The sequence below is a fragment of the Komarekiella delphini-convector SJRDD-AB1 genome (assembly GCF_014831675.1).
Lineage (GTDB): Bacteria > Cyanobacteriota > Cyanobacteriia > Cyanobacteriales > Nostocaceae > Komarekiella.
In genome coordinates, this window is the sequence record NZ_VJXY01000023.1 from 1 (window position 1) to 115,343 (window position 115,343).

Sequence of the window (115,343 nt, forward strand, 5' to 3'; positions counted from 1 at the left end):
CTGGTTCACCGCCTTGGGTGTGAGCACAATGGCGTTCAACTTGAACGGTTTCAACTTCAACCAATCAATCATTGATTCTCAAGGTCGTGTGATTGGTACTTGGGCTGATGTCATCAACCGCGCTAACCTGGGTATGGAAGTGATGCACGAGCGCAATGCTCACAACTTCCCTCTGGATTTGGCTGCTCTTGATTCTGCTCCTGTTGCTCTCAGCGCTCCTGCTATCAACGGTTAATCATTGAACATGACGCGATGAATCGCGTCTCTACAACGAAAAGCGCTCTCCAGCAATGGGGGGCGCTTTTGCTTTTATACTTTCTACTTTTTTCAATACCACAACCAAAACCTTGCCACAGGCCAAGATAATTCACAAAGCGTCCCTTTAGGAGATAGAGGAACTCGACGAAATTTACCTTTGAATTGTCGGGCTAAATTCCTAAACTGTTGGGTTCCGCGACCTTCTCTAGATGAGCTAACTCCCAAGCCATCATCTACAATACTTAGAGTGTACCAACCTTCAGATGAAGAACAAGTAACTTCAAGACGGGTTACTCCTGTGGCGTGTTTGCCAACATTGCACAAAGCTTCTTCTAAGAATCGGCATAGACTTCGCTTTTGCTCAATGTTCAAACGTCGTTCATCTATTGGCTCAAAGGTTCGGATTTTAATCCTGATGGTTTTAAAGCAGGGAAACTCTCGTTCTAAAGTATAGCTATAAACTTGATAGAGAATTTCGTGAAGGGGGTCTTGTAAATTTAGTACTAGACTTTTCCCTAAATAAAGACTGGTATCTTGGGTTGGCGGTTCTCGTTGCAAAAATTCATAAATTCCCCGTAGCTCGTGATTCAATTTCTCAAGTTCTTTTTCTAGTTCTGGTAGTAATTCGTTGGTTGGCGAATCCTGATCTCGAACTAGCTTCAAAACTTTAGCCAGGTTTTGCAAAGGCCCATTGTGAATTGTTTCAAATGTACGTTCAATAATGGCTTGGCGAGCTTGAATTCTAGATCTCAAAGCTTGGTCGTATTGATATAAAGCTGTGAGTTCTATACCATTTAAAGCTAAAACCAGGAGTGCTGGTATTACCGGAACCCACCAACCCCAAATCAGGAGTAAATAACTAAAGACCACTAGGCTAAAGCTAGCAATTCCAACAACTACAAAATTTTCCAGAGGAGATTTAGTTAGCCTAGCACTAGCAATTCCGAAAAAACCCCAAGCAAAAATCCACAAATATTCCCATCTGTCATCCCAGGTGTTTAAAAGTGGTCGAGAGTCAAGTACTGCACTGATAATTTGGCTAACAGCATGAGCTTGAATTTCTACACCATAAACTCGCCCTGTTGCAGGTTTAATAGATTCAATGGCTGAAGTAGTGATGAAGTCTTTGCGGCTAGGGGCCGTCATCCCAATAATTACAATCCGATCGCGTATCCAGTCTGGATTAAATTTATTGCTTTGGAAATCATTTAAAGATAAAGTTCTAAATCTTTCTTTACCACTCCGAAAATTCAGTAGTACCTGAACTCCACCTGCATCAGTTCGTACATATCCACCAGAGTTGGGTAAAAACCGCGGTAGTTCGGTATTGCCAAACCTCATAGCAGCGCGATCGCGAATACCATTTTCTAAACTAATACCTTCATCAGCTAAATAAACTTCTGTTAGACGTATAGACAAAGATAACTTGTATCCTTGAGGTGTTGGTGTTCCCAATAGGCTGCGTCTTAATTTACCATCACTATCGGTAATTTGATCTGCAAAACCTACTTGTTGGGGTGACAATGCTTGTGGTGGAGCTACTTGATCAGGTAAGACTTTTTCAATAGCAATTAAATTTTTAATACTTTTAAAAGCTGCAACTAGTTCAGTATGACCTGGGTCAACTGGTAAATCTCTATAAATATCAAGACCAATTACTCTCGGCTTATAAATCTGCAATTTTAACAGTAATTGTGCCAAATCACGATCTGATATGGGAGAATCAATTGGATAATTTTTGCGAGTACGAATATCATCTTCATTAATCCCCACAATCACAATTCGTTCATCTATAGATTCTTCAGGACGCAGACGCAAAAAGCTATCAAAGGCTAGCCACTCTAAAGATTGCATTGCACCAGTGAGGCGAACAATAATTGCTAGTCCAATTACTGCAATACCGGGTAATGCACCTACACGCCAAATGGCCATTTCCTCTTTGATTTTTGCCCAAATTCCAGTTTGCATAAGCGTCTGCTTTAGTCTTTAGCCCGCAGCTGTTGATCACTTGTTATTAATTAATAAAAAAGCCAAGCTTCTATTAATCTTTAATAACTAATGATCTTTGACTCTTAATGCGTAACTAATCAATCAACCCTTCTTCTCTAGCTCGCATTTCAGTTTGAATACGGATATTCTTTCCATCTTCTGGGTAAACATCTAAAGCGTCTTGTAATTTACTCCAGTAATGACGCACCATGCGTTCAGATATGCACATTCGTTCAGCAATAGTTTTATCTTGCAATCCTTCCTCAAATGCTAGAGTCAATATCCTCAGCCATTCTGGTTTCACTTCTAATCCTGAATGGATGCCTTTGATGTCTTTTGTATGAGTTAATCCCTGCAATGCCCAATCAACTCTAGTCAACATTTCCTGAGTAGAAAGACTTTTATCTGCAACTGTAAAACCTCCTTTATGACTATCAATATCAGGTCTAATTCTCACTAGTGTTCTTACATTAGCACTTTGGACAACAAGATTTAGGTTGGGATAATTTTTCATCAGAGTCCTGAGCAGTTGAACACCTGTATCAGGTCGTGCGGTCATTCCGATAGTAAATGGAAGAGAAAGATCCATAACCACAATATCAGGCTGTGAGCTAGTAACTTGGTTGAGAGCGTTCTTCGCATCTACAGCACTGATAAATTCAGCACCAGGGTAGTGTTTTCGTAGTACATCTACTGTTCCAGCTAAAACTGATTCGTGGTCATCAATTACCAGAATTTTCAGCGATGCCTTCTCGGTTAAAGCTTGTTTCATAATTAACACCCCGCCAACTGTTCACGTAGACATGAATTTTTCTTTTTGCCTGCATAAATAAATTTCCTTATATAAAATTGTATTATTTAGTAATATACTTATTAGTGATATTCTCAGCCTTTTGACTCATAATAGTTCTTTATCGGTCTGTTTGAAGAAAGCAGAAGACAACTTAATGATTATGCTTACCAACATAAATAACATGCAATAGTAAGATTTTGACTACGATAAAAGCATTTCCCTGAGGTTAAAAATTGAAAGCTTTCGCAAAGATACTTTAACTCTGGTAAGCTAGAATAAGAAATAAATGTAGATGTATCAGGATATGTAATTTGTACTATTAACTCACCGATATTTTTACGTTCTTCTAAATTGATATAAATTGATATTGGCATCAAAACTTCTGGTAAAGTAATAATAAGCAACTCCTCTAAAGCCCTTAAAACGCTCAGACTGCGATCAGCTGATTCATGTCGCCAACAGGTTGGCATATTGATGTGAAAATATAGGTGAGGATTTGATACAAGCCACGGTTCTAATAAACACTCAATAGCCAAGGGTAAGCTATCTTGGAGATACGCCGGAAATAGGCGATCGCTCAATTGCACTAAAGAGTGATGAAAATTATCGACTTGTTTTAGACATTCTTGAGTTCTATTAATTGTCAAATTCACATTATCTCTAGCCAATAAATCTAAGCTGCGACGAATAGTGAAGGATTCTTGTAATAAGTCTTCTCGGATTTTCTCTGCTTCTAAGAATAGTCGCATAGACTGTCTAGAAGACCACCATTGCAATGCTTGTTGAATTCTATGGTAGGAAGTCAGAAACCTCACAATAGTTATAACGTAGACAATTAAAAGTATAATTTGCGTATACAATTTCAGACTCACAGGATATCGCTATGTTAATTATTTTACTACCATTAGAAAAAAATACTAAGTAGGTAATGTCATGTTGATGCCAAATAAATTGTTTAAAGTGTACAAGAAGATTGCTAAAATATGCCATTGCGACTTTCAAAAATTGCATGATGGATAAATGAGTTAACGTAATATTTTTCATGGTTAGTTTGCTTAAAAACATTGTTATTCTTTGGTTTGATGAGAAAAAAGAGATCTGTAGCACTGAATCGCTACACAATACATAAATTTAAGCTGCTTATAAATCAGTTATTAATCTTGCCTTTCTCAATATAAATTGCAATGCTGTCTCTTCTTTGGAAATAATGTCAGCTTGCGCCTCCATCCCTGATTGAATGAGACACTGGCGATGGCCATTTCCAAATGTCAGATTTTCGGGCTGAATAGTCGCTTCAAAGTAGCTAGCAACTGGAGATGTGGAACTTGAGGTTGTTGAACCTGTATTATTATTTTGAGGTGTAATTGCATCAGGAGAAATGGTTTTAACAACGCCTTTGAGAGTACCATAATCAGGATAGGGACAGGCATTAATTCGTAGTTGCACTTTTTGATCAGGTGCAACATTTTTAATTTCCTGAGTAGGAATCATTGCTTTAATGACTAAAGGAGTATTAGTAGGAGCAATTTCTGCAATAGCTTCGCTAGCACGCAACACTTGACCAGGGTTTCGCAAATTCAGCTTAAGAATGATACCATTACTACTTGCCCGTAAAATAGTATCTTGTATTTGATTTGCAAGCTGCTGAAGTTCTTTTTGAGATTGTCCGAGTTGGCTTTGCATTTCTACTCGCCGTTGAATTAAGGCTTGCTTTTCTTTTTTTAAAGTAGCGATAGTTGCTTCACCTTTAGCAGTTTCTTGAGCAATTCTTTCTTGGGCGATCGCCACTGTTGCTGTAGTAGGATTAACAGCAGATTTAGCTGATTCTACTTTAGATTTAGCGATTTCAACAGCTTTTTTTTCTCCTTCCAGTGCTGCTTTTGTCTGCTCAACCAAAAGTTTTTTTTGCTCAAATTCACGGCGACCAATTGCACCGATTTCTGTTAGCTGCTCATAGCGATCGCGATCCAACTTTGCAAAGTCTAAATCAGCTTGAGCTTTTTGTAAATCTGCCCCAGCTTTTTGCAAGCTTGCTTCTGCTGCTAGTAAATCATTACTAGTAGTAACTTGGCGTTCTTGATATTCCCGCTGATTGCGTCCCAAATCTGCTTTAGCAGAAGAAACCGTCCGCTCTGCTACTCTTTCTTCCGCTAAAATCTGGGCATCTAGAGTTTTAATTTGGGCATCAATTTGAACTATTTGTAACCTATTCTGTTGGATATTACCTTGCAGTTGGCTCTTTTTAATTTGCAGTTGTTCATCATCAAGGCGAGCGATCGCATCTCCCTGTTTTACAAGCTGGTTTTCTTTAACAAAGATACTTTTAACAGTTCCTTCTAGTTTCGGTTGCACTAGCCGAATTTCTCCCGTAGGACGCACAGAGGCAGGAGCTTTCACTGTGACATCATATTTAAACCATGAGGAAAGGCTAATCCCAGCACCAACACTCGCAATCAGAAAAATCCCCGCTAAAGATGTCCAACGACTAACAGGAGGAAGAAACTCTTCACTTTGAACTGATGGGAGAAGTTTTTTATTGTGGGTGTGCAACATAATTACCTGAATAAATATCAATAATTAAGGATTTAAAAAGTCCAAATGATCTCCTTTTTTGGAGTGTAAATCTTCCAAAGAACCTTGAATTTTTAACTTACCTTGATCTAGCAACACAACCCAATCAGCGCGATTAACTACCTTGGGACGGTGAGTAATCAAAATCGTAGTTTTACCGCGACGATGCTTAAACAATTGATCTAAAACTTGGGCTTCACTAACTGGATCTAATCCACCAGTAGATTCATCCAAAATTAGCACTGGTGGGTCTGTAACAATGGCTCGTGCTATTGCCAATCGCTGACGTTGTCCTCCAGAAATATTTGCTCCAAATTCTCCTAAAATAGTTTGATATTTCTCAGGAAGTTTACTGATGAAACTATCAGCATCCGCAATCTGGCAAGCTTTTACAATTTGTTCAAAGGTAATGTGAGGAGCTCCTAGACGAAAGTTTTCTACGATAGAACGACTCCAAAAGTGAGCGTCTTGAGGAACGAGAACTACTTGTTGACGTAGACAATCAAGAGATAAATCTTGTAAGTTGTAATGACCAATGCGAATATTACCAGATTGTAAGGAATATAAGCCAGCAATTAGTTTAGCTAGGGTACTTTTTCCACAACCAGATTTACCAATAATGGCGACAACCTTACTACCAGGAATTGTTAAAGAAAAGTTTTCTAGTAAGTCAAGCCGACCAGCATAATGAAAGTTGACATCTGTACAAGTAATGTCAGCATCTCCAGGAATCTTTGCAAAAGGCTTTTTACCATCACCTTCATTTTCTGCTGTGGCATCAATAACTTCTGTAAGGCGTTGTGTAGCTGTTTTTGCACGAGTAAATTCATCTACAAAAGTGATTACAGTACCAATTAAACCTACAAAATTACCATTCATTGAGTTAAACGCCAGTAATTGCCCAATGCTGAGGTTTTCAGCAGGATTAATAACTAGATTTCCGCCGAACCATAGTAAGGCAACGCTACCAATACCAGAAACTAAAGTTGAGAAACTGCTATTGATAATACTAATTTGTATTGTGCTCAATGACAGTTTAGCAACACGACTAAATCTGTTTTGAAATTCATCCCAAAATTGAGGTGAGGCTGTGGTGGTTTTGAGAGTGAGTGCGCCTTTAAAAGTTTCTACTAAAACTCCTTGTGCCTCCGACTCTGTGATTAAAACATCGCGAGTTCTTTGCTGTAAAGCAGGCTGAAAAACAACTGTAGATATAGACATAAATGCTGCTACAAATACAGCTAGTACAGTAAGTTTCCAGCTATAAAAAACCATGAAAAATAGAGAAATTGTAGCAATAAAAAATTTACTTGGTAGGTTAACAACAACCTGAGAAACTAACTGATTAATCTGCTCAATATCTCGCAGACGACTAACAATTTCACCACTGCGTCGGGCTTCGTAATAAGAAAGAGGTAATCGCAAAATTTGCCGTCCAAATTCTAGGACTAGTCCTAATTGTAGACGTTGTGCAAAATGAGCAATTAAGTTAGACTGCACAAGTGAAAGGCTACTAGAAATAAGATTCATTACTACCACAGCGATCGCCATAGTAGTGAGTAGTTTTGTATCGCCCCTAACTAACACATCATCAGTGAGGATTTGTAGCAGAAAAGGAGAAGCTAAAGATAGCAATCCCAAGAGCAGATTGAGAGGCAACGCTTGAGCTAAAATACTACGGAAAATCCAGACTCGCTTAAAGAAACGCCAAAAACCACCAATTTCATCGTTCTTTTGGTCAGTAAAGGTTGGATCTGGTTCCAGCAAAAGCATTAACCAATCTGTCCAACCCTCTACTAAATCTTTTTTAGACAGATAACGAATGCCTACAGCTGGATCTGCAACTACACATTTATTACCTTTCTTGCCATATAAAACTACCCAGTGATGTCCTTTCCAGTGAATAATTGCTGGTAGAGGCGCTTCGTTCATCCGATTTAAAAGTTCTGGCGAAGTTTTAACTGGACGAGCATTGAATCCAAGTGTTTCTGCTCCTCGCTTTAATCCCAATAATGTGGTTCCAAGCTGTCCAGTTCCTACCGCTTCACGGATGTGACTGAGCGTAAAAGTGCGCCCATAGTATTTAGAAATTGAAGCAAGACAAGCAGCGCCACAATCTTCTTCGCTGTGTTGCTCAACGTGAGGGTATTTCATAAGGTAAGAAGCCTGTCTTGATTACCTATTATTCAAGATGACAAAAACACCCTGATTTAATGTTTTGCTGGTTTACATAAACTATTTGGAACGACATTTTTTTCAAGAGGGGAGTTGAGGCCCAAATACAAATGATGACTCCCAGGCAAACTGAATTTCATCTGGAGTAAGTCCAGGGTTGCCAAATACAACACCAGCCCCCAAAATGAACAAGTAAGTATTAAGATCAAAACTAACTTGTAGGTTTCCTCCGCTGATGGCAGCAGATTCTTCTAAGTTGAGTTCTGTAAAAAGCGGGCTTATATCTTCCATTGCTTCCTTGTATTAAAATTAGGTATAACGGTGAGTAAATTGACAACCCAGGAGCAGAGACTAAACAATGAACTTCATAAGTAATTAGTAGTGAAAACTTTTAATTACTTATTCTTGGCTATTAACTGAATAAACGTTTCAAGCTGAAGTTGGTAAGCTTAATCCTAAAAGAGGATCGGGTGTGTTAACAGAAGGGTTATAAGAAGAAAGATCAGAGGGATCAAGAATCACAAACTTACTACCACCATCAACGTATTTGATAGTAACTGTACCGTCAGGATTCACAACAGCCACGGGAGCACCGCCACGCACCATATCAGATTCTTCCACTGTTAGTTCCGTGAACAGAGGTTTTATCCTTGTTATTGGCATTTTCGTTCTCCTTAAATTGATTTCGTAGTATGCTCTGGGTTAAACAGGTAGTGAATCTAAATACTGGAACATCGAAAGATGCCCCAGTATTTAGAAAATAGATAGTTATTACTCGTTTATCCCTAAAGCATTCCTGGGAATATCTAAAAAATTCGGAAATATAATTCCAAATATTTTTAGATAAGCGCCCGGCAAAAGTCTAACAGTTACCTAAACTTCAGGAAATTAACCTAAGGAGATGGCTTCTTCAAAACCGAATTGGATTTCATCAGGAGTCAATGTTGGGTTACCAAATACAACACCAACACCTAAGACAAACAGGTATTTGTTAAGGTCAAAGTTAACTTCAGTACCACCGCTAACGGTAGCAGATTCTTCAGCTGTGATGTCAGTGAAAAGAGCGTTGGTTTCGATAGCTTGCATGGTTTTTTAGTCCTTGGTTAAGATTGATTTACTCGCTACTAGTTGATTACCTTGTTTTGGCTGCTCAACTCCTCGCTTGATTCATACAATACGTGGAAGCATTTAGGTTAGTCATTTACACTTTATGCAAACTTAATTACCAGATTTAGAAAACTTGATTGCATAATTGCGACAGCGCCATTTCCGAAAAATACATACAGCAATTACATACCGTAGAAGTAAGTATGCATCTAATAACTTGATAATTACTATTTATAAATTATTGAAAAGAGATGGGGGAATGTAGTAATAAAATTTCTGCCTCTTTTGTTAATACCGCGAAAGTAGCGAGGTTTTGAAGCTTACTCCCCTTGTATTTTTGGCTATCTATCCAAATACCCAGATTTTTTTTAACATTTGCCAGAGCTATCTGATTGCTCCAGTGAGAACCAAAGGCTTAAACCTATGTTGTTCATTCTCAATAAACTTAAGTTTTTATCGATAAACATAAAGGCTGATTTGTCAAGGTAGCGTTAATAGATAGTCTTGTTAGAAAGAGGTAGGATTAGCTCTGTATTTTACTTAACTGCAAACCGCGTATTTGCTGTTCTTCAACGCCAGGTAAAAGTAACAAATTATTAACTCTTTGTATATAAATTTAATAACATTCGGGATTGCTCTATCCTGATAACGTCAAATACTGAGTTCATAAAGGATATAGCTGCTTGAACTAAATAAATTAGTGGCTATTTACTGGGACTAAAACCTTAAAAAAGTATTAAATGATACAGTTTTTTAGTTCTACTAAATAGACAATCAATCAAATTTATCCTTTTAGTCATAAATTCACCAAAGTGCTACAGAAACTAGTCTCATAACACCTGTACAAAAATGTTTGGGTTTTTTCCTTCAAGTTAGAGTTTTGGATGCTATAAAAAGCGAATTATAGAGAAAATAACTGACACAAAAAATGAGATAATTATTTTTCAACAGTGTTAGCGAAAACCTTAAAGAGTCTCCCTAATAAAGTTAATATTGGTAAATCCATTATCAATATTAATTACCAATTTTCCAGTAGGAATAAATGATTCATAAAGAAGCATTTTCGACCTTGGCATCACATACTGTCTCTAGCGAGTGTTTCAATAGTTTTGCAGAGAGCAGACCATCCAAGCGTTCAGTTTTTAGCAGAAAATAGAACAAAACTACAAATTTAAATTGATCCTGTCTGATTACTGTTCACCGAGTTTGTTACTATTATCCATGCAAATCGGCTTTGCCATGTTATGAGAAGGTTTAATCAAGCATCTAGGTGTAATTAGCGGCAGATTGGAAAACTTTATTTGGTTTTCGCTCTCACTCTACCCAACTGACAATTCTTCTTAACCCAATTGTAGGATGATATTGACCCAAGCGATCGCCCTATAAAAGTGTTCCTGCTAAAGATTAAAGATTAAGTGAAGGAGACTTGACTGATTAAGAGATTACATAATAACTTCTTAATAACAACTGCAATATTTACAGAAGTACCTATAATTTCCTAAACTCCTACTTAGGTTATTTGACTTTCTGGTTTGCAAATAAGTGGTTTAAATGAAAAATATCAAAAACCACCGGATTTAACTTCTAGCATTAGTTTTTTCTGCTTAAACTGTGTTTTTCGCGTTTTTAAGGATGGTTTGGAGGATGATGTTCAAATTTATGAACAAACAGAAATCGAAAACAAAAAGTAGGCGTCTGTTTGCAAGAAATTACGCTAAAACAACACAATCTAACTCAAAAGTCAAGATATTTAATCTAGCAATTAAGCGACTTTCTCCCAGTTGGCAAGCTTGCTTACCTCTAGCTTGTCTAATTGTATTGGGCTGGGGTTATGTAGCAGTTGCCCAAACTCCAGCTACAGGGCCAACAACAGCTGATTTAAAAGTTGCGCTTGACACATTATGGGTAGCGATCGCTGCCTTTTTAGTGTTCTTTATGAACGCTGGTTTCTGTATGTTAGAAACCGGGTTCTGTCGCCAAAAAAACGCTGTTAACGTTCTTGCCAAAAACTTGATTGTGTTTGCTCTTGCCACAGTTGCCTTTTGGGCGATCGGGTTTGGGTTAATGTTTGGCGACGGCAATGGCTTCATCGGATTGAATGGGTTTTTCCTAGGAGGAGCAGATAACAGTCCCGCCACAGGAGATGCTTATCAAGGTGTTTATAGCGCTCTTAATTGGGCTGGTGTACCTCTAGCCGCCAAGTTTTTATTCCAGCTAGTATTTGCTGGAACCGCAGCCACAATTGTTTCTGGCGCGGTTGCTGAACGGATTAAGTTTGTTGACTTCTTGATTTTTAGCCTCTTGCTCGTAGGTATCGCCTACGCCATTACCGGACACTGGATTTGGGGTGGTGGTTGGTTAGCAAAAACTGGGTTTTGGGATTTTGCTGGTTCTACAGTAGTTCACTCAGTCGGTGGTTGGGCAGCTTTAATGGGAGCAGCATTTCTTGGGCCACGTATTGGCAAATATCAAGATAAGCAAGTTGTTGCCCTGCCTGGTCACAACATGAGCATTGCAACTTTGGGTTGCTTAATTCTCTGGTTGGGTTGGTTTGGTTTCAACCCCGGTTCTGTAATGGCTGCTGATCCTGGTGCGATCACTCACATTGCCTTAACCACCAATATGGCTGCTGCTACGGGCGGTATTGCTGCCACTGCTACAGCTTGGTTGTACTTAGGTAAACCAGACTTGTCGATGATTATCAACGGCATTTTAGCTGGCTTAGTGGGAATTACGGCCGCTTGTGCTTATGTCAGCATTGGCAGTGCTTTCATCATTGGTTTGATTGCTGGAATCATCGTAGTTTTCTCTGTAACATTCTTTGATAAAATCAACATTGATGACCCAGTAGGAGCTACCTCAGTCCACCTAGTTTGTGGTATTTGGGGAACGCTAGCAGTTGGTTTGTGGTCTGTTGGCCCTGGTGTTTATTCCTGGTATGGTGATGGGCTTGGCCCAGCCAAAGGTTTATTGGCAGGTGGTGGCTTTGGACAGTTATTCACTCAGCTAATTGGTATTCTCTCGGTAGGCGGTATGACCGTTCTCCTCAGCAGTATCTTCTTGTTGGTTCTGAAAGCGACTTTAGGTATCAGAGTATCTAGAGAAGAAGAACTTGAAGGTTTGGATATTGGTGAACATGGTATGGAAGCCTACAGTGGATTCCTCAAAGAAGCGGATGCATCTGGATTCCCTGAAGGACGTAGCTCCCGTGGCATTTCACAAAGTGGGGATTTACCAAACACCCTGTAGATTTTCAGTCATTTGATTTAATTGCAGATAAATACCCGCCCCTTTGACTTTTATCTTTCATATAGGTGGCGGTTTTTTTTACAAAAATTTTAGAAGCAGTTTAGATCTGGCAAAGATTTAAGTGAATGCCCTCACTATTTAGTGAGGGTTTTATTTATGAGTGTGCTGATGAAGAGAAATTGGGCATCATAATGCCAAGTCGAAGAAATAGTTCTCCGGCAGCTCGTTTTTCTATATAAAACTGTAGTATTAGCCGATGACAGGTAATTTTAGAGATTATATCTCTGCCTCTCGACATAGTTTGTACACCAAGTTGATTTTGCGATGTATACAGATCCAATGTGTAGCGATCGCAATAGGTATTTGGATGTTATCAGGAGCTAAGTTACAAGCTGCCCAACCATATAAACACTGGAACTCACCCTTGGAATTGACTCAAGAAGAATCCACAAATCAGGAACCAGTTGCACTTCCCTATCAATTAAAGCCAACACCGATTTTGATTGCAGCACCAGAAAACTTCAATCCCGGTCTGCGATTACCACCGCCAACACCGCCAGCGCTACCCAAGCCACCACCAACCCCTACTGAACCAACTGAGGCGATGGTCGCAAAGCGAACCGTCGCAAAGCGAACCGCCTTCGGCATCACAGTTTTGGAAAGTATCCAAACAGACTTTCGCAATGATACAGACAACTTTGGACAGAACAATTTATTCATCGAACCAAAGGCTCAGTTTCGATTGAGTAATGGCAATAAAATACTGTTCAAGACAGGTTTTAACTTCTTTGAACAACGCGGTGTTGAATCAATTACCAATATTCCTTTTCAAATTGGATGGCAAGGAAAAATTGGGCAAGCGACACTGCAAACAGCAGCAGGGGTGGATTTATTCAACCGTCTACCCACAGCTATCAATCTGAATGTCAAACTAGAAGCTCCAATTTTGCCGCCAAAAGTTTCTTCATCAGGTCGATTAGTTTCGGGTTTGACGTTATCAGCCAACTTAGATCAAGCTCCTTATAAGTCCAACGCTCGAACTTTAGAAAATCAAATTACTGCTTGGCGATTTGGCCCTGATTTATACTGGCAAATTGACCGCGACACTAGTTTGTTCTCTTCATTACGTTTGGGTAATTATAACGATGGTAATTCCGAGATCCAGTCGTTTAGCAGATTAGAGCGCAAGTTTGGGCAGTTTTCCTTAGCAGCTAACTTGTTCACTTGGAGTTATGATCGCGATTTAGAACGTACAAGTGGCTACTTCTCCCCACCAGATTTCCTGGTTTACAACGCTGAAGTAGCTTGGGAAGGAAATATTTTTGATTTCTTACGCTGTCGTTTATCTGCCAACCTAGGACGACAACAACTTAAAGGAGAATTTGACAACGCCAATACCTATCAATCTCGCTGCACGGTAAAACTTTCACCCAATATAGAGGCAGATCTCGGCTACAGCTTTAGTAATGTTCGCAATCAAGATACAGGGGCAAGCGCCTACGATGGTAACTCGTTAACAGGGCAGTTGCGAATCAAATTTTAGACTTCTTGCCCAAGTAGGGGCGGCATTACCGTGCTTGGGCAAGAAGTCTACATGTATCTAGATTTTCGTGAATTGATATGACTCCTGTAAAGAAAGACGCGATTAATCGCGTCTTTACCCTTATCTCCCATTTCCTGTCTCATGTCTCCTATCTCCTTTCCTAAAGTGTTAGTTAGCTTTCAAAGTTGGGAAGAATGTATTTGATTAAATTTTGCAACCAACAGTGACTTATAAAATGAGGCTTTAGTCAGCATGAGTTCTGATTTTCAACCACCTCCTAAAAGCTTGTCCATATTATCTTCTGTAGGAGGGGTAGTTACCGCTGTAATTGCGATCGCAATTTTAAATTTTTGGTCTAAGCAACTCTCTCAGAGTGCTCCTGTAGAAAAGCCTAAAATCTCAACATCCCAAAAAGCTGAAACAGCTGCTATTGACGCCAAATCGGTAGTTTTACCAGGGACGCCTGTTAGTCTTGCTCAAGCAACCACAACTACCTATATTGCTCCTGGAGTTGGAAAACTCACTCCAGAAGAAACTGCAACTGCCCGTCAAGCTTGGTTATACTTCCAGCGCAACTGGAACAATGAAACCGGCTTAGTCAATTCCGTTGATGGCTTTACTTCTGTAACAATGTGGGATCAAGCAGCTGCGATCGCTGCCTTAGTCAGTGCTAGAGAACTCAATATTGTACCAGTTGAGGAATTTGAAGCCAAGATAAGCAAGATGTTGAAGACTTTAGCATCCATGCCTCTATACAAAGGGGAACTACCCAACAAAGTCTACAACGCAAAAACTCTCATACCTGTTAATTACGGTCAACTAGAAAAACGCGAAGAAATTGGTTGGTCAGCCATAGATTTAGGACGCATGGCAATCTGGCTAAAGATTGTCGGAGTAAAGTATTCAAAGTTGCAACCTCAGACGAATGCTGTCTGGAAGCATTGGCAGGTCAAACGTCTTACAAAAAATGGGCAAATGTACGGTACTGCTGTTGTCAAAGGTAAAGAACAGTACAACCAAGAAGGTCGCTTAGGCTACGAGAATTATGCCGCTTATGGCTTGAAGTTGTGGGGTTTGGATGTTAAGCAAGCTTTAGATCATCAATCTCACACCGCCTTTGTGAATCTTTACGGAGAGGGCGTTCCTTATGATCGTCGCGACTATAAAAACTCTGGAGCTAATAATTACGTTCTCAGTGAGCCTTATATTTTAGACGGTATTGAAACTGGGTTTCAAGCTTTGCCTAAAGCTTATGCCGACCGGATTTTAGCCGCTCAGGAGGCACGCTACCGAGCGACAAAACAATTAACTGCCCTCACCGAAGACAACCTAGATCGCCCTCCCTACTTCGTTTACAGCAGCTTATTTGTTAACGGAGAACCTTGGGCTACTATCACAGATACCCAACAGCAGCACAACAACTTGCGGTTTCTCAGTGCCAAAGCTGCGATCGGCTGGCATGTGCTTTATAACACTGCATACACGCGTCAGTTATTTGATTTTGTTCAAACTAACCTCAAATCTCAAAATGGCTGGTATAACGGCTTCTACGAGTCTCTACGTCAGCAGAATAAAGCCCTCACAGCCAATAATAATGGTGTGATTTTGGAGAGCTTACTATACAAGCAAGTTGGTAAACCACTTACCGTTTGGGCGGGGGTAGGGAGATAGGAGATAGGAGATAGGAGATAGGAGATAAAAGACAGAATGGACGGAAGACCAGCAAGAAGTTTTCAAGATTTGATTGTTTAGCAAAAAGCACATCAATTTGTTTTATCTACATACCTTTTTAGTGAAAATTTTTCGAAAACAGAGATATATGGACTAACGTCTCAATTTAGGCGAGCGGCTGTTTCAATTCCGGCAAATATTGCTGAAGGCTTCAAGAAAAAGACCAGACCAGATAAAGCTCGATTTATGAATATTGCACAAGGCTCTGTTGAGGAATGCCGATATTACTTAATTTTGGCGCAAGACCTCAGATATAGAGACAGTACAGAGTTGATTTCTCTACTAGATCAAGTCAGTAAATCAGAACTTACGCACTCAGATCCCCCAACACCCTTAAAAAGGGGGCTTTATAAATTCCCCCCTTTTGAAGGGGAGCCAGCGCGGTCTTCTCTACTTTGAGGCTGCGCCAAGGGGGTTTCCACACCACTCCCCACAACGGAGGTTCCCTCCGCAAGGGGGTGGCTCCCCATGAGCGACTGGCGTGGGCTAGGGGGGATCTAGGTTTCAGCCTTCAGTGCGTAAGTCCTATAAATTACCAGATGCTTATCATAATTCCCTACTAACTCCTGTCTCCTAACTCCTATATCTCCCATCTTCTACCTACCTCCTGTCTTCTACCTCCTGTCTCCTACCTCCTAAATTCTTATGACACACAAACCCCGTCAACAAAAGCTGTTGAGATGGATTGCATTGCTCCTGGTGGGGACATTTCTGCAATTTTGGTTGTACATCCCAACACCAGTCTTATCGCAAAATTCTAATAGCTGTAGCAATATTACAGTCCCGCTCACACCTGATGAACAGATTTACGCTCGTGCTGCTTGGCAGTATTTTGTCAAAAACTATCAGCCAGCAACCGGATTTACTAATTCCACCGGGGGTTATCCTTCCGGCACAATTTGGGATATGGGTAACTACCTGATGGCGTTAAATGCTGCACGCTGGTTGAATCTGACTGACCAAGCAGACTTTGATGCTCGTCTCAATAAGTTTTTGACGACTCTTAGTAACCTGAAACTATTTGAAGATACCTTACCGAATAAAGTCTATAATGCCGCCACTGCACAGATAGTTGATTACGGAAACAATCCGATTGAACGGGGTATTGGCTGGTCTGCTTTAGACCTTGGTCGGATGCTGGCTGCATTTGATGTCATTCGCAGCTGTCATCCTGAATACAATGATTGGCTAAAAGGTATTGTAGCGAAGTGGCAGGTAGGGCGATCGCTTAAAGATGGACAACTTTTTGGAGCTACAGTTCTACCAGATAACAAAACATTACTGGTGCAAGAAGGAAGACTTGGCTATGAGGAATACAGTGCTAGAGGCTATGAGCTTTGGGGTTTTCCAGCACCGAAAGCTATTTCTCTAGATCCATTTAAGTTGGTCGAAATCAATGGTGTTCAGATTCCAGTTGATACCCGTGATTTCAAAAGCACCAACGCTAATAATTATGTTGTCAGTGAGTCTTATATCCTTGATGGCATTGAATTTGGCTTGCAAGGTGAGTTAGCTGATTTTGCTGCTAGGGTCTTAGATGTCCAAAAACGGCGCTACGATGCCACCGGTCAGCTGACTGCGGTTACAGAAGATAACATCGATCAAGCACCGTATTTTCTTTACAACACCGTCTACGCAAATGGTGAAACTTGGGCAACAATCACCGATACCAACCAGCCTTACCCACAGCTACGCAGCATCAGTACAAAAGCTGCTTTTGGCTGGCGCTATCTGTTCCCAGATAATGCCTATGCCCAAAAAGTTTTTGATGCAGTCAAGGATCTCCGTAGTCCCGATGATGGTGGCTATTATGCTGGCATTTATGAGGAATCAAAGCAACTTAATAAAGCCCTGACTGGCAATACCAATGGGTTAATTTTGGAGATTTTATACTATAAAGCTAGGGGAAATCGTCCTTTAATTGGATCTGCTTCTGTTAGTGTTTCTACTGCTAAGCCCAGTGCTAATGCTCCTTCTGCAACACCCTCAAATCAAGCGAATTCCCCTGTTACGACTGCGATCGCAACTCCTGCGGATACTTCTAAGGTGATCGAGGTGAGCGTTGCACCCATTCCACCAGTTGGGAGTCAAGAGCCAAAATCTCAACTTAAGTTAGCTCGACCGCTGACGATTATTGAACGGCGCTATGCAGAAGCGGCATGGCGCTACTTTCAGGCAAATTATCACTCGAAGAGTGGGCTAATTGATGATCGCAGTGATTTCAAAGGTGCAACTCTCTGGGGTTTAGGTGATTATTTAGCAGCACTCCATGCAGCGCGATCGCTCGATATCATTACTGCCAAGGAATTTGACCAGCGTACCCGTCATCTTTTAGCAGCCTTGACAAAACTCCCGCTATTTGCTGGGGAGTTACCAAATCGAGGTTATGATACGCGATCGCTGCAACCTGTAGATTACGGCGGTAATCCAGTTCCAGAAGGTAACGGCTGGTCATCTCTTGATGTAGGTAGGATATTGGCAGCGCTTTACAACTTAAAAAGTTGCCATCCAGAATACACAGCAGCAGTTGATCAAATTGTGCTGGATTGGTCATACTTGCGAGTTGTGCGCGAGGGTATGCTCTCTAGCGCCACTGTCACCAAAGATGCTGGGCGATCGCTTACTCGTGTTAATCCTGAAACCCGCTTGGGCTATGAAGAATATGCAGCTCGGGCTTTTCAATTATGGGGATTTGATGTGACGCGTTCTGCTATTGGGGGTGACTATCAAACTGCTTTGGTGGAGGGTGTGAAAGTGCCAATTCAGCGCCGCAGAACCGACACTAACTCAAAAAACCAATACACAGTCAGCAATCCATTCTTGCTTTATGCTCTGGAATTTGGACTAGATCCGCAAATGCGATCGCTATTTCAGCCAATTTTCCAGGCACAAGCCGAGCGTTACCGTCGTACCGGAACCCTTACAGCCTCCGCTACCACCTTAATTGATCGCAAACCCTACACTGTCCACAGCACCATTACTGGACAAGGCGACCCTTGGGTGGCTTTAGGAGATGATGGTCAACCTGTACCAAAGGGGCGAGTAGTCAGTACAGCAGTGGCTTTTGCGTATCATGCCCTGCTTCCAGAAGACAAGTATGCTCAAGAGTTAGTGCGAGGGACGACAGATTTATATAACCCGTTAACTGGCTTTTATGAGGGCTTCTATGAAACCACAGGTAAAACAGCGATTGGTTTCACTAGCAGCACCAACAGCATGATTTTACAATCTTTGCTTTACACAGTAATGAATCGGCAACCCTTGATTCGTCCATCTACAGCCATGAACTCTCCTTGGTGGCAGACTGTTGCCAAGGGAAATTCTGGTCAAGGTTTACCCAGTACTGCCACACAAAAAGCTAAGTTGATTTCTGATAGCTCCGGGAATTACTGGGTTTCGGGGAAACGCGATGGGCTGCGCCCCGCCCTAGGCGATCGCACCTCAGTAAATCCAATAGAAGCTAGCAGATAGGCTGTAGCAGCACAAACAATACTACCCCAGGCATTACGCACACTCTACGAAGTCTTCTCTACGAAACGCTACGCAAAGGCATTCTTCTATTTGCTGGGTAAGGCCACTGCGTAGCTCACTTCCCCATAAGAGTAGGCGGTTTGATAAACTTATTACTAAGGATTATTATTGATTTCCGGTTCTAAACCATAGCGACGTAATATCAATTTTCCCTGAGAAATAGTATTACTAACCCGTGTATCTTGAGTTACTCGAAAATGGTCGATATTTCCCTTATTCACATAGCGGTCGTACTGTATCCCTCCATGTTGCCGAAGAATTACAGTGTCACCATTTGACTCATCCAATAAACGTGTCACTGTCGCTAAAGTTTCTTGTAATTTGACTCGTTTAAATTTTTCTTTAACTCTGTTATAGTCACCCCTAAAAGTATCTTGATACTCTAATCTAGAAAAGGGGATTAAATCACCTGCGAGTAAATCATCTTTACACTGATTCCAAATCAGTTGTCCCCAGGTTGAAAGTGTCATTTTTCCATCAACTTCCCCTAGCATCGTTTGCTTCTTTAATAGCAATAGGAAATATCAAAACGCTGCTTTCTGGTAAAGCCTCAACCCCAAAAAAATTCTCTACTTTTTTGACATCATTATCTAGCTTGGTACGAGTTTGACGGTAAAGTGCCATGTCATGAATAATACCGATTTCGCTATCATCAACCACGACTAAGTTATCTAGTTCAACCCCATCGGAAACCCAATCAGATAGCTGGGGATTGGGGGTGAGGTCGTCCAAAAAGCCTAAATTGAAGAAGAGAAATTTGCGATCGCGTTTGAGTTTCGCATTTCCAGGTTGGGGTAGCTGTGTAAGTTTTGTTTTCCCGTTTTCTGTAACTGTTGGTTTTCCTGTAATCTGCTGATAGCGCTTCAGCAACCGACGACAAGTTACCCAGATAATAGGTTGACCGGGACAAAATACGGGAAGCCATACCAGAGAAGCATATTCAAACTTTACTAATGCTTCTGTAGTTTTGTTTTCCTCTCCCGATATGGCTTCATGACCGTACCATTTTCTTTCTGTTTCGTTTTTGATTTTTTCTAACTCTTCTTGACTTTTTCCATTACCACTAATTTCTGTGTTATCAACCCTTATCTTTTCCCGCATATCTGCCCTAAATCTACCTCGAATTGAACTACCAGGAAGAATCCCTGTCTGAGTAAATTGGTCGCGGAAAATTAGGTTAAGATTACCTGTTTCTTCCCCTGCACTTGCTCCAACGTGCAGAGGTGCTAAGGTTTCAATAATACCGTAGGCTTTTTGATACATTTATATAACTCCCGATTAATTACCTGTACTCGCTAAAGGTAGTGCCAAACCGCATCCCCAACGCTTCAAAGATGGGCCTTCTTTGGGGAACCAATTGACATCCCAATCTTGCCAAGGTTGATTTATTGGTTTTTCCAACACGTAAACAGTACCCGCAGGAACAGCATAACGTCCTCTGGAAAGTAGCTTAATTTCACCCTTTCTTCCTAAGCGGTAACGGAAGGGTATGGGACGTTCTGTGAACAATGCTTTTAGTTTCCAAACATTTTTTTCTTGGCTTTCTGGTTCTGGTTGTTCGTAGAAAGCCTTATCGCGTTTTTCTAAGTAAACAGGTTCTCGCTGGGATAACCGATTAGAACCCCAAACCGCAGGTGTAATTAAGGCAAAAGTATTTTCTACGGGTGCTTTTAAAAAGTGATCAAGTGTGCTGCAACTGCTGCGATCGCCTACGTGCCTACCATAGGCGATCGCAAAGTCCAAAAACTCTCTCAAAGCCTCATTTAGCCTAGAACTCACGGCAAGCTTAATTTAGTTCTTTGTGCTTTACATAAGGCTTGTTAATTATGAACTGAACTTGGGAATACTTGTTATGAAGCAATGGCTTCATTACTTGCCTGACCGCAAGAGCAAAAGACATGAAAATTCACAACCCTGGTAATCATTTCAAATTTATGTGGAAGAGACGCGCAGCCTTTAGCAACCAAGCAGTTGTGAAGCCTAGCAATACATCTATATTGTAGGACTTACGCACTGAAGGCTGAAACCTAGATCCCCCCTAGCCCACGCCAGTCGCTCATGGGGAGCCACCCCAAGGCGGAGGTTGCCGACGCTCGTTCGCGCAGCGTGTCACAGACAAGACTCGCTCTAAGCGTTGGCGATCGCGCAGCGTGTCGCAGACAAGCCTCTCGAACAGAAGGCTTTACGCTGCGCTATCCGTTGTGGGGAGTGGCGTGGAAACCCCCTTGGCGCAGCCTCAAAGTAGAGAAGACCGCGCTGGCTCCCCTTCAAAAGGGGGAAATTTATAAAGCCCCCTTTTGAAGGGGGTTGGGGGATCTGAGTACGTAAGTTCTGTATTGTTGAGTCTGTATTTTTATTTTTGGTATCAATATGACTTCAGTTTCCGTTATTGACAATTCATCAACTTTTTCAGGCAATAGTCGCTCAATCTTAAAAAAAAGAACGCTGTTATTTCGCTACTTGGCAGAAATCAATTTAATTTTTGGTATTTGGTATTTGCAATGGCGCATCACCCATTCAATCAATTTTGAGGCGCTGTGGCTCTCTATTCCATTACTGCTAGCAGAAATTTATAGCTTTTTTGGTGGTGTAATGTTTGTGATTGGCTTGTGGCGTCCTTTAGTTCGACAGATTAAATCTATCGACCAGATGACCCCACCTCTACCCAGATCTGAATGGCCTACAGTAGATGTGTTTGTGACTTGCTACAACGAACCACCAGAAATTGTAGAACAAACTGCTCAAGCGGCTCTAGCAATGGATTATCCTCCAACAAAGTTGCGCGTTTATGTGTTGGATGATGGTAACTCAGCTGCTATGCGAACTATGACCGAAAAGCTCTGTATCGAAGATTTACAGTCCCCACTACTACAGCAAGAAGCTGCTCAGATTTACGCAGAACATGCTTATTTATTAAAGCGCTTTCAACAACTCGAAAAGTTGACACCTAATACTCAAGCCGCTGAACAATGGTTACAAGAATTATCACCAGAACAAGCTCAAAGTCTTGACCAAACTGCCGCTAGATTTGTGCAAAGTCTGCAACAATTAGTTCTATGGTTACATCCTGCTCATCAAAGTATTAGCAATTCTCCTGCAACAACATTAAGCGATCGCCTCACCGCTGAACGGCTCTTATTAGAAGAAGCTATTCGCCAAAAAGAACTTGAACTAGTTGAACTTGCTCGTTTTCGCTACATTGCTCGTCCGAAACCAGCTGGCATACCGCACCATGCTAAAGCTGGCAATCTCAATTATGCGATTTTTTCTGGAGAAACTTCAGGAGATTTTATTCTTACCTTGGATGCTGATCATATTCCCAAGCCACAATTTCTCAAGCGTGTCTTGCCATATTTCTACACTTACAATATTTTCACAGGAAAATATGAGCAGAACCGAATTGCTTTTGTGCAGACTCCCCAGGATTTTTACAACATTCCTCCAGGCGATCCTTTTGGACATCAAGCGCATTTATTTTATGGCCCACTCCAACAGGGTAAAGATGGCATGAATGCTGCCTTCTATACAGGAACAGATGCAATATTGAGGCGTGAAGCACTAATTAATGTCGGATTGCAATACTTTTCTGATGAGTTTGCTAAAGATGAAAAACGTTTAGAGGAATTTCAATTAGTTGGTGGTGTATCTAGCAACAGTATTACAGAAGATATGAATACAGCTATGCGTCTGCATGGTGCTGGTTGGAAATCTGTTTATCATCATGAACTTTTAGCAGAAGGTTTAGCACCTGATGATTTAAAATCTACTTTAAAACAAAGATTACGGTGGGCACAAGGTACTATTCAAGTGCTACTTCGAGAAAATCCACTCACCAAATCAGGACTAACATTTTGGCAACGGTTGCATTATTTTAAGACAATGTATAGTTACTTTTCTGGTTTTGCTACTGTTATTTTTATCTCTTGTCCAATTATTTATTTTTTCACTGATATAGTTCCAGTAAAAACCTACGGCCCTGATTTTGCTCTACACTTTTTCCCAGCTTTTCTGATCAATCGCCTGACTTTTATTGCAGCTACTTGGGGCATTCCCGCTAGAGAAGTTTGGCGAGCCGAGCAATACGCGATCGCCTTATTTCCCTTATTTATCCAAGCTGTATTGAGTGTGTTTATTGGAGGCAATCTAAAATTCCAAGTAACGCCTAAACAGCGCCAGTCTGGAATTTATCTCCAACTTGTTTGGCCGCAATTACTCGTTTTCCTCTTTACTATTTTAGGTATACTGTGGAGTCTTTACCGCTTTGCAATTGGTCATTTAAATTCTCCTTGGGTTCACCTATTAAATAGTGCTTGGGCTATTTATAATTTGTTACTTTTGTGGGCTATTATCCGCGCCTCTTTCTGGCAACCAGAAAAAGAGGTTTAATAATTTGCTGTACTTATTATTTATAATTTTTTAGTTTTGATTGTCATTAGTCATTTGTATGTGTAAAGGACAATCCTCATGAGGAATATACAATTCTAATCATGCCAGTTAATGCACTTTAACAAAAGAAACAGCTATGAACACTTATTTGGACTCCAACAAATTTGCTCAACAAACTGTCTTGACAATTTATGCTCATGCTGATGATGAAGTATTGCCTGCTGCTGGTACTCTCAGTTTAATGTCTAAAACGGGATGGAACGTTCGCTGCTTGATTTTAACTGATGGCAGTCTTTCTAGCTCGGATATAAAGGGTACACGTCATCAAGAAGCAGAGGCAGCTGGTAAAATTATTGGCGCAACTTATGAGTTTTACGCTCTTGAGGAATGTAATTTCTCAACACAAACAGTGATTAAAGTTGCCGAAGAAGCTATTAAACGTTGGCAACCAAATCTGATTATTACTCATGCACCACAATCTGAAAAATATGGGCATAGAGATCATGAAGTATGTGCGATCGCAATTTCCAATGTGGCTACTCGTAAAAATATTCCTCTGTGGTATTCAGCGCCACCTGTTTTTTTGCGCGGGTTTGAACCAAACTTTTTTGTAGATATAACCTCTGTGATTGAGGAAAAAATTGCAGCTATTGGTTGTTATGAATCAGAAATGTCTAAAGCATTTATGCAACTCGACGCCATACTCGTTTTATCTCGATTTTGGGCACGAGAATTAGGTCAAAAAGATGGTTATTTTGAAGCTTTTGAAATTGCTCGACAATGGGTTGATGCTAGCTTCTTTGCTGCAATGGCAAACAGTAATAAACAAGTATTAACCCAAGAATAATTGTATAATGCCTTGCCGTTTTAGTAGTCAAATGCCAAAATAGCAATGTACAAAATAATAGAAATTTAAAACTATGAATCCTAAAGTAACAGTACTGGAACCAACTGGTATTTTAGATGGTATTAGGGGCAATCAACTACGTCAGGAAGTTAGTGAGGTTATTAAGAACGGCTCTGATATTTTGTTGATTGACCTTAAAGATGTAAAGTTTGTTGATAGTTCTGGTTTAGGTGCTCTAGTATCAGCAATGCAAATGGTACGAAAAGCAGAGAGCAAACTCTTTCTCTGCTCTGTTAATGATCAAGTAAAGATGCTTTTTGAATTAACTAAACTGGATCGAATTTTTCAAACATTTACTGATCAAGATGAATTCAATCGCCAAGTACTTGCAACCCAATAAGTTACTCAGCAATTGAGAATTTAAAATAACATTCAATAATCATGGATACAAGTTTTATCCATATTAACCAAAGTCAACTTTTAGCAAAGACAAATCATCATCAAAATTGTTCTTGGTATTTAAAGCCATAATATGAGTTAATATCTGGTTTATATGACGAGTATTTTCTTGGCTACAGTTGATTAATAAATCAATAAAAGCTTCAATACCCCACATCTTGCTGTCTGGCTGATTAATTTCGTAAGCACCATCACTAAAGATGTATAAAGTGCTATTTTCTTCGATATCAAAGGCAGCATCATCAAAGTTGACATCAGACAAAAAACCAATTGGTAGATCTAAAGAGTCTAATTGTCTAACTTGGATTTTTGTCGCAGGTGTACCCGATAACAGTATACCCGGTGGATGTCCAGCGTTAGCATAAACGAGTTGACGTTTAGGACGGTTATAAACTCCATACCAAATTGTGAAGTATTTATCACCGTGATTTTTCATTTGAAAAGCATGATTGAGTGCTTTTAGAACTTCGCTAGGTTGACAGAAGTTAGTATTGGGCAGAGATTGCGATCGCAAAACATTAAGTACAGATACAGATAATAGGGCTGAACCTACCCCATGTCCTGAGACATCCAACAGATAAATAGCTAAATGATCATCATCGATCCAGTAATAGTCGAAGCTATCACCTCCCAATTGTGTTGAGGGAATAAACAGTGCTTCTGCTCTGACTGCTCCTATAAGCGTTGAGGGTAGAAGCGATCGCACATAATCAGCCGCCTCAGCCAATTCTGCTTCCAAAATTTGCTTTTGAGTTTGTAAATTCTGATTGAGTGTCTCTAAAACTTGTTTTTGACTTTGTAAATCCTGATTCAGTTGGTGTAACCTCAGCCCTGCTCTGACTCGTGCTTTTAATTCATTCATCTCAATTGGCTTCGAGATAAACTCGTCTGCTCCCGCATCCAATCCCCTAACTCGATCTTCCTCTTCTCCTGGAGCTGCTCCTTTTGCAGTCAACAGAATAAAAAAAGTAGTTGCTAACTCTGGATTTGCCTTAATTCGGCGACACACTTCCAACCCATCTAGCTGTGACATCACCCAGTCACAAATAATTAGCGCGGGACGTAGCAGTTGGGCTTGCGTGATTCCTTCCTCGCCATTGCTGACTACAGTTGTATCATAACCCTGTTTTTGGAGTGTTCTTTTAAGTGCCGCTCGCACGATAGGATCATCATCAATAACCAAGATTTTTAACATAAACTACATTGTAATAAGTAGAATAAAAACTAGATAATTGTTCTCATTCAAATTACATGTAATTTAATTAAGAATGTATAGTAAAATTACTCAAATTCAATAAATTAATTCTCGAATATGATAATGTCAAACTATATTTAATTGCTAAAAAGTGAATAATCACATTCATCTAAAAGTTAATACAGACCTGACCGCTTCGTCTCAGGTATTATCTTGGTTCGAGCAGATAAACCAACCACCCATTCCAGATAAAAAAATATGGTGGCAATGTCAAACGTTGCTGATAGAAGGTTTCGCTAATATTGTTGAACATGCCCACAAAAATTTACCGATTGAAACTCCTATTGAAATAGAAGTTTTACGGTTAGATAAACAGATAGAAATTCGCATCTGGTCGCAGGGTGAACCTTTTAATTTAGAGCAACAATTGCAAGAAATATCTGAATTAGAGGAGAATGATCAAGAGCGTGGGCGTGGTTTGAAAATCATGTCTGCAATTGCTGACGACTTAAGTTATGAACCGACAGCAGATAATCATTATTGTTTATTTATTAGTAAATATTATTAAATAGGGCGTTGCTGAATTGAATATGAAGTTTAAAAATCAACTCTTCTCAACTCTTACTCTCTGCGGTTCTGTCTTGGAAAGTTCTGTTCGCCGGAAGCCGGCGCACCCTGCGGGAAGCAAGCTACAGACTTTCCGCTGCGTGATCCAAATTCATATTTCTACTCAGTAACGCCTTAAATAGACTTCTTACAAAAATACTTGAGCCGTCATATTAGCCTATATTTTTACTTGCCCTTTGCTACACCCAAATATCAGAAGTACAATCACCGCCAGGATAGCGCATCTCATGAGCACGAGCTGGGCCTGCGGGTTCTTTACCAAAATCAATATAAAAATTTTCGTTGATTTTTAGTCCGCCATTTTCAGTGTCGCAATCAATCTGCAACAAATATGAGCCAGTCTTGGACATATCAGGGTAAAACTGATTATCCCAAGTGCTAAATAGGGAATTCGTTACATATAGCCGCTTACCATCAAGACTTAGCTGTAGCATTTGCGGCCCACCAGCTAATTTATGACCTTGAATTTCGCCGCTGTTACCCAGCAAACCACCGCACCAAACTTGACCAGTGAGTTTAGGATTAAAGGGATCGCTAATATCGTACTGGCGAATATCTCCATGCAACCAATTGGAAAAGTAAATATAGCGATCGCACATTGAAATTAAGATATCAGTAATCAATGATGGCACAGGGATCGGCCAGCCTTCCACTTCCACCGATGGCACATCAATCACTTTCTTTATTTCCCAATGAGCATTAGACTTGTGCCAATGCCATACATTACTACTAAGTGCTGCTGCGACAAATCCATGAGTGCTGTCAGGATTATGGTGAAAGCGCACTTCTAAGGGAAGTAATCCTTCTTCTCCTAAATCAAAACTTTGGATAATTTCGTGTTTTGACCAATCCCAGAAATGTATATGATGACCATAGTTGTCAGCTGCTATGTCGTTAAGGTCAAATCCAGGATAATAGGTTTTGGGTGCGCCCCACTCGCTACTCACCATAACGTTATGACGCGGCTGATACCAAAAGTCATAGTTAAATCTCATGGCGTCGGCTTTGTTTTCCCAGCGTCCAACAATATCAAAATTCTCATTTAGTAATAAAAAGCCACCAGGGCCATTACCCTCACTGTCACCCAGCATGGAAATCATCACATGACCATCTGCTAGGCAGTGTACTGTATGAGGGGCGGTTAAGTTAGTCTTTTCTTTGATTTCTTCTGGTTCAATGACTTTATGCAGTTTGGGTGCTTTTGTGTCTGCTGTATCAACAATATAGATGCGGCTAGAGCGTTGTCCAGGAATCACACTGAACCGCCGGGATTTACTGGTGTCGCCATGACAAGAACTGCAAGCATTCCAGCCAAAGTGATGTAACTCATCGCCAATATAAGGTACAGATAGGCGATGAATCACTTGGGAGTAGGTTGGGGAATTGGGATCAACGTCTACGGTAGCAAGATAATCTGGCTGTTCGATACCTGTATTCGTATAGAGAGCGATAGTATAAAGCACCTTTTCCTGTTCTGCATTGATAGCTGCTTCTGGAGAAGCGTAGCCAGGGCCGCAGCAAGCATGAGCCATAGTTTTGTACCTCTAATACACTATGAAAAATTGTAATTATTTTGAATTTTTGCAGATTGGGCGATCAACTTATAACCAAATTTGCAAGCCTAGTTGTTTTAAATACCTTAAGCCAAAAACAATCTGCTGCGGACTACCCCAAATTTCTAAATCAAACCAACCATCATCTTTAGTATCTATATTTAATGAAGCTCCAACTATATTTACAGTTAATCCAAATGAAACCAGTCCAGTAATTACCGGAGAATAACGGTAGTTTTGGGAAATGCAGACATGAAATTTCGCCCGATTTGTTTGTCTTTGGACTACGCTCCAATCAAATTCTGATTTATTGTCTTGGATTTGGGGACTTGACTGGAAGCTATTACAGCGATCGCTACTCACACCTAAGCACTTTAGCTTTTCTGTCTCTTGCTTCCCAAGGCTTTTGAAATTTAGCTGCTCAATCTCTATATCCAGCTTTTGGAGATAAGCAATACCTGCTTCTACCTGTTGAAAACAACCTTGTATTTCCAGATTAAACCAACCATCGTCTCTCGTATCAACTTTTAAAAGAGCTGCTGCAATATTTACTATTAAATCGTAGCGAGAAACTAATTGCGAGATAATCGGTTGGCGATGGTAGTGCTGAGGAATACGAATGCAGATGTCACTCACCGTGGAATTAACAGTTGTAGATATCATCATTTTGTTCCTCTTATCAAAAGTTCACTCTTAGCCGAGCCAAAAAACAAAGATTCTCTTGATAAGTCCAGCGTCACCTTTGCAACTCTTACGCAGATCGTAATATTTGCGTGTCTTGATAGCGCTGTTGTAACTGGTGCATGTGGTTAAATAAATGCCAACAATATTCTTCTGGTAGTCCGCAGGTGATAGCACCTCGTAAAACAACATTAAAGTACCAGTCGCTCGGCGCAGCTTCTTCTGTAAGCTTGTTAACCACTACATAGGTGCGAACATTTTTGTATATCCGATCTTGGCAGTGAATATCTATTGATTCGTGACGATAGACATTTTGGGAAACACCTTCACGTTTATCCAAGTATTCACTCAGCCGCCAGGGTAACTGATAAAGTACACCTTTGACGCTAGCTTTGGGGTCTTTCACTACATCTAGAACACCACATTTACGCAGATCAGAATAAAGATAAAACCCAAGCCGATAGCTTTTGAGGATTCCAGTCCCGATGACGTAAGGGTGAGTGTTTTCGCCAAGCGATCGCTTCAAATCCACCGGACACATACAAGAGCCATAAGCAAAATAGTAGAACATCGGTTCTTTTTGTTGCTTTTGTAGCAGTTTCAGCTCTAGCTTTGCAGGATTATGAGATTGTACCCAACGGTGGTGTGAGTATCCACTTTGATGGCTCATCTATCGCCGGAAGTATTTACTACAAGTATAATACTACCATCAACTACCAAAAAAATACAACTAAATTCCGATAGTTAAATCGGAGTTTAAATTTGTATGGCTTTCAAAAAGACTGAATGGCGCTTTTTTATGACTCTAAATAAATCCTTGTAAAAACCCAACAATTAACGTTTAATGCTGGGTTTCGCAAGCAGACACCCAGCTGAGTGGTCTGTCGCAAAAGTTTTGAGAGTTAGTAGTAAGGACTTTAGTAATCAAGGACTAAAGTCCTTACTACAAACATATATAACCATCAAAATTAATGAGATAGAGCGTATCGATCTCTAAATTATCATTGTGCGTTGCTTATAATCTGATTCCAGACTGCGATTACTGCTCGTAACCTCCTTGGTAGGTGCTCTTGAGAAATATCGTTGTACTGAACCGTACCCTCTTGGCTGGTAAGGGTATAAGTGATGAAATCAGCAGAACCGCTGGGTGCTGGATAACTGAGATTCTTGAACTCACTAAATTGTCTTCTCTTTAGTAGTCGCTCAAACCGTTTTACCTGTTGCACAGAAACGCGGCGAACACTACGCTCAGAATCATTAGCATCACCAATCCGCACACGAATCAAGCGCCCGTCATTGAGTAAAACAGTTTCGTATGTTCTACCAGCTATACCTCCACTAGAAATTTCCCGAAACACTACACCTTGGTCTAATGGTGGTGGTAACTCACTTGCGGGAATTGGTACAGGGGCCAGTTTAGTTTCACTAGCCTTTTCATTTAGCCTGATTACGGAACCTCTTTGAGAGGTGTGATAAACCAAACTTTGGTTAGCAGACCCAACAACCACATGCCAACCTGGTACTAAAGCTTGGGTACACAATTCATCAGCATTAGCCAATTCTAAACAGCCATTGTTCCAAGTTCGCTCTTGAGCTTCAGTAATAGTTAGTTGAGAAATTGGCAGTTGCAAACGTACAGAGGCGGCTCGTAAAACAGCGTTTTTGACAGATTGTGGAAAATTTGCTGGCAGGTTGCTAGTAGGATTCTTTGTAGAAGCTAAGCGCAAAGAATTCCCAGTTTCTAACGAGAGATTTGCAGAAGCAGCGGAGGCAGTTTTAATTAGAGTTAATCCGCTACCAACAGACAAAATAACAGTCAAAAACCAAGCAGTGACAATTCGTCCTTGATTGCTGGTATGATTGCCTTTCAAGAGATTTTTCATAGTAATATGATCCAGATTTAGGATTAGCTAGTAATCAGCATATATTTAGTCAAAAGCCAAAGTGCTAATAACTAGCAACTAACGGCAAAAAGCATTGCAGGATGGAAGTCAATACTACTTGGGGTTTTGCATTTTCAACCCGAAATTTGATTTGGGGAAAAGGTTAAAGGTTCTTTCCCCTTTTCCTGCAAAACCCGACAAGTATTGGAATGGAGTATAAAATCTGGTTTTTCCGATTTAAATCTTTGTTAACTTATCGGAAGTGACTTCGGGATTTATGCAGTTATGCAGCAAATCTACATTTATTGGTATTATTTATCTGATTTAGTAATACCTAAAAAAGTACATGCTACCAAAACCGAACTAGCTGGGACTAAATTGGCATCTGTTTTTAAAGGCTGATGTGCTGATGTATAGTATAGACGCGGATTTACTGATTATTTGTTCCTTAATATTTACAGAAAATTAAAAAATTACGTAAATACTCTGTATTAAATAATATTAAATTTATCTTGCGATTTGGATAAAGTCGGGCTTAGGCGCTAATTGCTTGCTGTTCAGATTCAATTAATTGATTACTTGGTACATCAAATCTAATAGTGCTAGCCGCCCAGTCTTTGAAATCAGGTGCTAGCCAGACTAACTTACGAAGAATTTCATCATTGACCCACAACACTAAGGGGAACCGAAACTTTTTCCGAAACTCATTTCGGATGAGATTGGTACTGATGATTAGTTGATTAATTGCTACTACAGACTCTAAACCTCTCACCATCAAAGCTTCGGGTTGAGTATCACCAATTGTAGTTACTAGAGTCGTGTATAGTGTCTCAAGCTCAGGTGTAAGCAGAATGTCTTGGATGTTAGCTGGTGAAAATTCTGTCAATGAATTCAGTATTTGCTGCTGGGTTGTGACACAGTTACAACATGCTAGTATCAGTGAAAACTCTCCAGATGATACTGTCATTGCTCTTGCTAGACGCTCAGTGGCCGCTGTGGTGCTAACGTTGCCATCTTCTGAATTACTTAGGCTGATCATTAAAAATCCTGCTTTTATTTTAAAAATAGCTGAGTAATATCCGCTAATTTATTAACTTTTGTTTACAAAGTGGATCTATGTAATTTGCATGAGATTTTCTCTGTAATACTTAGCATAATCCTACGCATCAGCTAATAAGCGAAGATATTGTGTATTATTCCACATCTAAAGTTAAGGGTTAATGTGGAGGTAATATCAACTGAGTATGGATCAGAGAATACAGGGAAAAATTAGCAGTAAAATTATTACCGTATCCTTGTTTAGATTGTCACATATAAAGGCGACACAGTAGCTATTATCTTAACAATGTCAAAATAAATACTATACAAAGGCTTAACAATAAACTTCAGGAAGTGAGAGAAAACTTATCTGGCTATTGGTTGATGTAGAGCGAGAACGCAACTTATATGTACACATGCCAGTCATTGTTCATAATTTGATGATCTCTGTAGCAAATGATGAAAAGGTTTGTAAAGTGGTGTGTTGAGCTTCATAGTTGGTGGAATATTCGCCAAAACATAAAGCCGAGCTTGTTTGCCGTCATAGTGACCTTGAGTATGGTGGCTACAGTGATGCTATCGTTTCCGATAAACGCTCAAACTGTTCCTCAGAGAGCATCATCTGAGTTAAGAGGTGTGTGGTTAACAAATATTGATAGCGATGTGCTGTTTTCAAGCGATCGCCTCAAGGGATCATTGCAACGCCTTGATGAACTCAATTTTAATACTATATATCCAGCGGTTTGGAATTGGGGCTATACACTGTATCCCAGTAAAGTTGCAGCCAAAGTTATTGGGCGATCGCTTGATCCCACACCCGGACTGCAAGGGCGAGATATACTTAAAGAAATTGTCGATGTCGGACATCAAAAAGGCTTAACAGTCATTCCCTGGTTTGAATTTGGCTTTATGGCACCAGCGGATTCTCTATTAGCGAAAAATCGTCCTCAATGGCTTACCAATCGCAGCAACGGTACGCGGATTATTAAAGAAGGGACACATAATCGCGTTTGGCTAAATCCCTTTCGTCCAGAAGTACAACAGTTCATCCAAGATCTAATTGTTGAAATCGTCAGAAACTACGATATCGATGGAATTCAATTTGATGATCATTTTGGCTTGCCATCAGAATTGGGATACGATGCCTATACAGTCGCACTCTACAAAAAAGAACATCGTGGTAGAGCGCCCTCCAAAAATTATAAAGATCCAGAATGGGTGCGCTGGAGAGCTAACAAAATTACCGACTTTACAAAGCGGGTATTTAAAGCTATCAAAGCCACTAAAAAAGATTGTCTCGTTTCTGTTGCGCCTAATCCTCAACGTTTCTCCTATGAATTCTTTTTAGCAGACTGGCAGAAGTGGGAACGTCTGGGAATCATTGAAGAACTGGTTTTGCAGATATATCGAGATGACTTGAATGTCTTTGTCAGCGAATTAGAGTACCCAGAAGTGAAAGCAGCAAAAAGCCATATTCCAGTGAGTATCGGCATTTTGGCTGGGTTGAAAAATAGATCTGTGCCAATGCAACAGATTCAGACACAAGTGCAAAAAGTACGCGATCGCAACTTTGCTGGGGTATCATTCTTTTTCTATGAAACTCTCTGGAACATGAGCAAAGAAAAGCCCCAAGAGCGTCAGGCTGGCTTCCAGAAAATCTTTCCCACACCAACGGCTTATCCAAATCTGCTGGCGGGTTGGAAACCATAGGGTAATAGGAGTAGGAGTAGGGGAGAGAGCACTTAATGACAAATGACTCCTATCTCCTGTCTCCTACCTCTTAACCCCCAATTCCTAAACGCCCAGCTAAGGCGGGAGTCAAGGGTAAGAGCGTGGTAATCATCAAGAATAAAGCCAAAAGCCCCAAAGCAGCTCTGGCATCATCAGGTTCAGTAACTTCATTTAAGCTGGGGCGTTCTGGATCTCGTTGCAAGAAGAAAATCACGATCGCCCAGTACATGGCTAGAACATTACCGAGAGATACTAATGCTAGTAAAATTAAAGTTGCGATCGTTGCCCGTCTTGCAGTTTTGCGTCCATAAATTGCTTGGACAATGCGACCACCATCTAGTTGTCCTGCGGGCATTAAGTTCAAAGCGGTGATTACTAACCCCAGCCAACCAATAATCACTAGGGGATGAACACTCACTAGAGACGACTGTAAACCAGAACCAAGTACAACCCGCGCTAAGCTTCCTACTAAAATCGAGCCTTGGAAAAACTGATTGGGCAATTGAAATAAACTGCCTGGGTGAGAAAGTAGCAAGCCAGTTATCAACATTAATAAAGAAACAATACCACCGACTGCTGGCCCTGCCAAAGCGATATCAAATAGAACCTTGCGATTAGGCAACAGAGATTCAAAACGGGTAATTGCACCAAAAGAGCCAATTTGCACAGCGGGTAGAAAGAAGGGCCAGCTGAGACGGATTTTGTGACGCTGAGCAAGTAACCAATGACCGATTTCGTGAGCTACCAAAATCGCAAATATACCAGCGCCTATAGGTAGAGCTTCTTGAAACCGTCCAGGATTGGCAAAGAAATCAAAATTCAGCACTAACCCGGCGGCTTCTAGACTAGTGGCAATAGTTGCTACCAACAGGATACCTGCAAAGACTTTTTGCGATAACAACATCGGACGGGGATCATTGCGGCTCGGCAGGACAATGATTACAGGTTTGCCGTCTGTGTTTTCTACTAAAAACAGGCGATATTGATCACCAAGGCGTTGCTGCAAACTTGTAGTTAAACGATTGTGAACCTCTTCTGGTTCTCCCCGCAAATTACCTTTAAAAATAGCTCCATCTTGGTAAGCGATCGTTTCTGTGGCAAAAAACGTATCAATACCAAAAATACCTTTAATTGCATTTAAGTCATCATCCGGTATTGGCGGTATTTCAGATTTTAATTCTGCAATTACTGCTGACTCTGTAGGATTTGTCTCAGACGAAGAATCAGCATTGAGCCTTTCTGTGGCTCGCTGCTTGAGCAGGGCATCTTGACCAGCTGTGCGTAGCTGTCTTCCCAAATATATGTATAGACCAGCAGAACCAACCACCAAAAACAATATACCAACTATATTGATGTAAATCCCGGCTGCAAACAATCCAAAAAATAGCAACCAGGGAGCCATTAACACCACCGACTGTAACCAGGCTAAGACTCCCAGCTTACCAAAAGGTCTGGCGCGATAAAAGCCCCAGCCCAAAATGCCGAAAGCTACCAGCAGTATTGCTGCAAGGATAGAAGTTTCTGATAAAGTAGACATCTCCAAACCTTTGCTATTGAGATCAAGCCAGAACAAGTCCGGTATTGCAGATACATTTATTAATTTATAACGCCGCCTGTAATCTGCCCAAATTGGAGACAGGCTATCGTACTTTTGGTAGAATACGAAACTATCTATTGACCTAAAAGCTTTTGACAAAATCAAACAATTGATGAGCCATTTGTAATTTAGAACAGGGTGCAATTTCTACCTGACGCCCTTGCTTGTCTAAAAAGATTGCCTGATTAAGATCGCTGCCAAAACCAGTTTCGGGTTGATCGATGGGATTGGCAACAATAGCATCCAATTTTTTACTCTGCAACTTTTCTAACGCAGGTTTGATAATATCTCCAGTTTGTGCTGCAAACCCAATTAACAGCTGATGCGGTTGTTTGAGTTGTGCTAATTGAGCGACGATATCTGGTACTGGTTCTAGAGGTAGGACTTGGGGAAGCGATCGCTTAGGCAATTTCTCTGTACTATAATCTCTGGGCTTCACATCTGCTACAGCTGCCGACATCACAATGACATCAGCGTTGGCTAAATACTCCTGCATTACTTGCTGCATTTGTTCGGCACTAACGACAGGAATTGCTTGCACTCCCAATGGTACATCCCAATTAGCTGGGCCATGCACGAGGGTGACACTTGCGCCTCGGTGGAGTGCAGCTTGCGCTAAAGCCAATCCCATTTTACCCGTAGCAGGATTGCCAATAAATCGTACTGGGTCAAGATACTCTCGCGTTCCCCCAGCACTAATTAACACTTTTTTACCTGCTAAATCTCGTTTACCTTGAGTATGCAACAACGATTGGATGTAAACCAAAATCTCTGGGGGTTCTGCCATCCTACCAGCACCGACGCGATCGCACGCCAATAACCCCGACGCTGTATCGACACCATGATATCGACTATCTGTTAATAACTGTTGCCAATTCCGCTGCACTGCTATTTGTTCCCACATATCCGTATTCATCGCTGGAGCCAACAGCACCGGACAAGTAGAAGCTAACACAGTATTTGTAAGTAAATTATCAGCCATACCATAGGCTAACTTTGCTAGTGTATTAGCTGTTAAGGGGGCAATTACCAATACATCCGCCCATTCACCTAACTCAATATGTAATGGACGGGAGTGAGTCGGTTGCCAGAAATCATCATCTGTGTAAGCGGGATGACGGGATAGGGTTGCTAAAGTTAGAGGCTTGATAAATTCTTGCGCCGAACGAGTGAGAATGACTCGAATTTCTACACCTGTTTTGAACAGCGTCGAAACTAGTTCACAAACTTTGTAGGCGGCGATACCGCCGCCTACGCCAATTACAACCCTTTTCAATTTTGGATTTTGCGAAAAGTTGTAAGGAGGGTTTCCCTCCGTGGCAAACTTTTCAAGACGGATTTTTGATTTTGGATTAAGTGGTAATGGCATTATAAGTTTCAGGCAACCAAGTAATACATTTAACCCTGATCATCTCTGATTCTAGCCAGTTGACCCAATCTAAAATCTAAAATCTAAAATCTAAAATTGTTATGCTTCATCGTAGGGTTCCAAGTCTAGGAGGTAGATGTAGGGTTCAACTAACTCTGGACGCTGAAATGCGATCGCTCGTAGTAGATGCCAATCATTCAAACCCTCAAAAGCATTACTGTAATTATCCAGTTCCAAACGTGTAGCCAACTGTTCTACTTCTGCCGAAGTCATGGCAGCAATTTCTTTCTTGGAAATGCTTAGAGTTGTCATAATGCTTGCCCCTCCCTTATGCAGCACTCGCCTTCAGCATGGGTGAAATTGCGCTATTACGCAGCCACCCAATATATATTACTCATTAGAAGGCGTGGATTTCGTGAAATTTTTCAGGATTTATACTAGAATTTATAAAAAATTTGTAACGTTTGACTAGTTAATTGCATTCCCGACAAAATTCCGTACTACCTCTAACATTTGTGGCTGGATTTCATGCCCCATGTCAAATTCGTGATATTCCACTGCCACTCCTTGGGATTCTACAGTCTCTCTGGCTTTTAAGGCAGCTTGCAGTGGTACAACTTCATCATATCTTCCATGCGTGATTAAAATCGGCGCAATACTACTTTGAGTTACTGTTCCTGCACCAGGATGTAAATATCCACTCATCACAACTAAACCAGCCAGGGGCAAATTTAATCCTACATCTAAAGTCATCGCTCCACCTTGTGAAAATCCACTCAAAATGGTGCGTGATAGAGGCACACCAGTGCTAGTCTCTAAAGATTGCAACCAATCTACTAACAGTTGCCGACTTTCTGCCAAGCCCTGATACATATTTTCCGTTCTCAGGTCATACCATGCCCTACCTACAGGCGAATGGGGATGAGGATAAGGAGCATTAGGAAACATAAACTGATAATCTGGTAGGTTGAAAAATGGCAATAAAGATGCCACATCCTGGGCATTTGCACCCCAACCATGCAAAGTGACGATTAAGCCTGCGGGTGGCTGAGAAGTTGCGGGAGGAACGGTAATAAATTGCAAAGACAGGGGTTTGCTCCTTAAATCTTACTCTTCTAGTAAATCCTATCTCTTCAACAAGCAGAAAATTTGATTACACAAGAATTATTTTCATCTGGATGCTGTCGCTTTTAGGCAAGATTTTGATTCAATAGAAATTATTGTCAAGTGTTTATAGAAAAGCCAAAACAAAAGGTTTTAATAGAAAATTAATGCTTACTTTAATTAGGTTAGCAAAAACCCATATTTAGTCAGATCCCCGACTTAAGAAACAACTGGCAAATAGGGGGTCTGACCCCCTAATAGTTAAACAAACTTATAAAAAGGCGTTGGGAAAACCCATTCCTTCTCGGTAGGTGATGAAAGACGCCTTTTTAGGCCGTTGACAGTTGACGGTTAATAGTCAACTGTCAACAGTCTTTCGTGTTATCCACTCATAAAAGGGGATGGGATGAGCTTAACAAATCACCATAAACCATGAGACTTCGGAGATTCACCAATTTTATTTACCCGTTACTATCTCCGCCAAGACAAACTTGTTCATAACTTCTACCAGCGATATCCCAAGTAAATTCCGTTTCTACCAGTTGTCTGCCGTTGTGAGATAATTCAAAGCGCAGATATGCATTATCAAACAGTTGACTAATAGTAGTGACGTAATCGGCTGGCTTGTTTGCTCGTAATGCCCGTAATAATTTACTCGCACCATCTACAGATAGTCCTTCTAAGCCGCGATCGCTTGCCACTACAGGCACACCTGCTGCCATTGCCTCTAAAGTTTTATTTTTAATGCCAAACCCAGTCCGCATTGGCACAACGCAGATAGTTGATTTGTGTAAATACTCTACCATCGAAGGCACACGCCCAGTCACATTTATTCCCGGTTTTTCTTGAAGTGCTAAAACTTCTGGTGTTGGATGAGAACCGACAATATCGAAGGTTGTTTCAGGATAATATTTTTGGATTTTTGGCAAGACTTCATTGCTGAAAAAGCAAACAGCGTCTATGTTTGCCAAATTATCCATTGCGCCAATAAAAATTAAGCAATGTCCTCCTGGATCAACGGTACGGTTAGGGAAAGAAACCAAATCCACGCCATTAGGAATGACTGTAATTTGACTATTTGGGTTGAATTCTTGTAGTTGAATTTTATCCTCTTCGGTTGTAACTACAATTTCCGAGAATTTAGAACAGTAGCTTTGTTCATAACGACGCAGAAGCGGTAGATTAATTTTGTCTCTGAGTGCATTTTCAGAAATACCGATTGCTAGTTGGTTACGACAACTACCGTAAACAGAACTATGAACATTGACTATGGTTTTTAACTGTTTGTGAAAATGCGATTGTACATAAATTTCGTTAACGCTATGTTCGCAGGTAATCACATCACATTTTCCTAGCTGCACAAAGTTATCAACCCAGGCTTGCATCTCGACTGAATAGCGGTTGAGTACACTTGGTGGCGTCCCTTGTTGTAGAAATATGCCAAAGCGCTGGATTTTCTTGAGTATTCCTGCGGTGGTTCCAGAATTTGGGGGGCGCTCAAAAACCACTAGATGATCAACACAATCGCGCAATCCCGCTATTTCGGCGTCTGTAACATTGTCATCGCGTTGAGTGACAAGGGTAATAGCATGGCGTTGACTCAGATACTTAAGTAAATTAAATGTCCTCACTTGAGTTCCGCCACGCGTTGGCGGATAGGGAAAGGTAGAAGATAACATTAAGATGTTCATACAAGTGATATCTAGTACGTGGTACATACACCATGACTTCATTCCAGGCTAGATGTCATCACAAATATCCCTTATATATTATTCGGAAAATTTTTATAAATTAAAGCAAACAAAAAGCTGGTTAGCTATTGAATCACAATAACGGTAAATTTACTGTATAGTTCCACCTAAAGTGTTGTTTTTACATAGAAGCCTAGGGCAAAATGTAACCATATTTAGACCAGACAGGAATATCAAGATGCTTGTTTTTATAGTTCCAGTCAAAAGCAAATATGTTTCTACATCATGGGAAACTGTATCTAAATTATTTGAAAGATGTGTAAAATCAATCTGTAACCAAACCGTCAACGACTTCAGAGTGATTGTTGTTTGCAATGAAAAGCCTGAGATAGAATTTAGCCATCCTCAGATCACATATATTGAGCATAACTTTGAACTACAAGGCAAAGACTGGAAAAGCAAACAGTTAGATAAACTATCAAAATTTACAACGGGATTAATCTATGCGCGGCAACTCAACCCATCTCATGTTATGTGTGTTGATGCTGATGACTGCGTAAGCAAATATTTAGCAGAGTTTGTTAATAGTAATCCTCAAGCCAATGGTTGGTTTATCAAAAAAGGCTACATTTATAATGAAGGTAGTAAACTCATACGTGTTATGAGGAAAGGTTTTGATCAATACTGCGGAACAAGCAACATAATTAGATATGATTTATATAATGTACCTGAAATTGTCAATGCTATATGTGATCATGAATATACACAATATATTTTTAATTCCTATCGTCATCGTGACATAACAAGTACTCTGGCAAAAAAAGGAACACCGCTTGAACCTCTACCTTTTCCTGGTGCTGTTTATATTAAAAATGGTGAAAATATTTATTTTGGAGTTGCAAACAAAAATAAAGCACTACCGCTAAAATCAAGGCTTTTAAGAATAAAAGCTTTATTAGATTATAGATGGATGGCACAATCAACTCATGAAGAGTTTAGTTTGTATAAAATTAATAATATCTCACAATTGGCGTAATCAATCTAAGATTCCCGACTACTTTAAAGCAGTTGGGAATCTTGGGAATTCCTTAGCCTTGACGAATAAGGTAAAGAGAAAGCTACTATTAAAATGTTTATTTAATTGAATATCTGGGAATCCTAGCAAATAGAGCAACCAAAAAAACTAGGACTTATGCACTGAAGGCTGAAACCTAGATCCCCCATAGCCCCCCTTTTGAAGGGGGGAATTTATAAAGCCCTTTTTTAAGGGGGTTGGGGGATCTGAGTGCGTAAGTTCTGAAAACATCAAATTTTTTGGTTGTAGACTCATTTGTGGAGTATATTTCATGATTCAAGCTAGTCTACCTACCACTTTAACAGGTATACATGCTTAATCATGTCATCCCCAAGTTGTTTATATAATTTCATTGCTAAAACAATTTATCACTTAGAAAAAAGGATTTTGTCAAATGGAATCTTTCGGTATTTACACCCTTGCGAATGATGTAGTCTATGATCAATTAGTAGCTTTGCTAAATAGCATTGAGATGAATGTTAATGCAGATATCCCAGTTTGTATTATTCCCTATGACGAACGACTAGACCGAGTTAAGCAAGAAATTAATTCTCGAAAGAACGTAATATTGTTTGACGATTGGGATGTGATTCAACGCTGGGAAGAATTTGCTCACCAAGTTTGGGCGGTTCATCCCAGAGAAAGAGAGACAAAAGCATCACGTCCTAGTTGGTACAAAAGTCATTTGCAAAGAAAGTTTGTCGCTTTTGAGGGTGTTTTTGAGCAATTTGTATTTTATGACGGTGATAGCTTAGCGATGAAGCCAGCCACCGATGTAATTGAAAAGCTAAACAAATACGATTTTGTTTTTGATGATTGGGAACATCTTAAGAATAGAACTGTAGCGGCTTTAGATATTTCGGTTATAGAGAAAACTGGGCTATATAAGGAAGCTGATATTCGTCCTAAGCTGCATTGTTCTAGTTTTTTTGGGTCTAAGCGAGGATTATTTACTGCTGACGAAATTCAAGTAATGAAGCAGCAATTAATTGACAAAAGAGAAATTGAATGGATTAATGGACATGGATGGTGGGATGATGCTTTTTTGTTTAATTACATGACTTTGCGGTGCGATCGCCCACTATTCAACTTCACACTTAGCCCTAATGGTCAAGATAGAACTGGCAACTGTGCCAATGCTGATCCTTTCGTAAATATCAATAATGTTCTTTACAATCAAGATGGATTAAAACCCATTCATCGTATTCACTACATGAGCTATTCCTCTAGTGATTTTGCTCGTTTATCTCAGGGAGAAGATGTCAACATTCTTTACAGAGATGAGTTTTTATACTATCGTTTTCTCAAACAGCCAGAACAAAGACCACAACAGCTAAAACCACCAAGTGTGGCGTCAAAAACCAATCGATTTATCAAAAAGACTATCAAGAAAATTCAAAGAACTATCGCTTGAATTTAGCAGTATGGTGGTAAATTACCGCCATACATCTAGTTTTTAATTGATACTATTACAGTAATTTCTATATAAAATATGTCTAAAATTAGTGTTTGTATTCCTACTTTTAATCGTGCCTATCTCCTACCTTATGCCATTGACAGTGTACTTAAGCAGTCTGAACAAGACTTTGAATTAATTGTCTGTGATGACGGTTCTGGCGATGGTACAGCTGAGTTAATGTCACAGTACACAGATAACCGTATTAAATATATTCGTCATCCGCAAAATATTGGCAAAAGCAATAATATGCGCTCTGGCTTTGATGCTGCAAGCGGCAAATATTTTATGAAGTTTGATGACGATGATAGACTAACAACTGACTTTTTAGCACGTACTACTGCAATCTTTGAACAAGACTCTAGTATTGATTTTGTTGGTACAGATCATTGGATAATCGATATTAATAATGTCCGCGATCAAGAGAAAACTCAGGAAAATTCTCGTCGCTGGGGTAGGACAAATTTACCAGCAGGTATCGTAGACAATTTGCTAGAAGTTGTATTTATTCAACAAAGCTTTCAAATTGGAGCAACATTATTTCGGCGTCAAACCTTGCAAGAATTAGGATTTATGTTACCCAATTTGCAAAATTGCGAGGATAATGATTTGTTCGTACGGTTAGCTTTAGCTGGGAAAAAAGGTTATTACTTACCAGAGTTATTAATGGAATATCGCTATCATGCAGAACAGCAAGGTATTAATCGAGCTATTCCTTATTTATTCGATAAAATGCAATATTTAGAAAGTTATCACTTTGATTCACATAAATTGGAGAAAATCCGAAAAAATCGTCTTGCTGAAACACAATTATTATTAGGTTTGCGTTTAGTCGAAAAAGGTGAAACGCCAAAAGGTAGAGAATTAATTTTGGCAGGACAGTCTTTTTCAACTACTAAAGCATGGACTGGTTTAGGTCTATCGTTATTACCAGTTGAGTTACGAAGTAAGGCGTTTAGCGTGCTGCGACAAGCAAGAGGTTAAAATTACCTGATAAAACAAAATATGAGCTTCTCAATTTAAAAGTAAATAACTGAATTATGCTAGCACCTAAGATTATACCTTCTAAGTTTTTTATCTGGAACCAAAAGTACAAAGCACCTGTGGGAGCTTCATGGTGGTATCAATACACCAATTCCAAAATTACTGGAAACAATTTTGCTTGGCGTAATCGCTATAACCTACCTGGTGAGTTAATTAAACAGATTGGGCCTTTTGGTTTTCAAATGAATAGCCTGACACGCATCTTTGAATATCCCTGGTGTTTTTTCGTCACACCTTTAGAACCAGGTATGCGTGTAGTCGAAGTTGGAACTGGAGCTTCTGGTTTTCAATTTGTATTAGCTCAATGCGGACTTGATGTTACCTCAGTTGACCCTCTTATTAATCCTAGCGAAAAAGTAGATTGGATATTTACTATTGAGCAGTTTCATAAATTGAATAATGTTTTTGGTGGTAAAGTTAAATTTATTCAGGATTTTTTACAAAATGCCAAGTTGAAGAGTAATTATTACGATCGCATCTTTTCTATCTCTGCAATTGAACATATTCCATCAGAAGAGTTACCATCATTGGCGAAAGAAATCGAACGCCTGATAAAACCTGGTGGCTGTTTTATAGCAACAATAGATTTGTTCTTAGATTGTTATCCATTTACCAGTAAGCCTTCCAATAAATATGGTTCTAATATTTCAATTAGTTCTTTAGTTGCACACTCAGGATTAAAGCTTAAAATAGGTAATCCTGGAGAATTGTACGGCTATTCTGAGTTTGAACCAGACAATATTCGTCAGCGTTTGGATGAATTTTTAGTTATTGACAACGTTCTTACACAGTGCATTGTGCTAGAAAAAACAGTCTATTAGATAACTTCTTCAAAACAGTTTGTGGATAGCCTTTTTCACTTTACAACTAACTGCCTCCCAAGAGTATTCTGCTTGTACTAATTCATAGGCAGAACGAGCTAGTTTCTCTCCCAAAAAAGGATCTGTCCAGATTTGACATACTCCTGCAACTAACTCCTCTACCTCTCTAATTAATAGGTGTTCCCCATCTTCAGCGTTGATTCCTTCAGCACCCTTAGCAGTACTAACAACAGGACAACCAGCAGCAAAGGCTTCTACAATTTTCAGGCGCGTACCTCCACCCTGAAGTAATGGTACAAGCATGACGCTAGCAGCAGCCAAATAGGGTCGGACATCTGGTACACTACCTGTAACGATAATTCCAGGCGATCGCTTGGCAGCATCCAGCATAAATTGAGTGGGACTGCGCCCTACTAGCAGTAAACGGCTATCTGGGTAAAGCTCCCGCAGCCGGGGATAGATTTGGTTAATCAGTAATTCAGCCGCCACTGTATTAGGTGAGTATGAAAGCTGACCAAGAAAAAGTACATTCCGCTTCGTATTCTCCAATCCCGTCTCTGGGCTGTATTCACTGGAACGTACACAGTCGTAGTGGGCTACATTGATGCCATTAGGTACAACGTGAGTGGGCGATACTTGTCCGTAAAACTTGTTTATCAAGCTCACATCGTCTTCGCTGCATACCCATACTTGGCTAACTTGTTTAGTAAAGTCGCTTTCAATGGACTTGAGATGGTCTAGCTGAATCTTGGCTTTTAACTTTGACTTTAAACCCTGAACTGCATGGTATCTCTGCTGCCATAGAGATGCTTCCACATTATGGTTATCGAAGATAATGTGACATTTATGTTTCTTGACCACGCTCAAGTAAGGATACAGCCATACCTCCTCAAGAATTACAACATCAGGCTGAAATTTTATCAGAGTTTCGTCTAATTCTTGAGCAGCAGTTTTTGTATAAGCCCAATCTGCATCTGGATGTCTGCGAGAGTTCAGCCACCACAACCGACTTTCTAAATTTTCCCAGTTTGACCGCTGTTTGGCAAAGTTGGAGTGTTTCCATAGTTCAACCCCAGGTAAAGACGTGCTTTTAGGAGTCCAGTTGGAGGCTGAAAAAACGGCAACTGGGCCGAATTTCATCATAATATTGATGTTTTGCCAGGTACGTAAACTTGCTCCACCCACAGGTGGATAAGGCACTTCTTTTGTAATGAATAAAGTGCGAATCGAGGAAGTCGTCACTTAAGTATGTCTCCAATGATTACAAGTTATGTGGGAATGCGTAGACTATATATGAGAATTCCTCACGCAAAGGCGCAAAGAAAGACTGCAAACAGTAAGCAATGCTCCACAATTATGTAATACAAATACTCAGTTAAGGGTTGGCGAATCTACCTATTTTGTGGAATAGTTGGGGTAGGTTGATAAGTTTGGCTGAATCTTAGTTGATTAATCACAAAGAATGTAGTAAGAGCTAAGGTAATGGATACGGCTGCGATCGCTAAACGATTAGCCTTCCAAGAGCCTAGTTTTCCTTGTGTATATGCAGTATTAACTATATTTACTTCTCGCTTAGCTTCTTCCAAAATTGATTGGAGAGCATTTATTTGTTCATCTTCTAGTTCTGAAAATCTATCTTGCCTAAAAGCATTTTCTAGGATTTTTACCTTTTGTTCTGAAGATACCTGAGCAAGTTCTCTCCTGACAACCTCAAATGGATTACTTTGCCTTACAGGTTGTGAAGATGGAGTTGGAGATTTTGGTTCAAAATATTTTTGAGAAAACCTCTCTAGTTTCTCATACTTGGCTGGTTGTGAGGATGGAATTGGAGAAATTGGCGGCTGAATCGGAGTATCTTGTTTAATCTCCTTTTTAGTAAAACTATACGAGGTATCTTGCTGTACAGGTATTGGTGATTTAGTTTGAGATTTTTGAGGTTGAGATTGGATACGCTGATTATTACCTATTTTATTTGTTTGAAATGACCATTTATATTCACTATCTTGGACAACCATATTCTTCAATGAAGAATACAGGTAGTGATTTACTTCCCGTCTCTCAACTCCTAGCATTTCAGCAATTTTTACTGCTCTTAGCGGAGTACCACGCTTTAATATTTCAAGTATTTGGAATTCTAGTTTATCCATATTGACCCAGAATTATTATTACAAATTAGCTAGAAGTAAAGTTTAAATAAATAAGATGCGTGACCAGCTATCAACAATGTCTACCATTTTATCGCCACTTATACCTTTAACCTGTTTTTTGCCACTTGCAACCTTTACTCTTGCTAGTACATCTTTCAGAGATTCAAATTTTTTCTTAGTACGTTCTTTTTCGACACTTTCAGCCACCTGAACGGCTTTTTTATCAGTAAATCCAGCAGTTCTTAATCTAAAAGTCAATTCTAGTAAACTTAAACTATTAAATGCATCTAATGGTGTAACTTGTTTTGGTATCTGACTTTCAATCAGCTTGAGAGTCTCGTATAACTTCTGTCTTTCTTGTCTTTCTTGTGCCAGTTCTAACCTTAAATCATTGATTTGCTTGGCAAACAAATGAGAATTATTATTTGTTGAAATCGATTTTGAATTAGTTGTTTCAATTGGAGTCTTAATTTCTAGTTTTTCGACCGAATCAAATTTTTTAAACGCAGTTACTTGTTTAGCTATTTTCTCCTCACTTTTGGATGAAATTACAAAAGCATTGACCATTTCGCATTGACGAGAATTTTTTTCTCTCGCTTTGACAGCAGCATAATATTCTAGGTATCCATCTACTACTGTATAAGTTTCTAAGCCCGTAGCTTTTAAAATTAATGGTCTGATAATTCCTCCGCTTTCTATAATCATATCAGCAAGGCTATTTACAGCATCATCTGTAAAGTTGGAACGAGAAACTTCACAAGTAATATTTTTAACATCTACAGTATAAAACTCCATTATTAATTGACCCCTATTTTTTGTAAAACTTCTTTAGCTAACATCTCAAATTCCATAGCGGATTGTTGAGCATTAGTTTTTAAATCTGCATATTTAATAATTGATCTTGGATCTGGATATTCTAAATCTCCAACTGTTATTGTATTATTCATACATTCTGAAAGAGCAGTTCTATCATAAATAACTGCTTCCATTAAAGGGAGATTATAGCGCTCAGATATAGTACTTCTTTGTCTTGGAAAAGTATACTGCAAAAATTTAGAATTAGTTGAAATTTTAGAAGCAAGAACTCCTATTATATTAATAGGTTCCTTGCTCATAAGCCCTCTGTATTCATTAATTTGCTTAATAAAGTTTTTAACGGTTGGTAAGCCTTGGTTGGCAAATGGTTTTAAATCCGAAGGAATTATCAAATAATCAGAAGCAATTAGGGCAACTTCAGCATAATAATCCCTTGATGGAGGTGTATCAATAATTACGATATCATAATGAGTTTCTATAATTTTGAGCTTAGAAATTAGCCTACTTCTGCTAACTGCTATTTTGTTTAGTTTATCTTGTTTATCGATCAAGTTAATATGTGAAGGAACAACATCTATTTCTGGATCATTAAAATAATTAGACTGACGTAAAATTTCTGGTATGAAATTAAAATCTGCTGATTCTAATAAATGAGAAATATTTTGCTCTCGCAAATCATCATCTTCTTCAAATTGAAATTTTATTAAGCCTGTAGCAAACGTAGTATTTGCCTGAGAATCTATATCAATCAAAAGTACACTTTTACCTTTTTTTCTCAATGCAGCTGCAAGATTTACTGCAACGGTAGTTTTACCAACACCACCTTTATTATGATAAATCGCAATTGTTTTCATTGAATATTGCCTCTCAGTTTGAAAATTTAAATTATTTTCCGATACTTGTATCTGTGAATTTTCTGTCAGATGTTCTTCTTTTAGGCTGTCTCTACCAATAAAGTTTTTAATTTTATCTATCTTTTTCTCGACTTCTTTTCCATAACACTGAAACACTAGCTGAACATCATTTTTAAATTTCTCATAAATTCTGATTTCTTTGCCATTAGTTAGCAGCCCATACCTTACATTCAAGCTTGTTAAATAATGCCTGAGTCGGAGGACGTGATTATTTAAGTTTTGTTTAGGATGCTTCGCCTCCATGACGACACTCAAGGGTGAGTTGGCATCTAAGACAAAGGGAATTACTTGCGCTGCAAATGCTAAGAAGTCTAAGCGGATGCTACCAAGGGCAACTTCTTGATGCCAGGTATCAGGAGTATACCCTAGCTGTGGTAGCAAATATTGCACTATGAGTTTGCTTTCAACTTCGCTTTCATTACGACACAGCTCAGGATTAAAAAGCAATATTTTTTACCTCTAAAAAAATAAAAATATTGGTAATAAAGGGATTTATGTTTGATTATGGCATGGCGTTAATTGTCTTGAGTAATAAAAAATACTTATAAAAATTTAATAAATTCATAATATAGGTAGTGTTTCCACTGAGAATTTAGCTATTTCTGAGAGCTAGCCATGTTCAAAAGTATTAGGCTAAGTAAAAGCTAAATGCCGTAAGGACACACATCATCTGTGTATCTCTACCAACGACATGTGAGCTTTAGTATAAGTTCCCGACTTAAGTTCACAGGTTAGATAAGTGTAGACGTATACTTCAGAGGAACAGGTTTTTTTCTTTGCCAGCGTTGCATAATTAAGGCCGGGTTGCTATATAATCTGACTGCCTCAATTGAGGAAACATGACTGAGAAGACTCTTTTAAGTCCGCGAAAATATTAAATTTAACGGAAGTTTCAATTGTTCAGCAGGGGTGTACGCTACCTAGATGGGAAGGCGTCATCAGAGGAATTAACCAATGGGATATGTAATTGCTACTGCAAATATGAAAGGTGGTGTGGGAAAAACTACCCTCACCGTCAACTTAGCGACTTGTTTAGCAAAAAATCATGGTAAGCGGGTGCTTGTCCTTGATTTAGATAGCCAAATTAGTGCCACACTCAGTCTGATGTCGCCTTTGGATTTTGCCAAGCGTCGCAAACAAAGACTGACATTTAGATATCTGATAGATGAAGTTGTCAATCCAGAACCAAATGCAAAACTGACGATTCAGGAAATCATTCAATCTCAAGTTTGTAATCTACCTGGACTAGATTTATTACCAGGAGATATAGACTTGTATGATGAATTTGTTGTTTCAGAAATGCTGCATCAACAAGCAGTTGCTTTGGGTGAACAGGATTTTGAAACGATTTGGAATCGCTTTGAAAGAGTTTTGATTAATAACATCTTAAAATCTGTTCGCCAAGATTATGATTTTATCCTCTTGGATTGTGCGCCTGGTTATAATCTATTGACTCGTAGCGCTTTAGCTGGTAGTGATTTCTATATACTTCCTGCTAAACCAGAACCTTTATCTGTGGTGGGTATTCAATTACTGGAAAGACGGATTGCTCAATTAAAAGACAGTCACGGGAATGAAACCAAGATAGATATAAAAATGCTGGGAATTGTATTTAGCATGTCCAACGCTAACCTGCTCACTGGCAGATATTATAAACAAGTTATGCACCGCGTTGTTGAAGATTTTGGCGTAGAAAAAATTTGTAAAACTCAAATACCAGTTGATGTCAATGTTGCTAAAGCTGTTGATAGTTTTATGCCAGTTGTTTTAAATGCTCCCCAATCAGCTGGTTCTAAAGCATTCTTTCAGTTAACTCAGGAGTTGTTGCAAAAGCTGTGAAGAGTGCTGAATAGAGACGCGATTAATCGCGTCTGTGCTGAAGCGCGGTAGCGGGGCGTTTAGCCCGTGCTGAGTGAGGAGTTATGAGTAAAACTCCTCACTTTTTACTTCTAGAACTCTCCGGCTAAGGCTGCAACGCAACGTTCGCAAATTAGGGGATGTTCTGCTGATTCTCCCACATGGGTGGAGTAGTTCCAACAGCGATCGCACTTTTCCCCATCTGCATTTACTACCCCAATTCCCCAGCTATCTGATTGCAAGTTGTATTTCAACCCTTGCAGTTTGTCAGGAGAATCTAACACTTCTACTTGGGAGGTAAGGAATAGATAGCGGAGTTCATCGATACCGTTACCGATGACTGGATTTAGGGCTTTTACTGAGGAGCGTAATTGCTCATCAGCTATATATAGCAAAGCTTTCGCTTCCAAGGAAGAACCAATCAGTTTTTCTATTCTGGCTTGTTCTAGCACCTTATTTACATCAGTGCGAATCTGCCGGACTTGTTGCCAAAATCCTGCTATTTCTGGATTACGCCATTTTTCTTCTATCTGCACCCAACCGGCTTCAAACACCGATTTGTAAGGTGTTTTGTAGGGGAGATATTGCCAGATATCTTCGGCGGTGTGGCATAGTACTGGGGCGATCGCTCGTGCTAAATTTTCTAAAGCTATCTTCAGCACTGTTTGACAACTGCGACGGCGAAAAGCATTCGGGGCGCTGATGTAGAGTCTATCTTTGGCAACATCTAAATAGAAGTTGGACAAATCCACGACGCAGAAATTCTGCACTGTTTGGAAAAAGCGGAAGAATTGGAAACTGTCAAAGGCTTCCGTGACTTCCTGAAACACCTCGGTGATGCGGTGCAACATATAACGGTCGAGTTCCGGCAAATCCTCTAAAGGGACTGCATCTTTTTCTGGGTCGAAGTCATGCAAGCTACCTAATAAGAACCGCGCTGTATTGCGAATCTTGCCTCTGACATCGTTTAGTTGCTTGATGATGTTTTTACCTATGCGGACATCAGAGGAATAATCTACCGATGATACCCACAACCTCAGTACATCCGCACCATAAGGCGGTTCTGCTTTTTGATTTTTTCCGCCTTCAATGATTATATTTGGGTCAAGCACATTTCCTTCTGACTTGCTCATCTTCCGCCCTTGTTCATCTAAAACAAAGCCGTGAGTTAAGACAGTTTTGTAAGGCGCAATGCCATTGACCGCTACACTGGTAAGCAAACTTGACTGGAACCAACCGCGATGTTGGTCGGAACCTTCCAAATACAAATCAGCGGGGTAGTGTAACTCTGGACGCTGCTTTAATACAGCCGCCCAAGATGAACCAGAATCAAACCATACATCCATTGTGTCTGTACCTCTGCGGTAAGACCGACCATTATTTCTGTAAGATTCTGGTAACAACTCAGCTATCGACAATTCCCACCAAGCATCGGAACCTTTTTCGGCGATAATTGCTTGGACGTGGTTGATAGTTTCTTCATTTAGCAGTACTTCTCCAGTTTGTTCATCGTAGAAAACGGGAATTGGGACACCCCAAGCACGCTGACGAGAGATACACCAATCAGAACGTTCTGCCACCATTGGCGTGATGCGATTTTCACCTTGAGCTGGAATCCATTTTACTGTAGCGATCGCCTTTAACGCTTCTTCCCTAAATCCCTCCACCGAAGCAAACCATTGTTCAGTAGCGCGGAAAATCGTCGGTTTTTTCGTCCGCCAGTCATAGGGGTACTTGTGTTGGTAAGGTTCCTCCTTCAACAAAGAACCAACCACCGTCAACGCATCAATTACCGCTTGATTCCCATCACCTAGCACATTCAACCCAGCAAACTCACCCGCCTCTTGGGTGAAATTGCCATTGTCATCAACAGGCGCAAGGATAGGCAAGCCGTAACGCTGACCTACAATGTAGTCTTCTTGACCATGACCAGGTGCAGTATGTACCAACCCAGTACCCGACTCAGTTGTGATGTAATCTCCACCCACAACCACCGGACTTTCGCGGTCAAACAAAGGATGACGGTAAGTAGTATGTTCTAAATCTTTTCCTTTAACTGTGGCTTTTACGGTTAACTCAACTTCCAATGTCGAAGATAAACTCTCCACCAAATCAGCTGCGACGATTAGATATTTGAAATTTATCTCGCGCAAAGGCGCAGAGGCGCTAAGATTACTTTGCGTCTGGGCGTCTGGGTGTGACACTTCCACTACCGCGTAATCCAAATCTGAATTCACCGCCACCGCCAAATTCCCCGGAATCGTCCAAGGCGTAGTCGTCCACACAGCTACACCCAACTCTGAGAGATATTCCCCCAAAACTGGTTTTACACCCTCAGTCAAACCTGTGATTCGGAAAGCTGCATAGATACTGCGAGAGGTGTGACCTTCTGGATATTCTAACTCAGCTTCAGCCAAAGCAGTTTTAGAACTAGGACTCCAGTGAACAGGTTTCAAACCACGATAGATGAACCCTTTCAAGAACATCTGACCAAACACACCAATTTGCGCCGCCTCATATTCCGGCTGCAAAGTCAGATAAGGATGCTCAAAATCGCCCCACATCCCAAAGCGTATACAACTTTTGCTTTGATCTGCTACTGCTTCGAGTGCAAATTGTTTAGCTTTTTGCCGCAATTGTAAAGGCGTTAAGTTTTGCCGTTCTGCTGACTTCATGTTCTGCAAAACTTTCAGTTCAATAGGCAAACCGTGACAATCCCAACCGGGGACATAGCAAATCTTATGCCCTTTTAGCAGTTGGTAGCGATTAATAATATCTTTAAGAATTTTACCCAATGCATGACCACTATGAAGTGAGCCATTAGCGTAGGGAGGCCCATCGTGCAGTATAAATAATTCGCCGGGGTTTTCTTGCGAGAGGCGATCATAAATTTTATTTTCTTCCCAAAACTTTTGGATTTCCGGCTCACGCTTGATAGCGTTTGCTCGCATATCAAAGTTAGTCTTGGGTAGGTTTACAGTATCTTTGTAACTTCCAGTTTCGGTCACAGTCTCATGCCTAAGATTATAGGTGCAGATTTTACTAATTATAGAAGATGGCATGATTTTAGATAAAACTGTTCACTGTAAATAACAGCAGATGCAAAGAAAAGAAAACGGTTCTCGAAGTCAAGTTCCCTTCAATATCCAGTTGGCCCTAATTGAACTGAAAGGAGTACAGTTTTTGGCTTTTCTGGAAAATCAAATAGTTTTAAATTTGAATTACCATCATGTTCTAATTGCTATTGAGCTTACTTAAAACAATTATTGATAGCATTTGAAAATCCTACGGTTTTTGCTACTGCACGATCATAGTCTCCATTGACAGCCTGATCAACAATATTGATAGTATCTAATAATACATCTCTGCATTGATTCTCGTCCCATAATGCTTGTTCTAGTGTTTCACAATATTTAATAAACTTATTAGATGTTATATCAGGCATAATTTTACCTGAAACTTGTATTCTTAGAATATTAAGAATGTAGTATTTAAATGGACTGTATTTAGGATCTATTAGTCTTTTTCTAAATAGAGCATCTAAACAAAATTTTGCATAGGCACTAACGTAATATCCTATTGGGTGATGAGAAGGTAAAAATATTTTTTCTTTGGTTTCCTCTTGCAACCTTGTATGGTATCTACCTGCATTTTGAGCTTGGTCTAAAAACATAGACGCAAAGCATCTCATTTGAGAGCGTATATCTACTATTATTATTTTTTCAATATCATCTATTCCATTAAATTGCCTTGGTCTTCTTTCGTAGTAAAGCCGTTTTTCCTCTGGTATAGAATTATAGTATTCCTCTAATTTTTTTTGAAAGTCAGTTAATGCTTCAAGCTCCTCTAATTTAACAGGTGTTTGTCTATTGTTAGCTTTAATAATGTTATTTTTTAGTTTACTATCTCGATCTAAAGCAATTACTTTAATTGGTATACATAAAGAATCATCTATTGATTCTCGGCTATTATATAAAATGTAACTGGTTTGGCATCCATTAACGATTTGATAATCTTTAATAGTAATTAAGTCTCCAATAACATCAACATATTCAGCAACAATAGTTATACCGTTGTTATATAATACAAAAAACTGACGCTCATCAGATTTTATCGTTGCTTCTATTTCTTGGTTTACATCATTTTCACCTTGAAAACCTCTTACGTTATCATAAAATAGGCCTCTAATTAGATTGTCATCATCATCAGTAATTAATTTCAAGTATTCGCTTGCTGGTAAAATTGCAATATATGCTTGGTTGATATCTTCTATTTTAGGAATAGTAGCGCGTCTTTCAAACTTAATTTGTCTTGATATTTTGTTATTTGCTAATCTATATAAATTCTGAATGCCATTAGCATCAATAGGATTAAATGTAACCCTTTCAAAAATCTCCATATCATCAAGTCTTTTTCTCAAACCCTCAATAGTTACCTTTAAATGTTTATCATCAAACCACTTGCCAGTTGTAACATAGTATAATTTACATATGGGCTTCCTATTTTTGAACAGACTACTTTTTTCATATATCAATCCCATTAGTTGAGACTTTTCTCTGATCTGAGCATTGGCTGGTAACTCAGATTCTTCATTAAAGAAATCTGTAGATCCTAATAAGAATTTAGCGATTTCACCTGCATCAAAACTACTACTAGTTTTGGATTGAATTAAGATAAATTCAACATCTAAATATTTATTTCTTTTCTGCAAATCCTCCAGTTCTTCTTTTGAGTTAATTAAACTACCATTAACAATGATTGCAATGCCATCTAAGGCTTTATCACCACTGCCTCCGACATGGATTTCTTCGAGTCCAAATTGATAATTATATTCTTTGGAAATAACGTAATAATTAACAAAATGCTCAAACAGGTCTGATTCTTTTAAATCTTCTGAGAAAGACTGTTGTTTTCTGAAAGTATTTAGTAAACCAACTGTAATTCTATCCATAAGTAATAAAACTCTATTTTATTTGTTAAAATTATACAACATTTTAGAGTTTATTACTTAACATAGACTTTTAAAAAAAAATACAATAGTTAGTTGTAATGGTGTGTCACAGCTAAGTGTTTTGTAGATGGATTGTCAAGGGTAAAATATATGGTATGACTCAAAAAAGACTTATGACTCTAACCCTAAACTTGCCACCAGAATTAGAACAGTATCTTGCACAAGAAGCTAAACAGCAAGGGCTTTCTATGGAAACATATACTTTGCAGATTTTGCAAGAATATATTCTGCCAAAAGAGAAACAATCTAAATTGGTTAATGTGCTTCAGTCTTGGATTAATGAGGGTGACGCTGATGAGCAGCAAGAAACAGGAGAGTACTTAATTCATACGTTAGATGAAGATAGATTATCTTATCGTAAATTGTTTAGTGCTGAGTTAAAAGGTATAACTTGGTGAGTCAGGTTATTCTGTTGGATGCAGGGCCAATCGGTCTAGTCACAAACCCAAAGTTGTCTGCTGAAAGCTTTGCTTGCTCTAAATGGCTGCAAATACTCGTTTCCTCTAGCAGTCGAGTTATAATTCCTGAAATCGCCGATTATGAAGTGCGGCGAGAATTATTACGAGCAAACAAAGTTAAAGGTATTGCTCGTTTAGATGAGTTAAGTCAACTTCTAGAATATTTAGCAATCACAACAGCTGCAATGCGTCAAGCTGCATTATTGTGGGCGCAGGCTCGTCAACAAGGACAACCAACAGCTGGTGATAAGACAATTGACGGTGACATAATTTTAGTAGCTCAAGCTATAACTATTATCGTTACAGATGTAGTGATCGCAACAACTAACGTTGGGCACTTATTTAGGTTTGTTTGAGCCGATTTGTGGCAGAACATTAAAACAAGTTGAGTGAAACCCAACATTACGTTTAGGTTAACGTTGGGTTTCACTAAAGTTAACTAGCCTGATTATCAGGTGGTACTACATCAGGCGGCGTTTCCGCTGGGGGAGCAAGTACCGCATCTGGAGCAATTTCCTCCACAGGAATTGGTTCTTTATCCTCAACTTCGGCATCTGGTTGCGCTGCTTCCACCAATTCGGGAGATGGGGGATTTGGTGGAATGGCTTCCGGTACATTCTCGATTTTTGCTTCGGTGTCAGTAGTAGCACCTGCGTTTTCTACTGATTGTTCTGGTATGGGAGTAGTTTTGTCGATAATCTCAACAGCAGGTTGTGCCAGTACAGAGGTAATGTCTTCAGGTTTGGGGGTTGTGGGTGTCTTTTTACTCCCAGTCTGTTGCACCCGGTTTTTCGCGCCACTGAAGGTGTTACCAATACCCTGTTGCAACTGAGCAAGTCGTTGCTGAAGGGACAACTTATTCACCTGTTCCTGAATGCTAGTTTTTACTGTCTCAGGACTCGGTACTTGAGTTTGTTGTAGCAGTGGGGTTAGTTGCCGACGTAATGAAAGAGTTTGCCAGCCAAACCAAACTAAAAGAGCCACACTAGCCACATGACCCAACAGCAAACCTCCAGTAATGCGTGGTGCAAACACCCATAAGACTAATGCATAGAACAGCCCTACACCACTCCAAATAAAATCATTCTTGCGATGGATTTCTGGGAAAAAGAAAGCTGATACGTAAATGGCTAAACTACCAAGACCCACCACTAAAGCTAGGACGTATGCCAGCATTATTTGGTTACTCCTTACTGTGTCCTTTGACTAAGATTGGGGATTGGGTACTGGGGGTCGGGTACTGGGTATTAGATATTAGGAAGAAAAACTAATCTAGTAAATTAAATTCCTTCCCAGTCGCTAGTCCCCTAGTCCCTAGTCCCCAATCCCTCAAATAACAATTTTGCAAATTTTGCAAGTCAATTGTTGATTTAGATACAAATTAAAATTAATTATCTGTGTTAGTTGTGGATTTTTGTCATTTATATCAACTCTTAAGGTCTTCTTTAGGAGAGAAGCAAAAATCTCAGACTACCCTTAAAGATAAAAGGATCTGCAAGAGTTAGCCAAAAATTTTCTATGACACTACAAAGCTTTGGTGTGATTGGTTTAGCCGTAATGGGCGAGAATATTGCTCTAAACGTCGAGCGTAATGGCTTCCCAATTGCAGTTTATAACCGCTCCAGAGAAAAAACGGATGCGTTTATGGCGCAGCGTGCGCCAGGACGGAACGTCAAAGCCGCCTTTACCCTAGAAGAATTTGTCGCAGCATTGGAACGTCCTCGCAAAATCCTTGTGATGGTGCAAGCTGGTAAGCCAGTGGATGCGGTAATTGCTCAACTTAAACCCTTGCTAGATGAAGGCGATATCATTATCGACGGTGGCAACTCTTGGTTTGAGGATACAGAACGACGCACTCAGGAATTAGAACCCGTTGGGCTTCGGTATCTTGGTATGGGTGTCAGTGGCGGTGAAGAAGGGGCGCTAAATGGCCCTTCTCTAATGCCCGGAGGTACAACAAGCTCCTACGAGTATCTATCACCAATTTTCAACAAAATTGCTGCCCAAGTCGATGATGGCCCTTGCGTCACGTATATTGGCCCTGGTGGTTCTGGTCACTACGTGAAGATGGTACATAACGGTATTGAGTACGGCGATATGCAGCTAATTGCTGAAGCCTACGACTTGCTGAAAAATGCCGCTGGACTTGACCATACTCAGCTACATGAGGTGTTCACCGAATGGAACACCACCGATGAACTCAATTCATTTTTGATTGAGATTACGTCCAATATTTTCCCCTACATTGATCCTGAAACCAATCTACCGTTGGTTGATTTGATTGTTGATGCCGCTGGTCAAAAGGGAACTGGACGCTGGACTGTACAAACTGCGTTGGAGTTGGGAGTTTCTATCCCCACAATTACAGCGGCAGTGAATGCCCGGATTATATCTTCCATCAAAGAAGAACGGGTAGCAGCATCCAAGATTCTCACAGGCCCATCTGGTAAGTATGATGGAAACATTAAAGATTTTGTCAATAAGGTGCGAGATGCCCTCTATTGCTCAAAAATCTGTTCTTACGCTCAAGGCATGGCGCTGTTATCTACAGCTTCCAAGACATATAACTGGAATTTGAATCTGAGCGAAATGGCGCGGATTTGGAAAGGTGGCTGTATTATTCGCGCTGGCTTCTTGAACAAAATTAAGAAGGCTTTTAACGAAAATCCAGCATTACCTAACTTGCTATTAGCTCCTGAATTTAAGCAGACAATTCTCGACAGACAAACAGCTTGGCGGGAAGTGATAGCCACAGCAGCGACACTAGGAATTCCAGTGCCCGCATTTAGTGCATCATTGGATTATTTTGACAGCTATCGCCGCGATCGCTTGCCCCAAAATCTGACTCAAGCACAACGCGACTACTTCGGTGCACACACTTACCTGCGTCTTGATAAACCTGGAAGCTTCCATACTGAATGGGTTCCTATTGCTGAATCCGAGAAGTAAACTTTCATATCTCAATATCCGCAGATTGTGAAAGTCTAGAAAGCTTCAAAATTTAATTTTACTAGTGGCTCTGAGTTTCAGAGTCACTTTTTTTTGGAGAGTGCTGACTAAAGAAGTGCTGTTAGCGTAGCTCATTACGAATTACGAATTACGAATTACGAATTGGTATTAGGAGTTATTATTACCAAGGTATTTAGCTTTTAATTCTTCCAATTCATCGTCTACTTTACTTTTAGTAGAAGGTTGAGATGTTGGGTTGGGCGGTTGGATTTTATTAGGTTGAGGTTTGCCACCACCCAAAAATTGAGTCTTCATTTCCTCTAATTCTTGGTCTATTTGACTAGGAGATTTTGTGACAAAGGGAGGTGTAGAAGGTGGGGATTGAGTAATAGGTTTTACTGGTATCGCTGGTGTAGTAGCTACTGGTGAATGTCGATTTAAGTCTTGGAGGACTTCATCTGCTGTTTGATAACGCCGAATTGGAATACTTTCCAGCATCTTGTCGAGAATGCGACTCAACTGATTGTTGACGGGAGTTTGCAAATATTGTTGCCAAACCCATTTGTCGTTGTTGATATCATACGAGTCGAATGGCGATCGCCCAGTTAATAGATTAATACAAGTCGCACCCAAACTGTAGATATCGCTAGCAAAAACAGCTCTACCTCTAATTTGCTCAGGGGCGACATATTCGGGACTACCTATACTAGTACCAGTTCTATTTAAAGCAGTGCTGGTGGCAGATTTGGAAGCACCAAAATCTACTACAACTAGTTTGCGATCGCTCTGGCGTAAAATAATATTTTCTGGCTTAATATCGCGGTGAATAACTTGTCTGGCATGACAAAATTGCAGTACTGGCAATAAATCATTCAATAGTTGCCGAATCTGCGTTTCATTGAAAACCCCTTTTTGTGCCAATTCCTGAGCTAAGTTTTGCCCATCTATAAATTCTTGTACAAGATACTGGCGGTCATCGTGAGTGAAATATGCCAGCAGTTCGGGAATTTGCGGATGTTTACCCAATTCATCCAACTGTACCGCTTCTTGGGTGAATAACTCTACGGCTTTTTGCACTGTGTTAGTGCCTTGGGCTTGGGGATAAAATTGCTTAATTACACAGCGGGGTTTTGAGGGTTTATCCTCATCCACAGCTAAAAAGGTTCTGCCAAAACCGCCTTGTCCTATCGGTTTGATGGCACGGTAGCGTTCTTTAAGCAGTAACTTAGCACCACAAGTCAAACAAAACTTGACATTATGAGGATTTTCTGGTTTGGGACAACGGGGATTAAGGCAGTAGCTCATACAGGCAATCGCTCTTATATGTCTTTATTTTCCCCTGTCCCAGACCAAAGGTAATTTATTAATGGATCTAGTTAACTTTTATATTCGCCAATTATCCAGCTTCAAGCTATAACCCAGTGCTTGAATCCGCTGATAGTGTGATAAATTGCCGCTTACTAAGGTTAAATTTTGTTGGATTGCGATCGCAGCAATTATAGCATCAGCAAGTCCTATTGGTTGCCCTGTTCGTTCTAAATCTGCATAAATGCGCCCTGCCAACTCAGCATCACTGAGTTGTAGTGTTAAAATTTGTGCCTCTATAATTTCAACAAAAAACTGCTGAATCTTATCTTCCCGTTGGCGCTTATGCCAGCCTTTGACAATCTCTAAAACTGTAATGGTGCAGATAGTATAGTAACCAAAGTTAGCATGATAGGCGGAAGCCCTAGCTGCAATGTGCCGATTAATGCCTTTGAGAATCTCTGAAAAAATATCGGTGTCAATTAGTACCTTATCCAAAGCGTTGATTTAGTGGGTGTGCTGCCCGATCTTTCATGACCTCTTCTAGCATCTCATCTACTGACTCAGGATCGTCAGCAAATAGTCCTAACAATCGGTCTTTTGGTGGTTCTGCCATTGGGAGTTGTTCAATTGCGTATGCAATCAGTTCCGACAAGTCACAATGGCGTGACTTTGCTAAAGCATGTGCTTTCTCAAGGGTTTTTTTGTCGAGTTGCAGTTCTATTTTTTCCACGCTGCCTCATTTGAAAGCATTTGTACTAGCGCGATTTTAGCATTTTCGATATGCCGCGAGTGCCGGAGCGATCGCATTGATTGAAATTTGGCGTCATGCGAATGATATTACGTCTTGACAGGTAAAAGGGAAATTGTCCATAAAATGAGCAGGAAAATTAAGTAAATCGCGCTAACTAGCCCAAACTCAATCAGAGGAATATAGGTTACTTCGTAAATTCTGCCCAAGCCGCGTTCAGTCAGTCCATAAACGGCCAGTACACTCACTAAAAAGGCTGTGTAGATAGTACGTTTCATCGAGATACCCAGAGGTAGACCGTGAAGCTGAGTCAGCACAAGAATGCCAAAAAAACCAAAAAGAAATGTTGGCCATTTGCTCTGTCCTAGCATCCACGATACAACCACACTATGTAAAAGCACTGAGATTTCCAAAGTGAATGTCCACCAACGATTTACATGGGTGCGGTTAAACATCAACGACGATTGGAGCAGAAGCAAGAACATATAGAGAAAACCAACTAAGTGCCCCAAAGTCGCTTCCATTGGATGATACCAGAAGGTGTAGATAGCGGCAAAGGAGAAAAAGTAGCCGTGGTACAGCTTAATAATTCGCAAAAACTGTTGATGAAATGGAACAGAATTGCCAAAAAATAGCCCGCGTCGAGGTGTTTCCAAAATCAGTACGAATACCAGTAGGAGCACAACTGCACCTTGGGAAGCCCAAATTGAAGTATCTTGAGCCAAAGCATCATACCAAATATAAGTTTGGAGAAAGTGTAAGGCAATGAATACACTATTAATTGCAAGCATCAGGTAATTAATCGGATGCAACGCTGTTTTGTATTTCAACTGCGATCGCTGCGCCCACCATATACACGCCCAGATGCTAAACTGATGCCCAAGGTACATGCTCCAAGCCGTCGCTCGACTCCAAAAGGTCGGATTAGGAAGCTTCCAATAGTACCAGTTTAATCCTTGGTCAGGAAGTTTGATAATGCTTGCAGGAATGCTCCCACCTAGCCAAATTGTATAAGTGAGGAGGATGCTTACAAAGATGCCTAAAAATAATACTCGGCGACCTGTCATATTAATTGGTAATTTATAATTCGTAATGGGCTACGTTCTAATGCAAAGACAGTAATTCGTAGTTGCAACAGACAAAATCCATAATGAGTTGGCAAAGCCTAACTCTGTGTATGCAATTACAGAACCTAATAAAGTAATAAAATCGGACGCAGAGAAGGTAGCGATCGCTAAAGCTGCCCTATAATGGTGTAAATAAGAACTGCATTAAAGAATAAATAGCTATAAGTAGAGTCGCTTCATGAGATTTTGCGCCGAATTGCTTAGCATACAAAGGCAGTATTGGCAGGATAATTCCGAAGCCGAGTAAGTCTATAAATACAGTCAAAAATAAGACGAATATTGCCCTGCCATTATTCTTACTATCCATAGGTGCAATTCCCTTTTATAAACAATATGTGTAACTTTGATTAGTTTTATGGACATCAGGGAACGCTGACTATAAAGCTCCATTGAATGCAACCAGTAATTAGTTCAACCAAAGTTCTTTAATTTGAACGTGGTTAAGCCAAATAGCGTGAAACAAACCCACTATAAAAATTAAGCCAATAATACTACTAATAAAAGCAACTATAATCTCGTGCTTCCTTATGGCTTTTTGGATCTTGGCGTCTATGATGTCTTCTAATTCTTTGTATGACATTGAGTTTAATTGGATTAAAGACAAGAGTTATGCGAAACTTACGTAATTACATAAGTTTGAGTATGTCCGAAATCTCTAACTTATTTGCTGAACTATAGTTAAGCTTTTTAAGCTTATACCAATTTGTGAAGATTTTGCACATAATATCAAACTCTAAAATCTTTGTTTGGCAATAGTTTTGAGTACAGCTATTATATGCACTTCAAAAATTAGTATTAGTAATAATTCTTGAAGAATAGTAATACACTTTGTCCAATCTAGATAGTAGTTTTGTTATTTTATTAATAATCATTAATCAATTTTCTGAGGGTGTAGATATGCCTTTTAAATTCAAGCTATTTCGACGCCGTAAGAGTATCAAGTGCGTTGACGTAGTTTCAAAATAGTACCTGAAACACCAAAAGCTAATAGCGCCAAAGTATAAGTTGGTTCGGGAACTGCAATAATGCTTACCTGATTAATGGCCAAACCATATTGTGGATAAGAACTGCTAAAAACGACTCGTGAAATATTTGGAGTGTCACTACGAATTCCTAAGAAAACTGCTGAATTATCTAATGCTAGCGACGAAGTACTTATAACTGAGAAACTACCTAACAGGTTATTGGCGTTATCAAAAGCGGTGATAAAAGTTTCAACTTCTAAATTACTAATGTCTACAGCTATCTGAGTACCAGCGCCAAAAACAGGACGAGCAAAACTAATGCTAAAAGGCCCTCCATTACCCTGAGTACGAGGATCAGGAGCACCAGGAGGAAGAGGTTGAAAACCTGTTGGATCTATACCTCCGAAGAGAATAAAATCTCCTTGAGCGAAGTTAGTCCGAATGCCAGGTGGTGGTAAAGTTTGAAAGACAAACGGTGGAGTAATCTGAGGATTATTAGTTGGAGCTATATTTATATCTAATTCTAAACCACCTTGCGACGTTGCCAAAAAAGAGTTCGATAAAAAAGCAGAAAAGTCAGGAGCAGAGGGATTGAATACTTTACCTAAACTTACCCAATCAACTTCATCATTGCCTTCTAAAACAGCGCGTTCAGTAACTAAAAATGTAGCTGCTTTAACTGGTAATGGTAAAACCGTGATTATAGCTGTAATGGCTAGTAAATATTTGGCAGACGACTTGAATAATTGATTTGTCGTGAATACCATAAGTTTTACTCTTTAATTTTGTAGAAGAATAAGTCAGCGGTGCTCAGATTCCCGACTTATTTGAGAAGTCGGGGATCTTGGCTGATTTAGGAATACTATAGTAGTTTTAGACCAATTTAATACTCAAATTAGATGAGAGATTTTCAACGAAGGCGAACTGATTTCCTAAGAAAGACAAGTTACCGCTAGAGGCATCGTAAGAAAAGTCGCTAATATTAGTAGTACCAAACCCTACTTTAGAAACTTGGATTACGTCTTTTTGAGCAAAATCGTAATCTTTGATAGTGTCAAGACCCTCTTTAACACTATTGAAAATAAACTTATCTGCACCAAAGCCACCCGTGAGAATATCATCACCTTGTCCACCAGTGATGGAATCATTACCGAAACCACCGGATATAGTATCATTGCCATCATTACCGACTAATCGGTTATTTTGCCTATCGCCAGTAATGCTGTCACTTTCATTTGTACCGATGATATTGTCAAAGTTAACTACATCAAATGTCAATGTCCCCAGTGTGGGAACGTTATTGGCAGAGATACTTTGGGCTTGTAGGTCAGCGGTGATAGATACGCCAGAAACCGATTGAGACGCATCTATAGTATTGTTGGCAACACTAGCATCAGCAATAACCGTTTCTACTTTAAAAACTAGGTCTGTTCCAAATCCACCAGCTTTGGTAATTGTTCCTACACCTGAGAGGGTGATGGTTTTACCTAGTTTGCTGTAATCTGCTGTATCAAAGCCATCTCCGCCATCGATACTGTCGTCACCTCGACTGCCCTTGAAGGTGTCATCGCCTGCACCACCTGCCAACTTGTCACTACCGCGTCCACCGTCAATCAGGTCATTGCCGCCTCTACCATCAATACTGTCATCGCCATCATTACCAAATAATTGGTTCTTTTGGTCATCGCCAGCAATGGTGTCACTTGCATTTGTACCTTTAACATTGACAAAGTTGACTACCGTAAATGGCAATTTCCCGAGTGTGGGAACGTTATTGGCAGCCAAAATTTGGTTTTGCAGGTCAACGGTGACAAATACGTCAGCAAGAGATTGGGAAGCATCTATAGTGTTGTTGGCAACACCAGCATTAGCAATAATCCTTTCTACTTTAAAGAGTTGGTCTTTTCCGAACCCACCAGCCTTGGTAATTGTCCCTACACCTGAAAGGGTAATGCTTTTACCCAAATTACTGTAGTCTGCGGTATCAATGCCATCTCCACCATCAATGCTGTCGTCACCTCGACTGCCCTTAAATGTGTCATCGCCACCATTACCAGCCAACTTGTCATTGCCCTGTCCACCGTCGATTAGGTCATTTCCAAGACCACCGGAGATATTGTCATTGCCTCCACGACCAAAAATCTGATCATCACTATTAGTGCCCGACAAAAAATCATCGTTAGCAGTACCAACAATAATGGACATAATTTATACTTTTTGCTTTTAAAGATCAATGCATTTGCTGTTTGTAATACTTGCATATTACAAAGAATGAAAATATAAATTTCTGGTTAAATATACTTAAGTATGTTTAAATGTACCTTCACAAATCGAAGTTTTCCGTTCTGCTCATACATTTGACTATATTTTAGCCATCGCCTAAACGCTTATACCAAGTCACCCCAAATCAACTTGACTCTTCATCAATCTTTGCACACTCACTAAAGCCCGATTCAATTCATAATTCCGCCTTTGGGGATTCTGCAAATACGCCTGCTGTTCTTCCTCAATCATCTGCACATCTTGAACCACCAAACCATCAAGTAACTTTTGTGCTGCACCAAATAAACTATTTTTCACAAATCGCCGAAACCACACGGGTAATTTATGCAATCGCCAAAAGGCATTTAACGAAGTGAAATGAATCAAATAAGCCTTGGTCTGTGTCTCATTGACTGGACATAATAAACAATAGATTTTAAAATCTTTCCCCAATGTAGAAACCCAGTGCGGATAAATATAACTCACATCCAAGGGTTCAAGATGCAACCGCCGCAAAGCTGGAATAAATAACTGAGATATAGACCATATTTTATCTATTTTATAATAACTTTGTGCTACATAATGAGCATCTACACGATTATTATCTTCGTCAATATCTTGTAGTGATGCTTCTGCCCAAGCTTGTAAATCTTGATGTAAATGTCCGTGATACATATCCATCAGATTTTCAATTAAATAAGAATAATGGGCGTTACAATTAATAACTGAAACTGTTGCAATATAATTTAGATGTTCCCACTCTGGTAATCCCAGAGGTTCTACAGATGGTTCTACATTTCCAGGAAATAGCCAGATAAAACCATCTTGTTCTTTGACTGGGTAACGGCGAATTTTGCAATTTGGGAGTTTTTGATTTTCTGCTAAGTGAGGAACCACTGCACATTCACCGCCTGAATTGAAGCGCCAACCGTGATACGCACATTCCAATTCATTGCCCATAACTTGTCCATGACTCAGTTTAACTTGGCGATGGGGACAGCGGTCTTCTAAAGCGTGGATTTTTCCTGTACTATCTCGATAAAGTGCGATCGCTTGCTGCCAAATTGTCACACCCATAGGCTTATTTGTAACCTCACTGCTTAATGCAACCACATACCAGTGATTCGGGTTAATACCCAACTGGCGGACATCACTATTTTGCACGGCTTGGGAGAGAGAGGACATATCACGCATCCTTTTCGGCGTTAAACTTTAAATATGCTGTTCTTTGTCTGTAGGTTAGTGCAGTCAAAGATATCTTAAAAATAATTTATCGCTTGAATTGTGGTAACATTTTTAACCATAATTTGCTCTGCCCTTGATCTGCATAACTGATGATCAGACTATCACTTAAGGAAGCTAAAACTAAGCGTCCCCACAAGCTATAAAGTATGTGTAGATAAAACAGCGAGTATTTTGAGCAAAAAATCTGTATGACAAGCTACCAAGAAAGCCTAAATAGCGAAGAGTTGACCAATAGGTTAATTGCTGAGACAACGAGCATGAACCATGTAGAAGTAATTGAAAATGTCATTGACTCTTTAGAACAAGATGACAGTGCGATGGTTAGTCACACCCCAGAGGGTGGTTATCTTTGGAAGTTTAAGTACGGTAGTGTAGAAGTATTTGTACAACTCACTGGAAAAAGCGATGAAGACACTATAACGGTTTGGTCGGTAGTGCTCCAGTTACCTGCTAAAGATGAACCCAGGTTAATGCGATATCTGTTGGAGTTGAACTGCTCTAGCACCCTTGAAGCGCGGTTCGGTATTATTGAAAATCGAATAGTTGTCATCTCGACACGCACATTGGCGGAGTTGTCTCCTGGCGAAGTCTCTCGGCTGATTACCATTGTGGCCACGATCGCAGATGACAACGATGAAGCTTTACAATCTGAGTTTGGTGCAGCTTAAGCAACGCGACTAGCTCAACTTTTCAAGACGGATTTCATAGATGGGAGTCTGCTGCATCCAATGCATAGCAAGCAGGTTTGGCGACTAATTCCTATGCTAAAAGCCACTGGCAATGTGCAGATGGGGATCGACCGTTGGTTACTAGAACAGCACCTTTCGGGAAAGTATCCCCCAATTCTGCGCTTTTATACTTGGTCGCCACCCGCCATTTCTCTCGGCTATCATCAACGTCAATATCCTGAATATTGGCAAAATCTGATTTGGCAAGGTGAAAAACTGGATTTAGTGCGGCGTCCTACGGGTGGACGCGCAGTGTTGCACCAAGGTGATTTAACTTACGCTGTCATTACATCTGGACTGATGGGTAGTCGCCTCCAGGTATACGAAAAAATTTGTGAGTTTTTGATTCAAGGGTGGCGATCGCTCGGCGTAGAATTGCATTATGGTACAGCTGGGCGAGGCTATATCCACAACCCTAATTGTTTTGGTACTGCTACTGGTGCAGATTTAGTTTTGCCAGATGGCGCTAAGCTCATTGGTAGCGCCCAACTGCGGCGTGGAGGGGCTATTTTGCAACATGGTTCCATCCGTTTGCAACCGGACGCTGAACTATTTGCTCAAGTATTTGGTACAGAATCTTTTACGACTGTACAACTACCTCAAAGCCTTAGTGTTGAAAAGATTATTACAGCTTTAGTTGCCGAAGCTAGTAATTGTTTTGATATACAGGTAGTTGTCCAACCTCTCTCTGACGATGAGTGGCGAGCAATTTTGGAAACTAGTTCTCAGGTCATTTGATAGAAAATAAATATCATAAAATAGAGTTTAAAAATGACCACAAATTTAGTTACCAAACAAATCTTTGCAATGGGAGGTGGGGGTTTCTCAATGGAACCTGGAAATCCTCTGCTCGATCAATACATTCTTGGATTGTGTAAGGAAAAAACACCGAAGGTTTGTTTTATCCCTACAGCAAGTGGTGATTCTGATAAATATATTGTTAAGTTCTACTCAGCTTTTATACAACTGCTTTGTAAACCATCTCATTTGTCCCTATTTAATCCACATACATCTGACTTTAGATCTTTCCTTCTTGAGCAAGACATTATTTATGTTGGAGGGGGAAATACTAAAAACCTAATTGCTCTTTGGAAAGAATGGGGACTTGACCATCTGTTGAGAGAAGTCTGGGACAATGGTGTTATTCTTTGTGGCTTGAGTGCAGGTTCTATTTGTTGGTTTGAACAGGGAGTGACAGACTCTATTCCTGGGAACATGACTGTATTACAGTGTCTTGGCTTTCTAAAAGGTAGTAACTGCCCTCACTACGACGGCGAAGCAGAAAGAAGACCTGTTTATCATCAACTTTTATCACAAGGGTTAATTGGCGAAGGGTATGCCACAGATGATGGAGTGGGTTTGCATTTTATCGGCAATCAACTAAAGACAATAGTAAGTTCTCGTCCTCAAGCAAAAGCCTATCGGCTCGAAAGAATAGATGAGACAGTTAAAGAAACGACCTTAGAACCTATATACTTGGGAAAGAGTTAAAAACTTTTGCCATGTCAGCCTTGAATCTTGAGGGCTGGGGTTTCCTTAAGATACCCTGCTGTCACACAATCATCAATTAATTGCAAAACAAACGGCCAGAGTTCTGGCGCACCTGTTTCTACGGGTGCTACCCGTTTCATCACCTGATCCCGCTTAATGCCATGAATGCGCCAAGTTCCACCCTCAGTTTGCTGGTTGTGCAACAATGGCTGTATGCGGTCTAGGGCTGCGGCAAATTTGGCGGTGGGTGTGTCTCCTGCTTCAAATTCATCCCAGAGTAAACGTAACTCGCTACCTTGGTCTGCTGGCAAAAGTCCAAATAAGCGTAATGCTGCTTGTGCTTCTCGTTCTGCTTTGCTGTGATTACTCTGCACATCGTAGCAAAAGGTGTCACCTGCATCAATTTCTACCAAATCGTGAATCAGCAGCATTTTGATGGCATGGAATATATCAACCCCTTCTGGTGCATATTCTATCAATGCGATCGCCATCATAGCCAAATGCCAAGAGTGTTCTGCACTATTTTCTCGGCGTGAACTATCAGTAAGCAAGGTTTGGCGCATCACCTGTTTGAGCTGGTCAATTTCGATGATGAACTGAATTTGTTGAGTCAGTCGGTTGATTTGCACCTGAATTTTCGATTTTGAACCGCAGCTAATTATCTAAAAAATTCTAGCGAATCTGCAAGGAAGTTTTCTACATACCAATCAAAAAGCGTCTGGGAGTGTTGCCGTGTTTCCACCCCAGACGCTTTTTGTTCTCAACTTGCTCCTCACACAAATAGAAAATAACACTTGTTCACTCAAAAATGAGTATATATAAGTGACACTTTCAAAAGTGTACATAATCTAATTTCTAGTAATAAATTAAAAAGCGCTTGGGAGTGTTGCCGTGTTTCCACCCCAGGCGCTTTTTATTCTTAACTTGCTCCTCACACACAACTGTAGAATATCACTGATTTAATTAAAGAGCAAGTATATTGAGTGACACTTTCAAAACTGTACAAATAATCTTATTTTTAGTAGTAAATTAAAAAGCGTCTGGGAGTGTTGCCGTGTTTCCACCCCAAACGCTTTTTATTTCTTAACTTGCTCCTCACACACAACTGCAGAATATCACTGATTTAATTAAAGAGCAAGTATATTGAGTGACACTTTGCCAACTGCACATCTTACAGCCAATAATTTAGTGTAAAAAGTGACGTATAGACGTGAACACCATTACTAAACCCAGGTCGTTAGCAGCTTTGATAGAATCTTTATCACGCAAACTTCCCCCTGGTTGAACAATGGCGGTAATTCCCGCTGCTGCTGCTGTTTTAACTGAATCATCAAAGGGGAAGAATCCATCGCTGGCTAGAGTTGCACCTTTGGCTTTGTCTCCAGCTTGTTCTAAGGCAATTTTCACTGAGCCGACGCGGTTCATTTGACCAGCACCCACACCGAGAGTAGTACGATCGCTCGTTACAACAATTGCATTCGATTTAACATGTTTGCATACTTTCCAAGCAAATAGCAATTCTGCTAATTCGCTAGGGGTGGGTTGACGTTCGGTGACAACTTGCCATTTACTAGTGTCAGCGATCGCATCATCAGCAGCTTGGACAAGGAAGCCACCGGCGATAGTTTTCACGGTATCCTTGGAGCCACTGCTTAAATCTGCTAAAGTCAAAACCCGTACTTTCGATTTAGCAGCCAGAATTTCTTGAGCATCCGTTTCACAACTCGGTGCAACCACACATTCTAAAAATGTTTTGGTTAACTCGCTGGCTGTATCAGCATCAATCGGACGGTTAAGGGCGACAATTCCACCGAAGGCAGAGACAGAATCAGCATTAAAAGCTTTTTGGTATGCTTCCACAATCGTGTTGCCTAGTGCCGTACCACACGGATTTGTGTGTTTGATAATTGTAGCTGCCGGGATATCGGTGAACTCAGCAATAATCTGACGTGCGGCTTCTAAATCAACTAAATTATTGTAACTGAGTTCTTTGCCTTGTAGTTTCGTCGCAGCTGCCCATCCTGTTGGGTTAGTACCAGTTTGATACCATCCAGCGCTTTGATGAGGATTTTCGCCATAACGCAGAGGTTGCAATTGTTGCCCAGATAGAGTGTATTGTTGTGGTAGGGATGCCTGAGATTGATTGCTGAGGTAAGAGGCGATCGCGCGATCATAGCTAGCAGTATGCAAAAAGCCTTTTAAAGCCGACTTTTGCCGAAACTCTAACGATGCTTCACCGTTATTTTGCCGCAATTCCTGCAAATACTCCTCATACTGTGCCGGCTCACATAATACTGTAAGATGGGCGAAATTTTTTGATGATGCTCGTAGCATCGCTGGGCCACCGATATCAATCTGCTCAACAGCTTCAGCTAACGTCACGTCTGGTTTAGCAATAGTTTCTTCAAAGGGATAGAGATTTACTACCACTAAATCAATCGGGCGAATTTGATTATTTTCTAAATCTGTAACATCTTGTGCAACATCTCGCCGGGCCAAAATTCCACCATGAATTCGGGGATGCAGTGTTTTGACTCGACCACCTAAAATTTCAGGAGAACCCGTATATTCAGCGACTTTCGTAACTGGTAATCCCGCATCTTGGAGAGCTTGGGCTGTTCCCCCACTGCTGATTAAATCAAATTCAAATTTTTCGACCAAGCTACGGGCTAGGTCAATTAAACCAGTTTTGTTAGATACACTCAGCAGGGCTAGACGCGCCATTGATCAATTCCTTAAAAGTAGGCTGGAAGCGAAGGATCTCAAGTTTTGCACAAGCCTTGGTTCACTTCAAGACCATTAGGAATCATAGTGTGGGTAGGAAAAGTTAAAAGTAACAGAGTGAATTAGCCATTTACAGTAATACCAATTTTTTGTGATATTGCTACAAATCAGAGTCCTCTAACCTCCTCAATAAAAGGATTCGGGAATTATTACTAGATTTATGCCACTTATAGTCTGTAGACTCATAGACTTCATCCCTCATAAAACTGATCCTAATGAATCGGCAAAAAGCCTTTGGAAAAAGGTTGAGGGAATTGAGAGAAAAACAAGGCTACTCCCAAGAGCGCCTAGCGGAAGTAGCTGGGCTTCATCGAACCTATGTAGGCGATGTAGAACGTGGAGAGCGCAACATTAGTCTCAACAATATTTGGCGTCTTGCAGATGCTTTAGGTATAAATCCTGCTGCTTTCTTTCAAGAAGCTAACACTTCCCAGTCCAATTCTGAAAGCTTTTTCGGTAATGAAGAAATCACTTAATACTGGGTGGCTCAGGGTTTGCTGGTAGTTGAGGCTAAACAATGCGTAGATTGGCAAAACAAAGTAGGGATGATGCGTATAATTCTCAAAGGGATTACCAAACGCTACATAAAGTGAAAATTCAAGCCTTGGAGTTCATTGGTAGTGAAAAAAGCTCGCTTGTTTTAACAAACACGATAAAAAATTCTGCTAATACTAACTGTGTTGTCTTTGGTGGTTTTCTATACCCATCAGAAGGTATTTCTATTGAAGTAAAGCTAGATACCGGAGATGCTAGCGAATCAAAAGTTATTAAACTTACTAACGCTTGGAATCGAATTGGAGTTATTGTTGATGCTCCCGAAACGGAAATTATAACAGTCACTCTAACGTGGTCTGCATCCGTTAGGCTCAACTTTTGGGGACTCAACGCAGATGCCTTAAACCTTCCTGATGAGATTCTTTCATTAAATCCTAACGTGTCTAATCTACAACAATCTCATTTAGTACCAGAGACATTTTACTTGCCTCATGAAGCAGCGTTAGCGATGGAGATAGATGAGGAACATTCTAACCAATTTCATCTATTGGAAGGCGAAGAGATCACCCTTAAAAAATGCTCATACTGCGGCAGATTACTTCCTGTAAATATGCAACGTTTGGGTTCTCTATCATTTCACAAGCACAATGCAAAACTGACTAACCACCAAAATGAATGTCGCTCATGTAAAAAGTGGCGTATCAATAACAATTTCAATCCATTGAGGACTACAGATCAACTACACGAGTCATCAGTCATCACTAGAGAACGTAAGATTTTTCTCAGAGAACCCGAAATCCTTCAAGGGATTAAAGAACGTACAGGTGCAGGATTGAAATCTCAAATTTGGGAACGATTTGAACGAAAATGCTTTTATTGTAGTAAAGTCCTCAAACTTGAGGACGTTCAGCTAGACCATACACGTCCACTGGCTTACTTGTGGCCTATCGACGAACACGCAACTTGTTTATGCGCCGAACATAACAATCAAAAAAAGCAGAAGTTCCCGGTCGAATTCTACAGTGATGAACAACTTCGGGAACTCTCAAAGATTTGTGGACTCTCGTATGAGCAAATACGCAAAAAAGAACTAAACAAAGTAGAACTGCAAAGGATTTTGTCAAACCTACCTAGTTTTGCACAACAATGGGAGCCAAGAACGTTTGCCGCCACAGCCAGGAAAATAAGTGAACTTCGCCCTGATATAAATCTGTACACTTTACTTGAAAAAGAAAATCCAGACGTTTACCAAGAGTTAATAGAACGTCTTCAAGAAAGACCATTATCAGTTGGAGAGGAAGAAGTTTAACTTATTTAAAATAAAATACTGTTTTTATTATTTAAACTATTGCGTTTTATAGAAGACGATTGAAAAAATAATAAATGATGTGTTGTTGTTAATCCTTTGTTACTGATTCCATGCTGCTCAATCGCTTGGACATTTTCACACACATCTGCAACTAATTCAAAATATTGCAGTGCTATTTTTTTTAGGTCACTAACCATATCTCCACGCTTTCCTGAACCTAAATGAAGGATTAATAAACCTGTAGGTTTTAGAAGTTCATTGCAAATTTTGAAAAAATCAAGATAACAATTCATCGACTTAGTTTGCTGCCTATCTAGAAATGAAAGGCTTGTTTTGTGAAAGTCAGATTCATGCCAACCGCAGAACCAAAGTCGAAGCCAGTTAGGACGGTCAAATCTCATACCTAGAAAAGGTGGGGATGTAATTATGGTATCAAAAGGCTCTTGGCACTTATAAGGCAACTCACGGAAATCTCCATAATAGCCGACACCAGGGCGGAAAATTTCGGGAAGTGGGGGCTGTAAGGCTCGTTCGATTCTTTCCCAAACCTTATCCACTATAGGTTTGTAGATTGCCTCACCTTTGGGATGAAGTGGAGTAATTGGATGTGATGTTCGAGATAAAGCATAAGGTCGATTACCATGAAGTACGTGGAGAAGGGATGCCCATATAAATGCCTCAGTTTGGTTTTTTAGCCCATCCTGAATGAACACACGTCGTGCTTTTAAAATTTCCTCTAAGGTTTTGGGGTGATAGTAATCAGCTACAGTTGCATTGAGTCCAAATTTAGCTGCCGCATAGTCTTGGGAATTGAGACGAATAGATGTAAGACGGGACTCAATTTCCTGTAATGCTGTTTTTGCTTCTATTAAAGAAGGAGGGTTGACCTTGGCTGTGGCAATAGTCGATGCTAAAGGACTCTTATCATTTGATACTGCAACTCGACCCATGAGTGCAGCTTCAAAAGCTACAGTTCCGACTCCTCCCAGAGGATCGAGAACACGGCCACCTTCTGGAACAAATTTACGAATTAACCAATGCGCAATTGCTGGTTTCAATTTACCTTGATAAGAGCATAAGGAATGTAAGTTGTGTCCCCAGTTACGGCTGCTATATGGAGCATCTTTGTACGGTAAATGTTGACCAAAATTATTAATCTTACTCTCAAGGTTATTAAGTTCATTTGTAACAGCTATTGAGACATAAACCTGTATAGGTTTATGAAAAACAAGTTCAACTTGAACAAGATTAGACTTGTCTCTGGAGTATCTTCTAGCTAAAACGTGTTGGTGTTCCACTACAAATCCAACCGATTGAGCAATTTGAGCTAAAAGATGATCTGTCGGGACATGAACTCCATAAAATTTAGAGTCGCCGATATCCAGAAAAAAACGTCCCCCAGGAACCAACCCTCGATAAACTGCTGACAAAACTTCTTGCATGTCAGAGAAATACTGTCGTACTAAAAGTGGGATTCTTTTGTCTTTAGCACAATCATCAAGCTGGGAAGCTACAGCCTCTACTGAGTCAAATATTTTATAATTAGACCGTGAACGTGATACGTTATTAATTCCAGCTGCAACAGCTTGCTTGCAAAAACTTGACAATTCTTTTTCCGAAGTTATGAACCCAAGTAAGCATAGTTCGATTTTTGTATTTCGGAAGTAATTAGTACCGTTTAAGTACGGTGGAGAAGTAATTGCCATATCGAAGGAATTGGCAAATTCTGAAGGAATTTGGCGACAATCCGCAGATATTTTAATACTGTCAGCCATTTGAACTGGGAGACACTCTATATCTTCAACCATGCGGCGCACAGCCTGACTTATAAACGCAGACACATCGACTCTTCTTGTTTTGTACTCATCAGGCCTTCGTCGTCGCAGGTCTGCACGTCGAGTCATATTAGATGAGTGAACTGCATTTGCCGCACACGCAAGAAGAAGCAAAGATTGTATCTGAATTGCTTCTTCTGCCAAAGTGTAAGCAAGGTTACGAGCTGCTAATAAGTGGCGAAGATGCCGTTCTTCAAAGAAATCTCGACCAGGAAAAGCAGCTTCAAAAGCATCCAAATCTACTTTTGCACCAAGTTCGTCAAGCCATTTAGGTGTCATATATTGAACGTATTTGGCTGTTATCCGATGCAGGATTTCTAGGTTATTTCTAGCCCAAGCTGCGGCTTTTACTTTCGTCTCAGCGACGAAGCACATAAAAGGATTGATTTCAGAATAAAAGGAAGAAATTCCTAAACACGAAGCAGCAAGTTGTGTTGTTCCAGCACCACCAAATGGATCGTAAACGCTACGCGGTGGTAAACCACTTCGCAATAATGTATCTCTTACATAAGTTGCAGAAAATCCTTCAACATAGGGATACCAACCGTGAAGCCCTTGATGATGACTTTCACGAAAGGTAACACCAACGTCGCAAGAATCCTCATAGTTCTGGGGTAACTCAAATTGTCTGTCTGTCTGTAAGGAATTTACATCTACCATTATGCAGTTATGATAATGCTGCAAAAGCCCTTGGAGACAAGTATCACTGAAGCTAATGTCCCTTGCGATTGCTTGCCTTTCTAAATCTTCAAGGAATGGATCTTGGATTGCCAACCGAAAGTCACGACTAGACAAGGATTGTATGTATGCCAAGAACTGTTTTGTGAAGTTGGGATTGCTAGATTCTATTGGAATACTAATTGTAACTCTAGCTGACTTACCTCTTCGGGTTCGCTCACGAGGAAAATAGATTGTCTTAAACACTTGATTTGGCATAAAGTGTAACTTACTTTATTTTGCGACCTTTCAAACAAAAATGCGGAATATAGGTCAATACAGTTCAGTCAAGATACAAGGCTGGGTAAAGCGACAGCTAAAACCACAAAGCCTCGATAATAATGTTGGGTTTCATTCCTCAACCCAATCTACGCAGGGTTATGTTTTATCTCCCAACTGAACCGTATTGGAATCTAGGTCTAATAGTCTATGCCAAAAACTACTGCGGAAAAACCTGTATAGCATTAACTGTTACAGATATCTGCACTCGTGTACCTACAGGTAACGCCACATCAGTCATCGTCCGCGCATGGAGTTCTTTCCCAGAGGGAGTTTGTAAGCAATATTGGTACTCGCGTCCTAAAAAGCGGCGGGTGCGGATGACTATAGGCGCATTAGTGGCTGGTTTTAAAATAAAGTCTTCTTGGCGAATCATGATTTCGCCTGTATCGTGAGTATGATTAGCTGTTAGCTCAAAACTACCAACTTCTGTTTCCCATAAATTACCTTGACGGTGAGCGGGAATAAAATTAGCTTGAGTGACAAATTCAGCCACGAATTTTGATGCTGGATGAGTATAAATTTCTTCTGGTGTGCCTATTTGTTCTAAATGTCCTTGCCGCATTACACCCACCATATCCGAAATAGCTAGCGCTTCTTCTTGATCGTGGGTAACAAAAATTGCTGAAGTCCCAGCTGCTTTGAGAATGTCTCTGACTTCTTCGCGTAACTGCAACCTCACTTGGATATCAAGATTGCTTAAAGGTTCATCCAACAGCATGAGTTGAGGTTGGGGTGCTAAAGCACGGGCGAGAGCAACCCGCTGCTGCTGTCCACCAGAAAGTTCGTAGGGGTAACGTTTTTCTAAGCCTTCAAGTCTCACTAGAGCAATGGCTTCGGCTATACGTTTTTGTATTTGCTGTTTACTGAAATGTTTCAACCCAAAGGCAACATTTTCTGACACATTTAGATGGGGAAACAGTGCATAATCTTGAAAAACAATACCGATATCGCGTTGCTCTGTAGGGATGTAAGTAGAGTAATCGCAAACTATCTGTCCACCAATTTCAATTTCTCCTGATTGCAGACGCTCAAAACCAGCAATCAATCGCAACAGTGTAGTTTTACCGCAACCTGATGGGCCAAGCAATCCCAATACATCTCCTTGTTGCAACGTCAAAGATACGTTATCTACAGCGGGAGAGGCATTTTCTAAAAACCGCTTGGTGACATTCTGTAACTGTAGAATTGCTTGTTGCATAAGTAGATAAAAGGGGGCGGCTTAAAACTTTGTTTGTGCTTGTACTTTACTTATTACTTTCTCTTTTTTGACGTTTTCTTGGGATAGCACCAATAAAGTTGAACCCATAGAAACCAATAACATAGCTAGTGAAGCAGCCGCAGCATCAGCAAAATCAACATTTTCTGTGGCTTGCCAAATTTGCACTGCTAAGGTATCAAAGCCGATGGGTGCTAACAGCATTGTGGCAGGTAGTTCTTTAATGGCTGTTAAAAATACCAGCACTGCACCACTCAACACACCAGGTTGTACTAGAGGTAAAGTAATTTCTCTTAAAGTTTGCCAAGCAGTCCTACCTAAGCTGCGTGCTGATTCTTCTAGTTGGGGATTTACCTGTAAAAGGCAACTACGTACTGTTCCTACTGATTGCGGTAAAAATAAAACCAAATATGCAAACACCAGCATTGGTAGAGTTTGGTACAGTGCTGGCAGATAGTTTGCCCCAAAAAATACTAGGGATAAGGCAACAACAATTCCTGGTACACCAAAACCGATGTAAGAGCAGCGTTCAATAATAGCGGTGATTTGACTTGGAAAACGTACTGATAAAATTGCCACTGGCAAAGCAAAAATGGTGATAGCTAAAGCCGCTAGTCCAGCCGCTCCAACTGTGTTGAGAATAGTGGGTAGCAAGTTAGGAAAGTTATAGCCACTGTTGAGTCCGCGAATCAGCCAAAATAAGGTAATGCCTACTGGTAGCACTACACCCAAGCTAGTAATGCTTAGACAAAAGCCAAGAGCCGGCCATTTCCAAATTCCCAGCTTGACAATTTTTGGCGGACGCAGGGAAGCTGAACCACGACTATAATAAGCAGCACGCGATCGCATTCGATACTCTAGCCATAAAATTAGCAGCACCAGTGTCACCAACATTAAAGACAAAGCTGCGGCTGAGTTACGGTTAAAACTAGCTTTGTATTGCAAAAAAATTGCCCTTGTAAAAGCATCAAACCGCATCAGTGAGGGTGTACCAAAGTCGCGCAAAGCGTACAAAGCTACCAATAAGCCACCTGCAATCATCGATGGTTTCAACTGTGGCAAAACTACCCGAAAAAAGGTTTCTCTACTGCCATAACCCAAACTACGAGCAGCTTCTTCTAAGGATGGATCTATACCTTGTAAGCCAGAGCGTACACTCAGTAGCATATAAGGATAGGTAAACAAAGTAATTGCCAAAACTGCCCCAGGAAAACCATAAATTGAAGGTAGTTCTTCTACTCCCAAGGGTTGAAGCAACAACTGCAAAAAGCTACCCCGTGGCGCTAAAGTCGCAATTAGAGCAAAACTGCCTACATAGCTGGGAACTGCTAAGGGTAATGTTGTCGCCACTAACCAAAAGCGTCTTCCGGGTAAGTCTGTCCGCACGGTTAAAAATGCTAATGGTACGGCAATTAGTGCGGAAAATAACGTTACTGTTGCTGCCATTGCCGCACTGTTGAAAAAAATCATGATATTGCGGGGACGAGAAATCAATTCCCAAAACTCTTCCCCACCAATACCCATTGTGCGGATGACTAAGTATAGTAATGGCAGAGCAATGGCAACTGCCACTACTGCTGCTGATAAGGTGAGAAATAATGGAGGGCGAACCGATTTCAACTGCTTTCTCAAAAAATTTATTTTTTCCCTGCCTTAGTAGATAACTCTTATCAAATAATTTGTGACTGCTGCAAAAGTTTGAGTGTTGCGTCTAAATCGCTAAGGTTACTCAAGTCAATTTTTTGACCTTGTTTTTGAATTTGTTGGAGAGATTTTAATTGACCTTGAGGGGCAACTTTTGAAGTTAGAGGATATTCATAAGTTTTACTAGCAAAGTAGGTTTGGGCATTTTCATTTAGCATGAATTCCACAAATTTTTGAGCAATATTAGGATGTTTAGCACTGGTTAAAATTGCTACGCCTGCTACATTGACCAGCGAACCAAGATCATCTGTAAAATGATGTGCCACTGGAACTTGCGGATTTTTTTGTTTGAATTGTTCTAGATAGTAGTGATTAACAAATCCTACAGCAATTTCACCACGGGAGAGAGCTTCTACTATTGATGTGTTATTAGAATAAACCTTGGCGTTGTTAGCTTTAATACCTTCTAACCACTGTTTAGCTTTGTCTTCTCCTTCTGCAACTCGTAAGGCTGTGACAAAGGATTGAAACGAACCGTTTGTAGGGGCCCAGCCAATTCTACCTTTCCATTTTGGATCAGTGAAGCCAAAGATAGATGATGGCAATTCCTCTGGCTTTACTAATTTAGTGTTGTAATCTACTGTACGCACTCTGCCAGTAATACCTACCCAGTTTCCATTTGGTGAACGGTAAGTAGTATCTACCTGATTGAGAAGAGATGTTGGTAACTGTACTGCTTTACCTGCTTTTTGAATAGCTCCGAGTGCGCCTGCGTCTTGGGCAAAGAAGACATCTGCGGGACTGTTTGCTCCCTCTTCCAAAATTGCTGATGCTAACTCAGCGGTATCGCCATAGCGGACTTGTATCTTAGCGCCAGTTTGTTGCTCGAACTGCTTGATTAGCTCCCCGACAAGTTTTTCGTTGCGTCCTGAGTAAACTACTAGCTCTTTTTCTATTTCACTACTAGCAGTCGTACCAGCGGGTGTAATCTGTGATGATGGCGATTCGGCAGTATTTGTAGGAGTTTGATTAGCATTACAAGCGATCGCTAATCCACCACTAACAGTTGCTAGTCCCACTAAATAGACAAACTTGCGACGCTTCATAACCTTCCTCCCCCAGAACCAACATTATTGCAGCTAATTATTATTAATGCATAGAACTTGCATCCAAAGATACCCAACTTCTTTGAGAATACAGCTGGCGAATAAAGAGTAAGACCAAAATGGCCCCAAGTAAAGTTCTAAGCTATGCAGGATAATGGTTACAGCTTTTAATATCCTTGAGCAGTAACGGGATGAGTCAGGCGATCGCGCTTCCATATCAGACACAGCAAAATCGATGGAAGATAGTGCAAAGGTTTTCCAAAAACTTTTTGTAAGTAAAAAAAGCTTACTCGTTCATGAAATACTTTCTTTGATCCGAGCAAGCCAATACCATTAACAAGTTGAGAATTTTACAAAAGTAGCTACCCAACATCATCATGGGCAAAGCGGTTAAAGAGGAAATCTAAGGCATAGTTACGCAGTTGATAATATTGTGGATCTTCCATAATGCGAGCGCGATCGCGTGGACGCGAAAAAGGAATTTCCATAACTTCACCAATCTTGGCGTGGGGGCCATTGGTCATCATCACCAATTTGTCTGCTAAAAATAGCGCTTCATCGATGTCGTGGGTAATCATCAACACTGTACAGCGATTATCGCCCCAAATTTTCAGCAACTCTTCCTGTAACTCTTCTTTGGTAATCGCATCCAGCGCCCCAAAAGGTTCGTCTAAAATTAAGACTTTGGGACGAATCGCCAAAGCACGCGCGATAGAAACCCGTTGTCTCATCCCACCAGACATTTGCATTGGTTTCTTTTCCATAGCGTCACCTAGTCCCACCATTGCCAAATGATCCCGGACGATCGCCCTTTTCTCAGCTTCCGGCTTTTTGGGATAAACGGCATTGACGGCGAGATAAATATTTTCAAAAGCAGTCCGCCAAGGTAGCAGAGCGTAGTTTTGGAAAACTACCATCCTGTCTGGCCCTGGTTTAGTAATGGGTTCTCCTTCTAGTAATACTTGTCCAGATGTGGGAAAGTTAAAGCCAGATACCATATTTAGCAGCGTCGATTTGCCACAACCAGAGTGACCGATGACACAGATAAACTCGCCCTTTTCTACATTGAGATTAACACCGTCAAGTACGGTGAAAGGGCCTTTCTTTGTCGGATAGACTTTGGTAACGTCCTTAATCTCTAGGAAAGGTTGGCGGCTGCTGGTTGCAGTGGCAAATCGTCTTCCCATTTCTTCTGTAGCGATGTTGCTTGTTCTCAAATTATTGTTCTGCATGGCGTTTTGGAAATTAAAAAGCTTAATGTTAAAGTTCAAAGACTCATAAATAGGAGTCAGAAGACAGAATTCAGGAGCCAGAATAATCTCATGTCTAAAGCCAGGATAGAACTCAATACGGTTCGGTTAACGTTTTAATATTTTGAAGATCCCCCTAACCCCCCTTAAAAAGGGGGGCTTATAATCCTCTTTTACCCCCTTAAAAAGGGTGTCGCCGCAGGCGGGGGGATCTTAACCGAACTGTATTGGGATAGGACTTAGGCAGAAGAAATCCCCCAACTCCCTTAAAAAGGAAGCTTTAAGTTTCCCTTTTCTAAAGCAACGGAGTTCAAAGGTTCATTAATCGAGTTCAGAGGTTCATTAATCGAGTTCAGAGGTTCATTAATCGAGTTCAGAGGTTCATTAATCGAGTTCAGAGGTTCATTAATCGAGTTCAGAGGTTCATTAATCGAGTTCAGAGGCTCGCGCGTGATATTTTGCTTCTCTAACTTCTTCTCTCTTTCCGCATTCTTTTATGACGCGACTTTTTTTCTTGGTGCATCAAGAATAACTTCTGCTATTGAAAAATCACGTTTAATCTGCAAACTGTTGAGATAGGAAATTGGGTCATCGGCGTTAAAGGGAGTACCATCAAACAGCTTGATGGGTTGGCGAATGTAGCTAATATCTAAACCTAATTCCCGTGCAGCAGTGCTGAAGACACGCACTCGACACACTCGTTCGACGATTTCTACCCAATTTCTGGGGAAAGGTGTGTCACCCCAACGGGCTAACTGACTCATGATCCAAATTTGTTCGGTGCGGCTGGGACGGTTAATGGCGGACTCAGAATAAAACTGGTGGTGGGCATAGTCACGCAACGGATGGTCTAAGCTACAGCTGGCATTATTGGGATCTTCGAGTTGGATATACTCTAAATCAGTGCTGACATACTCTCGACTTGCTAAGATTTGCCGAATCTCTTGAGCATTCTCGGAATTTGCACAATACTGGCAAGCTTCAAGCAATGCTTTGGTTAAGGCAATGTGGGTATTTGGATAAGCTTCTGCCCAATCTTCTCGCACACCGAGAACTTTACCGGGGTGTCCCAGCCAGACTTCTAAGTCGGTAGCAATGGTAAAGCCAACGCCTTCGACGGCGGCGCGGTAGTTCCAAGGTTCGCCAACGCAGTAACCATCAATGCTGCCGGCTTGCAAGTCGGCTACCATCTGGGCTGGGGGAATGGTCTTCATGTCAACGTCGCTATCGGGGTCAATCCCACCAGCTGCAAGCCAGTAACGCAGCAGCAAATTGTGCATGGATGCGGGATGCACTACTCCCATTGTGTGCCGTTGTTCGCGGGTGTGAAGTAGGTATCTTTTGAAGTCTGATAAGCTATGTACACCTTGATCGTAAAAGCGTTTTGCCAAGGTGATGGCGTTACCGTTGCGGGTCATGGTAAGGGCGGTGACAACGGGTAGAGGTTGGTTGTTATATCCTCCCAAACTTAACCACATCGGCATCCCCGAAGGCATTTGAGCAGCATCCAAATATCCGCCAGTCATGCCATCAACGATACCGCGCCAGCTACTTTCCCGCACAAGGTTAACTTCATCTAAACCATGCTTGGTGAAGAAACCTTTTTCTTTGGCAACTGCTAAGGGGGCGCAGGCGGTAAGGGGTAAAAAACCAATTTCCAAGTTAACTTTTTCTAAACCATGACGAGTGATGTCTGCGGTTTTTCTCGCCCGAATTTTCTTGATACGTTTCTGTTGATTGAGGAAGTAAATCATCTCACTCCGCAAGCTGTAGTAGCTGGGATGTTCTACTACTTCCATCCGCTTGCGGGGTCTGGGAATATCTACTTCGAGAATGTCGCCAATTTTAGATTCGGGGCCATTGGTCAGCATGACAATTCTGTCAGATAATAGCACCGCTTCATCGACATCATGAGTCACCATCACAGCGGTGACTTGATTTTCTTCGCAGATTTGCATGAGTTGTTCTTGCAAATTACCGCGTGTGAGTGCATCTAAAGCACCAAAGGGTTCATCTAGCAATAGTAATTTGGGGCGAATTGCTAGGGCGCGGGCGATCGCAACTCGCTGTTTTTGTCCCCCAGACAACATTCCCGGCTGTTTGTCAGCATGGGGCTGCAACCCTACCATATTTATATGTTTTTCAACAATGGCTTTGCGATCGCCTGCGGGTAAACCTTTCATTACTGAGTCCACAGCCAGAGCAATATTTTCTCTCACTGTCCGCCAAGGTAATAGCGAATAATTTTGGAAGACCACCATTCTATCTGGCCCTGGTTTGGTAATTTTTTGTCCTTCCAATGTGACAAGACCTTCACTTGGCAAATCCAAACCCGCAATCATATTTAATAGAGTGGATTTGCCACAACCAGAGTGACCAATTAGAGAAACGAATTCTCCTTTTTTGATTTGGAGGTCAATTCCTTTGAGGGCGATATATTTACCACCACCGGTTAATTCAAAAACTTTTTCAATCTGGTCAACAGCAACAAATATAGACATGGCAGCTTAGGGGATTGGGGATTAAGGATTAGGGATTAGAGATTAAGGATTAGGGATTAGGAATTGGGAACTAGGAATTGGAGATTGGGTGTAGAGTAATAGTTTTTCCCATTACCCAATACCCAGTACCCAGTCCCTACTTTTGTTCTGCTGGCAAAATCTTGTTTTGCAGCCAACCCATGAGTTTATCTAGCACTAGACCAACAACGCCGATGTAAATTAGAGCCAAAATCACTTCACTAACGTTGTTGTTTTGATAGGCATCCCAGATAAAAAAGCCAATTCCGACAATACCGGACATGACGATTTCTGCGGCGATAATTGCCAACCAAGCTAAACCGATCGCAATTCTCAATCCGGTAAAAATGTAGGGTAAAGCTGCTGGAATCAGAATATTCGTGAAGTATTCTTTGCGGCTAAGTTGCAGAACTTTAGCAACGTTGTTGTAATCTTGGGGGATTTGGGTAACGCCGACAGCAGTGTTAATTAAGATGGGCCAAATTGCTGTAATGAAAATCACGAACAAAGCAGCTGGTTCATTTTGTCGTAAAGCGGCTAAAGAAATCGGTACCCAAGCTAGAGGTGGTACAGTCCGTAGTAACTGAAAAATTGGGTCTAAAGCCTTGGACATTGTTTTATTGACACCGATTAAAATGCCCAAGCCAATACCAACGATCGCAGCTAGGGTATAACTGATCGCAACCCGTTTTAAACTAGCGAGAATCTGCCAAAATAGACCCTTATCTATGCCACCTCTGTCATAAAACGGCCAGAAAATGAGTACCCAAGTATCTTGAACAACCTGTATTGGGCCAGGCAATGTTGCTCCAGGAGTTAAAGCGAATAGCTGCCAGATAATTAGAAATATGATGATCGCGATCGCTGGCGGTATCAGGTCAGGAAATTGCTTTTGTAGACGGGATGTAAAGCCGTTATTAAACTTAGGGCTTGCAGGGCGTTTTTGGGCGAGTGTCATATTCTTGCGTTCTCCTCAAATTTTATTGTTATTAGTCATTTGTTTTTCCCACTGACCGCTAACTCTTGACTCTTGTACAGACGCGATTGATCGCGTCTATTGACTAAACACTGACTTTCTTGATTTTCAGACTCTTCAAATATTCTTCTGGCTTTTCTGGGTCAAACTTCGTGCCATCAAAAAACTCTTCTATACCACGGGATGTATTTGTAGGAATATCAGCAGCGGCAAATCCTGCTTCTTTGGCAGCTTCTTTCCAAATATCTTCGCGGTTGACTTTATTGATCAGTTCTTTAGCCTTAGTTGCATTATTGGCAAGATAATCTTTCGGTAAAAATCCCCAACGAACGTTTTCAACTATGAACCATAAATCATGGCTCTTGTAGGGATAAGAAACATTACCTTTTTCATCTTTCCAGTAAAAAGCTGCCATTGATTTATCATCAATTTTGCGACCATCACCCATGTCATATTTGCCTTGAAATGGATCTGCCAAAATTTCAGGTGAAGAAAGATTAAAATAATTTCGTCCAGCTAGAATTTGAGCTGCTTCTTTGCGGTTGTCAAAGTTATCTAACCACTGCTGCGCCTCCATAATGCCTTTGAGTAGCGCTTTCGTCGCTTTGGGATTTTTGTCAACCCAATCGGCTTTCATCGCAAAGTATTCTTCGGGGTGATTCTTCCAAATCTCTGCGGTTAATGCTGCGACGTAACCAATTTTTTCTTGAACCAGCCGATAAGGCCAGGGGTCGCCAGTGCTGAAAGCATCCATTGTTCCGGTTTTCATGTTGGCAACAGTTTGAGCCGCCGGTACTGTGAGCAGTTTGACATCTGCATCTGGATCTATGCCACCAGCAGCTAACCAGTAGCGAATCCAAAGATCCTGGTTGACTTGGGGGAAGGTGAAGGCGGCGGTAAAGGGTGTTGATGATTTGAGTTGTGTGAATAAGGACTTAGCACTAGCAAGTTGTAAACTAATACCCTTACCTTGGTGCTTGCTGGCGATCGCAATTCCATTTCCATGTGTAATTAATTGACATAAAACATACATGGGAATTTTTTGATTGCCTTTGGTAATTAAACCTTCTGTAATTAAATGTGGCATCGGCATCTGCCATTGACCGCCATCAATACCACCACCAGCAGAACCAATTTCTACATTGTCTCGTGCTGAACCCCAAGAAGCCTGTTTAGAAAGGTCAACTTTGGTCATGCCATACTTAGCAAAAAAGCCTTTTTCTTTGGCAATAATTAGAGGAGCCGCTTCCACAATGGGAATATATCCCAACTTGACTGTAGTAGTTTCTGGCGTTTGTTCAGGGCTAAGTTGAGCAACAGGCACAACTGCTGACTGTGCTTGTGTGCTACCACCAGTCAAGTTTTCAGGGGGATTTCCTAAACAACCTTTAAGAAATACAGCACCCATAGATGCTCCGGCTGTGAAGATAAATTTACGGCGAGATTGATTAAAAAATTCTGTCATAACGTCTCCTTAAAGGTGAAGTTTATTTTTTAAACATGAGAATTTAGACAAAAGAAAACTAATGTCTGCTGCATTATTAATGAGGATTTAAAGCTCTAGCTATTTCGCCGATTTCAGCTTTTTGTAATAGAAAAGCTGAGTATGACTAATCTGGTCAATTCTTGGATGAATTGATCTACTTAGTTTGGGTATGAGTTTAAGTTGTTGCTAAGCTTGTTTAAATTAGTGTACAGGCTTTTAAGATAAAATAGTCCACTCGAAAACCTTAATTGTTAAATAAATATTAGATGGCAGGTATAAGTAAAAGTTTATCTATTTCCATGAGTAGTTAGAAAAATATTAATGAATAGTAAAAAATCTATAGACATCATAGCTTTTTACTTATATTGATTCCTGGCTTTTCAATTTAAATCAAATGAATATTGGTATTTAATGTGTAGACTCAAAATAAATATTGAATAGTAAGTATGAGTACAAGGTTCTTTATTGAAACAAATATTTAAAATCCTCTTAATAAGCACAAACTCTATAAACAACATAGCTTTTTATCTATGCTTTCAAAAGGACTGAAATTTTAATTACTCCTTGTTATTACTCAATACGCTTGGATTAAAGATAATTGTTGGGTTTCGTTTGTTATTACCCAAGTCTTTTCAATCTTTCGCTTGGTTTGGTACTTATCTAATTAGACGTATTAAAAAGACTTTTGAGAGTGACTACACAAAATAGTCCCTCTGCGGTGGGCGAGAGGGAAATACTTTAACTTTAGTTCAACGTAGAGAGAGGTTTATCGAACTTACGTTTACTTATAGCATCTGTTGTAAATATTGCTCGTAGCCCAGTTGTTCTAGTTTTGTTTGCTTTGCAATTACTGATTCAGACAGGGCTTGGCGATACTGTTGCACTCTTTCTAGTAATTCTGGCTGCTGGGTAGCAAGAATTTGTACAGCTAAAAGACCAGCATTTTTGGCACTACCTATTGCCACTGTTGCCACTGGGATACCCGCAGGCATTTGTACAATTGAGTACAAAGAATCAACACCTTGCAGGTGACGGGTGGATATGGGAACACCAATTACAGGAAGTGGGGTTAAAGATGCTACCATTCCGGGGAGATGAGCAGCGCCACCCGCGCCAGCGATAATCACTTTAATACCGCGTTTGTGGGCTTGTTGGGCATATTGCACCATGCGTTCTGGGGTACGATGAGCAGAAACGATCGCTACTTCGTTCTGAATACCAAACTCTTCACAGATGGCGATCGCATCTTTCATAGTGGGCAAATCGGAATCGCTGCCCATGATAATACCGATAAGAGGAGTCATAGAATTTTAGATTTTGGATTAATCGCCGATTATTGCATCTAAAATCGGGTCAGATTTACTTATTCTCTAGCTAATGTGATGACCACAACACAAAATCTCGGCGTGACAAACATAGACATTATTAATGCTAGAGTACCTGGTTACAAAGATTTGCAGATGCTCTTAATTGGTCAAGAAGGCATAATTGAGCAAATTTTGCCAATGGGTACAGTTTTCAAACGTGTTCCAGCAAACGCTTTGCAAGTGGTGGACGTTGCTGGTGATTGGATTTCTTTAGGTGGCGTCGATTTACAGATTAATGGCGCACTAGGATTGGCATTTCCCGATTTGCATCCAGAAAATGCTTATATGCTCCAGAAAATTTCTCAATTTTTGTGGAATGTTGGGTTAGATGGATTTTTACCAACGTTAGTGACAACTTCGGTAGAAAATATTCAGCGATCGCTTGCTGTAATTGCTGATATTCTCCCCAATCAACAAGCAGGTGCAAAGATTTTGGGAGTACATCTAGAAGGCCCATTTTTGAATTTTCAAAAGCGCGGCGCACACCCAGCAGAATACCTGTTACCCCTAACAATTGATCAAGTCAAGCGGGTTTTAGGCGATTATGCTCATGTTGTAAAAGTTATCACCCTAGCGCCAGAGTTAGATCCAACTGATGAAGTCATTCCATATTTGCGTTCTTTAGGAATCACCGTTAGTTTAGGACATTCTCAGGCAACAGCCGCCGAAGCGCAACGTGCATTTGAACTAGGTGCGACGATGGTAACTCACGCTTTCAACGCTATGCCATCATTACATCACCGTGAACCAGGATTATTAGGGGCAGCAATTATCCATCCCAATGTGATGTGTGGTTTTATTGCTGATGGTGAGCACGTTTCACCGACAATGCTGCAAATTCTACTTCGTGCTAGCTATTCTCATTTTTCTCAGGGGCTTTTTCTTGTCAGTGATGCCCTTGCACCTCTGGGATTACCTGATGGGGTGTATCCTTGGGACAGTCGGCAAATTGAAGTAAAAAATGGTACGGCACGATTGCCAGATGGTACTTTATCGGGGACTACTTTACCTTTATTAATGGGAGTGCAGAATTTGGTGAAGTGGGGGATTTGTGATCTAGAAAATGCGTACGCCTTTGGCGTCGGCGAAGCCATCGCACTAGCTACCGATGCACCGAGAAAAGCGATCGCCATCGCTTTACCAGGAATTACCGCAAATCAACCCGCCAATTTATTGCGCTGGCATTGGGATGAAGCGACAAAAGAACTAACTTGGCAGCGATTATCTGGCTAGATTGCACTTAAGTTATTAGGATACTTGCAACTAGGGGTTTATGATTAATTACGAATTCCGCGCAGTATTACTAGCCTGTAACTTGGGATAAGCAATACGTTTATGATGGAATTGCTGCCAAACTTCCACGAAGATTTGGGCGATTTGTGACATTTCTTTACGTGTTATCCCAGAATCTACCATTTGATCATCTTGCCATCTGGCACGCAGGATATTGTTAAGCATTGTTAAGGCTTGTTCTGGCGAGGCGTCCTTGAGCGATCGCAGCGCCGCTTCACAAGAATCTGCTAACATCACAATTCCTGTTTCCCGTGACTGGGGAATTGGGCCATCGTAGCGAAAATCGGCTTCGTCTACTGTTAGGCTGGGGTCTTCCTGCGCCATTTGCTGGGCTTGATGATAGAAATAAGCAATCAGCATCGTTCCTTGATGCTCTGGTATAAAAGCTTGAATTGCTGTGGGTAAAAGGTGTTTACGCGCCATTACTAACCCTTCACTGACGTGCTTTTTAATAATTTCTGCACTTTTCCAAGGGTCATTAATCTCTGTATCGTGTTTATTTGGCCCCCCCATTTGATTTTCAATAAAAGCAAGAGGGTCGTGCATTTTGCCGATATCATGATATAATGTCCCAGCTCTTACCAGTTCGACATTGCATCCGAGTTTTTTAGCAGCGGCTTCGGCTAAGGTAGAGACAAACAGGGTATGCTGAAAAGTCCCAGGAGTTTCAGTAGCAAGTCGTTTTAGCAAGGGGCGGTTGGGGTTTGCCAGTTCTGCTAAACGGATGGGAGTGACTAAATCAAAAAGTTTTTCTAGATAAGGACTCAAGCCCAAAGCTACAACACTCCAAGCTAAGCCAGATAAAGCAAATAACGCGGCTTCTCGAAGTACAATATACCATGTAGAGCCAAATGCTTGACCGATTAAAAGCTTAATAATTAGGTAAATGCCACCTTGAGTTAAAGCAATCGCAATACCCAATAAAGCCAGTTCTTCACGCGATCGCAGTCGTTGCGCCAAGGAACTCCCCAATATTCCACCCGCAGCACCAGCTAACAGCGAAATCTTGCTGATATCTAAACTAATTCCTAGTAATAGTAACAGCAGTCCTACAACTGTCACCCCTAAAGTGGGGCCGTAGAAGCTACCTAACAATAAACCAATGGCGCTCCAAGAGGTGTATAGTATACCCATCGTTACTAGTCCTGGCGTACTCAGGGTAAGCAGCAATACCAACAGGCGATCGCGTTGTCGCAATTGGTTCTTAATATGGCGTTCTACACAGACGAAAATGCCAACTGCAACCGCAACAACACCTCCTAACTTCGTCAACTCCGGCCAGTTAACTTCTCGACGAATCAGGCGATAATGCTCCAGCACCTCAAAGTCCCACGGATTAATCTGCTCTCCCTTGCTGACAATTACCTCACCATACTGCACCTCCACCATCACAGGTGTTACCCCATCAACTGCCTTTTGAGCCTGTTGTCTGGTTTGTTGTTCATCGTTCTTTAGATTCGGCTGGAGTACGGCCAACAACAGTCTGCTTGCTAGGGATTCAGCCTCTTTCGGTACAAACGCCTGCACTTGCAGGTTTACTGCATCTTGTAAAATATTTTTTGGCAGTCCTGATGGAATGCCCTGAGTGAGAATCCGCTCGGCACTCTGATGGATTCCTGTTTGTGTTTTTAGCCACTCTTCATCTGACAAGTCTAAAAGAACAGTTTCCTCGTATACTGCTTGTGGGTTAAGTGTCTCCAACTGTAAAAGTTTAGCAGTGGCTTGGGTATATGTTTGACGTGCTTGGGATATGTGGGCAATCAGTGAAGACAAGTTTTTTTCAGAAGTTGTGACGCGATAAGCTGCTAGTTCGGCTACTGCTTGAGTAAAGTTGATGTTTTTAGAAAAATCAATGGGTTTTGCATCCTCTGGAGGCAATCCTGTGGGTGCGTTCCACCAAGCACCAGTTTGCTTAGCAGCAGAAGTTTTACCAGGTAGAGAGGTTTGTTGTCCTGCGGCTTTCTTTTGATTGTTTTTAGTATTTTCTAAAGCTACTTGCAGTGCTTGCCATTCTGGTTCAGGACAAGAGCGCAGGTAACGCTGGATAGAGATAGGCAAAACTGAAGTGTCAAAAAAAGGAAATGAGCCAGCAAGAGCACGAATTTCGTCACCATTATCCAAAAGTTGTTGTAGATATTGGTCGATTTGTTCATTCATTCGCACATCGACCATTAACACTGAAATGGAACTTCTACTGACGGCTTTGCGCTGAGCTTCTGTTTTTTTCTTATCTTCGATACTGGCTGTGTAGGGTGCTCTAATCGTCTGTGGTGCAGGAGTTCCTACTTTGAGTTGGGGCTGGTTGTAGAATTTATGCCCAATTATGCCTGTTAAAGTTATTATTGCGATCGCCAAAATCACAGAGGAACGCTGTTTATGCACCCAACTTAAAAAGATTGTATGAGTGCCTCTGTTAGTTTTGACCGATGCCATTGACCTTAAAGCTATTCCTCGTTTTCGGTGTCCGCCTTTGTCATTGGTTTTTGAGAAATATAGGCGTACATTCCTGAAGATCGTCTTGTGAAGTTCCTCTTTATCGCTTTGGCTGCCAGAACTTGTGTTTTTTCCAAACAACTTTACCTTGCGACGTAGTGCTTTGTATTGTCGTCGCCAGTAAATTAATTTCTGGGTCAAGAACTGCAAAAATTGCTGCGTTTTCATTACTTCTACCTGCAGTTGCTGACTTTGATAGCTCAAAATAAGACAATCCGAAGAAAAGTCCAATCTGCGGCTTCCGCTATCGCAACTTCGGTGGTAGGAGCTGGTTGAAGCCGATTTGCCACAATAGCTACCTGCACACTAAGGTTGAGGGTTTGCTAAGTAATTGTGGTATATAAAACTACCAAAATCTCTAATTACTGATTTCATTGGTGGTGTTTAGCATTTCACAACCGCACTGTTGTTTAGTGACAGTAGCATTAACGCGATCGGATAACGCGAGGAGCTGCGTAGACGGACGGAGTAACTTCCAAAAATGTGGCACATCCGTCCTCTTTTAACTCGCTGGGATTTAAAGTGAAATTATACATTCCTGACCACACAGCCAAAAGCGCATCAGCTAATTCTAGCATTTGAGAAAAGTTGGTCAGTCCCCATGCTGTGAAATTTGTTTGTGAGAGCAAGACTCGCCAATTTACAGGAATACCTGCTGTACTGTTATATGCTCCAGATAAAGCTCCAGTAATTGCACCTGTGGCCTGTAGTTTTAGACGTGTAGTATCTTGCATCTTGGAATCGCTATTGTGGGTAGCTCGCAAAACTGTAAGGCGAAAGTCTTCCAATGTACTAAGAAAGCAGTAAAATGCCATAGCAATCGTGTTACTCAGCTTTTCTTCCCTACTCAACTCGGCTTGTGCTCTTTCTAATCCAGCTTTTTGCTCTAACAAAGTATGAACTTTTAATAATTGTTGTGGTACTGATGTCGGCGTTTCTCCAAGAAAAGAAATTGTTTGTGGAATAAGAGTTTGTGGGTCAAGTTTTTCATTCAGGGATTGAGCGATCGCATATCCTACTGCTAATGTTCCATCTCGGAGCACTGGGTCATCCTTCCAGATTTGTAGCACACGCAGCAAATTTTGTCGTAGTTTAATTTTATTGTCGTGAAAAAAAAGTGCCACTGGTAGTGTGGCAAGAATTACTTTTATTGAGAGGATATCACTTGTGTCTAAATCAGGAGATTCTATTTGTTGACGCGCTATCCAGTCATTTACATCTAATCTGCCGAGCGTTATTAAACTTTCAGTACCCACAACTGCTATTTTGCCGAAATGCAAGCAACTTTCAGACTTTGTTTCACGATTAGAGACTAAGCTTTCCCCCAGGAATGCTCCCAATAAAGTGCCTCTAAATCGACTCATAACAGAGTAGCGCATAAAATTCCTGAAGGATGGCAGGTTAAAACGTTTAATACTTTATCCTACCCTACCCTCACTTCGTGTAATTTGCTCTGGGGCTACGTCCCACTGCCCTCTAAGTATATCTATGTCGTTGGCGTTGACGCAGCCTCTAGTAGATAAGCCTCTGGTAGAGAACAGAAGGCTTTACATAATTCATAATTGCGATATCGCAAGCGTTTGATTAATCGTGAACAGGTGATTTATTTCCGCCACACTACACTAAAGACTTAATCCCCAGGAAACCTCTAATCTTCAATAATGCCTTCTTTACACCTTATCCTTTCTTAAAATATGCACTAAAGCTTGTAAGCCTAACAAATAACTTTGAACGCCAAAACCACTTATTTGCCCAATGGCTACTGGAGCAATATACGAATGATGGCGAAATTCTTCTCGGCGGTAAATGTTACTTAGATGTATTTCTACTGTGGGCAAGTTAACAGCTGCGATCGCATCCCGCAAAGCTACACTTGTATGGGTGTAGGCTCCTGCATTAATTAAAATTCCCTGATATTGTCCTAATGCTTCATGAATAGTATCTACTAAAACCCCTTCATGATTTGATTGCACTGAAAAAACTTTCACCTGTGACTTAATTGCTTCTTCTTCTAACAGGCGATTAATTTCAGACAGAGTCAAAGAGCCATAAATACCTGGTTCTCTTTGTCCTAACAAATTCAGGTTTGGCCCATGCAGTACTAAAATACTTAAGGGTTGCAATGTCGAATTTAGCACGCTTATGCTCTTATCGACGGCGCGATCGCTCATTTACAGGAATCGGAATCAGTTCCGGTTCCGGCTCAGCCTCCGGCCCTAGTAAGGCCTCAATTAGCTTGCGTGCTAATTCCTTAAGCTTTTCCAGTACCTTTTCTATATAATCCATTGAACTGATCGCTCCTGAGATACTACCTCAATTTTTGATTAACAGGTACGCAGCAACTAGCATGTTTTCGCACCTCTGGCTTCCAATCGGGCTGACACACTCTCCCGCGTTTGGGACATTAGCCACTTCTAAAATTTGGTGTTGTCTTCTACCTTAATTCTTAGAGTATCACATTAGCAAGCTGCCGGACTACACCTACCAAGGACAGGTATTTTGAATTCGTAATAAATCGTCATAAGTCACTAGTCAATGGTAAAAAAACTTGCCTACCATAAATTTCTGTTTTCTAACTCTCGACTGGTGAATGCTTGTTGCTTTATTTGGGTAGCCAGTCGTAAGTGTTAGGGCTACTGACGCTCCTGCGTCGCTACCGCGGTCTTCTCTACGAGACGCTCCTTCGTGTTGGGAGAAGACCCTTCAGGCGACGTTCTTTCCTTACTATCGTTACTATACTATCGCCAGTTTCCTTGGTTGGCAGACCCTTTTACAGAACTGGACTCACCGCACTGGTTCCTCCTGACTCCTGACTTTAATTAACCTTCTGCATCATTTTTTTTCGCAACAGTTTTTTTCGCAGTGGTTGATGTCTTAGTAGTTGATTTAGATCGAGAACTTGTTGATTTACTCGTTTTACGAGTTGATTTTGCTGTTGATGCTTTATCTGCCAGCAATTTTAGCGCCTCAGACAGTAATATACCTTCCACTGATTGACCTTCTGGAATACTCACATTGGTTTTGCCATGCTTAATGTAAGGGCCGTAGGGGCCATCGTAGATATTGACTGGTTCGCCATCTTCTGGGTGTGTACCCAATTCACGTAACGCTGCCTTAGACTTGCTGTTGGTGGAGTTGCGTCCTTTTTTCGGTTCGGACAATAATTCTAATGCACGTTCTAGAGAAATTGTCAATACATTGTCAGCAGCTTTGAGGGAGCGGTAATCTTTTCCCTCCTTACCTTCATCATGAACGACATAAGGCCCAAAACGTCCCAAACTTGCTTGTATCTTGCCGCCAGTAGCAGGATGAACCCCCAATGTTCGCGGTAGTGCTAAAAGACCAACAGCCATGTCCAGAGTCACAGTTTCCGGGGTGACACCTTTGGGTAGGGAAGCTTGTTTAGGTTTGGGATTTTCATCAGACTTGTCACCTAACTGGACGTAAGGGCCGTAAGCACCAATTTTCACATAAATTGGTTCGCCGGTTTCTGGATGGCGACCGAGTTGGTCAGGCCCGGTAGTTTTTTGCCGCAGCAGTACTTCTACCTGTTTAGGATCGAGATCAGCTGGTGTTAAATCTTTGGGAATGGAGGCGGTGATCACAGTGTCACCATTGCCAACTTCGATGTACGGCCCATATTTACCAATGCGGACTTTGGCATCTAAATTTTCTAGTTCTACAGTCCTAGCTTTAGTGGCATCAATCTGGTTTTCCTGTTCTCTAACCAGGGTTTCCAAACCTTTGTCTCCTAGATAGAATTCCCGCAAGTAAGGTAGCCAAGCAACTTCACCTTCAGCAATATCGTCCAAGGTTTGCTCCATCTTAGAGGTAAAGCTGGGATCGACGATATCCGGGAAATGTTTTTCTAGCAAGTCGGTGACAGCAAAGGCAGTAAAGGTGGGAATAAGCGCGTTACTCACCAGTTGCGTATAACCCTTGTCGATGATAGTGCCAATGATACTGGCATACGTACTGGGACGACCGATGCCTTCGCTTTCTAAGGTTTTCACCAAGGTAGCTTCAGTGTACCTAGCTGGCGGTTGAGTTTCGTGCCCAACTGCTTCTAATTCTGTACAATTTGGATGATCTCCTACCTTGAGTTTAGGTAAGATAATCTCTTGGTCTTCCAATGCTGCTTCGGGATCGTCTGAACCTTCGACGTAGGCGCGTAAGTATCCTGGAAAGTCGATGCGCTTGCCAGAAGAACGGAATCCGGCATCTTCAACTTGCAACTGCACAGAAATTTGAGTTTGGCGAGAATCAGCCATTTGGCAAGCGACAGTACGCTTCCAAATCAAATCGTAGACAGCGAGTTCCCGACCGCCCAAACCAGTTTCTTGGGGGGTACGGAAGGTACTACCTGCTGGACGAATTGCTTCGTGTGCTTCTTGTGCGCCTTTAGATTTCGTGGTGTATTGCCGAGGTTGGGGACTGAGATACTGTTGTCCGTAAAGCTTTTCTACACAGCTACGAGCAGCAGTGATCGCCTGATCGGACAAATGCACTGAATCTGTCCGCATGTAGGTAATGTACCCTTGCTCGTACAAGTTCTGAGCAATCCGCATCGTGTCCCGTGCTGATAAACGCAGTTTCCGGTTAGATTCTTGTTGCAGTGTCGAGGTAGTAAACGGTGGTGCGGGTTTTCGCGTTACTGGGCGTTCTTCAATGTCAGTAACGCTCCAGGTTTTCCCAGTCAGACGTTCCTTAAGGGCTACTGCTTGGTCTTCGTTGAGCAATATAACATTGCGACCTGCGGTAATTTGTCCAGTCGCAGCATCGAAATCACTGCCATTAGCTATTTTGGTTCCTCCCAGTGTGATCAACTGAGAGCTAAAAGGAGCTTTTTCTTGCACCAAACTAGCTTTTAAATCCCAGTATGTACCCTCATGGAAAGCACGGCGTTGGCGTTCTTTGATGACTAAAAGTCTTACAGCTACGGATTGAACTCGCCCAGCAGATAACCCCCAGGCAATTTTTTTCCATAACAGAGGAGACAAAGTATAACCCACAAGCCGATCTAAAATCCGCCGTGTTTCTTGGGCACGAACCAACTGTTCATCGACATTACGACAGTTTTTCAGAGCTTTTTTGATAGCATCTTGAGTAATTTCGTGAAATACCATCCGCTTTGTTGGAACTTTCGGCTTAAGCAATTGGTATAAATGCCAACTAATGCTTTCACCTTCCCGGTCTTCGTCTGTTGCCAGGATTAGTTCATCTACATCTTTGAGGGCTTCTTTGAGCTGGGTGACAACTTTCTTTTTGTCTTTCGGGACAACATATACCGGTTCAAAGTCGGCGTCCACATTCACCCCTAGCTGTGCCCATGTTTCCCCTTTGACGTTAGCGGGAATTTCACTAGCCGATTGGGGTAGGTCACGCACATGACCCATAGACGCTTCCACCCGATAGTCTTTTGGCAGGTAGTTGCGAATGGTACGAGCTTTGGTTGGAGATTCGACGATGACGAGAGTTGACATGGAAATTTCAAAAAAAAGAATAGCTGCTAAGCTAAACAGTCAAATTGAGGTAATTTCGGCGAATTGTCAAGATAAAACGTCACGCTTAGGGCTGTGATTTAATACTCACACAAACTGCCTGTCAGAGTAAAAATTCCCTAAACTTCGGGCGTAGTCCTTCCCAGAGGATAGGGTAGGGTAACGTTGAGTGTGATCCAGCTACTTCAATCTTTAACTTATCTAGCGCAGAATTGGCGACTACAGTTTTCAAAATACCCCTGAAGTGTAATACGAGAATACCCTTTTGTGACTGAAGGGAGGGGGTAAGAGGAGGAGGAGATGAGGAGATGGGGGACAAGAGAAGTTGTCCACTTACCTCCCCTGCTCCTCTATTCCCCACTTTTACAGATGTTGCGACAAAATTAAACTAAACTTGAGGGCAAAAGCGAAGTAGGGTTTGTACTCATCTCAGGGAAACAAAACTATGCAAGCGATTTGTCAAGGTAATGTCATCTTACTGCCTGTGCAGCAAGTGTAAAAACAAAAGATACCTCACTTAATTTTGATACAAGGGTTAGTTATGAAGTATAAGCATTGTATTACTTAAGTAAAGACATAATTATATGACAAAGATAGCACAAACTCTTTACGTGTGTTTTCAGAAGCGGCATTGCTTTCTCATCAGGAGCATAACGCTATTTTTACTCCCCAAAGTCATTGGATGAAGAAAAATCAGCAAAAATATCAGCTTGAAGGTTGGCGGTATGTCGCTAATTGACAAGCTAATGCTTGAGCAAGAGGCTCTAATTCCAGTTTATCGGCACAAGTGGCGTAATATTGCACTTTCTACTGAGCGTATTGATCAAGAAAAGGCGGCGAAAGCGGTAAAAGTTGCCTATGGTATATTTGACTTTGAAGAGTCTAAGATTATTTTTTGTGATAGTCCATACGCTGCTTTCAATAAAATATTTTTGGATAAAATTGACTAATCAAGACACAAATTTGAATTGTCAATTTTTGGTAGATTAAATAAATTATTTATAAGCAAAATAACAAAGTAACAGCCATTATTTCAGCCTCTCCCAGAACTGATAGGAAAGAAAATATACTTTCATAACAATTAATATAATCACCAATGTTTTAGGTAATACGCAGACACTATAAATATACGATTATCTTTATTTTGAACTGGATAGTAACTGTTGAGATGACGGACATAGTCTATTCTATAGACATCTGTATGCGATCGCCCGCTTCACCTTCGATTCGACATTCAAAATTGTCCCCATGCAGAAGGCAAACCCGCAATCCAAGACGTATCCCAGTACAGTGTTTATTCATATTTTGCGTGTTACCTCTAATACTAAGTCAGCACATGAGGCGATTCTCAGGGTAAATTGGAGAATAGATCCAGAGGGCTTTGCTGTACAAACCTGATTTTTGAATTGAACAACAAGCTAAAAAAAATAGATAGTCAATATAGTCAATATAGATAAAACTGATGCATTCTACCATACCTCAGAACAAATGGACGGATTTGGACTTGGCCAGATATAAAGTTATGGTAGGATAATTTTGGAGAAGTTAACGGCGATACGGATCTTGTTTTTAGTAATAATTACAAGCGGCTCTCCGGATAAACATCTCTGCATCAATGGATTCTGGAGAGTTTCATGTCTATTTACGTAGGGAACCTATCCTACACCGTCACGCAAGACGACCTCACTAAGGTATTTTCTGATTACGGTACTGTAAAGCGAGTTCAATTACCCACTGATCGGGAAACTGGTCGCGCACGGGGCTTTGGTTTCGTAGAAATGGAATCAGCAGCCGCAGAAGATGCTGCCATTGAGGCTTTGGACGGCGCCGAATGGATGGGGCGTGTGATGAAAGTCAATAAAGCTAGACCACGGGAGGAGAAAGGTACTCGCTCTAGTGGTGGATACTCGCGACGCTATTAAGTCTTGAGGTCATTCAGCAAGGTAAATGCACAAGCTGCGTTTGCCTAGTGCAAAATCTTAAAGTCCGCAGTTTAATAGATAATTAATCTGTATGGTTTGTATATGAGCAGTTCAGCTATTTGCTGAACTGCTTATTTGTGTGAAAATTAATGTTTGATAAAGAATTTGATTAACTAAAGGAAGCTGTTATTTACTTTAAATATAAATTGTCAATTTCAACTTCAACATAATTTAATCTGATAGTGAAGATAGTAGAGATAATATCAAGGTCTGATCAGATGTTCCACCATGCCATCAGCTACTTTTAGCTGAGCACACCTCTACACACAAATAGAAAAGTAAATGTAACTTTGGTCAAGAACAATAGATAGAATAAACAAAGTTAGCCTTAATGTCTAATCGCCAAAACCTATATATCTCATGGATTTTGCTAATCTTGCATCCCAGTTAAATGCTGGAACGATTTTGCCAGAGGGGATTGTAATTATCACCCTCTTGGGGGTTTTGATTGTTGATTTGATTTTGGGGCGTACATCCTCACGCTGGATTGGATATCTAGCGATCGCAGGTTTACTTACTTCGATTGTCGCCCTGTATTTTCAATGGGATGCTGCCAATCCCATCTCTTTTAGCGGTGGCTTTAATGGTGACGACCTCAGTATTGTCTTTCGCGGTGTCATTGCTTTGTCTGCCGCTGTGACTATATTGATGTCAATTCGCTACGTAGAGCAAAGTGGCACCGCTTTAGCAGAATTCATTGCTATTTTGCTGAGTGCTACCCTAGGAGGCATGTTTCTATCCGGGGCTAGTGAGTTAGTAATGATTTTCATCTCTCTAGAAACCCTAAGTATCTCCTCTTACTTACTGACAGGTTATACCAAGCGTGACCCCCGCTCCAATGAAGCGGCGCTGAAATACTTGTTAATTGGAGCTTCTAGTACAGCAGTATTTTTGTACGGCGTATCACTGTTGTACGGGCTATCAGGTGGAGAAACTGAACTGGGTGCGATCGCTAACGGCATAGCCACAGCTAACCTTGGTCAATCTCTAGGTTTAGTTATTGCTCTTGTTTTTGTAATTGCAGGTATTGGCTTCAAAATCTCGGCTGCACCTTTCCATCAGTGGACACCAGACGTTTACGAAGGCGCTCCCACCCCGGTGATTGCCTTTTTATCTGTTGGCTCCAAAGCAGCTGGGTTTGCGTTAGCCATCCGCTTGCTAACAACAGCCTTCCCCCTTGTTGCAGACGAGTGGAGGTTTGTCTTCACTGCTCTGGCTGTTCTTAGTATGATTTTGGGTAACGTAGTCGCCCTAGCTCAAACCAGCATGAAACGGATGCTAGCTTATTCATCCATTGCCCAAGCTGGGTTTGTGATGATCGGCTTGATTGCTGGCACACAGGCAGGGTATGCCAGTATGATATTTTACCTACTGGTTTACCTGTTTATGAACTTGTGCGGCTTTACCTGCATAATCTTATTCTCCCTACGAACAGGAACCGACCAGATTGCTGAATACTCAGGTCTGTATCAAAAAGATCCACTCCTAACATTGGCATTGAGTATCTCCCTGCTTTCCTTGGGCGGTATTCCACCACTAGCTGGGTTTTTCGGTAAGATTTACTTGTTCTGGGCTGGTTGGCAAGCAGGTCTGTACGGGTTAGTTTTACTAGGCTTGGTTACTAGTGTTGTCTCCATCTACTACTACATTCGCGTAGTGAAAATGATGGTAGTCAAAGAACCACAAGAAATGTCCGACGTAGTGAAGAATTATCCAGAAGTGCGTTGGAATTTGCCTGGGTTAAGACCTTTACAGGTCGGGTTAGTGGTAACGTTAATTGCTACTTCCATAGCAGGGATTTTGTCAAATCCGCTGTTTACATTGGCTAACAACTCCATTTCCCATACCCCAATCTTACAAACATCAATTGTTGATAGAACTCAGGTAAGTACAATTCCTATTAAGCAACCAGAATTGTAGATTGTACTTTTGTTGATGGCTAATAGTTAATGATTAACTATTAGCCATCTTTAACATTTAATAAAATAATAAATATATATACTCTTCAATAATCGACTTCTAACTCTATCTGGAAAAATTTTAACTGGAAATAGGTTAGTATTTAGTAATAGTTTTAGTATTTTAAAGTATTAGTTCATTTTGAGTAAACTTATCTAACAGGAATCTTAATTACAAATTCTGTACCTTTTCCAGGAGTAGAGAAGTAGCTAAGTTCTCCACAATGTTTTTCAACTATAATCTGATAGCTAACAGATAATCCTAGACCAGTACCTTTACCTACAGGTTTAGTAGTGAAAAAAGGGTCAAATAATTTTGATTTTATTTCTTCATTTATTCCCACTCCATTATCAGCAATAGTAATAGCTACCCATTTCTCATCAATTATCTTAGTGTGAATTTGAATCTGAGGATTATATATTGTTGATTTATGCTTACTGATTATTATTGCTGATTCCTCAAGTGCATCGATCGCATTGGCAATAATATTCATGAATACCTGATTGAGTTGACAAGGATAGCAAGTTATATTAGGTAGTTGACCGTATTTTTTGATAATTGTAATTGGAGACTTATGTATAGCTTGTAAGCGGTTCTCCAGAATCATTAAAGTACTGTCAATTCCTTCGTGGACATTGACCGACTTAAGTGCTGCTTCATCAAGTCTAGAGAAGTTTCGCAGCGATTTCACAACTTTCTGAATACGCTCTGTTCCTACTCGCATCGACTGGAAGAGTTTAATTATATCTTTGATTATAAAATCCAAATCTATTAGTTCTATTTGCTCTTGTATTTCTATAGGACTATTTGGATATATCTGTTGATACATCTGTAGCAAATTCATTAAATCTTCAGTGTATTTTTGTGCATGGTGAAGATTAGCATAAATAAAGTTTACGGGGTTATTAATTTCATGGGCAACACCAGCAACCATTTGACCCAAACCAGACATTTTCTCGGCTTGAATTAGTTGAGATTGGGTAAGTTGTAGTTCATTTAGTGTTTCTTGTAAAGCGTTTGTTCGCTTATCAACACGAATTTCTAAGTCTTGATTCGCTTTCCAGAGTGCTTCCTCTGCCTGTTTACGTTTCTGGACTTCTTTTGCTAGTTCGTCTATTTTTTTGTTAAGTAGAACAAAATTATTGTTGGCTATAACTCTATTTTCTAAGCGTAGGAGAATTATAGCTGAAGACTCAGTAGACCAGGGTTGAATAACCGCTCCTTGACTACGACATACTAATGTTTGTCCATCATTCTTACATAAAGTCAAGCAGCCCAAAACCATTGCTCTACTAGTTGAACAAGCTTGCAAGTACTTTAAAATCTCGTCAGAAGACTCATTTACTAGCTCAACAAGCATTCTGTCCCGTAATTCCTGACGGCGTAATCCCAACATATCTGCTACTGGTTGATTGGTAGCCAGCAGATGACCCTCACTGCTCACCAGGAGTAGAGGTTCTGGTAAAACTCTGGCAAGTTCAAGAAATTGTTCGGGAGTCATGTGGCTTTTAATTTCAGAGTTTGACTATAACTTTACACAGCTAGCTGCACTAAGCTCATCACCTTTGGTTGGCTTAGTGCTGAAGAGTCTACACCGCTTCTAGTCCCCTAAAGTATTCTCGACCTTCTGCATCTTCCGACTCAACTGTAGGTTTTAGGTAAATTACAACTCTACATCCAGGAGCACCCCCTGCTATGGTTTCTTGCAGTTCGACTTTGGCATATCCTAAGTTGTCAGCCGCTATAGTTCCAAAGACGTTTGAAGTCATCATACACATAGCAGGACGATCAAGCACTTTCTCAGCAAATGGGCAGACGCGATTACCAAACACAATCTTTTGATCATTCTGTTCAATAATATAAAAGTCGCCTTGAATTCGTCTTTTTAAATCAACTAAAACATCAGCAACTTGTTCAGGGGAAAGATGGGAGACTACCAAGGCAGACTTATAATCTTGGTTTAGTTGCCTACCCATCCTTTCACCAACTACGCTAATAAATCCAGAGGCTTCTTCTAGACCAACTACATCCTGCAAAGTCCCAGATAATTCTCGAATTAATGTACGCAAGAATACATCACGTTCTAAAGGGACATTAAGAGCGTCTATTGAGTGCTTAAGCGAGTTATTCATAAATAAGTTTTGAAAATGCAGTTTTTGAACTACAGTTTTAGAATTCCCTAAAATTGCTTCCAAGTAACTGGTTCATGTCTAACTAATATTAATTTTTCTGTATAATTTAGCGTGTGCTGCCATACCTAACGAATTGGAAGAGTAATTATAAACTCTGAGCCTTGTCCACATGCGGAATTGACTTCCAGAGTTCCTCCATGTTTCTCGACAACAATTTGACGGGCAATTGATAGTCCTAACCCCGTACCTTGACCTACAGGCTTGGTGGTGAATAAATGGTCAAATATTTTTTGCTGGACATCATTTGACATCCCGACTCCATTATCTTTGATTCGGATCAAGACATGATTTTTGTCTGTAGTGAGAATAGTTTGAATCAAAAGCTGATTAGGGTTTGCTTCAATTTCAATATAGTTGCGTCCTAAATTAGACTCCTCTAAAGCATCTATAGCGTTAGCTAACAAATTCATAAATACTTGATTTAGTTGTCCGCTGAAGCATTTGACTTGTGGTAAATTATGATCGTAATCTCTAATTACTTGAATATCGGGGCGATCCTCAGATGCTTTTAAGCGGTGTTTGAGAATCATAATTGTACTGTCTATGCCATCATGAATATTGCAAGAAACTTTGCGATCGCTATCTGCTCTAGAAAATGTTCGTAGACTGGTGCTAATGTTGCGAATACGCTGAACACCCTCTTTCATAGAAGAAATTAAGTTAGGTAAATCGGAACGTACATACTTCAGATCTATGGCTGTAATTTCCTCTTGAATTTCTAGAACAGGTTCAGGATAATGCTGTTGATAAAGATCAATGAGGTTAATCATATCTTGGAAATATGCTGAAGCGTGACCAAGATTACCATGAATGAAACTAACTGGATTATTAATTTCATGAGCAACTCCTGCTACTAATTGACCAAGAGCAGACATTTTTTCTTTTTGTACAAGCTGGAGTTGAGATTCTTGTAAATCTTGTAATGCCTTAGAAAGTGCTGCTGTTCTATCTGCTACTCGTTTTTCTAAAGTTTTTGTGAGGTTTCGTAATTGAAGATGGGTTTTGATTCTAGCTAATAATTCCTTCTCATGAAATGGTTTTGTAATGTAATCAACTGCTCCGATACTTAGACCCTCTACCTTACTATCTGTATCAGAATTGGCAGTCATGAAAATTACAGGAATATCACAAGTCTCTGGATTTTTCTTTAACTTTTTACAAGTTTCAAATCCATCCATTCTCGGCATCATTACATCTAACAAAATTAAATCAGGTAGTCTATACTGAACTTGCTTGAGTGCTATTTCTCCATCAGATGCTATAGCAACTTCAAAGCCAGCATCACTCAATACTGCAAAAACAAATTCTAGATTTGTTGCTGTATCGTCTACTACTAAAATTAAGCTCTCTTCTAGAATATTAGACATTTTTATTACTTGTTTAAAATTCATTTATTTTATAATTCATATTGAAAATTGTTTGGAATTATAGTGATTTACTCATCTTTTATAGTTACATCACTAATAAGACTATGAGATGTAATAATTTCATTTTTGCAGGGAATTACTCAAGCAACTGACCAATTCACCTCTTGAAGTAGAACAAAGACACATACTTTTGAATACTATCAATTTTGATGAATTCGATTTCTTGCTGCTTATTCACTATTGACTCAGCGATCGCAGCTAGATTACTATCTGTTATCTGTAGTAAAATAAAATGTCTAGTCCTGAAACTTTAAAATGTGTGTTCTTTGCGTTCCGTTAACACCATTGGATCAAATTTTGCAACTTTGTAGGCTGATGGAGTGGGTGAGGTACAGTCAGAAACTTTGGAAACAAGAGTTCGGAATTGCATGACAATTTTCGGATTTTACAACTCTATAGTTCCCAGAAAATCTTACAACAGCAACAATTTCAGACTAAAATTTTCTAAAAACCGATATATAAAAGCGTAAATTAAGCGAAAAATGGCATCCTACTTATATTAAAATCAGATTCCTGACTTCTTAGCGAAGTCGGGAATCTGATTGTTCACGCACACAAAAGTACGGAATCTAACATTATCTAGTTTTTAATACTCATGGCTATGTATTTTTAACTCCTACGAAGATACACTGCCACGATTATTTAATTTTTATCCATAAAGTTATTATGAAGTTCTTAAGAAAATATTCTGTAATTTTGCGTATAATCAAAAAGTATCAGCTGAACCTCTCAGGTTAAGGTTTTCTTTCCTTAACGCGTCTTGCGTGGGCAAGAATTATCAACTGGGTAAAAGCGAAACACGAACTAATCTTGAGTGAGCGCTATCCCATCGCTCGCAGGATGCTTCATCTGTTCTATGAAGAAAAACGATGAATCGCAATATAATCTTCTGGAGAAGAGATGTATCTGACACATTCATTCATGAGTGATGAAAAGAAGCAAAGCTCTCAGCAGCCTTTGATTTTGGCGGTTGAAGATCATGACGATAGTCTACTGCTGATTAGTTATGCTCTTGAGTCACTTGGCTGTAGATTCATTTGTCAAGGAGACAGTTTAGCGACTGTGCTGGTGGCTAAAGAGTATCAGCCAGACTTGATCTTGTTGGATATTTTGTTACCAGGTCACAGTGGTATCGATGTTGTGCGTTATCTCAAGGAAGAACCTTTAACTTGTAAAATTCCAGTAATTGCAGTTACAGCTTTAGCTAGCAGAGAAGATAGAGAGCGAATTCTTAAGGCGGGTTTCAATGACTACATCAGCAAACCATACATGATCGAAGATTTAGAAGCAATGATTCGTCGTGTACTTTGCGGAAAATTTGATTTTCACTCTGCTTTTGAGCTTTGTCAGGATTAATAGCTCCGACAAAGATAATACTTATGAGGAATAAAAACTTAGGTGTGCTTAGGTATTTGCACAGTGAATAAACTACCTTTACCTAGTTCAGAAGTTACTTCGATTGTTCCATCATGCGCTTCCACGATTCGGCGCGAGAGATGTAGTCCTAAGCCACTACCTGAGCGTTTATTTCTGCCTTGACGAAATCGCTCGAAAACTGTTGCTTGGTCTTCGGGCGCAATTCCATATCCCGTATCTTCTACTTCAATTTTCACCGAATCTGATTTCTCAGGAGTAGCTGATTCAAAAATGCGGATTGTTATACCTCCTGTATCTGTAAATTTGATGGCATTTGCGATTAAGTTATTTAAAACCCGCCGCAGTTCTAAGCGATCGCCCATGACTATGCCAGCATTTTTGCCTAGTGATTCTAACTCACGAGTCTCTATTTTCAGAGTTAAACCTTTTTCACTAGTTAGAGGACTGAGTTCACTAACAACTTCTTGAGCGATCTCCCGGAGATCGCAACTGTCATAATTTAATGTTTTTTTGCCTGCCTCGAAGCGATATACTTCTAGCAAGGTATTTACCATTTGCATTAAGTTCTGATTACTGCGAATCATGACTGCGATCGCCTGTTTCATTTCTGGCGAAATCTTGCAGAAGGTTTCCAACTCAAACAAATTCAACATGCGATCAGCCGCTACTAAGGGAGTTCGCAAATCGTGAGTTAGACGAGAAACAAAGTCTTCCCGCTGGCGTGCCATCTTTCTTTGTTCGTCAAGACTATGTTTGAGGCGTAGTAGCGATCGCACTCTTGCCAGTAGTTCATCAGTATCAAATGGTTTCCGAATAAAATCGTCAGCACCAGCATCCAAACCTTCAACAACGCTAGATTCATGAAAAGCAGTGATTAGCAGAATTGGAATATAGGCCAAAGTAGGGTTATTACGAATGCGGCGTGTTACTTCATAACCATCCATTCCTGGCATCATTACATCTAGCAGAATCAGATCAGGTGGAGATTTTTCAACTTGTTGCAAAGCTTTTATACCATCTGAAACTAAGTCAATCTCATACCCTTCACTCTCTAAAATGGTTTGAACCAGAATGAGATTATCGTGAGTATCATCAACGGCGAGGATACGGTCTATTTGAGAATTTTCCACAACAGACATGACTTGTCCACTTCTTTAACTTTTTGTAATTAATTTATCATTTGAGCTTGGGATATCCCATTGATGCTTTACTGAATTGAGAAGCCGACTGATGAGGATTTTTAGCAGAGCAAAAAACCTCGTTGCTATCCAAGTTTAAAGCTGGATTATCAACAAAAGTTGATAATGTTACTTGACGTGGCAATTCAATTCTAAATATTGAACCGACCCCCAATTGACTTTCGAGAAAGATTTTCCCGCTCATCATTCGTACCAGCGAATCTATAATTGCCAAACCCAAACCAGTCCCAGGATATTTGCGTGTGATAGTTTGATCGACTTGCCGGAATGCTTCAAAAATATGTGTAAAATCTCTGGGAGCTATACCAATACCCGTATCTCGAACAGAAATTTCTACTCTATTTGCAGCAAGTTCTTTAAGCTCAACCCAAATACAGCCAGAATCCGTGAATTTAATCGCGTTGGATAGCAAGTTAATTAGAATTTGTCTGATACGAACTGGGTCATTAAATAGCAATGGATTTTGCAAATCTGTTTGTACTAGCAAAGACAACTTTTTTGCTTCTGCTAAGGAACGCATTTCAGACACGGTCGTATTTATGACCTTTAATACATCAAATATTTCCGGTTTGAATTCTAATCGTCCTGCCTCCAGTTTGGAAAAGTCGAGAACTTCATTGAGCAGCATCAGCAAATGTTTGCCATTATTCAAAATACGTTCTACCATGTCCGTTTGCTGATGCGTCAATTGACCAAACTTAGGACGCAATAATATTTGTGAAAAACCAATGATCGCATTCATTGGAGTTCTCAATTCATGAGATATGGTTGCTAAAAACTGTGATTTTAGCCGTGATGCCTCCAATAGCTTCAAATTTTGCAGTTGAATTTGTTGTCGTTGTCTCTCTAGTTCTTGGTTCTTACGAATAAGTTGTTCATGGCTTTCCCTAAGATGCTGGTTTGCTAAAGCTGCCTGCATTTCAGCACGATAGACTCGAATTGCACTGCGTAAAACTTGTGCCAGTATTTCTGATGATATTCTTGATTTAGAGAGATAGTCTGTAGCACCAGCTTTGATCAATTGGACAGCAATTTGTTCATCTCCTTGACCAGTTAGAACTACTAAAGGAACTTTAATTTCCGAAGAACGTAGCTTTTGGATTAGGGTTAATCCATCCTGGTCTGGTAAGCGATAGTCGAGGAAAACGCAGTCGTAGACAGCATTTTTTAAGGCAGCGATCGCATTATTGCCATCACCTACCTCAGACAGTTCCATCTGAACACCTGCTTTAATCAGGGCACGACGTACTGCCATGCGGTCTACTTCGTCATCGTCTACAACCAGAATTCTCAGGGTCTGTTCCATCGGTTTTTATTGTCGCTGCCAAAAATAGATTGATGTATAACATTTCTCTTTTTAGATTATCCAACTAAAGAATTTCGGATTTCGGACATCCAAAATTATGACTTTCATTAACTAAGGTATTTTTCTAAAGATCCTACACTTTTTTAGCACTGCTTTGATCTTAATAAAGTTTGTAAAGATCAAATTCTTGAATATAAATTAAGCAACATTTAAGTTGTAACCTTGAACTATATTTTGCTCCTGACTTGAGGGTGTGTTTACATCATAGTTATCACCAATGGCTCTAAAATAGTAAGCAACTAACAAACTGAAAATGACTTATCTGCTAATACAGACAGAGCCAATATAAAGTAAAATAAAATACTTTATTGAGCTTCAACACAATTGTAAATGAGTGAGTAAGCGCCTGTCCTCAGTCATTAGTGATAGTTGCACATAAACATCATGTACCATAAGCTTGAGCAATTTTAGCCCTCAGATTGCTTAAACCAGGTAAATAAAAAATGTTGTCTGTACCTACTTGTGAATTTGAAGTAATCGTACCTCCTTGTGCCTTAAAAATTTTGCTAATAATCGCCTAACTTGTGACAGGGTTTTTCTGGCGATCGCTAGCTCCCATTGGCAAGAGTAGAACTATCTCCTGGTAACCCTCAGGAGCAATACTTGTATCATTATTGACGGATGATTTTAAGTCTGCTCTATTCCTTGTAAGTGTGCTAGGATAACATTCAGTTATGTAACTAGCAACTTTATCAGCCAAAGATACTCTCGTTACATAAGTGACAGTGATATTAGTATTTTTTGGCTGCACTAAGACAATATCATTCACAGTAAGGCTGTTATCAGTAATATCACAACCTCCAGGGACAAAAAGTATTACTTGCTTACTTTGATTATTGATGGATTTAACAGAAGAATTGCTCGTTGCAGCTGTATCAAAATCTCCCAAGGTATTGACTTTGCAACGGATAAATTTCAATACTAGATGGGCGATCGTCCTTCGTGATTGCGCCTGAGCCTCTCTTAAAATTTTCCACCACCAAGCTTCAGTCAATGAAGAACGAGTCGTCTCACTGCTGCTAAGTCTACTAAATTCTAACGCCGTTTGATTTACTTCCATTAGGACGCAAGTTAGTTCTATGAGTCCGATGAATCCAGAGCTCTGGTCAAAAATAGCTTGAAAGCATCGCTCACTTCTTCTTAAAGCAACTTCGACCTGTCCTAACTTATCCATTGTTGTAAGCCTTTTTCAAAGCTTTGTACAAAATAATAGAAAATAACTAATGAAACATGGCAAATGATGGCTAAATTTTGAGTAAGAGATGAAAATTTGGCGTTCGTCTCAATATTTCATAGTTTTTGTGTAAGTATCTATATACCTTCAGCTAGATTTATGCTCTATCTAAATATAAAAAAAGCGTATATTTATTATTTCTATCGGTGGATGCAAGCTTGTGAAAATATCATCTATCTTTGGTTTGGGAAAATAAGAAGTAGCGCTTACAAAAGGTCATACTTTGAAAGATGCAAATAACGAAAGAGTGAGTGTAGCAATGAGTGAGATTAGCATTCTTTTGATTGAAGATCATGACTTAACAAGAATGGGACTACGAGCTGCATTACAGTCTCACAGTGGATTGAAGGTGATTGGTGAAGCAGCAAATGCCACTCAAGGACTAAAACTTTTAGAAACGGCTAAGCCAGACGTAGCGGTTGTAGATATCGGCTTGCCTGACATGGATGGCATTGAACTCACCAGGAAATTTAAGCGCTACCAAGCTGAAAATGGGCAATCAACAACAAAGATTCTCATTCTCACAATGGATCATACAGAAGATGCGGTACTTGCTGCTTTCGCAGCAGGAGCCGATTCGTATTACATGAAAGAGACAAGTATCAGTAAATTAACAGAAGCAATACAAGCAACTCACGGCGGTAACTCCTGGATTGATCCCGCAATTGCTAACGTGGTGTTGCAGAAAATGCGGCAAGGTTTTCCAGGAGAAAGCCAATCAACTGATAAGCCTAAGACTGTCAAAATTGAAGCACTAGCGACCGAATACGAACAAGTTTTGGAAACTTACCCTCTGACTCAACGAGAACTGGAAATTCTTGAGTTGATTGTGGCTGGATGTAGCAATGGGCAAATTGCTGAGAAACTCTACATTACAGTTGGTACAGTCAAGACCCATGTTCGCAATATTCTAAATAAGCTATGTGCTGATGACCGTACCCAAGCTGCTGTTCGCGCTCTGCGTTCTGGATTAGTGGCGTAAAATGACACGAGTTTAGCTTGTATTGGTTGCCAATAGAGGAGTCAAGAGACAAAAGTTACAGAATTGGGTATAGGAAAGAATATTATGCTGGTGTTGGTGTTGGCGACACAAAGTTAAATTTAACGTACTCTGAATGGGGGATTAAGCTTAACCCAGTAGCTCCTGTAAACAATTAGCAATACGTTGTGCTGCTCCCGGCTTTCCCATGCGTTGAATGCCATTTTCAGCGATAGTTTGCAAGATGTCGGGATCTTTAAACAACGAATGTACCGCCTTGGCAACTTTTTCTGGCTGCTCGACTAAAATCAAAGATGCTCCTAAAAGGCGGCTTTGAGCTTCAGCAAAGTTAGGGTTGTATTGAGGCCCATCACCGGGAATAGCGATCGCAGGTTTTCCCAAACCAATGAATTGTTCTGTAGCCGTACCTGCCATTGCGATCGCCAAATCCCCCAAATGCAAGCAATCGTTATATGCTTTTTGTGTCAGTAACAAATATGCGTTTCTTTGCTTAAATATTAAAGTATTAGAATCAGGAAGTTGAACGGGTGATTCCAAGTTAGATTGCCAGCCTTGAGATTTAACATTTTGGGCGAGAATGTTGCAGTCTAAACTGGGAGCGATCGCACCTAAAAATACCACCGTACCAGAAGCATAAAACGCTGAATCTTTCTCCTGCAAAGTTGCCATTAATGCAGACACCGCAATCATAATTTTCTCCCAGTTATTGTATGCTTCTGGTGGGCGGGAACCTGGGAGAAGAGTTACAACAAGCGGTCTAACTTTTTCTTGCTGTTGCGTATCATGACTATAAAATTGTTGGGACGAAAACGTTGGTTCTAAACCATCCATCATCGGATTACCCAAATTAAAAGCTGGAATTGGCCATTGTTTTAATGTTTCCGTCGTCAGCGCATCTCTGGGAAACACCGCCTTACAACGGCGACGACTCATCAACCAACGTTCCCAAGGATGGTAAACTGAACCGGAAAAATTTTCCCAGCGTGCAGCTTTTGATTTTCGTGATAATAATCCAACTTCATCCCTTACGTAATATTCTGATTTCGCTGTACCGACAAAAGCATACTTAGCGCCACTGAAAGTTGCAAATAACAGTGGTACAATATCCCCCACTGCTAAGATAGCTCTTTTATTACCTAATTTCTTTTGGGAACTCACCCAGCGGCGGATAGCTTTCATCTGGGTAAAAGTCAATTGCAGCAAACCGCCACGCACATCTCGCATCAGTTGGCGCCCATCCATATAAACAAAGCCACCAGAAGGCATAGTGCGTACTGAACCTATAAGTGGAATATCCAACTGTTGGTAAGCGTGTCCTTCACCCACTATAGGTAAAGCAAAGATATCTGGTGGGTTTGATTGCCGCAGGAGTTCCTGCAAAATGCGGACTGCAATTATATCTTCCCCGTGACCATTGCTTAAAACAAGCAAGCGCAGACGAGAACTTGCAGCTTGCGGATGAGAAGCTGAGGACAACTGGGATAAATCACTCATAGAACCTCGCGGTAAGTATTGTAGTTATCAAAATGATGCTGACCGTAATATTAGATGTGATGTTATAAATAGTCACACAGTCAGGTATTTGCTGACACGAAACAAAAAATCACAATTAACTGTCACTTTGGGCAGAGGGATCAATGGAAATACAAATCGGCGAAGCCGTAGGAAGTTGATATTATCAACATTCCTAGCCCTTTCAAGGTGTACTATATTTTCTTGGTGTCTTAGTGCCTTGGTGGTTAAAAAATTAACTTTATAACCACTAAGACACTAAGGTAAAAACCCCAAAATTTGAGAAATTTTTTCAAGATTTTTACCCATCTTGAGAGGGCTAGTCCTCATTCCATAACCTTCTCATCACTAACTCCCAGTTAATTAAGTTAAATATTATGCGAGTTTCTCCTACTGCAATTTTTACTTTAGCTACTTTAGCTGCTAGTAATGTTACTCAGCAGGTAATGGCTGCACCTACTAAAGCTGCTACTCAAACTGAAAAATCTGGAAACTTAGTAGTGCCAATAATTGAAGACACCCCTTTACGAGTAGAGGCGGTTGCTTCCCCAGAAGGTGTAGTTGCACAACAATTTTCCCGAAATACTGTGGTTGTGCAAAAAAATCCTAGTCAGAATTCCACAGTAGTAACATTAAAAGATAAAGGAATAAAACAACAAAGGAAAGAAAATTCATATCTCACTACTCCTGTTTCCCCCGCTTCCCCAACTACTAATAATGATTTAGTAGTTACAGCTACAGATGTGCAAGTAATGGGAGCCAGTCAGGAATTGCAGCAGATAATCCGCAAGGTGATAAAAACTGAGGCGGGTGGAGAAACTAGTCAAAGCCAGCTACAAAGGGATATAGCGGCTATTTTGAATACAGGTTTATTTACTAATGCCAATGTAAATAGTCGTAGTACATCTGCTGGGTTGAGTGTAGTCTATCAGGTAGAACCAGTGATCGTGCGATCGCTACAACTTTCTGGTGCTAAGGTACTCACCTACAAAGTAGTTCAAGAACGTTTGCAGTCTCAAATTGGAACTAGTATCAGTCCAGCGGGACTCCAGCAAGCAGTGACACAAATTAACAAATGGTACGCCGACAATGGTTATAACTTGGCACAAGTGTTATCAATTAAACCCAATCGTCAGGGAATTCTTACCTTAAATGTTGCTGAAGGCTTAGTAAGCAATATCAAATTTCGCTTTGTCAACGATGAAGGGAAAATCGTTGATAGCAAAGGTAATCCAGTGGAGGGACGTACTAAACCAGATTTCTTACAACAGCAACTCCAGCTCAAACCTGGTCAAATCTTTCAAGAAAATGTAGTTAAGCAAGACGTCCAGCAACTATATCGCACTGGTTTATTTGAGAGTGTGAATGTTGCCCTCGAAGGTGATGCGACAAAAGTTGATTTAGTCTACAATCTCAAGGAAACTGGAGCGCGTGGTATTAACTTGGGAGGTAGTTACAACGCTGATTTGGGATTGGTAGGCACATTAAACTATCAAGATCAAAATATAGGCGGTAATAACGATACTTTGGCTGTGAATCTTGGGGTTAGTAGCCGAGACTTACAGTTTGACACCAAATTTACCAGTCTTTATCGTTCAACTGACCCCGATCGCTTAGGTTACACTGTGAATGGCTTTCGTAACCGAGAACTTTCCGAAACCTTTGATGATGAAATCAAGCTGGCTAATGGTGATAAAGTACGCGAAGGTCAAATAGGTGGTGGTATTAGTTTCCAAAGACCGATTGACGATTGGGATACCTCTTTAGGATTTAACTATACCCGTACTAGTATTCGCGATCGCCAAGGTAATATTACCCCAACTGATGCCAAAGGCAATCCCCTATCTGCAAGTGGAACTGGTGTTGATGACCTGACTACCGTATCTTTTACCGCCATTAAAGACCGACGGGATAACCCCATCAATCCAACTCAAGGTTCCATCTTAAGTCTGAGTACAGAACAATCTGTTCCTGTCGGTCAAGGTAATATTTCTCTGAATCGCCTCAAAGCCAATTACAGCCAATATGTCCCAGTGCAGCTATTTAACAGCAAACAGCCACAAGTATTTGCCTTAAATGTCCAAGCTGGAACTGTCATAGGCAATCTACCGCCTTATGAAACCTTTAATTTGGGTGGTTCCAACTCAGTACGTGGTTATGAGGCTGGAAATGTAGGTAGTGGCCGCACTTATGTATTAGCTTCCGCAGAATACCGCTTCCCCATCTTACCAATAGTGGGAGGTGTGCTGTTTGCCGATTATGCCTCAGACTTAGGCTCTGGTGATACTGTACTAGGAGATCCAGCAGGTGTACGGGGTAAACCAGGTCATGGTTTTGGTTATGGTGCGGGAGTGCGCTTAAATTCTCCCTTGGGTTTAATCCGTGCTGACTATGGCATTAATGACCAAGGAGAAAGCCGAGTGCATTTAGGCATAGGTCAGCGGTTTTAACCTTTTTTACATTGATTTAAGTAATATTACATATTTAAAAACTAAATACGATTTTAAATGGGGATGAATATACATGCATACGTATAACACTCCAGATAAAATCATGACATCAATTACTACTTATACTTACGATGTAAATGGCGATCGCATCTCCGAGAGCATTGATAGCAATAGCGACGGTATACCCGACTCAATCATTACTTACAGATATAATCTGATATTTGAAAGTTCTGACTCTGATAACAACGGTACAGTTGATGCTGTCACTACTTATACTTACGATGGCAAAGGCAATATCATATCCCAAATTTCTGACAACAATAATGACGGTACACCTGATTTTATCGGCATTTTTACTTATGACGCCAATGGTAACAAAACATCCGAAAGCTATGACTATCAATCCGAAAGCTATGACAACGGGCCTGACGGCATTCCTGATGAAACCTACACTTATACTTACGATGCCAACGGTATACAGATATCTGAGAGCAGTGATAGGAATGGTGACGGCTATGCTGAAGATGGTTTTAGCTATACCTACGATGCTAACGGCAGACTAATATCCAAAACCTATTTCAGTCCATCTCGCTACTTCGTTACAGATTATACCTATAATGCTAACGACAACCTGATATCCAAAATTTTCACTGAGAAAGTTATTGGTAATAGCTATAGTGAAACCTATACGTACGATGCTAATGGCCACCGAATAACCGAAAGCCATGTAGGTTATCCTGATAACTATGTTATTAATTATACTTAAAGTTTAGATAATAATTTAACTTCTAAAACTGTTGAATACGATGGTGACAATATCTCTAGCCAATTCAACGACCTCGCTAACGAAGTGACCACTTATACCTACGATATCAACGGCAACAAAACATCCGAAATCTTTGACAAAAATAGCGACGGCATTCCTGATGAAAGCTACACTTATACCTACGATACCAACAACAACCAAACATCCGAAAGCCGTGACAGCAATGGCGACGGCATCTTTGAATATGTCTACACTGCTACCTACAATGCCAACGGCAAACAGGCATCCTTTAGCTATGACGACAATAACGACAGTATCGTTGACAGAATCTCCATCTACACTTATGACGCTAATGGTCAGGTGACATCCTATAGCGATGACAAAAATGGCGATGGCATGGTTGATGAAGTTACCACCTACACTTACAACGCTAATGGTCAGCGGATATCCTAATAGCGAGGACAAAAATGGTGATGGCACGACTGACACAATCTTCATCTACACTTACAACGCTAATGGTCAGCTGACATTTTCTAGCTATGATTACAATGGCGACGGCATCCCTGATAGTACCTACACTGCTACATACAATGCCAACGGCAATCAGACATCCTATAGCGATGACAAAAATGGCGACGGCATCCCTGATAGTACCTACACTGCTACCTACAATGCCAACGGTAAGGTGATATCCGAAAGCCATGACAACAATGGCGATCGCATTGCTGAATGTGTAATAATTTACACCTATGCTCGCACATCTGCAAGCTATGACAATAATAACGATGGCGTAACTGATGCGGTTATTATTTACAACTACAATGCCAGTGGCAAACTTATATCTGAGCAGAGTGACAACAATAATGATGGTATCGCTGACGCTGTTACCACTTACAGCTATGATGCCAGTGGCAAGCTGACAACCAAGAACTTTGACGTCAGCAACGATGGCATCACTGACGCCGTTACCACTTACAGCTATGATGCGAGCGGCAAGCTGACATCTGAGCAGATTGATAACAATAATGATGGTGTTACTGATGCCGTTACTACTTGCAGCTATGATGCGAGCGGCA

Annotated in this window: 91 protein-coding genes and 3 pseudogenes (1 of these 94 running past the window's edge); 34 read left to right on the forward strand and 60 right to left on the reverse strand. The window is 40.6% G+C overall.

Going from position 1 to position 115,343, the window contains the following annotated elements:
• Positions 1 to 235 (forward strand): annotated as a pseudogene (locus FNW02_RS20210) (photosystem II q(b) protein); the annotation flags it as partial.
• A gap of 92 nt (positions 236 to 327) precedes the next feature.
• On the opposite strand, the gene FNW02_RS20215 reads toward FNW02_RS20210, so the two are convergent.
• The 8 genes from FNW02_RS20215 to FNW02_RS20250 all read right to left on the reverse strand — a co-directional run bounded on the left by FNW02_RS20215 (position 328) and on the right by FNW02_RS20250 (position 8,872).
• Entirely contained in the window at positions 328 to 2,226 is a 1,899-nt protein-coding gene (locus tag FNW02_RS20215; RefSeq protein ID WP_191759301.1) for a sensor histidine kinase, read from the reverse strand.
• A 115-nt stretch (positions 2,227 to 2,341) separates the two neighbouring features.
• A complete protein-coding gene (locus tag FNW02_RS20220; RefSeq protein WP_191759302.1) occupies positions 2,342 to 3,019 on the reverse strand; it encodes a response regulator in 678 nt (225 codons plus the stop codon).
• 185 nt (positions 3,020 to 3,204) lie between these two features.
• The gene (locus tag FNW02_RS20225) at positions 3,205 to 3,864 is read right to left on the reverse strand and encodes a hypothetical protein (protein ID WP_191759394.1); all 660 of its coding nucleotides are present in this window, start codon (positions 3,862 to 3,864) and stop codon (positions 3,205 to 3,207) included.
• A 316-nt stretch (positions 3,865 to 4,180) separates the two neighbouring features.
• The gene (locus FNW02_RS20230) at positions 4,181 to 5,593 is read right to left on the reverse strand and encodes an HlyD family efflux transporter periplasmic adaptor subunit (RefSeq protein WP_191759303.1); all 1,413 of its coding nucleotides are present in this window, start codon (positions 5,591 to 5,593) and stop codon (positions 4,181 to 4,183) included.
• Positions 5,594 to 5,617: 24 nt separating this feature from the next.
• Positions 5,618 to 7,765, reverse strand: a complete 2,148-nt coding sequence (locus FNW02_RS20235) for a peptidase domain-containing ABC transporter (RefSeq protein WP_191759304.1) — start codon at positions 7,763 to 7,765, stop codon at positions 5,618 to 5,620.
• A 102-nt stretch (positions 7,766 to 7,867) separates the two neighbouring features.
• On the reverse strand, positions 7,868 to 8,077 hold the full coding sequence (locus FNW02_RS20240; protein ID WP_191759305.1) for a hypothetical protein: 210 nt from the start codon (positions 8,075 to 8,077) through the stop codon (positions 7,868 to 7,870).
• A gap of 138 nt (positions 8,078 to 8,215) precedes the next feature.
• Entirely contained in the window at positions 8,216 to 8,449 is a 234-nt protein-coding gene (locus FNW02_RS20245) for a hypothetical protein (protein WP_191759306.1), read from the reverse strand.
• 225 nt (positions 8,450 to 8,674) lie between these two features.
• Positions 8,675 to 8,872: a hypothetical protein gene (locus FNW02_RS20250; protein ID WP_191759307.1), complete on the reverse strand. Its 198-nt coding sequence runs from the start codon at positions 8,870 to 8,872 to the stop codon at positions 8,675 to 8,677.
• Between the two features lie 1,680 nt (positions 8,873 to 10,552).
• Here FNW02_RS20250 and FNW02_RS20255 point away from each other — a divergent pair.
• From FNW02_RS20255 to FNW02_RS20275, 5 genes and pseudogenes are all read left to right on the forward strand, one after another.
• Positions 10,553 to 12,142, forward strand: a complete 1,590-nt coding sequence (locus FNW02_RS20255; protein ID WP_191759308.1) for an ammonium transporter — start codon at positions 10,553 to 10,555, stop codon at positions 12,140 to 12,142.
• 256 nt (positions 12,143 to 12,398) lie between these two features.
• Positions 12,399 to 13,685, forward strand: coding sequence for a hypothetical protein (locus tag FNW02_RS20260; protein WP_191759309.1), 1,287 nt, complete (start codon positions 12,399 to 12,401; stop codon positions 13,683 to 13,685).
• A gap of 252 nt (positions 13,686 to 13,937) precedes the next feature.
• On the forward strand, positions 13,938 to 15,356 hold the full coding sequence (locus FNW02_RS20265; protein WP_191759310.1) for a DUF3131 domain-containing protein: 1,419 nt from the start codon (positions 13,938 to 13,940) through the stop codon (positions 15,354 to 15,356).
• Between the two features lie 36 nt (positions 15,357 to 15,392).
• Positions 15,393 to 15,815: pseudogene (locus FNW02_RS20270) on the forward strand (four helix bundle protein).
• Positions 15,816 to 16,061: 246 nt separating this feature from the next.
• Positions 16,062 to 18,887, forward strand: a complete 2,826-nt coding sequence (locus tag FNW02_RS20275) for a DUF3131 domain-containing protein (RefSeq protein WP_191759311.1) — start codon at positions 16,062 to 16,064, stop codon at positions 18,885 to 18,887.
• A gap of 155 nt (positions 18,888 to 19,042) precedes the next feature.
• Here the strand turns inward: FNW02_RS20275 and FNW02_RS20280 are convergent.
• From FNW02_RS20280 to FNW02_RS20290, 3 genes and pseudogenes are all read right to left on the reverse strand, one after another.
• Positions 19,043 to 19,447, reverse strand: a pseudogene (locus FNW02_RS20280) (putative CRISPR-associated protein); the annotation flags it as partial.
• Entirely contained in the window at positions 19,425 to 20,210 is a 786-nt protein-coding gene (locus FNW02_RS20285) for an RAMP superfamily CRISPR-associated protein (protein WP_191759313.1), read from the reverse strand. The pseudogene FNW02_RS20280 and the gene FNW02_RS20285, both read right to left, overlap by 23 nt.
• A 15-nt stretch (positions 20,211 to 20,225) precedes the next feature.
• Positions 20,226 to 20,726, reverse strand: coding sequence for a hypothetical protein (locus FNW02_RS20290; RefSeq protein ID WP_225225785.1), 501 nt, complete (start codon positions 20,724 to 20,726; stop codon positions 20,226 to 20,228).
• A gap of 591 nt (positions 20,727 to 21,317) precedes the next feature.
• On the opposite strand from FNW02_RS20290, the gene FNW02_RS20300 reads away from it, so the two are divergent.
• From FNW02_RS20300 to FNW02_RS20310, 3 genes are all read left to right on the forward strand, one after another.
• Positions 21,318 to 23,333 (forward strand): glycosyltransferase, encoded by a 2,016-nt coding sequence (locus FNW02_RS20300; protein WP_191759315.1) that lies wholly within the window; start codon positions 21,318 to 21,320, stop codon positions 23,331 to 23,333.
• 136 nt (positions 23,334 to 23,469) lie between these two features.
• The gene (locus FNW02_RS20305; RefSeq protein WP_191759316.1) at positions 23,470 to 24,180 is read left to right on the forward strand and encodes a PIG-L deacetylase family protein; all 711 of its coding nucleotides are present in this window, start codon (positions 23,470 to 23,472) and stop codon (positions 24,178 to 24,180) included.
• Positions 24,181 to 24,253: 73 nt separating this feature from the next.
• Positions 24,254 to 24,580 (forward strand): STAS domain-containing protein, encoded by a 327-nt coding sequence (locus tag FNW02_RS20310; protein WP_191759317.1) that lies wholly within the window; start codon positions 24,254 to 24,256, stop codon positions 24,578 to 24,580.
• A gap of 63 nt (positions 24,581 to 24,643) precedes the next feature.
• Here the strand turns inward: FNW02_RS20310 and FNW02_RS20315 are convergent, their stop codons facing one another.
• Entirely contained in the window at positions 24,644 to 25,834 is a 1,191-nt protein-coding gene (locus FNW02_RS20315; protein WP_191759318.1) for a PP2C family protein-serine/threonine phosphatase, read from the reverse strand.
• Between the two features lie 151 nt (positions 25,835 to 25,985).
• On the opposite strand from FNW02_RS20315, the gene FNW02_RS20320 reads away from it, so the two are divergent.
• Positions 25,986 to 26,402 (forward strand): ATP-binding protein, encoded by a 417-nt coding sequence (locus FNW02_RS20320; protein WP_191759319.1) that lies wholly within the window; start codon positions 25,986 to 25,988, stop codon positions 26,400 to 26,402.
• A 238-nt stretch (positions 26,403 to 26,640) separates the two neighbouring features.
• On the opposite strand, the gene FNW02_RS20325 is transcribed toward FNW02_RS20320, so the two are convergent.
• The 5 genes from FNW02_RS20325 to FNW02_RS20345 all read right to left on the reverse strand — a co-directional run bounded on the left by FNW02_RS20325 (position 26,641) and on the right by FNW02_RS20345 (position 31,617).
• Positions 26,641 to 27,993, reverse strand: a complete 1,353-nt coding sequence (locus tag FNW02_RS20325; RefSeq protein ID WP_191759320.1) for a selenium-binding family protein — start codon at positions 27,991 to 27,993, stop codon at positions 26,641 to 26,643.
• A gap of 69 nt (positions 27,994 to 28,062) precedes the next feature.
• Positions 28,063 to 28,680 (reverse strand): NIL domain-containing protein, encoded by a 618-nt coding sequence (locus FNW02_RS20330; protein WP_191759321.1) that lies wholly within the window; start codon positions 28,678 to 28,680, stop codon positions 28,063 to 28,065.
• A gap of 85 nt (positions 28,681 to 28,765) precedes the next feature.
• Positions 28,766 to 29,365 (reverse strand): gamma-glutamylcyclotransferase, encoded by a 600-nt coding sequence (locus FNW02_RS20335; protein WP_191759322.1) that lies wholly within the window; start codon positions 29,363 to 29,365, stop codon positions 28,766 to 28,768.
• 331 nt (positions 29,366 to 29,696) lie between these two features.
• On the reverse strand, positions 29,697 to 30,578 hold the full coding sequence (locus FNW02_RS20340) for a hypothetical protein (protein ID WP_191759323.1): 882 nt from the start codon (positions 30,576 to 30,578) through the stop codon (positions 29,697 to 29,699).
• A 535-nt stretch (positions 30,579 to 31,113) separates the two neighbouring features.
• On the reverse strand, positions 31,114 to 31,617 hold the full coding sequence (locus FNW02_RS20345; protein WP_191759324.1) for a hypothetical protein: 504 nt from the start codon (positions 31,615 to 31,617) through the stop codon (positions 31,114 to 31,116).
• Positions 31,618 to 32,072: 455 nt separating this feature from the next.
• Here FNW02_RS20345 and FNW02_RS20350 point away from each other — a divergent pair, with 455 nt between their 5' ends.
• Positions 32,073 to 33,326, forward strand: coding sequence for a glycoside hydrolase family 10 protein (locus FNW02_RS20350; protein WP_191759325.1), 1,254 nt, complete (start codon positions 32,073 to 32,075; stop codon positions 33,324 to 33,326).
• Positions 33,327 to 33,396: 70 nt separating this feature from the next.
• Here the strand turns inward: FNW02_RS20350 and FNW02_RS20355 are convergent, their stop codons facing one another.
• The 5 genes from FNW02_RS20355 to FNW02_RS20375 form a co-directional block, all read right to left on the reverse strand.
• Positions 33,397 to 34,884 carry a site-2 protease family protein gene (locus tag FNW02_RS20355; RefSeq protein WP_191759326.1) on the reverse strand — a complete coding sequence of 496 codons (1,488 nt, stop codon included), beginning with the start codon at positions 34,882 to 34,884 and terminating at the stop codon, positions 33,397 to 33,399.
• Between the two features lie 142 nt (positions 34,885 to 35,026).
• Positions 35,027 to 36,313 carry a bifunctional phosphopantothenoylcysteine decarboxylase/phosphopantothenate--cysteine ligase CoaBC gene (gene coaBC / locus FNW02_RS20360; RefSeq protein ID WP_191759327.1) on the reverse strand — a complete coding sequence of 429 codons (1,287 nt, stop codon included), beginning with the start codon at positions 36,311 to 36,313 and terminating at the stop codon, positions 35,027 to 35,029.
• A 99-nt stretch (positions 36,314 to 36,412) separates the two neighbouring features.
• Positions 36,413 to 36,625 carry a protein IsiD gene (gene isiD / locus FNW02_RS20365; protein ID WP_162399252.1) on the reverse strand — a complete coding sequence of 71 codons (213 nt, stop codon included), beginning with the start codon at positions 36,623 to 36,625 and terminating at the stop codon, positions 36,413 to 36,415.
• Between the two features lie 156 nt (positions 36,626 to 36,781).
• A complete protein-coding gene (locus tag FNW02_RS20370; RefSeq protein ID WP_191759328.1) occupies positions 36,782 to 37,396 on the reverse strand; it encodes an alpha/beta hydrolase in 615 nt (204 codons plus the stop codon).
• Between the two features lie 482 nt (positions 37,397 to 37,878).
• Positions 37,879 to 39,108, reverse strand: coding sequence for a glycosyltransferase family 4 protein (locus tag FNW02_RS20375; RefSeq protein WP_191759329.1), 1,230 nt, complete (start codon positions 39,106 to 39,108; stop codon positions 37,879 to 37,881).
• A gap of 238 nt (positions 39,109 to 39,346) precedes the next feature.
• On the opposite strand from FNW02_RS20375, the gene FNW02_RS20380 reads away from it, so the two are divergent.
• The 4 genes from FNW02_RS20380 (at position 39,347) to FNW02_RS20395 (ending at position 43,504) form a co-directional block, all read left to right on the forward strand.
• Complete coding sequence (locus FNW02_RS20380; protein WP_191759330.1) at positions 39,347 to 40,144, forward strand: glycosyltransferase family A protein; 798 nt, start codon at positions 39,347 to 39,349, stop codon at positions 40,142 to 40,144.
• 433 nt (positions 40,145 to 40,577) lie between these two features.
• Positions 40,578 to 41,597, forward strand: a complete 1,020-nt coding sequence (locus FNW02_RS20385; protein WP_191759331.1) for an Npun_R2821/Npun_R2822 family protein — start codon at positions 40,578 to 40,580, stop codon at positions 41,595 to 41,597.
• A gap of 78 nt (positions 41,598 to 41,675) precedes the next feature.
• A complete protein-coding gene (locus tag FNW02_RS20390; RefSeq protein ID WP_191759332.1) occupies positions 41,676 to 42,623 on the forward strand; it encodes a glycosyltransferase family 2 protein in 948 nt (315 codons plus the stop codon).
• 56 nt (positions 42,624 to 42,679) lie between these two features.
• Complete coding sequence (locus tag FNW02_RS20395) at positions 42,680 to 43,504, forward strand: class I SAM-dependent methyltransferase (protein WP_191759333.1); 825 nt, start codon at positions 42,680 to 42,682, stop codon at positions 43,502 to 43,504.
• Positions 43,505 to 43,513: 9 nt separating this feature from the next.
• Here the strand turns inward: FNW02_RS20395 and FNW02_RS20400 are convergent, their stop codons facing one another.
• The 4 genes from FNW02_RS20400 to FNW02_RS20415 form a co-directional block, all read right to left on the reverse strand.
• On the reverse strand, positions 43,514 to 44,746 hold the full coding sequence (locus FNW02_RS20400; protein WP_191759334.1) for a glycosyltransferase: 1,233 nt from the start codon (positions 44,744 to 44,746) through the stop codon (positions 43,514 to 43,516).
• Positions 44,747 to 44,895: 149 nt separating this feature from the next.
• Positions 44,896 to 45,651 (reverse strand): hypothetical protein, encoded by a 756-nt coding sequence (locus tag FNW02_RS20405; RefSeq protein ID WP_191759335.1) that lies wholly within the window; start codon positions 45,649 to 45,651, stop codon positions 44,896 to 44,898.
• A 42-nt stretch (positions 45,652 to 45,693) separates the two neighbouring features.
• Positions 45,694 to 46,446 (reverse strand): chromosome partitioning protein ParB, encoded by a 753-nt coding sequence (locus FNW02_RS20410; protein WP_225225786.1) that lies wholly within the window; start codon positions 46,444 to 46,446, stop codon positions 45,694 to 45,696.
• A 2-nt stretch (positions 46,447 to 46,448) separates the two neighbouring features.
• Positions 46,449 to 47,828 carry an AAA family ATPase gene (locus FNW02_RS20415; RefSeq protein ID WP_191759336.1) on the reverse strand — a complete coding sequence of 460 codons (1,380 nt, stop codon included), beginning with the start codon at positions 47,826 to 47,828 and terminating at the stop codon, positions 46,449 to 46,451.
• Between the two features lie 507 nt (positions 47,829 to 48,335).
• Here FNW02_RS20415 and FNW02_RS20420 point away from each other — a divergent pair.
• Positions 48,336 to 49,220: a ParA family protein gene (locus FNW02_RS20420; protein ID WP_191759337.1), complete on the forward strand. Its 885-nt coding sequence runs from the start codon at positions 48,336 to 48,338 to the stop codon at positions 49,218 to 49,220.
• Positions 49,221 to 49,330: 110 nt separating this feature from the next.
• Here the strand turns inward: FNW02_RS20420 and ileS are convergent, their stop codons facing one another.
• Both ileS and FNW02_RS20435 read right to left on the reverse strand, forming a co-directional pair.
• Positions 49,331 to 52,246, reverse strand: a complete 2,916-nt coding sequence (gene ileS, locus FNW02_RS20425) for an isoleucine--tRNA ligase (RefSeq protein ID WP_191759396.1) — start codon at positions 52,244 to 52,246, stop codon at positions 49,331 to 49,333.
• Between the two features lie 242 nt (positions 52,247 to 52,488).
• Positions 52,489 to 54,189, reverse strand: a complete 1,701-nt coding sequence (locus FNW02_RS20435; protein WP_191759339.1) for an AIPR family protein — start codon at positions 54,187 to 54,189, stop codon at positions 52,489 to 52,491.
• A 173-nt stretch (positions 54,190 to 54,362) separates the two neighbouring features.
• Between FNW02_RS20435 and FNW02_RS20440 the strand changes: the two genes are divergently transcribed.
• Positions 54,363 to 54,647, forward strand: coding sequence for a hypothetical protein (locus tag FNW02_RS20440; protein WP_191759340.1), 285 nt, complete (start codon positions 54,363 to 54,365; stop codon positions 54,645 to 54,647).
• A complete protein-coding gene (locus tag FNW02_RS20445) occupies positions 54,644 to 55,063 on the forward strand; it encodes a PIN domain-containing protein (RefSeq protein WP_191759341.1) in 420 nt (139 codons plus the stop codon). The genes FNW02_RS20440 and FNW02_RS20445 overlap by 4 nt, the downstream gene beginning before the upstream one ends.
• 79 nt (positions 55,064 to 55,142) lie before the next feature.
• On the opposite strand, the gene FNW02_RS20450 is transcribed toward FNW02_RS20445, so the two are convergent.
• Positions 55,143 to 55,883: a Ycf66 family protein gene (locus FNW02_RS20450; RefSeq protein WP_191759342.1), complete on the reverse strand. Its 741-nt coding sequence runs from the start codon at positions 55,881 to 55,883 to the stop codon at positions 55,143 to 55,145.
• A 342-nt stretch (positions 55,884 to 56,225) separates the two neighbouring features.
• Here FNW02_RS20450 and gndA point away from each other — a divergent pair, with 342 nt between their 5' ends.
• Positions 56,226 to 57,656 (forward strand): NADP-dependent phosphogluconate dehydrogenase, encoded by a 1,431-nt coding sequence (gndA, locus tag FNW02_RS20455; RefSeq protein WP_191759343.1) that lies wholly within the window; start codon positions 56,226 to 56,228, stop codon positions 57,654 to 57,656.
• Between the two features lie 168 nt (positions 57,657 to 57,824).
• Here gndA and FNW02_RS20460 read toward each other — a convergent pair whose 3' ends face one another.
• From FNW02_RS20460 to FNW02_RS20495, 8 genes are all read right to left on the reverse strand, one after another.
• Positions 57,825 to 58,961, reverse strand: a complete 1,137-nt coding sequence (locus FNW02_RS20460; protein WP_191759344.1) for a serine/threonine-protein kinase — start codon at positions 58,959 to 58,961, stop codon at positions 57,825 to 57,827.
• 78 nt (positions 58,962 to 59,039) lie between these two features.
• On the reverse strand, positions 59,040 to 59,459 hold the full coding sequence (locus FNW02_RS20465; protein ID WP_191759345.1) for a PIN domain-containing protein: 420 nt from the start codon (positions 59,457 to 59,459) through the stop codon (positions 59,040 to 59,042).
• Positions 59,452 to 59,694, reverse strand: coding sequence for a hypothetical protein (locus FNW02_RS20470; RefSeq protein ID WP_191759346.1), 243 nt, complete (start codon positions 59,692 to 59,694; stop codon positions 59,452 to 59,454). Before FNW02_RS20470 ends, FNW02_RS20465 begins: the two co-directional genes overlap by 8 nt.
• A 107-nt stretch (positions 59,695 to 59,801) precedes the next feature.
• Positions 59,802 to 60,779 (reverse strand): hypothetical protein, encoded by a 978-nt coding sequence (locus FNW02_RS20475; protein ID WP_191759347.1) that lies wholly within the window; start codon positions 60,777 to 60,779, stop codon positions 59,802 to 59,804.
• A gap of 178 nt (positions 60,780 to 60,957) precedes the next feature.
• Complete coding sequence (locus FNW02_RS20480) at positions 60,958 to 61,146, reverse strand: hypothetical protein (RefSeq protein WP_191759348.1); 189 nt, start codon at positions 61,144 to 61,146, stop codon at positions 60,958 to 60,960.
• Between the two features lie 630 nt (positions 61,147 to 61,776).
• Positions 61,777 to 62,571, reverse strand: coding sequence for a hypothetical protein (locus tag FNW02_RS20485; RefSeq protein ID WP_191759349.1), 795 nt, complete (start codon positions 62,569 to 62,571; stop codon positions 61,777 to 61,779).
• A 106-nt stretch (positions 62,572 to 62,677) separates the two neighbouring features.
• Positions 62,678 to 64,009 carry a calcium-binding protein gene (locus FNW02_RS20490; RefSeq protein WP_191759350.1) on the reverse strand — a complete coding sequence of 444 codons (1,332 nt, stop codon included), beginning with the start codon at positions 64,007 to 64,009 and terminating at the stop codon, positions 62,678 to 62,680.
• Between the two features lie 192 nt (positions 64,010 to 64,201).
• Complete coding sequence (locus FNW02_RS20495; protein WP_191759351.1) at positions 64,202 to 65,251, reverse strand: aromatic ring-hydroxylating dioxygenase subunit alpha; 1,050 nt, start codon at positions 65,249 to 65,251, stop codon at positions 64,202 to 64,204.
• A gap of 248 nt (positions 65,252 to 65,499) precedes the next feature.
• Between FNW02_RS20495 and FNW02_RS20500 the strand changes: the two genes are divergently transcribed.
• Genes FNW02_RS20500 through FNW02_RS20510 form a run of 3 tightly spaced genes read left to right on the forward strand, consistent with a single transcriptional unit; the run spans position 65,500 to position 67,530 of the window.
• Entirely contained in the window at positions 65,500 to 65,979 is a 480-nt protein-coding gene (locus FNW02_RS20500; RefSeq protein ID WP_191759352.1) for a YbjN domain-containing protein, read from the forward strand.
• A gap of 60 nt (positions 65,980 to 66,039) precedes the next feature.
• Complete coding sequence (locus FNW02_RS20505) at positions 66,040 to 66,777, forward strand: lipoate--protein ligase family protein (protein WP_191759353.1); 738 nt, start codon at positions 66,040 to 66,042, stop codon at positions 66,775 to 66,777.
• Between the two features lie 33 nt (positions 66,778 to 66,810).
• Positions 66,811 to 67,530 (forward strand): Type 1 glutamine amidotransferase-like domain-containing protein, encoded by a 720-nt coding sequence (locus FNW02_RS20510; RefSeq protein WP_191759354.1) that lies wholly within the window; start codon positions 66,811 to 66,813, stop codon positions 67,528 to 67,530.
• 14 nt (positions 67,531 to 67,544) lie between these two features.
• On the opposite strand, the gene FNW02_RS20515 is transcribed toward FNW02_RS20510, so the two are convergent.
• Both FNW02_RS20515 and purH read right to left on the reverse strand, forming a co-directional pair.
• The gene (locus FNW02_RS20515) at positions 67,545 to 68,159 is read right to left on the reverse strand and encodes an HD domain-containing protein (RefSeq protein WP_191759355.1); all 615 of its coding nucleotides are present in this window, start codon (positions 68,157 to 68,159) and stop codon (positions 67,545 to 67,547) included.
• 556 nt (positions 68,160 to 68,715) lie between these two features.
• Positions 68,716 to 70,254 carry a bifunctional phosphoribosylaminoimidazolecarboxamide formyltransferase/IMP cyclohydrolase gene (gene purH / locus FNW02_RS20520; protein WP_191759356.1) on the reverse strand — a complete coding sequence of 513 codons (1,539 nt, stop codon included), beginning with the start codon at positions 70,252 to 70,254 and terminating at the stop codon, positions 68,716 to 68,718.
• A 275-nt stretch (positions 70,255 to 70,529) separates the two neighbouring features.
• Here purH and FNW02_RS20525 point away from each other — a divergent pair, with 275 nt between their 5' ends.
• Both FNW02_RS20525 and FNW02_RS20530 read left to right on the forward strand, forming a co-directional pair.
• Complete coding sequence (locus tag FNW02_RS20525) at positions 70,530 to 70,790, forward strand: helix-turn-helix domain-containing protein (protein WP_191759357.1); 261 nt, start codon at positions 70,530 to 70,532, stop codon at positions 70,788 to 70,790.
• Positions 70,791 to 70,831: 41 nt separating this feature from the next.
• Positions 70,832 to 72,118, forward strand: coding sequence for an HNH endonuclease (locus FNW02_RS20530; protein WP_191759358.1), 1,287 nt, complete (start codon positions 70,832 to 70,834; stop codon positions 72,116 to 72,118).
• 5 nt (positions 72,119 to 72,123) lie between these two features.
• Here the strand turns inward: FNW02_RS20530 and FNW02_RS20535 are convergent, their stop codons facing one another.
• From FNW02_RS20535 to purE, 9 genes are all read right to left on the reverse strand, one after another.
• Positions 72,124 to 74,889, reverse strand: coding sequence for a DNA methyltransferase (locus FNW02_RS20535; RefSeq protein ID WP_225225787.1), 2,766 nt, complete (start codon positions 74,887 to 74,889; stop codon positions 72,124 to 72,126).
• Between the two features lie 220 nt (positions 74,890 to 75,109).
• Complete coding sequence (locus tag FNW02_RS20540) at positions 75,110 to 76,150, reverse strand: ABC transporter ATP-binding protein (RefSeq protein ID WP_191759359.1); 1,041 nt, start codon at positions 76,148 to 76,150, stop codon at positions 75,110 to 75,112.
• A 21-nt stretch (positions 76,151 to 76,171) separates the two neighbouring features.
• Complete coding sequence (locus FNW02_RS20545) at positions 76,172 to 77,788, reverse strand: ABC transporter permease (protein WP_191759360.1); 1,617 nt, start codon at positions 77,786 to 77,788, stop codon at positions 76,172 to 76,174.
• A 50-nt stretch (positions 77,789 to 77,838) separates the two neighbouring features.
• Entirely contained in the window at positions 77,839 to 78,918 is a 1,080-nt protein-coding gene (locus tag FNW02_RS20550; protein WP_191759361.1) for an iron ABC transporter substrate-binding protein, read from the reverse strand.
• Positions 78,919 to 79,280: 362 nt separating this feature from the next.
• A complete protein-coding gene (locus FNW02_RS20560) occupies positions 79,281 to 80,150 on the reverse strand; it encodes a nitrate ABC transporter ATP-binding protein (RefSeq protein WP_191759363.1) in 870 nt (289 codons plus the stop codon).
• A gap of 512 nt (positions 80,151 to 80,662) precedes the next feature.
• Positions 80,663 to 82,669, reverse strand: a complete 2,007-nt coding sequence (locus tag FNW02_RS20565; protein WP_191759364.1) for an ABC transporter ATP-binding/substrate-binding protein — start codon at positions 82,667 to 82,669, stop codon at positions 80,663 to 80,665.
• Positions 82,670 to 82,805: 136 nt separating this feature from the next.
• The gene (gene ntrB / locus FNW02_RS20570) at positions 82,806 to 83,645 is read right to left on the reverse strand and encodes a nitrate ABC transporter permease (RefSeq protein WP_191759365.1); all 840 of its coding nucleotides are present in this window, start codon (positions 83,643 to 83,645) and stop codon (positions 82,806 to 82,808) included.
• 103 nt (positions 83,646 to 83,748) lie between these two features.
• Positions 83,749 to 85,128, reverse strand: a complete 1,380-nt coding sequence (locus tag FNW02_RS20575) for a CmpA/NrtA family ABC transporter substrate-binding protein (RefSeq protein WP_191759366.1) — start codon at positions 85,126 to 85,128, stop codon at positions 83,749 to 83,751.
• Positions 85,129 to 85,934: 806 nt separating this feature from the next.
• Positions 85,935 to 86,453, reverse strand: a complete 519-nt coding sequence (gene purE, locus FNW02_RS20580; RefSeq protein WP_191759367.1) for a 5-(carboxyamino)imidazole ribonucleotide mutase — start codon at positions 86,451 to 86,453, stop codon at positions 85,935 to 85,937.
• 78 nt (positions 86,454 to 86,531) lie between these two features.
• Here purE and nagA point away from each other — a divergent pair, with 78 nt between their 5' ends.
• Entirely contained in the window at positions 86,532 to 87,749 is a 1,218-nt protein-coding gene (gene nagA / locus FNW02_RS20585) for an N-acetylglucosamine-6-phosphate deacetylase (protein WP_191759368.1), read from the forward strand.
• A 48-nt stretch (positions 87,750 to 87,797) separates the two neighbouring features.
• On the opposite strand, the gene FNW02_RS20590 is transcribed toward nagA, so the two are convergent.
• The 5 genes from FNW02_RS20590 to topA all read right to left on the reverse strand — a co-directional run bounded on the left by FNW02_RS20590 (position 87,798) and on the right by topA (position 95,785).
• On the reverse strand, positions 87,798 to 90,470 hold the full coding sequence (locus FNW02_RS20590; RefSeq protein ID WP_191759369.1) for an HD family phosphohydrolase: 2,673 nt from the start codon (positions 90,468 to 90,470) through the stop codon (positions 87,798 to 87,800).
• A gap of 257 nt (positions 90,471 to 90,727) precedes the next feature.
• A complete protein-coding gene (locus FNW02_RS20595; protein WP_191759370.1) occupies positions 90,728 to 91,681 on the reverse strand; it encodes an ADP-ribosylglycohydrolase family protein in 954 nt (317 codons plus the stop codon).
• Positions 91,682 to 91,972: 291 nt separating this feature from the next.
• Positions 91,973 to 92,473: a type II 3-dehydroquinate dehydratase gene (gene aroQ, locus FNW02_RS20600; protein ID WP_191759371.1), complete on the reverse strand. Its 501-nt coding sequence runs from the start codon at positions 92,471 to 92,473 to the stop codon at positions 91,973 to 91,975.
• Entirely contained in the window at positions 92,451 to 92,588 is a 138-nt protein-coding gene (locus tag FNW02_RS20605) for a hypothetical protein (RefSeq protein ID WP_015140586.1), read from the reverse strand. The genes aroQ and FNW02_RS20605 overlap by 23 nt, the downstream gene beginning before the upstream one ends.
• Before the next feature lie 533 nt (positions 92,589 to 93,121).
• Positions 93,122 to 95,785, reverse strand: coding sequence for a type I DNA topoisomerase (gene topA / locus FNW02_RS20610; RefSeq protein ID WP_191759372.1), 2,664 nt, complete (start codon positions 95,783 to 95,785; stop codon positions 93,122 to 93,124).
• A gap of 743 nt (positions 95,786 to 96,528) precedes the next feature.
• On the opposite strand from topA, the gene FNW02_RS20615 reads away from it, so the two are divergent.
• The 3 genes from FNW02_RS20615 (at position 96,529) to FNW02_RS20625 (ending at position 99,705) form a co-directional block, all read left to right on the forward strand.
• Positions 96,529 to 96,753, forward strand: coding sequence for a hypothetical protein (locus tag FNW02_RS20615; protein ID WP_191759373.1), 225 nt, complete (start codon positions 96,529 to 96,531; stop codon positions 96,751 to 96,753).
• Positions 96,754 to 97,437: 684 nt separating this feature from the next.
• Positions 97,438 to 97,725, forward strand: a complete 288-nt coding sequence (locus tag FNW02_RS20620; RefSeq protein WP_191759374.1) for an RNA recognition motif domain-containing protein — start codon at positions 97,438 to 97,440, stop codon at positions 97,723 to 97,725.
• A gap of 420 nt (positions 97,726 to 98,145) precedes the next feature.
• Positions 98,146 to 99,705, forward strand: a complete 1,560-nt coding sequence (locus FNW02_RS20625; RefSeq protein ID WP_191759375.1) for an NAD(P)H-quinone oxidoreductase subunit N — start codon at positions 98,146 to 98,148, stop codon at positions 99,703 to 99,705.
• 190 nt (positions 99,706 to 99,895) lie between these two features.
• Here the strand turns inward: FNW02_RS20625 and FNW02_RS20630 are convergent, their stop codons facing one another.
• The 3 genes from FNW02_RS20630 to FNW02_RS20640 form a co-directional block, all read right to left on the reverse strand.
• A complete protein-coding gene (locus FNW02_RS20630; protein ID WP_191759376.1) occupies positions 99,896 to 101,245 on the reverse strand; it encodes an ATP-binding protein in 1,350 nt (449 codons plus the stop codon).
• A gap of 88 nt (positions 101,246 to 101,333) precedes the next feature.
• Positions 101,334 to 101,876: a methanogen output domain 1-containing protein gene (locus FNW02_RS20635; protein WP_191759377.1), complete on the reverse strand. Its 543-nt coding sequence runs from the start codon at positions 101,874 to 101,876 to the stop codon at positions 101,334 to 101,336.
• A gap of 125 nt (positions 101,877 to 102,001) precedes the next feature.
• Positions 102,002 to 103,303, reverse strand: coding sequence for a hybrid sensor histidine kinase/response regulator (locus FNW02_RS20640; protein WP_191759378.1), 1,302 nt, complete (start codon positions 103,301 to 103,303; stop codon positions 102,002 to 102,004).
• Positions 103,304 to 104,263: 960 nt separating this feature from the next.
• Here FNW02_RS20640 and FNW02_RS20645 point away from each other — a divergent pair.
• Positions 104,264 to 104,719, forward strand: a complete 456-nt coding sequence (locus FNW02_RS20645; RefSeq protein WP_191759379.1) for a response regulator — start codon at positions 104,264 to 104,266, stop codon at positions 104,717 to 104,719.
• Positions 104,720 to 104,757: 38 nt separating this feature from the next.
• Here FNW02_RS20645 and FNW02_RS20650 read toward each other — a convergent pair whose 3' ends face one another.
• The 3 genes from FNW02_RS20650 to FNW02_RS20660 form a co-directional block, all read right to left on the reverse strand.
• Positions 104,758 to 105,879 carry a hybrid sensor histidine kinase/response regulator gene (locus FNW02_RS20650; protein WP_191759380.1) on the reverse strand — a complete coding sequence of 374 codons (1,122 nt, stop codon included), beginning with the start codon at positions 105,877 to 105,879 and terminating at the stop codon, positions 104,758 to 104,760.
• Positions 105,880 to 105,916: 37 nt separating this feature from the next.
• On the reverse strand, positions 105,917 to 107,245 hold the full coding sequence (locus tag FNW02_RS20655) for an ATP-binding response regulator (RefSeq protein ID WP_191759381.1): 1,329 nt from the start codon (positions 107,243 to 107,245) through the stop codon (positions 105,917 to 105,919).
• Between the two features lie 577 nt (positions 107,246 to 107,822).
• Positions 107,823 to 108,479 carry a hypothetical protein gene (locus FNW02_RS20660; protein WP_191759382.1) on the reverse strand — a complete coding sequence of 219 codons (657 nt, stop codon included), beginning with the start codon at positions 108,477 to 108,479 and terminating at the stop codon, positions 107,823 to 107,825.
• A 319-nt stretch (positions 108,480 to 108,798) separates the two neighbouring features.
• Here FNW02_RS20660 and FNW02_RS20665 point away from each other — a divergent pair, with 319 nt between their 5' ends.
• Positions 108,799 to 109,521, forward strand: coding sequence for a response regulator transcription factor (locus tag FNW02_RS20665; RefSeq protein WP_191759383.1), 723 nt, complete (start codon positions 108,799 to 108,801; stop codon positions 109,519 to 109,521).
• Positions 109,522 to 109,668: 147 nt separating this feature from the next.
• On the opposite strand, the gene FNW02_RS20670 is transcribed toward FNW02_RS20665, so the two are convergent.
• Positions 109,669 to 111,033, reverse strand: a complete 1,365-nt coding sequence (locus tag FNW02_RS20670; RefSeq protein WP_191759384.1) for a lipid-A-disaccharide synthase-related protein — start codon at positions 111,031 to 111,033, stop codon at positions 109,669 to 109,671.
• A 395-nt stretch (positions 111,034 to 111,428) separates the two neighbouring features.
• Between FNW02_RS20670 and FNW02_RS20675 the strand changes: the two genes are divergently transcribed.
• The 4 genes from FNW02_RS20675 to FNW02_RS20690 all read left to right on the forward strand — a co-directional run.
• Positions 111,429 to 113,501 (forward strand): BamA/OMP85 family outer membrane protein, encoded by a 2,073-nt coding sequence (locus tag FNW02_RS20675; RefSeq protein ID WP_191759385.1) that lies wholly within the window; start codon positions 111,429 to 111,431, stop codon positions 113,499 to 113,501.
• Positions 113,502 to 113,604: 103 nt separating this feature from the next.
• Positions 113,605 to 114,267 (forward strand): hypothetical protein, encoded by a 663-nt coding sequence (locus tag FNW02_RS20680; protein ID WP_191759386.1) that lies wholly within the window; start codon positions 113,605 to 113,607, stop codon positions 114,265 to 114,267.
• A gap of 84 nt (positions 114,268 to 114,351) precedes the next feature.
• Complete coding sequence (locus tag FNW02_RS20685) at positions 114,352 to 114,720, forward strand: hypothetical protein (protein WP_191759387.1); 369 nt, start codon at positions 114,352 to 114,354, stop codon at positions 114,718 to 114,720.
• A protein-coding gene (locus FNW02_RS20690; RefSeq protein ID WP_191759388.1) for a calcium-binding protein crosses the window boundary here: on the forward strand, positions 114,644 to 115,343 show its 5' portion. It continues 401 nt past the right edge of the window; 700 of the gene's 1,101 nt are visible here — the first part of the coding sequence; the start codon lies at positions 114,644 to 114,646; its stop codon lies off the right edge, out of view. The genes FNW02_RS20685 and FNW02_RS20690 overlap by 77 nt, the downstream gene beginning before the upstream one ends.

What these genes read in the sequence shown, in the direction of transcription:
- FNW02_RS20215 (WP_191759301.1), bottom strand. Translation starts at nt 2,226, where the DNA reads ATGCAAACTGGAATTTGGGCAAAAATCAAAGAGGAAATGGCCATTTGG.
- FNW02_RS20220 (WP_191759302.1), bottom strand. Translation starts at nt 3,019, where the DNA reads ATGAAACAAGCTTTAACCGAGAAGGCATCGCTGAAAATTCTGGTAATT.
- FNW02_RS20230 (WP_191759303.1), bottom strand. Translation starts at nt 5,593, where the DNA reads ATGTTGCACACCCACAATAAAAAACTTCTCCCATCAGTTCAAAGTGAA.
- FNW02_RS20235 (WP_191759304.1), bottom strand. Translation starts at nt 7,765, where the DNA reads ATGAAATACCCTCACGTTGAGCAACACAGCGAAGAAGATTGTGGCGCT.
- FNW02_RS20240 (WP_191759305.1), bottom strand. Translation starts at nt 8,077, where the DNA reads ATGGAAGATATAAGCCCGCTTTTTACAGAACTCAACTTAGAAGAATCT.
- FNW02_RS20245 (WP_191759306.1), bottom strand. Translation starts at nt 8,449, where the DNA reads ATGCCAATAACAAGGATAAAACCTCTGTTCACGGAACTAACAGTGGAA.
- FNW02_RS20250 (WP_191759307.1), bottom strand. Translation starts at nt 8,872, where the DNA reads ATGCAAGCTATCGAAACCAACGCTCTTTTCACTGACATCACAGCTGAA.
- FNW02_RS20255 (WP_191759308.1), top strand. Translation starts at nt 10,553, where the DNA reads ATGAACAAACAGAAATCGAAAACAAAAAGTAGGCGTCTGTTTGCAAGA.
- FNW02_RS20260 (WP_191759309.1), top strand. Translation starts at nt 12,399, where the DNA reads ATGACAGGTAATTTTAGAGATTATATCTCTGCCTCTCGACATAGTTTG.
- FNW02_RS20265 (WP_191759310.1), top strand. Translation starts at nt 13,938, where the DNA reads ATGAGTTCTGATTTTCAACCACCTCCTAAAAGCTTGTCCATATTATCT.
- FNW02_RS20275 (WP_191759311.1), top strand. Translation starts at nt 16,062, where the DNA reads ATGACACACAAACCCCGTCAACAAAAGCTGTTGAGATGGATTGCATTG.
- FNW02_RS20285 (WP_191759313.1), bottom strand. Translation starts at nt 20,210, where the DNA reads ATGTATCAAAAAGCCTACGGTATTATTGAAACCTTAGCACCTCTGCAC.
- FNW02_RS20300 (WP_191759315.1), top strand. Translation starts at nt 21,318, where the DNA reads ATGACTTCAGTTTCCGTTATTGACAATTCATCAACTTTTTCAGGCAAT.
- FNW02_RS20305 (WP_191759316.1), top strand. Translation starts at nt 23,470, where the DNA reads ATGAACACTTATTTGGACTCCAACAAATTTGCTCAACAAACTGTCTTG.
- FNW02_RS20310 (WP_191759317.1), top strand. Translation starts at nt 24,254, where the DNA reads ATGAATCCTAAAGTAACAGTACTGGAACCAACTGGTATTTTAGATGGT.
- FNW02_RS20315 (WP_191759318.1), bottom strand. Translation starts at nt 25,834, where the DNA reads ATGTTAAAAATCTTGGTTATTGATGATGATCCTATCGTGCGAGCGGCA.
- FNW02_RS20325 (WP_191759320.1), bottom strand. Translation starts at nt 27,993, where the DNA reads ATGGCTCATGCTTGCTGCGGCCCTGGCTACGCTTCTCCAGAAGCAGCT.
- FNW02_RS20330 (WP_191759321.1), bottom strand. Translation starts at nt 28,680, where the DNA reads ATGATGATATCTACAACTGTTAATTCCACGGTGAGTGACATCTGCATT.
- FNW02_RS20335 (WP_191759322.1), bottom strand. Translation starts at nt 29,365, where the DNA reads ATGAGCCATCAAAGTGGATACTCACACCACCGTTGGGTACAATCTCAT.
- FNW02_RS20340 (WP_191759323.1), bottom strand. Translation starts at nt 30,578, where the DNA reads ATGAAAAATCTCTTGAAAGGCAATCATACCAGCAATCAAGGACGAATT.
- FNW02_RS20345 (WP_191759324.1), bottom strand. Translation starts at nt 31,617, where the DNA reads ATGATCAGCCTAAGTAATTCAGAAGATGGCAACGTTAGCACCACAGCG.
- FNW02_RS20350 (WP_191759325.1), top strand. Translation starts at nt 32,073, where the DNA reads ATGATGAAAAGGTTTGTAAAGTGGTGTGTTGAGCTTCATAGTTGGTGG.
- FNW02_RS20355 (WP_191759326.1), bottom strand. Translation starts at nt 34,884, where the DNA reads ATGTCTACTTTATCAGAAACTTCTATCCTTGCAGCAATACTGCTGGTA.
- coaBC (WP_191759327.1), bottom strand. Translation starts at nt 36,313, where the DNA reads ATGCCATTACCACTTAATCCAAAATCAAAAATCCGTCTTGAAAAGTTT.
- isiD (WP_162399252.1), bottom strand. Translation starts at nt 36,625, where the DNA reads ATGACAACTCTAAGCATTTCCAAGAAAGAAATTGCTGCCATGACTTCG.
- FNW02_RS20375 (WP_191759329.1), bottom strand. Translation starts at nt 39,108, where the DNA reads ATGAACATCTTAATGTTATCTTCTACCTTTCCCTATCCGCCAACGCGT.
- FNW02_RS20380 (WP_191759330.1), top strand. Translation starts at nt 39,347, where the DNA reads ATGCTTGTTTTTATAGTTCCAGTCAAAAGCAAATATGTTTCTACATCA.
- FNW02_RS20385 (WP_191759331.1), top strand. Translation starts at nt 40,578, where the DNA reads ATGGAATCTTTCGGTATTTACACCCTTGCGAATGATGTAGTCTATGAT.
- FNW02_RS20390 (WP_191759332.1), top strand. Translation starts at nt 41,676, where the DNA reads ATGTCTAAAATTAGTGTTTGTATTCCTACTTTTAATCGTGCCTATCTC.
- FNW02_RS20395 (WP_191759333.1), top strand. Translation starts at nt 42,680, where the DNA reads ATGCTAGCACCTAAGATTATACCTTCTAAGTTTTTTATCTGGAACCAA.
- FNW02_RS20405 (WP_191759335.1), bottom strand. Translation starts at nt 45,651, where the DNA reads ATGGATAAACTAGAATTCCAAATACTTGAAATATTAAAGCGTGGTACT.
- FNW02_RS20410 (WP_225225786.1), bottom strand. Translation starts at nt 46,446, where the DNA reads ATGGAGTTTTATACTGTAGATGTTAAAAATATTACTTGTGAAGTTTCT.
- FNW02_RS20420 (WP_191759337.1), top strand. Translation starts at nt 48,336, where the DNA reads ATGGGATATGTAATTGCTACTGCAAATATGAAAGGTGGTGTGGGAAAA.
- FNW02_RS20435 (WP_191759339.1), bottom strand. Translation starts at nt 54,189, where the DNA reads ATGGATAGAATTACAGTTGGTTTACTAAATACTTTCAGAAAACAACAG.
- FNW02_RS20440 (WP_191759340.1), top strand. Translation starts at nt 54,363, where the DNA reads ATGACTCTAACCCTAAACTTGCCACCAGAATTAGAACAGTATCTTGCA.
- FNW02_RS20450 (WP_191759342.1), bottom strand. Translation starts at nt 55,883, where the DNA reads ATGCTGGCATACGTCCTAGCTTTAGTGGTGGGTCTTGGTAGTTTAGCC.
- gndA (WP_191759343.1), top strand. Translation starts at nt 56,226, where the DNA reads ATGACACTACAAAGCTTTGGTGTGATTGGTTTAGCCGTAATGGGCGAG.
- FNW02_RS20460 (WP_191759344.1), bottom strand. Translation starts at nt 58,961, where the DNA reads ATGAGCTACTGCCTTAATCCCCGTTGTCCCAAACCAGAAAATCCTCAT.
- FNW02_RS20475 (WP_191759347.1), bottom strand. Translation starts at nt 60,779, where the DNA reads ATGACAGGTCGCCGAGTATTATTTTTAGGCATCTTTGTAAGCATCCTC.
- FNW02_RS20480 (WP_191759348.1), bottom strand. Translation starts at nt 61,146, where the DNA reads ATGGATAGTAAGAATAATGGCAGGGCAATATTCGTCTTATTTTTGACT.
- FNW02_RS20485 (WP_191759349.1), bottom strand. Translation starts at nt 62,571, where the DNA reads ATGGTATTCACGACAAATCAATTATTCAAGTCGTCTGCCAAATATTTA.
- FNW02_RS20490 (WP_191759350.1), bottom strand. Translation starts at nt 64,009, where the DNA reads ATGTCCATTATTGTTGGTACTGCTAACGATGATTTTTTGTCGGGCACT.
- FNW02_RS20495 (WP_191759351.1), bottom strand. Translation starts at nt 65,251, where the DNA reads ATGTCCTCTCTCTCCCAAGCCGTGCAAAATAGTGATGTCCGCCAGTTG.
- FNW02_RS20500 (WP_191759352.1), top strand. Translation starts at nt 65,500, where the DNA reads ATGACAAGCTACCAAGAAAGCCTAAATAGCGAAGAGTTGACCAATAGG.
- FNW02_RS20505 (WP_191759353.1), top strand. Translation starts at nt 66,040, where the DNA reads ATGCATAGCAAGCAGGTTTGGCGACTAATTCCTATGCTAAAAGCCACT.
- FNW02_RS20510 (WP_191759354.1), top strand. Translation starts at nt 66,811, where the DNA reads ATGACCACAAATTTAGTTACCAAACAAATCTTTGCAATGGGAGGTGGG.
- purH (WP_191759356.1), bottom strand. Translation starts at nt 70,254, where the DNA reads ATGGCGCGTCTAGCCCTGCTGAGTGTATCTAACAAAACTGGTTTAATT.
- FNW02_RS20525 (WP_191759357.1), top strand. Translation starts at nt 70,530, where the DNA reads ATGAATCGGCAAAAAGCCTTTGGAAAAAGGTTGAGGGAATTGAGAGAA.
- FNW02_RS20530 (WP_191759358.1), top strand. Translation starts at nt 70,832, where the DNA reads ATGCGTAGATTGGCAAAACAAAGTAGGGATGATGCGTATAATTCTCAA.
- FNW02_RS20535 (WP_225225787.1), bottom strand. Translation starts at nt 74,889, where the DNA reads ATGCCAAATCAAGTGTTTAAGACAATCTATTTTCCTCGTGAGCGAACC.
- FNW02_RS20540 (WP_191759359.1), bottom strand. Translation starts at nt 76,150, where the DNA reads ATGCAACAAGCAATTCTACAGTTACAGAATGTCACCAAGCGGTTTTTA.
- FNW02_RS20550 (WP_191759361.1), bottom strand. Translation starts at nt 78,918, where the DNA reads ATGAAGCGTCGCAAGTTTGTCTATTTAGTGGGACTAGCAACTGTTAGT.
- FNW02_RS20560 (WP_191759363.1), bottom strand. Translation starts at nt 80,150, where the DNA reads ATGCAGAACAATAATTTGAGAACAAGCAACATCGCTACAGAAGAAATG.
- FNW02_RS20565 (WP_191759364.1), bottom strand. Translation starts at nt 82,669, where the DNA reads ATGTCTATATTTGTTGCTGTTGACCAGATTGAAAAAGTTTTTGAATTA.
- ntrB (WP_191759365.1), bottom strand. Translation starts at nt 83,645, where the DNA reads ATGACACTCGCCCAAAAACGCCCTGCAAGCCCTAAGTTTAATAACGGC.
- FNW02_RS20575 (WP_191759366.1), bottom strand. Translation starts at nt 85,128, where the DNA reads ATGACAGAATTTTTTAATCAATCTCGCCGTAAATTTATCTTCACAGCC.
- purE (WP_191759367.1), bottom strand. Translation starts at nt 86,453, where the DNA reads ATGACTCCTCTTATCGGTATTATCATGGGCAGCGATTCCGATTTGCCC.
- nagA (WP_191759368.1), top strand. Translation starts at nt 86,532, where the DNA reads ATGACCACAACACAAAATCTCGGCGTGACAAACATAGACATTATTAAT.
- FNW02_RS20590 (WP_191759369.1), bottom strand. Translation starts at nt 90,470, where the DNA reads ATGAAAACGCAGCAATTTTTGCAGTTCTTGACCCAGAAATTAATTTAC.
- FNW02_RS20595 (WP_191759370.1), bottom strand. Translation starts at nt 91,681, where the DNA reads ATGCGCTACTCTGTTATGAGTCGATTTAGAGGCACTTTATTGGGAGCA.
- aroQ (WP_191759371.1), bottom strand. Translation starts at nt 92,473, where the DNA reads ATGAGCGATCGCGCCGTCGATAAGAGCATAAGCGTGCTAAATTCGACA.
- FNW02_RS20605 (WP_015140586.1), bottom strand. Translation starts at nt 92,588, where the DNA reads ATGGATTATATAGAAAAGGTACTGGAAAAGCTTAAGGAATTAGCACGC.
- topA (WP_191759372.1), bottom strand. Translation starts at nt 95,785, where the DNA reads ATGTCAACTCTCGTCATCGTCGAATCTCCAACCAAAGCTCGTACCATT.
- FNW02_RS20615 (WP_191759373.1), top strand. Translation starts at nt 96,529, where the DNA reads ATGTCGCTAATTGACAAGCTAATGCTTGAGCAAGAGGCTCTAATTCCA.
- FNW02_RS20620 (WP_191759374.1), top strand. Translation starts at nt 97,438, where the DNA reads ATGTCTATTTACGTAGGGAACCTATCCTACACCGTCACGCAAGACGAC.
- FNW02_RS20625 (WP_191759375.1), top strand. Translation starts at nt 98,146, where the DNA reads ATGGATTTTGCTAATCTTGCATCCCAGTTAAATGCTGGAACGATTTTG.
- FNW02_RS20630 (WP_191759376.1), bottom strand. Translation starts at nt 101,245, where the DNA reads ATGACTCCCGAACAATTTCTTGAACTTGCCAGAGTTTTACCAGAACCT.
- FNW02_RS20635 (WP_191759377.1), bottom strand. Translation starts at nt 101,876, where the DNA reads ATGAATAACTCGCTTAAGCACTCAATAGACGCTCTTAATGTCCCTTTA.
- FNW02_RS20640 (WP_191759378.1), bottom strand. Translation starts at nt 103,303, where the DNA reads ATGTCTAATATTCTAGAAGAGAGCTTAATTTTAGTAGTAGACGATACA.
- FNW02_RS20645 (WP_191759379.1), top strand. Translation starts at nt 104,264, where the DNA reads ATGTATCTGACACATTCATTCATGAGTGATGAAAAGAAGCAAAGCTCT.
- FNW02_RS20650 (WP_191759380.1), bottom strand. Translation starts at nt 105,879, where the DNA reads ATGTCTGTTGTGGAAAATTCTCAAATAGACCGTATCCTCGCCGTTGAT.
- FNW02_RS20655 (WP_191759381.1), bottom strand. Translation starts at nt 107,245, where the DNA reads ATGGAACAGACCCTGAGAATTCTGGTTGTAGACGATGACGAAGTAGAC.
- FNW02_RS20660 (WP_191759382.1), bottom strand. Translation starts at nt 108,479, where the DNA reads ATGGATAAGTTAGGACAGGTCGAAGTTGCTTTAAGAAGAAGTGAGCGA.
- FNW02_RS20665 (WP_191759383.1), top strand. Translation starts at nt 108,799, where the DNA reads ATGAGTGAGATTAGCATTCTTTTGATTGAAGATCATGACTTAACAAGA.
- FNW02_RS20670 (WP_191759384.1), bottom strand. Translation starts at nt 111,033, where the DNA reads ATGAGTGATTTATCCCAGTTGTCCTCAGCTTCTCATCCGCAAGCTGCA.
- FNW02_RS20675 (WP_191759385.1), top strand. Translation starts at nt 111,429, where the DNA reads ATGCGAGTTTCTCCTACTGCAATTTTTACTTTAGCTACTTTAGCTGCT.
- FNW02_RS20680 (WP_191759386.1), top strand. Translation starts at nt 113,605, where the DNA reads ATGACATCAATTACTACTTATACTTACGATGTAAATGGCGATCGCATC.